A 109,615-nucleotide genomic window follows, 5' to 3' on the forward strand; every position below is an offset into this window, starting at 1 on the left:
TGCTTAGCTTTCCCTTGCTTACGGTGATCTTCGATGTGATTGGTATCTGGGGCGGATGGCTGGTCGGGGTCATTTTCCTGGGCGCCCCGAGCGGCCCGTTCTTCAACGGCATCGCCCACAATTTGGGCTGGCACGACATCCTGACCGGCCTCGTCAAAGCCTTGGTCTTCGGCCTCGTCGTGATGTGGGTCTGCTGCTACAAGGGCTATTTCGCCGCCCGCATGGCGACCGGCGTCAGCCGCGCCACCACGGAGGCGGTCGTCCTGTCAAGCGTACTGGTCCTCGCCTGGGACTATTTTTTGACCGCGATAATGCTGTAAACAGTTGAACCGACCTGAATAGATCAGCCTGAATGGATCACAATGGTAACACAGCGGCGATCGTCGTCCGCAACCTGCGCCGCCGCTTCGGCGCTCAGCAGGTGCTCGATGGCGTCAATCTCGACTGCCCCAGCGGCCAGATTACGACGATCGTGGGGCCCAGCGGCTGCGGTAAGACTGTCCTGCTGAAGCATCTTAATCTCCTGTTGCGGCCCGACTCGGGCAGCATCACGATCGATAACACCGACGTGACGCGCGCCGGCACGCGAGTTGCCGACGCGGTGCGCGAGAAATTCGGCATGCTGTTTCAGGCTGGCGCGCTGTTCGATTCGATGAGCGTCTTCGATAACGTGGCCTTTCCGCTCGTCGAGAAAACGCATCTGAGCCGCGACGAGATCGCGGCGCGCGTCCATGAGATTATCGCCCAGGTCGGACTCGAAGGGATGGAGCATAAGTTTCCTTCCGAGATGAGCGGCGGGATGCAGAAGCGAGCGGCGCTGGCGCGCGCGCTGGTTCATCGGCCGCGAATTCTGATGCTCGACGAACCGACCACCGGCCTCGACCCGACCCGCACCTACTCGATTCATGAACTGGTGCGCGAAACCCAGCGCAAATTCAAACTCACCGCGGTGATGGTGAGCCACGATGTACCGCAGGTGTTTGAGATTTCCGATCGCGTGGCTTATATGCACGCGGGCCGCATCGCGCTCAACGGTCCGGCTGCCGAGATCACCGTATCAAAGGATGAAAACTTCCAGAAGTTCCTGGCCGGCAAGGCCTCGGGCGAGGAGGAACGACCCCTGTCGCAGGTAATTGCGACGCCGGGCCGCTAACCGGTATGTACGCCAGCCGCACCACTCAGTTGATCGTTGGCATCTTTGCCCTCGTCGGCATTGCCGCCCTCGCCATCCTCTCGATGAGCCTCGGACGGATCGAACTGTTCGCCGGCCCGACCTACACGCTCTTCGCGAACTTCGACAATATTTCGGGCCTCAAGGCCGGTGACCAGGTGCAACTCGCGGGCGTCGACATCGGCAAGGTTACGGCGATCGGACTTCATGACAACCGCGCCCATGTTGCGATGCGGATCAAGCAGGGTATCGCGATCGATGACGATGCGATTGCCTCGATAAAGACCAGCGGAATTATCGGCGACAAATATATCGCAATTGCGCTCGGCCCAAGTGATCAAACCATGGCTAATGGCGAAACAATCCGCCATACTCAGTCAGCATTTGTCCTGGAAGATGCGATCGGCCAGTTGATTAACGGTACAGGCTCGGGTTCGTCGCCGGCTGGTAACAATACTAAAACTGCGGCAGGTAGCGGGTCGGGTGTGTCTATTGACCCGACCGCAAATGCCGCGAACTGCGATTGCAGTCAGCAGAAGGGTAGTAAATAGATTGTGATGAAGTTTGGTGTTTCAGACAAAAGCCGCATAGTCTTTGCGTCCCTCTTCGTTGGCGTACTGACCATGATCAGTGCGCCTGGCGCGGTTGCGCGCGCCGACGACAGCGCCATGAGCGCCGTGCAATCGATGGTCAACCAGGCGGTCAAGATTTTGGCCGACCAAGCGACCCCTCAGGCCACGCGCGCCAGTCAACTGCGCGACCTGATCGCACCTTCGTTCGACTTCGCCGCGATGTCGCGCTCGGCGCTCGGCTATCACTGGAAGTCGCTGAATCCTGCCCAGCGCGCCGACTTCACGCAAACTTTCACCGGTTTTATTGAAGCCGCCTACGGGAGCAAAATCGGCGACTACCACGGTCAGCAGGTCAATTTTATCAAACAGACCTCGCTCGGTAACGGCTATTTTCAGGTTTTCTCCCAGATCGTCCAGCCGGGGGGTAAGGCTCCCGTGCCGGTAAATTATCTGGTCGAACAAAAAGACGGACAATGGAAAGTCTACGATGTCACCGTCGATGACATCAGCATCATCGCCAACTATCGGACGCAGTTTAATCGCGTGATCAACGAAAATGGCTTCGATAAGCTGCTCGCCGATCTGAAGGCCAAGCAGCAGCAACTCAATCAGACGAAGAGCGGGTAATCCGGGCGCACGGCCGTCGCACGTTTTTTCGATGACACTCAAGTTTTGCGCGCTATGATTGCGCCTGGCTTAGCGCGGAGGTTAGGGGAAAGAGTGGAAGTGAAGCGAAGTTTTGCGGCGATGGCCGCGCTGGCGATGGTTCTCGGTTTCGCTCGGCAGTCCGCGCTCGCGGAGGATCAGGAACCGCCGCATCCGCCCGGCGAGAGCACCCAGGTTTACAGCGACCCATGGGCGCCGTTTAACGAGAAAATGTTCTCGTTCAACCTCAAGCTGGATCACTACGTCCTCCATCCGGTGGCCAAGGGTTATGCCGCGGTGGCCCCGGTGATCGTGCGCGAAAGCGTGGGTCGTTTCTTCAACAACGTCAATTTCATTCCGCGCGTCGCCAATAACCTCTTCCAGCTCCGCTTTCCTCAGGCCGGCGACGAGCTCCTGCGCTTTGGCATTAACACCACTCTGGGCATCGCCGGAGTATTTGACCCGGCCGACCGCTGGTTTGGCATCAAACCTAACCCGAACGATCTGGGCCTGACCTTCGGTCATTACGGGATCAGCCCCGGGCCATACCTGGTATTACCCTTCCTCGGACCCTTCACGGTTCGCGATGCGATCGGCTCCGCTGGCGATCAGGCGATGTGGCCCTTGCCCTATTTCGTGCCTTGGTACGTCTCGATCCCAACCGATGCGGGCAAGGGTGTCATCGAGGCGGTCAATTATCGCTCGCTGCACCTCGATCTCTTCGAGGACGTTGACCGCTATGCGGTCGACTTGTACGGCGCGGTCGAGGACGGCTATATGCAGAAGCGCGCCGCCGAGTTGAAGGCGCTGGATTAGCCGCGCCGCCATCAGCCTCTTAGACCTCGCCGCGAGTGCGTAACGCTAGCGGAGCACTACCGCGCGGAGCGAGCACCGGGGCCAGCGGAGTCTGCGCGCGCTGCGTCAGGATTCTTAAATTCGCGGCTAGGTTTTTTCTTCGGCATCGTCCGAGGGCTTTTGTAATTTCCGCGCGCGCTCAGAAGACGCGCCCCTTCTTTACCGCCGGCCACGCGCCATGTTGAAATTACCCAATCACTACAGCCCGCCAGGAGGTTCGGATGGAAACGATTCGCTTCGATGACGTCGAGCAGTTGCGCAAGAAAATCAGCACGGAATTCGGTCCGTGGAGCGCACCGATCGCCGTCCCGCAGGAGAAAATCAATCAGTTCGCCGACGTCACCGGCGACCATCAGTGGATTCACATCGATCTCGAGCGCGCCAAACGCGAGAGTCCGTTCGGCGGCCCGGTCGCGCACGGCTTCCTGACCCTGAGCATGTTGCCGGCCTTTGAGATAGACAATGGCTGGAAGGTCGCGGGCTACCGCAACGTCGTCAACTACGGCGCCAACAAGCTGCGCTTCATCTCGCCGGTCCCGGCCGGCGCCAGCGTCCACGCCCGCCAGCGGATCCTCGGCGTCGAGGCCAAGCCGCAAGGCACGCAGCTCACGGTCGAAAGTCAGGTCCAGGTGGTCGGCGGCGACAAGCCGGCGCTGATTTACGAGGGCATCTTCCTGTACGTGCGCTAGCCAGACGCTAGCGGAACGAAGTGGAGCGAGCAGGCGAGTCTGCGAGCTGCGTCAAGATTCCCCGTTGAAAACCTTCTTTCAAAAGCGTACCCGCGGATGAACGAGGCCCATCTGCTCGTCATCGAAGACGAGGTCCGGCTGCTCAATCATCTGTGCCGCGGGCTCGGCGAAGCGGGTTTCACTGTGATGAGCGCCGGCAGTGCGGAAGCGGCTGAACGCGCGGTCGCGACCGGCGAGTTCTCGGCGATCGTTCTCGATCTGCGGCTGCCCGGCAAGGACGGCTTGGAATTTTTGCGCGGTCTGCGCGCGGCCGGCAATGCCATTCCCGTGCTAATCTTGACGGCGCGCAGCAGCCTTGAGGAGCGCGTCAGCGGCTTGGACGCGGGCGCGGACGACTACCTGGCCAAGCCCTTCGCCTTTGCCGAGCTGGTGGCGCGGATTCGCGCGCTGATCCGGCGTCAAACCGCGGCGCCGCAGCCGCGGCTGCGCTTCGCCGATCTCGAATTCGATCCGGTCAAGCGTCGCGCCCGACGCGGAACGCGCGAACTCAACCTCTCGCCCAAAGAGACCATCCTGCTGGAACTTCTGATGCGCAATGCGGGCCAGGCCGTCACCCGCGCCATGATTGCCGAGGTCGTCTGGGGCCCCGGCTACAACGATTTCACCAATCTGATCGAGGTCTTCGTCAATCGCCTGCGGAGTAAAATCGGCATCGACGGCGATGAGCCGCTGATCGCTACGATCCGCGGCGTCGGCTATTCGATGCGGCCGCCGCCGGGGGGCGGCGAAGTCTCCGGCGCGCGGCCAAAGTCGGGGGGCGGCGTAGTTTCTGACGCGCGGCCAAAGTCATGACGATCCGGCTGCGCCTGACGCTCTACTGGGCCGCCGTGCTGGCTGTCATTCTGATTCTGTCCGGCGCCGCCGTGCTGCTCCTGTTTGCGCGTGAACAGTGGGGACAGCTCGACAGCGCGCTGCTCGAAGAGGCCGACACCGCGAGCGCAACGATCCAGCAAAACGACGGCGCTACCGCGGCGACGATCGTGCGCGCGCTCAGCGCCGAGCGCGATCTCGGCCCGGCGCGCCGCGTCCGGCTGACATGCGGAACCCAGGTGCTCGCTGATTCTGGCGACGCACGCGCGGATCTGCCGGCGGCGCCTAGCCCGGCGCGGCGCCAGATCGTCAACGGGCGCCACCGTGTCTACCGCTTCGCCGCGATGCCGTTGCGGCTCGCCGGGCGGCCCGCCCTTCTGCTCGACGGCGTCGATGCGCGTCCGATCCGCGCCTCGATCGCGCGGCTGCGGCGCAATCTGCTCGTAGCGCTGCCGCTGATCCTCGCGCTTAGCGTCGCCGGCGGTAGTTGGCTGGCGCGCCGCGCGCTCGAACCGATCAACGCGCTCGCCGCCGGTCTCGGACGGATCGAGCCGCGCGATCTGCAGAGCCGCCTGGCGCGCGCCGCCGTCGAGGACGAGGTCGCGCGCCTGACCGACGCGATCAATTCCCTGCTCGCCCGCGTCGCGCGCGCCACCGAGGCCGAACGCCGCTTCGCTGCCGACGCCGCCCACGAGCTGCGCACGCCCTTGGCCGTGCTGCGCGCCGGACTCGAAGTCGCGCTTGCGCATCCGCGCCCCGCTGCTGAGTACGCCGACGCGCTGGCCGCCTCGCTGCGCGAAACCGTGGCCTTGTGCCGGATGGCCGACGAGCTGCTCACGTTGGCGCGGCTCGATCATGACGGCGCACTGGCGCGCAGTCCGTTGAATCTCTGCACGCTGCTGCAGGAAGTGATCGACGCGGTCGAGCCCCTGCTTGAAGCCAAACAACTCGAATTGCGCAGCGCGCTGGGCACCGCCTTGATCGTCAACGGCAATGCGGATTACTTGCGCCGCTTGATCGTCAACCTGCTCGACAATGCGCTCAAGTTCGCCCCGCCAGGCGGCTGGGTCGCCATAGCCCTGACGAGCCATGACGGCGTGGCGACGCTGCGGTTTGCCGATAGCGGCCCCGGTATTGCCGCGGCAGACCTGCCGCGCATTTTCGATCGCTTCTTTCGCGGAACCTCGACAACTCAGCCCGGCAACGGCCTTGGCCTCAGCCTCTGCCGCGAGATCGCGCGGCTTCACGCCGGTGAGATTCGCGTGGCAAACCTCGCGGGCGGGGGCGCCGAGTTCGTCGTCACGCTCCCGCTCGCCGCGGCAATGCGAGCTTAACGTTTATTAATTAGCGAGCCGCTCTGCCGGTCGTTAGGATCGGCGGATGATGCGAACCTCAGCCGTCGTCTTCGGCGCCGCGATCGTGGCGGCGCTCAGCTCTGTATGCATCAGCGCGCGTGCGTCGGAACCTCTGACGCTAAAGGAAGCGATTGGCCGCGCGCTCGCCTATGCACCCGCCGCCGCGATCGCCGGCGCGCAGGCGGAGTTCAGCGACGCCAGAGCCGACGAGGCGCGTGCGCCGCTATTTCCATCGGTCTTTGCGAATGGCGAGTACAATCAAGCGCCCGGCTACGATAAGACCATCAGCAACGGCGGGCTGACCCTCGCCCAACTCGCGCTCGATTACACGGTGTTCGATGGCGGCCGGCGCGCGGATTTGTTGAAGGCCGCGCGTTACGCCGCGCAAGCAACCAGGCTCGGCGTAAATACTGCGCGCGCACAAATTATCTACGCAACAACTGTCGCGTACTACGACCTGCTCCGCGCGCGCACGGCCGAAGCCCAGACCGAGGAGAGCCTGCGGCGGCTCGAACAGTATCTCAGCATTGTGGAGAATCTGCGGGAGAGCGGCCGCGCCATTGCCAACGACGTGTTGAAGACGCGCACCGCGCGCAACACGACTGAACTTGCGCTGGCCGCCGCGCACCAGTCCGCCGCACAAGCCGCGATCGTGCTCGGCGCGTTGATTGGTGCGCCGGACCCGGCGACCATCCAGGTAGCTGCGGTCGCGGATCTGCCGTCGCCCCCGGCCGGCGATGTGGCCCGCAGCCCGACCTTCCAGGCCGCGGAGCGCCAGCTCGAATCGACGAAACTAGCTGTCGCTGCCGCTGAGGCCGAGCGCGCGCCCGTGGCAAAACTCGCGCTCACGTCAGGCTGGGAAGGTATTAATCCGCCGAAAACTTTCGGCCATCATCTCGGCGCCTCTTACGATGGCGCGATCAGCGTGCCGATCTTTCAGGGCGGCCTGGTGCGGGCCCATATTGACGAGGCCGTGGCCGCGCAGCGCGTCGCGCTGGCGCAGGTGCGCCAGATCGAGCTCGATCTCACGCGCGATTTCGCTGATGCGCTCGCGCGGTACCAGGGCGCGCGCGCGCAGCTTCGACTGCTGGCGCTGGCGCAAACCACCGTCGACGACTCCTTCGCGCTCGACTGGACCCGCTTTCTGGGCGGCGGCGCCGTCACTCTTTTCGAAGTGCTCGACGCTTATCAGCAGGCGCAAACGCTGCGACTGACGCGAATCGACGATGAGTTCACCGTGCGGCAAACGGCCGCGCAAGCGGCGCTGATCCTGGGTGATGCGCGATGACCGCGCGCGGCGCGTCACCGCGCATCGTGGAATTGGTGCTGGCGCTAGGCCTGCTGCTCGCTGCGGGATGCAACGGCGCGAAGCCGCGCGGCGATGATACGGGCGATGCGGCGCCCAACGTCGTGCTGGCGGTGAGCGGCGCGCGGGTTGTACACATGCCGCTCACTGCCGGCTTGCACCTGCTCGGCACGACCGCTGCGCAGCGCCATCTGACGGTCCGCGCACCGACGGCCGGCCGGATCATCGATTTCGCGCTGAAAAGCGGCGATGCCGTGCACCGCGGCCAGGTCGTTGCCCGCGTGATAAATCGCGAGGTCGAGGCCGCGCAAAATGGCCTGGCCGTGGCCCGTACCCTCGATCCGAGCGAAGCGCCCGCCTTCGCGGCGGCGCTGAAACGCAATCGGGCGCCCGCCGCAATCGCCGTGACGGCGCCCACGGACGCCGTGGTCTTCCAGCCGCTGGTCAGTGATGGCCAGATGGTTGCCGAGTTGGATCCGCTCGCCGACCTGATCGATCCGCGTAGCGTCTATGTCGAGGCGGCGGCGCCGCTGGACGAGCTCGGCAAGCTACGGCCGGGCATGGCCGCGCGAGTCACCTCGCCGCTGGCGGCCGGAGTGCAATATCCCGCCCGCGTCGCCGCCTTTTCGCCGAGTTTCGCCGCGGCCGGCGCCACGGCGCCCGTCAGAATCGAATTCAGCAGCGCTGCGCGAATTACGCTGGCCGGCGCGCCGGTCGAGGTCGCGGTGACGACGGCCTCCGTCGCGGCTGCGATCGTCGTTCCGGTCGCCGCGCTGTTCGACGACGCCACGAGCCACACCAGCTATGTCTTCATCGCGGGCGCCGACGGCATCGCTCATCGCACGACGGTGACGACCGGGATTCGTGTGCCGGGCGAGGTCCAAATCCTCGGCGGCTTGACGCCCGGCGAGGTGGTGATCACCTCGGGCGGCTTTGCATTGTCGGACGGCTTGCATGTGAAGGTCGCGCTCCCTCAGTCATGAGCCGCAGCAACCCCGCCTTGGTCTTATTTCTGGTGCTCGTCGCCTCAGTGATCGGCGGGCTGGCCGCACGCACGATTCCCAGCGCGGTCTTTCCCGAGATTCAGTTCAATCGTGCGATCATCCTGGCCGACGCCGGCGATCTGCCCGCCACGCAGATGTTGGTGACGGTTACGCAGCCGCTCGAGCAAGCCGCCTATGGTGTCATCGGGGTGAGCCTGGTGCGCTCGACGACGACGCGCGGCAGCAGCGAAATCGACGTGACCTTTCTCGAGGGGAGCGACGCGGTGGCGACGTTTCAATTGCTGAGCGGGGCGGTCGCCCAGATCCGCGCAACTCTGCCGGCGAACGCGCACCTTGATACCCGGCTGCTGACCACCGGCACCTTCCCAATCATCGACGTCAGTTTGAGTTCTCCCATTCGCGGTCTCGCCGAGCTGACCGATATCGCCCAGTACGAACTCGCGCCGAGCCTCCATCGGATCGCCGGGGTCTATCGCGTCGAACTCGATGGCGCCAAGCAGCGCGAGTTCGTCGTCCGCCTCGATCCGGCGCAGATGCTCCAGCACGGGCTGACCGCGGCCGACGTCGCGGCAGGCCTCGCGCGCGCTAATGTGATCGAGGCCGCGGGCCGTGTCGACGACGCCCATCGTGCCGTCCTGACCGTGGTGCGCGGCGACTTGCACGATCGCGAGCAGCTCGCCGCGCTGTCGGTCGCGACGGTTAACCATCAACCGGTTTTTCTGCGCGATGTCGCTCAAGTCGAACTCGGGATTGTCGAGGACTATATTCGTACGGCCGACGAAAAGGGTCCCGCGGTGCTGGTGGGAGTCTCGCGGCAGCCCGCAGGCAATACGGTAGAGATTTCCGCGCAGGCGCACGCAATTATTGACGAATTCCGCGCCCGCTATCCTGACGTTCAGTTCTCCTTCTCCTACGATCAGGCCGGTCTGGTGACCGAATCCTTCAACAGTGTCCGCGACGCCATTGTGCTGGGGCTCGCGCTGGCGGTGGTGATCGTTTTCCTGTTCACCTGGAGCTTTCTGAACGCGCTGGTCGCGGCGGTCGTGGTGCCGGGCACGATCGCGATCACCTTCGCGGTGATGAAACTGACCGGCATGACCTTCAACCTGATGACGCTGGGCGGCCTCGCCGCCGGTATCGGGCTGTTTATCGACGACGCGATCGTGATGATCGAATCGATCCATCGTGCGCATAGCGGCGGCGACCGCGGCGCCGCGAGCCTCGCCGACGCACTGCGCGAACTGACGCGGCCGCTGATCGCCTCGACCGCCACGGTGATCGTGGTCTTTGCGCCGCTGGTCTTTGTCTCGGGCGTGACCGGCGTGTTTTTTCGCGCGCTGGCGCTGACCTTGGGCAGCGGGCTTTTCATCTCCCTGCTGCTCGCGCTTTTTTTCACACCCGCGTTCGAACTGCTGATCGAACGCTGGCGGCGTCCCGCGCGTCCGGGCGGCCGCACCGCGGAACTGATTACCAAACTCTATCTATTGAGCGTGCGCCCCTTTTTGCGCGCACCGATCCTCGCGCCGATCCTCGCCGCGCTCGCGCTTGCCGCGACTTTCCTGCTTTACCGGACGATCGGCACCGATTATCTGCCGGCGCTAGATGAAGGCGCCTTCATCCTCGATTACATGACGCCGGCGCAGAGCACGCTCGCGGATACGCAACATTTGCTTGAGCAAATCGAGTCTGTGCTGAAAACTACTCCCGAGGTCGCGGCGTTCGCGCGCCGCACCGGCACACAGCTTGGCTTTTTCCTGACCGAGTCGAACCGCGGCGATATCTCCGTGCGGCTCAAGACGGCTCGCACTCGCGATATCTACGCTGTGATCGACGCGGTCCGCGGGCGGATCTCGAGGACGCTGCCCAACGTCACGATTGAGTTTTCGCAGGTCCTGCAGGACTTGATCGGCGATCTTTCCGGCACACCCGAACCGGTCGCGATCAAAGTCTTCGGCTCCGATCAGGCTACGATCGAAACTACCGCCGGCACGATCGCGGCGCGTCTGCGCGGCATCCCCGGGCTGGTGGACGTCAAGAGCGGGCTCGTCCTGAGCAATCCCGAGGCGGACGTCGTAGTTGATCAGACCGCGCTCGCGCGCTATGGACTCAACGCTGCAGACGTCGTCGCGACGCTCAAGACCGCGATCGAAGGTAACGTCGCCACCGAGATCACGATGGGCGACCGTCTCTATGGCGTGCGCGTACGCTACCCCGCGGATTTCCGTCAGAACCTCACCCTGCTTCCCGAGGTGCTGATGCGGACGCCTGACGGCGGGCTGGTGCCGCTCTCCAGCCTGATGACGCTGGTCTGGAAGGGAGAACGCACGGAGCTGGATCGCGAACGGCTGCGCGCGGTGGTAGACGTCACCGCGCGGGTCGATCAGACCGACCTCGGCACCGCGATCGCGCGCATCAAGGCGAATCTGGCCGGGTTCGCACTTTCGCCCGGTGTGACCCTCGAGTACGGCGGCCTTTACGCCGAGCAACAGAAAGCGTTTCACCAGCTGACACTGGTGCTCCTCGCCGCCATCGTCGCGATGTTTCTGGTGCTGTTATGGGAATTCGGGCGGCTGACACCGGCCGTCGCGATTATGCTCAGCGCGCTGGCCTCGCTGGCCGGCAGCTTCGCCGCTCTGACGCTCACGGGCCTCACGCTCAACATCTCGTCCTTCATGGGGATCATCATGGTGGCGGGTATCACCGCGAAGAACGGCATCCTGCTGCTCGACCATGCCGAGCGTTCTACGGCCCCGGATGGACGAACCGCGCTGATCGAAGCGGCGCAGATTCGCTTCCGTCCGATTCTGATGACCACGCTGGCGACCGCGGCCGGCCTGCTGCCGCTCGCTTTAGGACTGGGCGCGGGCGCGAAGGTGCAGCAGCCGCTGGCCGTCGCGGTAATCGGCGGGTTGGTCTTCGCGCTGCTGCTCTCGACCTCGCTGGCCGGCGGCATCTACTTGATGGGCGGCGCACCGCGCGGCGATAAGGAAAACTAAGGGTCGGCGCGCGAGGACGTGAGATTGCGGCCGAAGGCGGAGACCTCCGTCTGCCACTGTTCGCCAAAGGCCAGGATTAGCACCTGCTGATTGATGTGCTCGTCCTTGGTCAGGCTTTTCCAGACCCCGCCGCCCGCCGCCGCCATCGCCTGATACGCGGCCTGTGTCTGGGCGTAGAAACTTGGCATATTCTCGATCGCGCCCGGCGGGGGTTTGATCCCTTGCGCCGCGTACCACTCGATGATGAAACGCTCGTGCTCCTCGCGCGTCACATCCACCGTGTTGAAGGCGCCGTTCTCGGCGCGAAACCGGCGAATCTCCTCGAGCACCGGCTCGTAGTCCTCATTGAACGGCGGCGTGTCGCCGACCAGCACGATCACCTTGCGGGTGCCCGGCTTCCAGCCCATCCGATCAATCGAAGTGCGCACCGCGCCGAGCAGGTCCTCCTGCCATTCGCCGCCGTTATGCGCCTTGATGCTCTCAAGAAACCCGATCAGCTTGTCGGGCGAAACCGTCAGTGGCTGGACCTCGATCGGCTCGCCGCGGCCGCCGTACACAACTATCCCGATGCGCGCAGCCGGCACGAGCCGATGGATCGAGAGCACCAACTGGCGCATCTTGTCCTTGGCGTCCGCCATCACCCGCAACATCGAGCCGGTGCCGTCGATCACCAGCGTCACTTCGAACCCGGACTTGCGCAATCCCGCGATAAACCCGCCGAAGCCGGCGCCGACGCCACGCCCATAGCCGGCGCCGATACCGCCTCCGCGACCGGCGCCGATCCCCCCGCCGGCGACGCTGCGCACATAATGGCTCGCGCTCGTGATCGTCGCCGAGCTTTGCGAAGCGACTACCGGCCGCTCGATCGGGATCGGCATTCGCATCTGCGGCATCGGCATCTCCGGCATGTCCAACTGCTTGAGCTCCTGCGTGCCGCCGCCCCCGCCGGCTTGCAGTTTGACCATGATGAGATTGCGCCCGGCCTGCAGATGCACGCCCCACAGCAGCGCCAGAATGATCGCGACATGCAACGCAATCGAAATCTCGAAGGGTCCCTCGATGAAGCGAAAGACATTCCAGACCGATCGCCGCTGGCCGCCGAGCAGTGGGTCTTCGTCATTGTCGGCAGGCTGATCTTTAGTTCGCGCCCACGCCCGCCGATAGATAAGAAGCGCGGCCACCACGACGACGGCAAGCGCGATCGCCGCGGCGGCCACTATGATCGTCAACGACATCAGGGTTCGCCCGCAGGCGCAACCGGCTCGGGCGCGGGACCAGCCCCGGGGGTGATCGACTCGGGCGCCGGCGCATTTACCGCCGGCGCGCCCAGGTCTGCGGCTGGCGGACCGTTGACGCCCGAAACCGCCAGTGCGATCTGATCCGCGCCGGCCCGCTTGGCAATATCGACGATGCGCACCGCGTCACCGAGGATAACTTTGGGATCGCCGTCGAAGACCACGACCTTCTTCGTGGTTTGCGCCAACGCAGCGCTGACCGCCGCGCCCAAAGCGTTTTCCGTGACGGACTTCTGATTGACGAAAATCTGATGGTCGGCGGTGTACGTTACCGTGACCCCGCGCGCCTCCGGAGGCTGATTGGGCGCGTCGAGCCGCGGCAGATCGACATGCGCGGCGGACTCGATCGTGAGCGCGGTCGCAACCATAAAGATGATCAGCAGGACCAGGAAGATGTCGGTCAACGGCGTGATGTTGATCGATGCGAAGATTCCGCCTTCGTCGCCGCTCGGAATCGCCATACTTTGATCCTGGATCCTGATCTTGGACGAGGGCCAGCTAAACCGGCTTCATCCGGCGCTCGAGTCGGTAGCCGAACGTTTGGCCGCGATCGCGATTTGATCTGCGCCGGCGGCTTTAGCGATGTCGAGGATGCGCACCATGTCGCCGAGCAGCACCGTGCGATCGCCCTGAAAAATCACAATTTTCGCGTCGACTCGTCCGAGCGCCTCGTGGAGCGCTGCTTCGAATTCCCGCTCGGGCACGTCCTTGGAGTTGACGAAAAGCTCGTGGTTCGCGGTGTAGGTGACGATCACACCCTTGTTCTCGGGCGTGGTCTCCTCGGCCGAGGGCAGGTCTACATGGGTCGCTGATTCCACCGCCACCGAGGCGGTCACCATAAAGATGATCAAGAGGACGAGGAAAATATCCGTCAGCGGCGTGATGTTGATCTCCCAGAACATCCCGCCCTGGCGACCCGGCGTACTAATTGCCAACGGCGGCTCTCCCGGCGATAGCGGCGTCGATCAGCCGGGCCGCACAAATATGGATGGTCGCGTTAATCCGCTCGATCTTCTGCGAAAAATAATTGTAGAAAATGACCGCGATGATCGCGACCACCAGCCCCAGCGCGGTCGAGATCAGCGCCTCCGAGATGCCTGCGGCGACCACCGAAAAACCGCCGGTTCCCATCACCGCCATCGATTGGAAGGCGACCAGAATTCCGACCACCGTGCCGAACAGGCCGATGAACGGCGCCGACGCCCCCGAAGTCGCGAGCACCCAGATCATGCCGCGCAGTTGCTGGAGTTCGGCGAAGCGCCGTTCCTCGTCAATTTCTTCAAGGCGCGGGCGGTCGGCGGATTGCGCCTCCGTCACCAGTTCGTGGAAAATGCGCTCGCCCGCGCTGCGACGGCCTTTCAGATGATCGAGCGCGGCGCCGAATTTACCTTGCTTGAGCGGTCCAATCATCTGCTCGGCGCTGCGTCGCGCCCGCGTCATCACGCCCGCCAGCGCCCACACTCGTTCCAAAATTATGGTTACGCAAACGACCGAGATGATCAGCAGAGGATAGGTCGCGTACCACCCCTGCTGAATCATCGCGAAGATATTGAACTGATTCTGCATCGCTAATCCGCCCTGAAAGTTGCGCCTGAAGTTATGCCTGAACCATATCGCCCGAGCCGTTATGCATGATCGTTGCCACGGAACCGGCACTGAACAGGTATTCAGAGTAAGCTCTAGTGCCAAGAAACCGCGCCTCATGTCAAGAATATCCTTCGTTGCATTTTCTCGGCAACGATCGATTTGCGCCGAATATGACGTGGTTTCGCCGCTTTTGGTCGGGCACCGGACGCGACCTGATCGGGTTTAGCAACCACGGCCGTAGCTGCTACGGAAGCACCACACTGGAGTGAAGGCGGACACTGGCTGGACGCCGATTGGCGCTTTGAGGCACGATGAGCCAGCCGATCGCAGCGGACGCGGCGCTCCAGCGTGCGATGAAAGCGACGCCGCAAGCCGCGGAGCGTCAATTACGGCGGCTGGATGGTGGGGCCTTGATGCTGGTGGCGTACATGCGATGCTCTCTCTCGACCATGCTGTTGCTGATGTTTGCCGTCAGCGCCGGCGGATGTTCCCGCGGCGGCGATAACGGTGGCGCGGCGGATCAACGGCTGTTCGTGACAGCGCCGGCGGACCATACGATCGCGGTTTACGCTAACGGCGCGAGTGGTTCAGCGGCGCCGCTCCAGCTAATCAAAGAAGCTGCGACCGATCGCCCAGTCGCGGCGGCGGTCGATTTGGTGGGTGGTCTGTTTGTCGCCAACGCCAATGGCAATGTGCGGGTTTTTATGCCCAAACCCACCGGCGAATACGATTTCCTCAAAAGCTTCGAGGGACCCAACACCCGCATCGCGCATCCGGTGGCGATCGCGGTGAGTCCGGCGGGCAGCTTTTACGTCGCGGACGCGGGCGACGGCCATGGGCGGGTCGAATGGTTCTCGGGCGGTGCGAGCGGTGATATTTACGTGGATCGGGTGATTGAGGGGCCACGCAGCGGGATCACCACGCCGAGCGGTCTGGCGGTCGACGGTTCACAGCGAGCCTTCGTGGCCGATCGGTCGTCGCACCGGGTGCTCGTCTTCGCGGCTGACGCCAATGGAGACGCCGCGCCGGTTGGGGTGATCGATGGGTTGCAAGCGCCAAGCCAGGTTGCCGTGGACGATGCGCTGAACGTTTATGTCGCCGACGACGCGGATAGCTCCGTCGTGGTATTTAGCAACAACGGGCCCGCAAGCTGGTCGCGCACTGCAACGATCACCAGCGATGCGCTGAAGCGGCCGGCCGGCGTGGCCGTCGATCAGGATGGCCGGATCGCGGTGGCCGCCGCCGATGGGATTCTATTCTTCCCGGGTAACGCGAACGGCAGGGTCGCTCCCGCATTAAGCCTGGCGGCTCCGGCGCCAACGCAGCCCGCGGGAATCTGTTTTTCATCGACGGCGAACCCATAGCCGTTAAGCTCACACAGGGAGGTCATGCCGATGGCGGGACCACTGACGCAAGCAACCCGCGTACTAGACTTGTCGGAGCGCTCGCCGGCCGCCGCGATCGCCGCGATGGTGCTTGCCGATCTCGGCGCGGAGGTGATTCGGGTCGAACCGCCCGGAGGAGATCCGCTCCGCGCACTATCCGGTGCGCGCGTCTGGTTGCGCGGACAGCGGAGTGTCGTTGTAGGCGATGCCGAGATGCGCAGCGGCGCATGGTTGGCGCTGCGCGATTCGGCCGACGTGATTATCGACACCGCGCATCCCTGGATCGACAAGCCGACAGGATTGCTTGACGGCGCCACGCCGGGGCCCCGGCAAATTCTCGCCGTTCTTAGCGCCTATCCGCGGACGATCGCAGAGCTCGCGCACGCGGGCAGCGGGCTTAATCCTCCAGTGTGCGGCGAGCTGATTGAGGCGCAATACGGGATGCAAAATTTCCAGCAGGGAGTGCGGCCAGAGGGACCGCATTTTCTCGGCTGGCCGCACGCGATATACGGCGCAGCGTGGATGCTCCAGATCGGCATCCTGGGCGCGCTCTACCATCGTGCTCGCAGCGGCGAGGGCCAGACCGTAACGACCTCGCTGCTCGACGGCGCGGCTATCCTCAGCAACGCGCGCTGGCTCGGCGGCAAAAACTTAGGCCCGATGCTACTGACCGGCAGCCGAATCACCACCCGCCCGAGCAATCTGCGCCTGATTGTCGGGCTCTTCCAGTGTTCGGACGGCTACTGGATTCAGGTTCACACCGGGCCGCGCGGCGCTTTCGACCGCATGCTCAAGGTGGTCGGACGCGAGGATCTGATTGTCGAAAATGCGGGCGTCCATATTCTCGCGACGCCGCTCGCGCCCGCCGTCGTCGCCGATTTGTGGGGCTATCTTGACGACTTCTTTAAGACCAAACCGTCCAGCCATTGGTGCGAGGCGCTCGCACAGGCCGATGTCTGTTGCATGCCCGCGCTCAAACCCGGCGAGGCGCTCTGGCTGGAGCAGATGGAGGCGAACGGTCTGGTCGATATTGCTGCCGACGGCGCGCGGATGCTCGGCCGGCTCGCGAAGTATAGCCGCAGCACGATCGAGCTCCGGCGCGAAGCGCCGTCGTGCGGGCAGGACAACGCGACGCTGCTAACTGATCGGGGCGCGGCTGCCAATGGCGCGAAACCTGCCATCGTCTCAAGCGTTGCGCGCAAGATCGCGACAGCCGATAGTCCGGCGATCGGGCCGCTCGATGGAATCCTGGTTCTCGACTTTGGCGCCTATATGGCCGGACCTTTCGCCAATCGGCTCTTCGCCGATCTCGGAGCGCGCGTGATCAAGGTTGAGGAGTACGGCGGCGATCCGATGCGCGGTCCGCAACTGGGTTCGTTCCTCGGGGTGCAGCGCGGCAAGGAGAGTATCGCGGTGGATCTGAAATCCAGCGAAGGGCGGCGCATCGCCCACGATCTCGCCCGCCGCGCCGACGTGGTCCATCACAATCTCCGCGCGGGCGCGATGGAGCGTCTCGGCGTCGGCTGGGAGGATCTGCGCACGCTCAATCCCCGTCTGATCTATTGTCATTCTTCCGGCTACGGAAATGCGGGCCCGTGGGCCAAGTTGCCGACCTTCGAGCCCCTGCACTCGGCGCTGACCGGGATGCTGGTGCGCACCGGCGGCGACGGCAATCCGCCCGACCACTATCTGACGCACATGGACTATGGCTGCGGGCTGACCTCCTGCGCGATGGTGCTGGCGGCGCTGGTCGAGCGCGAGCAGAGCGGTGTCGGCCAGTACCTGGAAGTTCCGCAAACCGGCGCCGGCCTGTTCGCGATGTCGGACGTGCACGGTTCCGCTCAACGCAAGGTCGAAACCTTTCCGCTCGATCGCGAGCAGCGTGGGCACTCGCCGGCCAATGCGCTTTATCGCACCGCCGACGGCTGGGTCGTGATCGCTTGCTATAGCGAACGTGAGTGGCTCGGCGTGTGCCGTGCGCTTGGGCTCGACCTCGCCCGCTGGCCGAGTTACGTAGAGACGCGCCAACAGCGCCTTGAGGCAAGTCCGTCGGCGACGCTCATCGAGTCGGCGATGTCGACGCTCAGCACGGCGTCGGCTCTACGCCGCCTGCGCGCCGAGCAGGTTCCAGCGGCGTCGCCTGCGCCGTTCACTCCCGCCGAGATAAACAGCGAGCCAACGCTGACCTCGCGTGGCGTGATCGTGACCGAGGAGCACTTCGACGCGGGCGAAGTTACCGAGGTCGGGCATACGGTGCGTTTCAGTAATGCGAATCGTTGGAATCTCCGTGCCGCGCCGGTTACCGGTCAACATAGCGTCGCGATTCTGCGCGAGCTCGGCCGCGGCGAGGCCGAAATCGCCCACTTGGTCGAGCGCAAAATCGTCAATGCGGGGCGGGTTGCCCAGGCAAGTCCGGAACTGACCAAGCCGGCCTAGAGCTTCGCTTCTTATGCCGGGCCGCGACTGTGCCAATTTGGGACTCTCGCACGCGGCGGAGTAAGCGATGAAGGTTAACGAAAAAATGTTGACTATGCATACCGACTGGGTATTGCATAATGGGATGGCTTATCCTCAGCCGAGGGCATCATCGATACTGGGGAAGGCAGCGTCACGTCTGGCGAGTTGAACGAGGGGATGGGGATTATGTGGGGGAAATTAGCGCGGGTCGCCGCCGCGGCGCTGCTGCTGCTTGTCTGTGTCTATGGGCGCAGTTTTGCCGGGGCCGAGCTCTCCTTTCCGCGCCCAGTTGCCATCGAGCCGAACGTCAAGTTCTGGGTCGACGTTTTCAGCAGTTATGGCGAACGCGATTTTGTCATTCACGATCGCGACAACCTTTGGCGCGTCTACCAGGTGATGCATATCCCCGGCGACGGGACACCGCCGCGTGACGAAACCGAGGCGATCGGCGATTATCTCAAGGTCAAGTACGCCAACATTCTTAATCATCTGGCGACGGGTCAGGCGCCGGCGAGTCCCGAGGAGCGGCGCGTAGCGGCTTTGTTTCAAGGGGAACCGCTTGCGGCCTACGCCCTCGCCGCGCAAAACCTGCGGGTCCAGCAAGGCCTGCGCGAGCGCTTTCAGGAGGGCTTGCTGCGCAGTCGCTATTATCGCCCGACGATGGAGCGGATCTTCCGCGCAGCCGGTTTGCCGCCGGAACTCGTGACGCTGGCGGAGGTCGAGTCGGGCTTCTATAGCCGCGCCAAATCGGGCGCCGGCGCCGTCGGGATCTGGCAGTTCACGCGCAGCACCGGGCGTGAGTACATGCGGATTACCCGCTACCACGATGATCGGCTGAATCCGACGACCGAGACCGCGGCGGCCGCGAAACTTCTGCGCTCGAACTACGAGGAACTCGGCAATTGGCCACTCGCAATCACCGCCTACAACTATGGCACCGGCGGGATGGCGGAAGCGTCGAGCGAGTTTCACGGCGACTATGCGCAGATCCAACGCAACTATGCGGGCACGCACTTTGGTTTCGCTTCAAAGAACTACTACCCCGAGTTTCTCGCCGCCCTCCAAGTCCATCGTTACGAGGATCAGTATTTTCCCGGACTGAAATATGCCAACGCGCCGGCGCCGCCTCCGGTAAAAACCGATTTCGCGCCGCGGCGACTCGCCAGACGCAGTCATGGCGTCCATCACACTGCGGCCCATTATGCCCGCAACTCGCAAACGCACCGGGTTTCAGTCCGTCATCCGCATCGGGGCCGCCGGAGCGGCGTCCGTACGGTGGCGTGAGTGACGCTCGTGCCGCGCGCAACAATTGCGCGGAGCAAGCACGCCTGCGATCGGTTCAGAGATTTTTAATCGCCCAAATCAGCCTGCCGAAAGAAAGATACAAGTATTGCCACATCAGGATCGCCCTGGACGCTGTGAACAACATGCGCCTCAACCGGCACGAGGACACCTGGAAGCAGCACGTGCTCCTCACCCGCCAGGCGAAGGAGTCCCTTCCCTAGCAGTCCTTGAATCGTGATCGGCACCCGCGCCGAATGATCTGCCAGCAGCCCGCCTCGCCGCAAACGGATAATTACGAGCTTCCGCCATCGGTCGGCAAGTAGGGTCTGGACCTCGCGATCCTTTCCGATGCCGATTTCGTTAGGTAGAACAAGCTCAATCGTATTAATACGTCCCACCTTCCGTTCTCCGTCAGCGCATCGAGACGCCTGCGGCGCTCGGGCGGTGTGCTTAAGCCAAACCGCTCAACGAACTCGCCTCTGCGACCTTGGTGGTCGTACTGATCGCGCGGTAACTCGGCCGCGTACGCAAGCGCTCGAGATACTGCGCGACGCGCGGGAACGCGGTCAACGGCATCTGATCGAACGCCAGCACCATCGCAAGCACCATCATGGGAATATCGGCCATCGAGAATTCGCCGCAGATGAAAGCGTCGCCGGCGCCGAGCAGATTCTCGAGATAGGGCAGGTCGCGGGTGCGCAGTCCCTCGCGCCCCTGCTCCATCCGCGCCTTGTCACGCTTTTCGGGATCGCTCCAGTAAGGCATCCAGATCGGCGGCAGATTGCCGACGAGCAGCGCTTCGTCGGCGAACTGCTCGACCATCCGGATGCGCGCGCGGGCGAGCGCGTCGCCGCGCGGAATCAGTTGCGGCCACGAATAGCGGTCTTCGAGATATTCACCAATCACCGTCGAATCATAGATCGTGACGCCGCCATCCTCGATATAAGGGACTTTGCCGAGCGGATGACGCGCGGTCATCTCGGGCGGCTTTTTCCAGAGATCGCCCGGGCGCAGATTCTCGATCCGGTAGGGAATTCTTTTTTCTTCGAGCACGACCTTGGTCTTGCAGCCGTGGGTCGAGCGCAGCGTGCCCCACGGATAGTCGCGTTCGGTGGTGTAGAGCACGATCATGGAAGCGGCCTCCCGATGCCGGTTTTCAGGTTTCCCAATCAGGATGAGCGCGGCGTCTGCTAATGTAAATATCGCCATGGCGGAGCCGATTTTTGGGCCGGCGCTGGAGAGTCTGGCGCTTCAAGTGGCGCGCTTGCTCGACGATCCGGCGTTGGCCGCAGCATCGCTTGGGCGCGTGCGCGAACGGGCCCCCGACGAAGAGCTGGCGCTGGCCTTTATGCTGCGGCTCGGCGAGCTTTCCCCGCCGCTTCTGCGCGAGGCTTTGTGCGACGACGCGCGCGCCGACGATCTGATTTTTTGCCTGGGCGGTTCTGAGTTGATTGCCGGGGGACTCGCGAACAGCGGCGCGAATTGGGTCGCGGTGCTCGATCAGGCGCGCGCCGCGCCGGCCGCGGCCCCGCCGGAAACGGTCGATGACGCGCTCGGGTCGGTGGCCGAACTCGGCGCTTTCAAGCGGCGCGCGCTGCTCCGAATTGCGATCACTGATCTGCTCGGACGCCACGGCGTCGCCGCGACCGTAGCGGCGATGTCGCAGTTGGCCGACGAGTGTGTCCGCGCCGCGCTGGCGCTGGCCGCACGCGAGGTAACGGGCAAAGCGCTTGCCCAGGATTTCTGCGTGCTGGCGATGGGCAAGCTCGGCGCGGGCGAACTCAATCTCAGTTCTGACATCGATTTGATCTATCTGATCGATGGAGCCCACAACCTCGATCGGCACGCGGAGGCGCAACGCCTGGGCGAGAAGCTCAACGAGATTCTTGCGGCCCATTGCTTCAGGATCGATTTGCGCCTGCGTCCCGGCGGCGCCGCCGCTCCGCTCGTCACTTCGATCCCGGGCGCGCTCAATTTTTACCAGACCTACGGCGAGACCTGGGAGCGAGCCGCGCTGCTGCGCGCGCGTCCGGTCGCAGGCGCGGTCGCCGCCGGTCAACGCTTCATCGCGGAGCTGAGCCGCTTCATCTACCGCGTCTATCTGGATTTCGACACGATTCGCCAACTGCGCGCGATGAAAGCGCAGATCGAGGATGAGCTGCGTTCGCCCGAGCTGGTGCGCCGCAATGTCAAGCTCGGCCATGGCGGCATCCGCGAGCTCGAGTTTGTCGTGCAGGCGCTCGCGCTGATCTATGGCGGACGCGATCCGCGCCTGCGCACACCGGGCACTATCGAAGCGCTGACGCGCCTGGAGGCGCGCGGCTATATGCCGGCTTCGCGCGCGCAGGAACTCAGCGCGGCCTATCTGTTCCTGCGCAATGTCGAGCACAAGCTGCAAGTCGCCGCGGGTCTCCAAACCCATACGCTACCGGCGGCGCCGCGTGCGCTCGCGGTCTTGGCGGCGCGGCTCGGTTACGGCAAGGCGCCCAATGCCGCGGACCGCTTCATGCGTGCGCTCGATGTCCGGCGCGCGCTTGTGGCTGACCAGTTCCGTGCGATGTTCCAGCCGGCCGACGGCGAGCACGAGAGCCCGGCGGCGCCGGCGCTGGCCAAGGCCGCGTGGCGCGTCGCGCTGGAGCCGGAGTGGTCGATTCCGGCGCTGGCGGAACTGGGCTTTGCTCATCCGCAGGCGAGTGCGCGGCATCTGGAATTACTGGCGCGTGAGCCCAAGTATCTGCCAGCGAGTGCGACCCGCCGCGGCGCGCTCGAGCGGCTGGGACCGCGGCTGCTAGAGGAGCTGCGCGAATTGCCCGACCCGGATCTGGCGCTGATGAACCTGGCGTCATTCATCGCTGCGGTCGGCGCCCGGACGTCGTTTCTAGCGCTGCTCGAGGAACATACGGCGACCCGCCGGATGCTGTTGCGGCTGTTCGCTTCGAGCGCCTACCTCTCGACGCTCTTCCTGCGCCATCCTGAGATGATCGATACGCTGGTCGGCTCGAGCCTGGCGCGCGGACCGCGCCCGCCCGCCGCCCTGGCCGCAGAGTTGCGCGCGCTGCTCGAGGCTTGCGACTCGCTCGAGAGCCGCCTCGACGCGCTGCGAACTTTTCGCCAGCAGGAGTTTTTACGGATCGCGATCGCCGATCTTGAAGGCGAACTGGCCTTCGCGGAGGTTCAGGCCGGACTCACGCTGCTCGCCGAGACCGTTCTGCGTGAGGCGCTCGAATGCGCCCGCACCGACGTCGCTCAGCGCCGCGCGATTCCGCTTGAGCTGAAGCTTTGCGTGCTGGCGCTGGGGCGCATGGGCGCGGGCGAGATGGCCTATAACTCGGACCTTGATCTGATTTTCGTCTATCACCTCCCGGGTGAGGTCGCCGCCGCCGGTCTTGAGGCCGCGTCACGCGTGGCGCAGCGCCTTATCGCCTTCCTCGAAACCCCGACGCGCGAAGGCTTTGCCTACAAGATCGACGTGCGCTTGCGGCCGTCAGGCAACGCCGGGCCGCTGGTCGCGTCGTTCGCAGGTTTTCATGAGTACCACCGGGAGAGCTCGGCGCTGTGGGAGCGTCAGGCGCTCGTGCGCGGGCGCGTCGTCGCCGGCGATCGCGCACTCGGCGAGCAGGTCGAGACGGCGCGCAAGCAATTCGTTTTCGGCCGCGGATTGGATCGCGCGGCGGTCCGCGAAATCGCCGGTATGCGTGCGCAGATCGAACGCGAACTCGGCATCGAGACCAGCTCCCGGCTCAATCTCAAGCAAGGCCCGGGCGGCCTGGTCGAGGTCGAATTCCTCGCACAGATGATGGCCCTGCGTTATGGCCAGACTCATCCGGCGATCCGTCTGCGCGGAACGATCGAACTCCTGCACGCGCTGGCGCAGAACCAGTTACTGGACGTGACGGACGCGCGCAATCTGATCGACGATTACGACTTTCTCTCGCGGCTCGAGAACCGCCTGCGCATCGAGAGCGACCAGGCGGCGACGGCGCTGCCAACGGCGCCCGAGCGGTTGACCCCAATAGCACGCCGGATGGGCTATGGCGGCGCCGCCGCGGCCGGCGCGCTCCGCCGCGATCTCGGCTGGCGTCGCGCGCGCGTGCGGGCTACGTCCGCAGCGATCTTTTCCCGCGAAATCTCAAAATAAGTTTTTCACCGCCGGTACGGTTGACAATGTTCGGCGGGTTTGAGATAAAGGCGGTCGATTTTGAGAATCACTCTCAATTTCATCTGAGGCTCATGACGCTCAAGTTCAAGCTTTTCATCTTTGCGGCTGGCGCGAGTCTGCTCGCAATTGGCGCGCTCCCCGCGAGCGCCGCCGACGCCACTTATGAGATTCGCTTTCAGGATTATCACTTCGTTCCGCAGACCCTGGCGGTTACCGCAGGCCAGCCGCTGATTATCAAGGTGGCGAATTCAAGCAACGAGACCATCGAGTTTGAGAGTTTTAAGCTCAACCGCGAAAAAGCGGTGACGCCCGGCGAGACCGCGATGGTGCATCTGCCTGCGTTGGGTGCAGGACGTTACGACTTTTACGACGACTTTCATCAGGACATTCCCGAGGGCTCGATTGTCGCCAAATGAACGCGAGTGCGAAAGCCGGGCTGGCAATTGCCGCGGTCATGGCGAGCTGCGCGATCTATGCGAGCCGCGCGGCGGCGCAAGTCGATCCCTGGGAATTCGAGGTTTATCCGTACGCCACTGAGGGCCGTGGCGTGCTCGAAGTTGAAGCGCTCAACAGCGTCATCGCCAATGGCCACAGCACCGGGTTCAATGGCACGTCGGCGGGCGCGTTCGCCAGTCAGGCAATGTATCGTTCGGCGATCGAGCTGACCTACGGGCTGACCGATCGTATCGAAGCGGCGGCCTATCTGACCACGGCGCAGGTTTCCGGTCATGGCTTCTGGTACTCCGGGTCGAAATACAGGCTGCGCGGCCGGCTGTTTGACGAGGAAACCTTACCGCTCGAGCTGGGCTGGTACGCCGAGCTGGAATGGCATCATACCCCGCAGTTCGATGACGCGGATTTGGAACTCGAACTGCGCCCGATTATCGAGAAGGACTACGGAGCGCTGGCGCTGATAGTCAATCCGATCTTCGAGAAATCGCTGGCTGGCGCCGGACGGCGTCAAGGCTTCGAGTTCGGCTATGTCAGCGGCGCCTACTATCGCTCCCTGCGCGCTATCTCTCCGGGCCTGGAGTTTTACGGCGGCGTCGGGCTGATCGATGACAACGCCCCGCTGCACAATCAGCAGCACTATATTTTCCCGGTGGTCTGGGGCGAGCTGCCGCACGGACTCGAGTACAACGTTGGACCGGGCATCGGCCTCACGCGCGGCTCGGATCACGTCATCATGAAGTTCAACTTCGAGCTCGAACACTTCATCGGCGCGCTCTTCGGCCCGTCGGCAGAATCGAACTGGTTCTTCTAGGAGGCTGTTGAATCTTGACGCAGCTCGCAGACTCGCCTGCTCGCTCCGCTCCGCTTCGCTAGCGGCGGGCGCGCATCCGGTAGCGAATGGGCATGTGCTTGATGCCGCCGACAAAGCTCGAACGCATCCGCTGGATCGGGCCATTGAGCTCGACCGCCTCAAGCCGCTCGGTGAGCTGGCGGAACATGATCTGCAGTTCCATCCGCGCGAGGTTGGCGCCCAGGCAGTAATGCTCGCCGATGCCGAAGGCGATCTGCGGATTCGGATTGCGCGTGATGTCGAACTTGAACGGCTCGGCGAAGACCTCTTCGTCACGGTTGGCGGAGGGATAGAACAGCGCCAGCACCTCGCCCTCACGAATCTTCTGGCCGTGCAGGACCGTATCGCGCGTCGCGAGCCGCGTGAACTGGATCACCGGCGAAGTCCAGCGGATTATCTCATCGGCCGCCGAGGCCAGCAGGGCCGGCTCGCGCCGCAGCCGCGCCCATTCCTCGCGATGCTCGATGAGCGCGGCGAGGCCGCCGGTAATCGCGTTGCGGGTGGTCTCGTTACCCGCGATGATCAGCAGCGCGAAGTAGGACATCAGCTCAAAGACCGGCAGCGGTTCGCCGTTGACCTTGCCCTGTACGAGCGCGGTGGCGAGATCGGCGCGCGGGTTTTTGCGGCGGTCCTCGATGAGCCCGCTGAAATACTGGAAAAACTCCATCTGCGCGCCCTGGATCATCTCGCGGAACTTCGTGCTGCCCGCGAACTCCGGATCGGTCGGCGCGATCATCTCGTTGCTCAGCCGGAACATCAGGGGCCAATCGGAGCGCGGGATCCCGAACATCTCGGAAATCACTGCGAGCGGCAGCTTCGCCGACAGCTCGGTGACAAAATCGCACTCGGTCTGATCAACCACGCTGTCAAGCACTTCGGCGGTGACCTCCTCGATCTGCGTGCGCAACTGCTCGATCGCGCGCGGGGTGAAGCGCCGATTGGTCACCGCGCGATAGCTGCCGTGCTCGGGCGGATTCATGTTGAGGAGCTGGCGCAGCACCGGTTCATCCAGCGCTTCCTGGCCATCTTCTTCCTTGAAGATGAAGAGCCGCTGGCGTTCAGCCGGAAGCTCATTGAAAAGCTCAGGCTGGCGCGAGACTTCGATCAGATCGGCGTGTTTGGTAATCGCCCAGAACGGCGCGACTTGCGGTCGCTGGTACCAGAAAACCGGCGCCTCGCGGCGGAGCAGCGCCCACTCGGCGTGCGGGTAGCCGCGTTCGATATAGAGATCCGGGTCGATGATATCGAGGTTTGCAAGGCTCAGCTCCATACCTGAATGAACCTCCATTCAGCTTGTACTTCAACTTAACACCCGGCACTGCATCAGAATACCCGCGAATTTGCTAACTTGAGTCCGTTGGAGCGAGTCAGCGCCAACGATAAAAGAAGCAAATAAGAGTTAAGTGCTGTGCCATTGAGAGAGATCGAGATAATTCCGCTGACGCGGCCATTGAACGCGAGCGTGACGCCGCCCGGCTCCAAGAGCATCACGAATCGCGCGCTGATCCTCGCTGCGATGGCCGATGGGCGATCAGTGATCGAAGGCGCGCTGCTGAGCGACGATACCGCCCGCATGGCCGCGGCGCTGCAAGCGCTCGGGTTTGCGGTCGAGACTGACGCGCCGCAGCGCAGAATTACCGTTTTCGGCCGCGCCGGCAGGATTCCCGCGATCGCCGCCGACCTCGACGCCGGCAACGCCGGCACCGCGATGCGCTTTCTCGCCGGCTTCGTGACGCTCGGACGCGGCCGCTATCGCCTCGACGGCAGCGTGCGGATGCGCGAGCGGCCGATCGCCTCGCTGCTCGAAACGCTTCGCGCCCTGGGTGTCGCGGCCTCGAGCGCGAATCGCGACGACCGTCCGCCCATCATAATCGACATGAGCGGTGCGCACTTCGCCGGCGGTGAAGCGACGATTGACGCCAGCCTCTCGTCTCAATTCGTCTCGGCACTGCTGATGCCGGCGCCGCGCTGGCCGCGCGGCTTGCGACTCACGGTGCGCGGCGAGACCGCTCATCCGTTTATCGCGATGACGACCCGGCTGATGGAGCGTTGGGGTGCGCACAGCACGATGCGCGACGACACAATCGTCGTTGCGGGTGGACAGCAGTACCAGCCAATGGAATTCAGCGTCGAGCCGGACGCGACCGCGGCCGGCTACTTCGCCGCGGCTGCGGTCGTCGCCGGCGGGGTGGTGACGATCCGCGGACTCGAGGCGGACTCGCTCCAAGGCGACAGCGGATTTTTCGCACTGCTCGAACGGATGGGCGCTCGCGTCGTGCGGCGCGGCGGCGCGATAGAGGTCGCGAGCGGCGCCGAACTCCGCGGCCTTGACGTAACGATGAACACGATGCCCGACGTCGTGCCGACGCTCGCGGCAATCGCACCGTTTGCCTCGTCGCCGACGCGGATTCGCGGCGTCGGCTTTATTCGCCATCACGAAAGCGATCGTATCCGCGCGCTCGCGACAGAGCTGCGCCGGCTGGGCGCGGCGGTGGAGGAATTTGACGACGGCCTCGGAATCGCGCCCTCAACTCTGCACGCCGCGACGATCGAAACCTACGACGACCATCGGATCGCGATGGCGTTCGCCGTCGCCGGACTGCGAGTCGCGGGCGTACGCATCACCAATCCGGGCTGCGTGGCCAAGACCTATCCGAATTTTTTCCGCGACCTCGCCACCCTCTGAAATAGCCGCCGACTCGGTCTAAAAACTTAGGGGCTGCTCGCATGCAACTATCATTGAGTTGCAAGCGTAATCTTTCCTAGCGTGCCCGCAACCCCTACGGGCATCGGCAACGGCGCGCCGTTAAGCTTTACAAGCCCGCTCGGAACCAAAATGACGACATCTCTTCGGATTCCAGGCGCCGCGCGCGCTCAGATCACGAACCTGTTTTGAGATATCGTACTCTGTGAAAACACTCGGCGTCGGAGCAACTGCATGGCCCTCCATGGAATGCGCTTTTTAGCGCAAGGCAAGGGGTCAGAAGCACTAACGGGCTCGGGAGAGCGTTATGTTCGAACCGCCGCGGAACGCAATGGAGGAGGCCTCAGGCCCAAAGGGCCTGTGCTGCTCCTCCATTGGTCAATCAATTAGCTCTTAAGGTGTCTTGGATTGTGCTCTTTCGAGACGCGTTATCAACCCTTCAACCCGAGCGTTCAAATCCCACCCCGCCATCAGACGTGCCAAGACAGGATTCAACATGCTGAAAGCATTGAGAGGGTAATAGCCGTCGGATAGGTCCTTGACCATCAATTCAAGGCCACGGCGAAAATCTTGTGTGCCGTGACGGGCAACTTGATGTCGGCGGACATAGTAAGCGCTGTACTCAATGGGTTGAGCAATCTTCAGCATCCGCTCTTCACAATCATTTACTATAACTAGCTGGTCGAGAGCGCGTTGAAAAGTAGGAGCGGCCTTACGAAATCCTCCACTTTCATCGTCACTGTGTTTTGTTGAATGAATTTGCGCAACGCCGGCGAAATAATGGCTTACTGCGGTGAACATTGCAACGTCTGCTTGAACCATTTCTGCATATAATTTATCAGCTTCCTCACGGGAAGCCCGACTCAGGGTTTCGAGTCACGTATGGTGGGTTGGTCAGGTGCCCGCATCACCGTTGGCAAATCTCACTCCAGGTCTGAGCCCGGGAAATTGGACGGGATCTGGCAAGTGTCTGAGGCTCATAAGAATTCTCCTTTCGCTTTGTGGAATTCTTTTAAAAAACCATTCGTACGATCCTGGTCAATATCGCTTATAGATCGCCGAAATCATGATTGCAACGGACCGGCCGATCAAAACCCGCGTATTTATCGGGAAGTTCCCTCCTCATCAGGGAGGGAATGTCCTAAGCTCAGCTGATTTCTGACTGACGGCAATCACCGCCCGATTCGAAAGATCGGGCCGCCGAATGGGAGGAAAGCTTGAGACGGTTCGGGCTGCTTAGGCGACAATATCATCAATAGCGAACAGAGTAGCTCCCACACACTACCCTTGAAAATTGACGAATATCCAGTCTATGGTTCCTGTCGTGACGAGATAAAGCAAGTCTGTCCGGGCCGATGCTCCTAAGCCCGATTCCGCGAGTCACGATCTCGCCGCACTCTGAGATGCTTTGCGGGCGCTAAGCGGAAAGCTGCTTTAGATCCTCGGCCCAATTCTCGTACGGCCGCAGCGCGGTGATCTCGAGCTTCGCCACGATATGCGAATAGCCGAGCTTCCAGATCGGCAGGCCCGCGATTGCGTGATCGAGATCGTCCGCCGACGGCAGGTCGAGAATCGCGATGACCACCGGCTCCCCAGCGACCTTGTAGATACTCTTGATTGCACCCGCCTTTAACGCGCCCAGGGCGGCTTCCGCCTCCTGACGCCAGACCGTGTAGAACTCCTTGTTCGAGGTCTGCGCGGGCTTTTCGATATGGGCTTTGAGCATGAACAACATTTTTCTTCCTCCTGGCCGTCTGAAAGTTGACCGGCTTTATTCGCCGGCGATCATCATCTCGCTGACCTTGATCGTCGGTGAGACCGTCGAGGAACGCCAGCGCAGATCGTTCCCGATCATCTCGATTGCCAAAAACATCTCCTTGAGATTGCCCGCGATCGTAATCTCCTGCACCGGATAGGCGAGCTCGCCATTCTCGATCCACATCCCGCCGGCGCCGCGCGAGTAATCGCCGGTCACGCCGTTGACGCCGAAGCCGATCATCTCGGTGACGTAGAGTCCTTGTTTCACCGACCCGATAATCTCGTCGGGCGTATGCCGGCCGGGTTGCAGGTAAAAATTGGTCGTACTGACGCCCGGCGAATCGCCCACCCCGCGCGACGCGTTACCGGTCGGCGCGAGCTTGAGCTTGCGCGCAGAGTAGGAATCGAGCAGGTAGGTTTTGAGTACACCGTTCTCAACCAGATTCTTCTGATTGGTCGCGAGACCCTCGCCGTCGAAGGGCTTCGAGCCGAGGCCGCCTTGCATCCGGCCGTCGTCGCGCAGAGTGACAGTTGGCGCGGCGATCGCCGTGTCGAGGCGATCAGCGAGAAATGACGCCCCCTTGTAGAGTGACGGCCCTGACGCCGCACCCGCGATCGAGCGAATCAGCGACGCCGCCATCTCCGGATCAAAGACGATCGGTGCGCGCATGGTCTTGATCTTCCGCGCACCCAGCCGCCGCAGCGCCCGCTGCGACGCCGTGACGCCCACCGCCTCCGCCGCTTCCAGCCGGTCGAAGTGGCGCGACGCCGTGGACCAGTAACCCTGCTGCATCCGGCCGTCGTCCGATTGCGCGATCGGCGCAGCGCCGAGGCCAAACGAGCTCCCCGCGTACGCGCCGCTGAAGCCCTGGCTGTTGGCGAACATCACCTGGTAGCGGCCCGAACTGAACTCGGCGCCTTCCGAGTTTTTGATCCGCGGATCGACCGCCAGCGCGGCCTGCTCCGCCGTGCGCGCCAGCTTCAGCGCCGCGTCGGCCCCGACGATCCCGTGCGTCTGATCGCTCAGATCGAGCTCCGGAAAATCGTGCGGATGGAGCGCCGGGTCGGGCAGCCCAGCCCACGGATCCGCCGCGGTCAGCCGCGCCATCGCGACCGTGTTGGCGACGAACGCCTTAAGCGAATCGCGCTCCAGCTCTGCCGTAGAAGCATTCGCCGACGATTGCCCGGTGAAGACGCGCAGCCCCAGCCGGCGCTCGCGCGAGCTTTTGAGCTTTTCGACTTCGCCCATGCGCACGCCCGCGGCGAGCGATTCCGCGCTCACCAGCAACACCTCGGCGGCGGTCGCTCCGCACTTCCTCGCCTGCTCGAGCACCCATTCGGCGAGTGCCGGATCAAACTGACTCATCTGTAAATACCTCTCAGCGTCGCGACGGCCCGCAGACTCGCACGCGTTCACGAACGAATGTTTCAGGCGCGGGTGCCCCCGACCGTGAGACCGTCGATTCGGATCGTCGGCAAGCCGACTCCGACCGGCACCGATTGGCCGTCCTTCCCGCAAACCCCGATACCCGAGTCCAGTGCGAGATCATTGCCGACCATCGAGACCCGCGTGAGCACGTCGGGACCGTTGCCGATCAGCGTCGCACCCTTGACCGGCCGCGTCACCTGCCCGTCTTCGATCAGGTAGGCCTCGCTCGCTGAAAAGACGAATTTGCCGTTGGTGATATCCACCTGGCCGCCGCCGAAGCTGACCGCGAACAGCCCCTGCTTCACCGACTTGATTATATCGTCGGGCGCCGATTCGCCCGGCAGCATGAAGGTGTTGGTCATCCGCGGCATCGGTGCGTGGGCGAAGCTTTCGCGCCGGCCGTTGCCGGTCGGCGTCATCTTCATCAGCCGCGCGTTGAGCCGATCCTGCAGGTAGCCGCGCAGGATGCCCTTTTCGATCAGCGTCGTGCGCGAGGTTGGCGTCCCTTCGTCGTCAACGTTGATGCTGCCGCGGCGATTCGCAATCGTGCCGTCATCGACCACCGTGCACAGCGGCGTCGCGACCTGCTGTCCGATCCGACCGCTGAAAGCCGAGACGCCCTTGCGATTGAAGTCGCCTTCGAGGCCGTGACCGATCGCTTCATGCAGCAGGATTCCCGGCCATCCTGGTCCGAGCACCACCACCATCTCGCCCGCCGGCGCGTCGATCGCGTCAAGGTTCGTCAGCGCCTGCCGCGCCGCGCGCAGCGCGTAATCCTTCCAGCGTTCCTGATCGAAGAAGTAGCTCCATTCGACCCGGCCGCCGCCGCCGAAGGAGCCGATCTGACGGCCCTTGCCCTGCTCCTCGACGATAACGCTGACGCTCAGCCGGCTGAGCGGCTGCAGATCAGCGGCAAGCTGCCCCTCGCTATTGACGATCATCACGATCCGCTGCTCGGAGCTGAACGACGCCATCACGTTGCGCACGCGCGGATCGAGCGCACGCACGGTCTCGTCGATCTGACGCAGCAGGCGCGCCCGCTCCTCGATCGGGACTTCGAGCGGCGTGCTACCGAGCTCATACAGATGATGGCGCGGCACAGGCTGCCCGAGGTGCACCGCCGCCGGCGTCGCGCCGCGCTCGTCGGCGATCGCGCGGGCGGCCTCCGCCGCCAGCTTCATCCGATCGATTGTGACCTCGTCGGAGTAGGCGTAGCCCGTACGATCCTCGGCACAGACCCGCACCCCGACGCCGTGCGAGACGCTCTTCGAGGTCTGATTGACCATCGATTCCTCGAGCCCCAGCCCCTCGGCGCTGCGGTACTCGAAGTAGAGATCGGCATAATCCGCCTTGCGCTCGAGCGCGTTGCCGAGAATCCGCTCGAAGGCATTCGCGTTCATGCCAAAGCGGCTCATGAAAAAATTTTCGGGCTTGGTCAGTTCATTCGCCATTGGTTTATTTCACCTTTCACGTATCGTCATTGTAGCAGAGCGCAGGGTCGCTCGCGGTGGACGTTACCCACAACTTTCGGGCTCTGCGTCGACAATTAGTAAAACTAAAACGGCGCCCGCGAGGACGCCGTTCAACGAACTCAAAGATGATGCGCCTGGCTCAGCCGGCGGCGGCGCGAGCGCGTGCCGGCTCCGCCATTACACGATCGCGGCGAGCCGCCCGTTTCTTCGGCGGCTTTTTCGCCTCGGCCCGCTCGGAGGTGCCCGTGAATTCGATAATCGACAGCGGCGCCGCGTCGCCGCGCCGGAAACCAAACTTGACCACGCGCGTATAGCCGCCGTTGCGTTCCTTGAAGCGCGGCGCGATCTCGTCGAAAAGCTTCTTTACGGCGTCGCGCGATTGCATGAAGTTGAACGCCAGCCGCCGCGCGGCGAGGTCGCCACGCTTGCCCAGCGTCACCATGCGATCGGCGAAGCGCCGCAATTCCTTGGCCTTCGCATCCGTGGTCCTGATCCGCTCATGCTCTAGCAGGGCCAGCACCAGGTTGCGAAACAGCGCCTTGCGATGAGCCGACGTGCGGTTGAGCTTCCGCCCCTGATTCATGTGACGCATCTGATTAAAACCTCATCTCTGGCTGCACTTCGGGCGCATTCTAAGCGGACTCGCGCCGCTCCTGCTCTTCCCACATGCGATCGAGTTCGCCGCGCGCCGGCAGATTATCCAGCCGCATCCCGAGCGACAGCCCCATGTCGGTCAGCACTTCCTTGATTTCCGTCAACGACTTGCGGCCGAAATTCTTGATCCGCAGCATGTCCTGCTCCGCGCGCTGGACCAGTTCGCCGATATACTTGATGTCGGCGTTCTGCAATCCGTTGAAGGCGCGCACCGAGATCGGCAGCCCTTCAACCGGGCGATACAGATATTCATTGATCGCCGGACGCGCGTCGCTCGGCGCCGCGCCGCCGACCACGGCCTCGACGTCATCTTCCTCGACGCCCGCGAAGATCGACATCTGATCGCGCATCACGCGCGCCGCATAGGTCAGCGCCTCGCGCGGCGAAATCGAACCGTCGGTCCAGATTTCGAGCGCCAGCCGGTCGTAATCCGTACGCTGACCGACGCGCGCGTTGGTCACGACGAAGTTCGCGCGCTTAACCGGCGCATAGATCGCGTCGAGCCGAATCGTCCCGATCGGCTCTTCGTCCTCGCTGCGCTCGCCCGGTACGTAACCGCGCCCGCGCTTGATCACCAGTTCGACATCGAAGTCGGCGCCCTTATCGAGCGTCGCGATATGCTGATTCGGCGTCAGCACTTCGAGGCTCGGTCCGCCGGTGATATCCCGCGCCGTCACTACCGACTCGCCCTTCGCCTTCAGCGTCGCCGTCAGCTCTTCACCTTCGTGCAGCCGCAGCCGGACTTCCTTGAGGTTCAAGATGATGTCCGTCACGTCCTCTTTGACCCCGGGCACCGTCGAGAATTCGTGCAGGACGCCCTTGATCCGTACCGCGGTGATCGCGAAGCCCGGCAACGAGGAGAGCAGGATGCGGCGCATTGCGTTGCCGATCGTGATCCCATAGCCGCGCTCGAGCGGTTCGGCAAAGAAGCGCCCGTACATCGGGGTCAGCTCCTTTTCTTCAAACTCGACCGTCTTGGGTTTGATCAGGTCACGCCAATCGTTATGCATAGTTGTTTATCTTAACCGCCGAAAATTTGGATTCGCTGTGCAATAATTTTCACCCGCGCGGCATCTGCCGCGGCTAACGCCAATTTGCCGCGCTCAATGCGCGGCGCTGCTAGCGCGAGTAGTGTTCAACGATCAGCTTTTCGCTGATCGGCATCGTCAGATCAGCCCGCGCCGGCAGGGCTTTGAGCGAGCCGCGGAACTGCTCGCGCTCGAGCGTCATCCAAGGCGGCACGCCGCGCCGCTGCGCCAGCTCGATCGCCTCGACCACGACCTTCTTTTGCCGGCTCTTTTCCGCGATGCTGACGACCTCGCTTACATTCACCAGATGCGACGGAATAGTAATCGTCCGGCCGTTAATCGCGATATGCCCGTGCCGCACCAGTTGCCGCGCCTGCGCCAGCGAACTCGCGAAGCCCAGCCGGTAGACGACGTTGTCCAGCCGCCGCTCGAGCAGCACCAGCAGATTCTCGCCGGTGATCCCCGCCATCCGCTCCGCGCTCGCGAAGTAGCCGGCAAACTGCTTCTCGAGCAACCCGTAGATGCGCCGGACCTTCTGCTTTTCCCGCAGCCGGATCGCAAACTCTGAAAAGCGCGTGCGCGCCTGGCCGTGCGCCCCCGGCGGATAATTGCGCCGCTCGATCGCGCACTTGTCCGAATAACAGCGCTCACCCTTGAGGAAGAGCTTGAGCCCTTCGCGCCGGCACATCCGGCAGACCGGACCGAGATTTCTCGCCACCTTGCTCTTCGCTCCTTACTTCTAATCAGGCCGCACTTCTAATCAGACCGCGCTCTAGTCAGACCCCGAAAATCAGATCCGGAAATCAGACCCGGCGCTTCTTGGGCGGCCGGCAGCCGTTATGTGGTATCGGCGTCACGTCCTTAATCGATTGCACGTTGAGCCCGGTGGCTTGCAGCGCGCGCACCGCCGATTCGCGCCCTCCCCCCGGTCCCTTCACGTACACGACTACCGAACGCATTCCGTATTCCCCGACTTTGCGGGCGGCCGCCTCCGCCGCCATCTGCGCAGCGAACGGCGTCCCTTTGCGCGAACCCTTGAAGCCCACCGAGCCCGCGCTCGACCACGCCACCACCAAGCCCTGATGGTCGGTGATCGTTACGATCGTATTGTTGAAAGTCGCGTGCACGTGCGCGATCCCTTCCGGCACGCTGCGCTTGGTCCGCTTGCGGCGTGGTGCGGGCGCTGCGGCGCCTGCCGGCGCCGGGGTCCCAGTAGCCTCGGCCGGGGCCGGAGCGGGCGTCGTTTCCTTGCTTTCGTTCTCGTCAGCCATTTAGCTTTTTCTCTCGACTTGTTCGCGAACGGCTAGCCTTTGGGCGGCGCCTGCTTCTTGCCCGCTACCAGTTTGCGCGGCCCCTTGCGCGTGCGTGCATTCGTATGGGTCCGCTGGCCGCGCACCGGTAATCCCCGCCGATGGCGGATGCCGCGATAGCTGCCCAAATCCATCAGCCGCTTGATTGCCTGCTGATGATCGCGCCGCAGGTCGCCCTCGACCTCATAATCGGCGTCGATCACGTTACGAATGCGCACCTGCTCTTCGGCGCTCAACTCGTCGCTATTCCGCGCGGCATCGACATTCGCCTTCGCCAGGATCTTTTGCGCTGCGGTACGGCCGATGCCGTAGATATAGGTCAGCGCAATCTCCATGCGTTTATTGTGTGGCAGCTCCACTCCGGCAACACGCGCCATCGAATTCGCCTCCCGTTAGCCCTGCCGCTGCTTGTGCCGCGGATTCGAACACAAAATCCGGATGACGCCGAGCCGGCGCACCACTTTGCAGTTCTTGCAGATCTTTTTTACCGAGGCCCGAACCTTCATCTCACTTCCTGCTGCTCGCCACTTCGCGCTCGTCCTTCTATCCTGCCACTCGTGCTTGGCCCCGAAACCCTAGCGCACCCGGTACGTAATCCGCCCGCGCGTCAGGTCATAGGGCGACAGCTCAACTGTGACTTTGTCGCCCGGCAGAATCTTGATGTAATGCATGCGCATCTTGCCCGAGATATGCGCGAGCACGCGGTGGCCATTCTCTAAGGTCACCCGAAACATTGCATTGGGCAGCGCCTCTTGCACCGACCCGCTCACTTCAATTGCATCGCCCTTCGACATAAATTGCCTCGTTCAAATGACTGGCCAACTCAATAGATTTGGCTCAATTGAGTTGGCTCAGAATCTCCGGACCCGCCGCGGTGATCGCGATCGAGTGCTCGAAGTGCGCCGAGAGCTTGCCGTCGGCGGTAACCGCGGTCCAGCCATCGTCGAGAATCTCCAGATGCGGCGTACCCTGATTCACCATCGGCTCGATCGCCAGCACCATCCCTTCCTGGAGGCGCGGATTCGGCATCCCAGCGCGAAAATAATTCGGCACCTGCGGCTCTTCGTGCAGCTTGCGCCCGATCCCGTGACCGGCGAACTCCGTCACCACCGAAAAGCCCGCCTCCTCGGCGGTCCGCTGCACCGCGCGCGCGATGTCGCTTATCCGATTGCCCGTCCTCGCCTGTTCGATCCCGGCGTAAAGCGCCTCTCGCGTCACCCGCATCAGGCGCTCGGCCTCACTCGACACCGGCCCAATCGCGATCGTGCGCGCCGCGTCGCCGAAGAAACCCTCATACGAGACGCCGAAATCCAGCCCGACGATGTCGCCCGATTTGAGTTTGCGCCCGGCTCGCGGAATTCCATGCACAATCTCGTCATTGATCGAAACGCACAGACTATGGCGATACTCCACCGTATGAGGCTTATAGCCTTTGAACGCCGGCAGCGCGCCCTTGCTGCGCGTCAATTCTTCCGCCAGACGATCGAGCTGCAGCGTGCTCACTCCGGGCTTCGCCGCAGCCGCCAGTTGCACCAGCACCTCCGCGACGATTCGGCTCGCCGTTCGCATCAGCACCAGCTCTTCCGCGTTCTTCAGCGTGATCACGCGAGTTTTACGCCGAGCGCGTCCCGAATCCGCCGTTCAATATCCGCCGGACTCCCGATCCCGTCGATTTCCGCCAGCAAACCGAGCTTCGCGTAATGCTCGAGCAGTGGGCGCGTCGACTCATTATAAACTTCCAGCCGCGTCCTCACCGTATCTTCGGCGTCGTCGTCCCGCTGATAAAGTTCACCGTTGCACTTGTTGCACATCTCCATATTGCGCGGCGGATCATAAATCACGTGGTACATCGCCGCGCATTTCCGGCAGGTCCGCCGCCCCGAGATACGCTTGACGATCTCGGCGTCGGGTACTGCAATCGCCACCACCTTGTCGAGCGCTACGCCGCGAACTTTCAGCATCTGCGCCAGCGTCTCGGCCTGCGGCACCGTACGTGGAAAGCCGTCAAGTATGAATCCCTCCCGCGTGTCGGGCTGATCTAGCCGCTCGCCAATCATCGCCAGCACGAGATCGTCGGGAACCAGCTCTCCGCGATCCATGAAGCGCTTGGCTTTGAGGCCCGACTCGGTCCCGTTACGCACCGCCGCGCGCAGCAAATCGCCGCTGGCGATTTGTGGAACCCGCAGCCCGCCTTCGAGCATTCGTGCCTGCGTGCCCTTGCCGGCTCCAGGCGGACCCAACAAAACCAGTCGCATCTGCGCTTGTCCCTTAACCGATCGCCCTTGCGTCCGCCACTCAGGCGGCGCGACCGCCACGAGGGCCTCTCCGGCCGCCGCGCGGCGGCCGGCTCATAAACCCTTCGTAGTTGCGGGCGATCAGATGCGTTTGAATCTGCGCCGTCGTGTCCAGCGCAACTCCCACAACAATCAGCAGCGCGGTGCCGCCAAAATAGAAAGGCACATTGAAACGCTGGATCAGCAGCGTCGGCAAGACGCAGACCGCGCTGACGTAAATCGCTCCTCCTAGCGTAATCCGCGACAAAACCCGATCCAGGTAATCGGCGGTGAACCGCCCCGGCCGAATCCCAGGTATGAACCCGCCATGCTTTTTCAGATTGTCGGCAACGTCGATCGGGTTAAATGTTACGGCTGTATAAAAGTAGCAAAAAAAGATGATCAGCGCGACGTACAGGAGATTGTATGCGGCGCTCCCGGGCGTGATGTAGGTGCTGATCGGTTTGAGCGCCGGCACAAAGGTCGCGATCGTGGCCGGAAAAACCAGCAACGAAGACGCAAAAATCGGCGGTATCACTCCAGACGTATTGATCTTCAACGGCAGATGGCTGGATTGGCCGCCGTAGACTCGCCGTCCGACCACGCGTCGCGCATAACTCACCGGAATCCGCCGCTGACCCGTCTCGACATAGACGATCAATGCGATCACCGCCATTGCCACCAGCAGAATCAAAATGAGCACAAAGATGCTCATCTCACCCTCGCGAACAAACGTCGCGGTGGTGCCGAGTGCGCTCGGCAGCCGCGCCACGATTCCCGCCATGATGATCAGCGAGATGCCGTTGCCGACCCCGCGCTCCGTCACCTGTTCGCCGATCCACATCACGAAGATCGTCCCCGCCACGAGCGTGATCACGGTCATCGCGATAAAGGAGGCGCCCGGATGATAAACCACGCTGCCGCCGCCAGGCGACTGCACTTTTTCAAGTCCGTAGGCGATCATGCTGCCCTGCAGGACCGCCAGTCCGACCGTGCCGTAGCGTGTATACTGGCTGATTTTGCGCCGCCCGGCCTCGCCCTCTTTATACAACTCGTCAAGATAGGGCCAGCCGATTTTCATCAGATCGAGAATGATCGCGACCGAGATGTACGGCATGATGCCGAGTGCAAAGACCGAAAAACGCTGGAGCGCGCCGCCCGAGAACAGATTCACCCAGCCGAACAATGTACTCGAGGCCGCATCGAAGAATGACGCCAGCGCCTGCCCGTCGATTCCCGGAGTCGGCACCGCCACGCCCAGCCGGTACACCGCCAGCATCGCCGCCGTAAACAGCAGCCGCCGGCGCAACTCCGGGATGCGCGAAGCGTTCGAGACCCCTTCAAGCATTCTACGCCTGCGTAGCCGCCTCCTGTGTACTCGGTTGCTGCGTTATCAATTCTGCCGTGCCGCCAGCCGCAGTGATTTTCTCGCGCGCACTCTTGGAAAAGGCGTGCGCGCGTACCGTCAAGCGGCCATTGATCTCGCCATCACCCAAAATCTTGACCTTGAGCCCGATCCGAACTAATCGACGATCGGCCATCAGTGCCGGATCGATCGCGTCGCCGTCGTTGAACACCGCGAGCCGCTTGAGGTTGACTTCTGCGAATTCTTCGCGCCGCGCCGCAGCCTTTTGCAAGCGCCGGAAGCCGCGCTTGGGAATCCGCCGCTGCAACGGCATCTGGCCGCCCTCGTACCCGGGTGGAGTGTTCCCGCCCGAACGCGACCCGCGTCCCTTATGGCCCCGTCCGGAGGTCTTGCCGTGTCCCGAGCCGATTCCGCGTCCGACGCGCTTCTTCTTCTTGACGGCGCCGGCCGCCGGCTTGAGTTCGTTCAGTTTCATCGCGCGACTTCGTCTCCGTTGCCGCCGGGCGGCAGCACGCTCACCAGGTGCGGGACACGCTTGACCATCCCGACGATCGCCGCCGTGCGCTTGAGCGTCCGCACTGTGCCAACCTTCCCCAGTCCCAGCCCCTTGATCGTCTGACGTACCCGGTCAGTCGTTCCAATCGGACTGCGCACGAGCTTGACGCGGATTGTATCAGCCATCGATTCTATCCAATTTATCCAAGCTTTCGCTCAACGAATTCCGCTACGCACTTTTCCTACGCGACGGGCGCAGGTTCCAGAACCACAACCGGCTCGACCGCGCGCTGCTTGGCGACATCAGCCGGATAGCGCAATTCCGTCAATGCCTCGAGCGTTGCCTTGACCAGGTTGTGAGGGTTCGAGGAGCCGAGCCGCTTGGTGAGAATATTGCGTATTCCCGCCAATTCGACCACCGCACGCACGCCACCGGCAGCGATCACTCCCGTCCCTTCCGCCGCCGGCCGCAACATCACCTTGCCGGCGCCAAAATGTCCCAGCACCTGATGAGGTATCGTCCCATTGCGCAGCGGCACCCGAATCAGGCTCTTTTTGGCGCTCTCGACCCCTTTGCGAATCGCCTCGGGCACTTCCTTGGCTTTGCCCATCCCAAAACCAACCAAGCCGTTCTGATCGCCAGCGACGACCAGCGCGCTGAAGCTGAATCGCCGCCCACCCTTAACCACTTTGGCGACGCGATTGATATGAACAACCTTCTCCTTGATATCCAGGCCTTGCGAATCGATCCTTTGCGCCACCGTTTTTTCTTCCTATCGTGAGTCCGACTGATCGGTACCGGTAATGCCTTTGCTCAGAACTTGAGGCCGGCCTCGCGCGCTGCTTCGGCCAGCGCCTTGACCCGCCCGTGATACAGAAAACCGTTGCGGTCGAAGACCACCTCGTTGATACCCTTTTCGCGGCAGAGACCCGCTATCGCCTTGCCGACCGCCTGCGCAGCAGCAACGCCGCGCTTGCTCTTCAGCCCTTCGCCGACGCTCGCCGTGGCGGTTGACGCCGCGGTCAGCGTCCGGCCGCTCTCGTCCGAGATAACTTGCACGTAAATATGATGGAGCGAGCGGAAGACCGACAAGCGCGGCCGTGCCTCGCTGCCCCTAACCCGCCGACGCACTCGCCCTCGCCGGTTCTCGCGCATTTCCGCCCGATTCATCGCCATAACGAATCCCAAATCCCGGCCTAGCCGGCGCTCGAACCCGCCGCGGCCTTGCCCGCCTTGCGCCGGATCGTCTCGGTGGAATACTTGATGCCCTTGCCCTTGTAGGGTTCGGGCGGCCTCAGCGATCGCACTTCCGCCGCCACCGTGCCGAGCAACTGGCGGTCAGCGCTTTCCAGCGTGATTAGCACCTGGCGCTCGACCTTCGCCGTAACTCCAGGCGGTAGCTGATAGACGATCGGATGAGAGTAGCCGAGCGTCAGATTAATGTTCGTTCCCTTCGCCTCGGCCCGATAACCCACACCGTTAATTTCAAGCACCCGCGTAAAACCCTTGCTCACGCCCTCCGCCATGTTGGCGACCAGCTTGCGCATCAGACCGTGCCGCGCCCGCTCGCCGCTCGAATCGCCGGGCCGCTGCACCACTACCTGACGTTCGCTGATATCGAAAGTGAACCCCGGCTCGACGCGGGTCTGGAGCTTGCCTTTCGGCCCTTCAACCTTGAAGGCGCCATCGGCCAACACGGCCTTGACGCCTTTCTCGAGCACTATCGGTAGTCTTCCAATTCGTGACATTAGTCTTAACTTTTGCCTGACTCTTGCCTAACCCGTAGTAATCCGACTTCTCCCAAAACTTCTTTTACCAAACCTTGAGCAAAACTTCGCCCCCGACGTTGCGGCGGCGCGCTTCGCGATCGGTCATGACACCGAGCGGCGTCGAGACCAGATGAAGTCCGATACCACCCGAGATGCGAGGCATCGTCTGCGCTCCCGCGTAACGCCGGATACTCGGCTTGCTCATTCGCTGAATCCCCCGGATAACCGCCTCGCGCGACGCCGTGTAGCGCAGTCCGAGAACGAGTTTTTTCTTGTAGCTTTCGCCGGTGGTCTCCATTCCGGCCAGAAAGCCTTCCGCCACCAGCACGCGGCAAATTGCTTCGCGCAGCTTGGAATGCGCGATCTCGACCTTGTTGTAACGCGCGCGCATCGCGTTGCGGATTCGCGTCAGCAGCTCTGCGATCGGATCAGTCTGTGCCATGTGGAATTCCTACCAGCTCGCCTTGATCACGCCCGGCAACGCGCCCTTGAGCGCATTCTTCCTGAGACACAGCCGGCACATCTTGAAGCGCCGATAGAAAGCCCGCGAGCGTCCGCACAACGGGCAGCGATTGTACGCGCGCACCTTGAATTTCGGCGGCCGCGCCGCTTTGATCTTGAGCGATTTCTTCGCCATTTGCTTCCTGTTCGGTACCGTTCCTGTCCAGCCCTAGGCTGCGCGCGCCGCGCCCTCGCCGCCGGCGCCCCGAAACGGCATCCCCAGCGCTTTGAGGAGCGTCAGCCCCTCGAAATCGCTGGCCGCCGTCGTCGTCACCGAAATTGTCATGCCCTTGACCTTCTCGACCTTGTCGAGGTTGAGCTCGGGGAAAATCGTATGTTCGCGCAGCCCAAGCGAGTAATTGCCGCGGCCGTCGAAAGACTTGTCGCTGATTCCGCGGAAGTCACGCACGCGCGGCATCGCGATATTGACCAGGCGGTCGAAGAATTCCCACATGCGCTCGCGTCGCAGCGTGATCATCACGCCGATCGGCATGCCTTCGCGCAGCTTGAAGTTTGAGATCGCCTTGCGCGCGCGCGTAATCACCGGCTTCTGCCCGGTAATCTGGCGCAATTCATCCGTTGCTGCGTCCAGGATCTTGACGTTCTCCCGCGCCTCGCCGAGCGCCATGTTGATCACGATCTTCTGCAGCCGCGGCACCCGCATCCGATTCTCGATCTTGAGCTCGCGCATCAGCGCCGGCACGATTTCCGTCTCGTAACGCACGCGCAAACGCGCAGGCAGCGGCGCTTCCGGGGCGCGCGGCGCCTGTTCCGCCGCCGCTTCGGCGGCTTGCGGCTTGCCGCGCTTACCACCCTGACTCGCGGCTCCGCCCGGATTCTTGGGCCGCTTCGCTTTCGCCTCACCCGGCTCGCGATTCTTCTCGTCAGCCATTAGTCTTCTTCCGTCACAAAAAGTCTCTGGTCACCTGCCCGCTCTTCTCGATTTCTCGCCAGCTCAGTCGTTGCCGAGCGGCTCGCCGCAGCGCCGGCAAATTCGCGTCTTCACTTTGTCTCCCGCGGCCTTGTCCGCCGTCACCTTAACTCCGATCCGCACCGGCGCATTGCAGCGCTCGCACATGATCATCACATTCGCCAGTTGCAACGCCGCTTCCTTCTCAACGATGCCGCCTGCGCTCGACGGACCACGGGCCTTTGAATGGCGTTTGACCAGATTTAACCGCTCGATGACGACGCGGTTTTCGGCCGGCACTACCCGCAAGACCTTGCCGGTCTTGCCGCGCTCGCGCCCCTTGATCACCATCACGGTGTCGTTCTTGCGAATCCGCGACTTGACTGTCGCCGCTTTGATCCCCGCCGATGCCATCAATGAACCCCTCTCTCACAGGACTGCCATTACAGTACTTCCGGCGCCAGCGAGATGATCTTGAGGAAGCGCTTGGCGCGCAGCTCGCGCGCGACCGGCCCAAAAATACGCGTGCCCAGCGGCTCGTGCTGATTATCAAGCAACACCGCCGAGTTGTCGTCAAAGCGGATGTAACTGCCGTCGTCGCGGCTCACTTCCTTGGCCGTCCGCACGATTACTGCCCGCGACACGTCGCCTTTTTTGACCTTGGCGTTCGGAATTGCCTCTTTGACCGCCACCACGATGATGTCGCCCACGCTCGCATAGCGCCGGCGCGAACCGCCCAGCACCTTGATACACATCACTTTGCGCGCACCGGAATTGTCCGCCACGCCCAGTATCGTCCGCATCTGCACCATCGCGTACTAAATCCTTCTCCAATCCACCCGATCCGCAGCTGGCGTGCTAACGCGCCGCCTGCTTGAGCACGCGGCTTATCCGCCAGCGTTTGAGCCGCGAGAGCGGACGCGATTCGATGATCATCACGCGATCGCCTTCGTGACACTCGCTCTTTTCGTCGTGCGCCAGAAAACGCTGGCGGCGCTTGACGCGCTTGCCATAGAGTTCGTGCTGCACCAGGCGGTCCACCTGGACCACCACCGTCTTGGTCATCTTGGCCCCGACGACGGTGCCCTCGCGCCGCTTGATCCGCTCCCGCATGACTTACCTGCTCACCTGACTAACCTGCTTATCTGACTTTCTGCTCACCTGTCTTACCCGACCAGCTACCCGGCAGCATTCGGCGATTGCACCGTTCGAGTGCGCGTTATCAGCGTCATGATCCTCGCCAACTCCTTGCGCGCCTTGCGGTAGTTGGACGCGTTATCCAGTTGATTCGTGCGCAGCTTGAGCCGCAGCCGGAAGATCTCCTCACGAACCTCGCGCTCCTTCATCTGCAAGTCGGCGGCGCTCATCTGCTTGAGCTCGTCAAGCTCCATGAGTTCCACCCTCACGCTCGACGACGATCGTCTTGACCGGCAGCTTGTGCGCCGCCAGCCGCATCGCCTCGCGCGCCGTCACGCGGTCCACGCCTTCCATCTCGAAGAGAATCCGGCCCGGCCGCACGCACGCGACCCAGCCCTCAGGGCTGCCCTTGCCTTTGCCCATGCGCGTTTCCGCCGGTTTCTTGGTGTAAGGCTTGTCGGGAAAAACCCGAATCCAGACCCGGCCGCCGCGCTTGATATGACGGGTCAGGGCGATTCGCGCCGCTTCCAGCGCGCGCGTGTCGATGCGGCAGGTTTCGGTGCTTTTGAGGCCGAAATCGCCGAAGGCCAGCTCGACGCCGCGCGATTCCGCGCCGCGCACTCGCCCCTTCTGCATCTTGCGCCATTTTACTTTCTTGGGTGACAGCATCGCCGCGGATCCTCAAATACTCTGCAACACGCCCGAATAATCTAATTCTGATGGGCCTGCGCGTTGCCGCGCTTGGCCAGTTCCGCCTGACGGGTGAGAATCTCACCGCGAAAGATCCACGCCTTGACGCCGATTATGCCGTAAGTCGTCTTGGCCTCGGCGAAGCCATAGGCAACGTCGGCGCGCAACGTCTGCAGCGGCACCCGGCCCTCGCGGTACCACTCGCGGCGGGCGATTTCCGTACCGCCGAGGCGCCCGGAAACCTGCACCCGGACCCCCTGCGCACCCATCCGCATCGCGCGCACCACCGCCTCTTTCATCGCCCGCCGGAACGCCACGCGCCGCTCGAGCTGAAGAGCGATATTCTCCGCCACCAGTTGCGGATCAAGATCCGGACGGCGGACCTCGTGGATATTGATAAAGGCCTCGCGTCCCTTCATCAGCTTCTGCACGTCAAGCTTGAGCCGATCGATCTCGGCGCCCTTTTTTCCAATCACGATCCCGGGCCGCGCCGTATGGATATTCACCTTCGCCTTGTTCGCCATCCGCTCGATCTCGATCCGCGAGATGCCCGCGTGATAGAGGCGCTTCTTGATGAAATCGCGTAGCTTCAGATCTTCGTGCAGCAACGTCGTGTACTCGCGCGTCGCGAACCACTTCGAATCCCAGCCCTCGATTATGCCGAGCCGCAAACCGCGCGGATGTGTCTTATGCCCCATACGATCCTTTATCCGGCCGTCTACTCAAGCTCGCTTTGTCTCACGGATTTCAATCTCACGGCAGTTGCGACTCAGCTCGGCCGTTCGTCCACCACGACCGTCAGATGGCTCGTGCGTTTGAGAATCGGCGTCGAATGCATATGCGCCCGCTTTATCGAGCGCTTCCAGGTCGGCCCGGTATCTGCCGTGACGCGCTTGACGAACAGCCGGTCCTCGTCGACCTGCTGCTGATCGCGCGCATTGGCGATCGCCGCCAGCAGGGTCTTCGAGACCATCTTGGCGCCCTTTTTGGGCGTGAATTGCAAAATCGAAAGCGCCTGCTCGACCGGCTTGCCGGCCACCAGCTCGCAGATGAGCCGCAGCTTCTGCGGCGAAATCCGCGCAAAACGCATCCGCGACAACGCTTCCATCACCTTGCTCCCAACCCTGCCAAATCCATCGAGACGGCGAGCCGCTTACGCCTTGGCCGCCGCCCGCGGCGCTCCCGCTGATGATTTCACTTCGCTCTTGCGATCACCCGAATGGCCATGGAAGATCCGCGTCGGCGAGAACTCGCCGAGCTTGTGTCCAACCATATTCTCAGTGCAGTAGACCGGGATGAATTTGTTGCCGTTGTGCACGGCGAAGGTCAAACCGATCATGTCCGGCACTACCATCGAGCGCCGCGACCAGGTGCGGATGATCCGCTTGTCGCCGGCCGCCACCGCAGTATCGACTTTTTTTTGCAGGTTGGCATCTACAAACGGGCCTTTTTTCAGTGATCGCGGCATTTGCTCTTATCCCCGCTTGCCGCGCGGCCGGCGCGACACGATGTATTGATCCGAGGTCTTCTTGCCGCGAGTCTTGTAGCCCTTGGCCGGCGTCCCCCATGGCGACTGCGGATGATTCCCCTTCGAGCGCCCCTCACCGCCGCCGTGCGGATGATCCACCGGATTCATCGCGACCCCGCGCACGTGCGAGCGATGCCCGTACCAGCGGTTACGACCGGCCTTGCCGATCGAGATATTTTCGAACTCGAGATTGCCCACCTGGCCAATCGTCGCCCGGCACTCCGCCTGCACCATCCGCTGCTCGCCCGAGGGCAGCTTGAGCAGCGCGAACTTGCCCTCTTTGGCCATGAGCTGCGCCTGCGCGCCGGCTCCACGCGCCATCTGGGCACCGGCGCCGGGCTTGAGCTCGATCGCATGAACAAAAGTGCCGACCGGAATGTTAACGAGCTTGAGCGCGTTGCCGGGCTTGATATCTGCGCTCGGACCGCACTCCACCTTATCGCCTGCCTTGAGCCCTTCGGGCGCCAGGATGTAACTTTTTTCGCCGTCGGCATAATGCAGCAGCGCAATATTCGCCGAACGATTCGGATCGTACTCAAGCGCCGCCACCGTCGCCGGAATACCGTCGCGACTGCGCTTGAAATCGATCAGGCGGAGCCGGCGTTTGTGGCCGCCGCCCAGATGACGCATCGTCATGCGCCCGAGATTGTTCCGGCCGCCGGATTTCTTGAGCGGCGCGAGCAGGCGCTTCTCCGGCGCCTTCTTGCTCAGCCCGGAAAAATCCGCAAGCTGCATGAAGCGCTGGCCCGGCGTGCGCGGATTGAGTTGAATCACTGCCATCTTAATCTTATGCCTTGGCGCTTATGCCCTAGAGGCCCTCGAAGAATTCGATTTTGTCGCCCGCCTTGAGCGTGACATAGGCCTTTTTCCAATCCGATTTGCGCCCCGCGATCCGTCCCTTGCGCCGCTCCTTGCCCATGAAATTTGCCGTGCGAATCTTGAGCACCGTCACCTTGAACAGTTGTTCGACCGCTAGCCGCAACTGGTCCTTGCTGGCGTCGGGCCGCGCGCGGAAGACCACTTGATTCGCGCGCTCGCCGATAAGCGTGCCTTTTTCGGTCACCAGCGGCGCCAAAATCAGACCGTCCAGACCTTGGAGACCGGCGCTCACTTGCCACCCCCGAGACGCGCTTCCACGGCCCGCGCGGTCTCCGCAGTCATCAGCAACTGATCGTAGTTCAGCACGTCGAAGACATTCAGCCCGGCGAGCGAGAGAATCTTGTGCGCCGCGAGATTGCGCGCCGCCCGCGCGAAAACGGCGTCCTCTGCCGAGACCACGATCAGCGCGTGCGTCAAACCGAGCGCCGCCAGCGCCGCATTCGCAGCTTTGGTCTTGGGCTCCGTAAGTTCCAGCCGTTCGACAACAATCATATGGCCACTGGCCGCGCGATCGGCGATCGCCAATGCAAGTGCGCGCCGCCAGGCCTTTTTGGGCATCTTGTACGAATAGTCGCGCGGCTGCGGCCCGAAAATTTTGCCGCCGTGACGCCATAGCGGCGAACGGGTCGAGCCGGCTCGCGCCCGCCCGGTGCCTTTTTGCCGCCACGGCTTCCGCCCGCCGCCCGAGATAAAGCCTTTAGTCTTGGTCGAGGCCGTGCCGGCGCGCCGCTTCGCGAGTTGCATCCGCACCGCTTCGTGCATCAGCGAGGCGTCGGCGTCGCTGCGGAAGATCGAGCCCGAAAGCTCGAAGTCGCCCTGCCGCTCACGCGCCGCCGAGTACATCGGGACTTTCATGGGCGCCTTGACGCCGTCCGCAGTTGCCACGCTCGTCGTCTCATCCATCGGCCTGCCCCTGCGTGAAGCGCTGCCCGCTGGACGCGTGCCGGACGATCACCAGACCGCCGTCAGGACCGGGCACCGCCCCGCTGACCGCAACCGCATGATCTTCGGCGAGAATCTCGACAATTTTCAGATTGAGCACCGTCGCCAACTCATTGCCCATCTGCCCCGCCATCCGCATCCCTTTGCGTACGCGTCCAGGATATGAGCGATTACCAATCGAACCGCCGTGGCGAAAATATTCGTGCGTACCGCGCATCATCGGAAAGCCGGCGAAGTGATGCCGCTTGATGACGCCGGCGTAGCCGTGCCCTTTCGAGACGCCGGAGACGTCGATGGTATCGCCCGCCTTGAAGACATCGGTCGCCGCCAGCATCTGGCCGAGCTTGAGTTCGCCCTCGCCACGCGTCTTGAACTCCCGCGTTGCGATCCCCGCCGCGACTTCGGCCTTTTGAAAATGGCCGCGTTGCGGCGCGGTCACGCGCGACAGCTTGCGCTTGCCCCAGGTCACCTGGATAGCCTCGTAGCCGTCGGTGCCTGCAGTCTTAATCTGCGTCACCGCGCACGGCCCCAATTGGATGACGGTCACGGCCTGCACGCGGCCGCTGGCGTCGCCAATCTGGGTCATGCCCAATTTTTTTCCAATCAATCCGCTCAGCACGGGACTTCTCTCATCACGGGGCTACTCGAGTTTGATTTCCACGTCCACGCCGGCGGCAAGATCGAGCTTGCCCAGCGCGTCGATAGTCTGTTGGGTCGGTTCGAGCACATCCAGCAGCCGCTTATGCGTGCGAATCTCGAAATGTTCCCGTGATTTCTTGTCCACGTGCGGCGAGCGGTTCACCGTAAAGCGCTCGATCCGGGTCGGCAGCGGAATCGGCCCGGCGACGCGGCCGCCGGTGCGCCGAATCGTATCCACGATCTCGCGCACCGACTGATCGAGCAGCCGGTAGTCGTACGCCTTCAGGCGTATCCGGATCTTTTCGTTCATCCCAGAAGCCACTATGCCAACCTCGTGCTCGCCGCCCGCCTCACTTCAAGACTTTGGCGACGACGCCGGCGCCGACCGTACGCCCGCCCTCGCGGATCGCAAAGCGCAGCCCCTGCTCCATCGCGACCGGCGTGATCAGCTCGCCCACCACATTGATATTGTCGCCGGGCATGACCATCTCAGTCCCTTCGGCGAGCGTCACCACCCCGGTAACGTCGGTGGTGCGGAAGTAGAACTGCGGCCGGTAGCCGTTGAAAAACGGCGTATGGCGGCCGCCCTCTTCCTTGGTCAGAACGTAGATCGAAGATTCGAACTGGGTGTGCGGGGTGATCGACGCCGGATGCGCCAGCACCTGCCCGCGCTCGATCTCTTCGCGCTTGATGCCGCGCAGCAGCACGCCGATATTGTCGCCCGCCTGACCTTCGTCGAGAATCTTGCGGAACATCTCGACGCCGGTGACGACGGTCTTGGCCGTGTCTTTGAAACCGACGATCTCGACTTCCTCGCCGACCTTGACCTTGCCGCGCTCGACCCGGCCGGTAACCACCGTGCCGCGGCCCGAGATCGAAAAGACGTCTTCGATCGGCATCAGGAAAGGCTTCGAAATCTCGCGCTCGGGCTGCGGAATATGGCTGTCGACCGCGTCCATCAGATCGAGGATCGGCTTGCAATTGGGGCAGTCCGCCTTGCCGCAGCCGCATTCCAGCGCCTTCAGCGCGCTGCCGCGGATAACCGGCGTGTCGTCACCCGGAAATTCGTATTTGGTTAGCAGATCGCGAACTTCGAGATCGACCAGGTCGAGCAGCTCGGGGTCGTCAACCATGTCAACCTTGTTCATAAAGACCACGATCGAGGGCACGCCGACCTGCCGCGCAAGCAGAATATGCTCGCGCGTCTGCGGCATCGGGCCGTCGTTCGCGCCGACTACCAGGATCGCGCCGTCCATCTGCGCCGCGCCGGTGATCATGTTCTTGATGTAATCGGCGTGCCCGGGACAATCGACGTGCGCATAATGGCGCTTGGCGGTTTCGTACTCGACGTGCGCGATCGCGATCGTGATCCCGCGCTCGCGCTCTTCCGGCGCCTTGTCGATCTGATCGAAGGCCGTGAACTGGGCGAGCTTTTTCGAGGACAGAACCTTCGTGATCGCCGCGGTCAACGTCGTCTTGCCGTGGTCGATATGTCCGATCGTGCCGACATTGAGATGCGGCTTGGTGCGTTCAAACTTGGCCTTGCCCATGATATGCCCTCCGGTTCTTGACCCCTTTATGCTAAAAGATAGCAGCCTCTAAGCTGAAATTTGACCCGCGTTGCGCTCAAGCGCGCGCTACGCTCTCGCCGCTTGCCCGCGCGGTTAACTCTTCATGCACCTGCTGCGGCACCGGCTCGTAGAGCGCAAACTGCATCGTGTAGGTCGCGCGCCCCTGCGTGATCGAGCGCAGCCTCGTCGCGTAGCCGAACATGGTCGCGAGCGGCACGCGCGCTGCGATCACCTGCGCGCCCGCCCGATTCTCCATCTCGGTGATCTTGCCGCGCCGCGAGTTTAGATCGCCGATCACCTCACCCATGAATTCCTGCGGCGTCACGACTTCGACGTCCATTACCGGTTCGAGCAGCACCGGACGCGCCTTCGCGCAGGCCTCCTTGAAGGCGATCGAGCCGGCAATCTTGAAGGCCAGCTCCGACGAATCGACCTCGTGATACTTGCCGTCCAGCAGCGCCGCCTTCAGATCAACCATCGGATAACCGGCCAGCACGCCGCTCTCCATCGCTTCCTTGATTCCCGCCTCGATCGAGGGGATGAAGTTGCGCGGCACCGAACCGCCCTTGGTTTCATCCTCGAACTCGAAGCCGCTGCCTTTTTCCAGCGGCTCGATGCGGATTTCGACCACGCCGAACTGGCCGTGCCCGCCGGTCTGCCGGACAAAACGCCCTTCGGCCTCGGCCGCCCGCCGGATCGTTTCGCGATAGGCCACCTGCGGCTTGCCGACGTTCGCGTCGACTTTGAACTCACGCAGCATCCGATCAACGATGATCTCCAGATGGAGCTCGCCCATCCCGGCGATCAGGGTCTGCGCGGTCTCGCGGTTGACGCTGACGCGGAACGACGGATCTTCCTTGGCGAGCTTCTGCAGCGCCTCGCCGAGCCGCTCCTGGTCCGCTTTGGTCTTGGGCTCAATCGCGATCTGAATCACCGGTGCCGGAAACTCAATCGCTTCGAGCACCACCGGATGGGCCGGGTCGCACAGCGTATCTCCGGTCGTCGTGTCGCGCAAACCGACCGCGCAGATATCGCCGGCAAAGACCTCGGAAATCTCCTCGCGCTTGTTGGCGTGCATCTTGACCAGCCGCCCGATCCGTTCGCGCCGTCCCTTGGTCGAGTTCAATACCGACGAACCGCTTTCGAGCCGCCCCGAATAGATCCGCATAAAGGTCAGCGTGCCGATATACGGATCGGTCATGATCTTGAAGGCCAGCGCCGAGAAGGGGGCGTCGTCGCGGGGCCAGCGCTCCTCGACCGCGTCGCCGTTCTTGCCGGTGACGGGCGGCTGATCCAGCGGCGACGGCAGATAGTCCACCACCGCGTCGAGCATCGGCTGCACGCCTTTGTTGCGAAACGCCGTGCCCATCAGCACCGGAATCACTTCGATCTTCAGCGCCGCCGCCCGAATCACCGCGCGCAGCACCGCCGGCTCCGGGCTCTTACCCTCGAGAAACAGCTCCATCAGATAATCGTCGTGATCGGCCAGAGTTTCGACCAGCGTGTCCCGCTGCGCCGCCGCCTGTTCTTTCAGATCGTCGGGGATCGGCTCGACGCGATAGTTCGCGCCCAGCCGATCCTCGTCCCAGACCAGTGCGCGCTGCTCGACCAGGTCGATCACCCCGCGGAACTTCTCCTCGTTCCCGATCGGCAGCTGCAACAGCAACGGCTTGGCTCGCAGCTTGTCGCGAATCTCCTGCACCACCCGCTCGTACTCCGCGCCGACCCGATCCATCTTGTTGATGAAGGCGATGCGCGGTACGCGATACTTGTCCGCCTGCCGCCAGACCGTCTCCGACTGTGGCTCGACTCCGCCCACCGCACAGAAGACCGCGACCGCGCCATCGAGCACGCGCAGGCTGCGCTCGACCTCGATCGTGAAATCGACGTGGCCGGGCGTATCGATAATGTTGATCCGGTAGTCGCGCCAGAAACAGGTGGTCGCGGCCGAGGTAATCGTAATCCCGCGCTCCTGCTCCTGCACCATCCAGTCCATCGTCGCGGTGCCTTCATGCACCTCGCCGATTTTGTAGTTGATCCCGGTGTAGTACAGGATGCGCTCGGTGGTAGTCGTTTTACCGGCATCAATGTGCGCCATGATGCCGATATTGCGCACCCGCTCGATTGGTGTTTCGCGCGCCATAGAACTAAAGAATCTAACCCTGAATTCCCGGATTACCAGCGATAGTGCGCAAAGGCCCGGTTGGCCTCGGCCATCCGATGAGTATCTTCGCGCTTTTTCACGGCGCCGCCGCGATTCGCGCCGGCCTCGAGGATTTCGTTGGCCAGCCGCTCGACCATAGATTTCTCGCCGCGCGCCCGCGCCGCCGTCACCATCCAGCGCATCGCCAGCGAGTTGCGCCGCAGCGGCCGCACCTCGACCGGCACCTGGTAGTTCGCGCCGCCGACCCGCCGTGAGCGCACTTCGACCGCCGGCCGCACGTTATCCAGCGCCCGCTTGAAGACCGTCAGGCCGTCCTCTTTGGCGCGCTCGGCAACCAACTCCAGCGCGCCGTAGAAAATCAACTCGGCCGTGGACTTCTTGCCGCGCTCCATCACCACGTTCATGAACTTCGCTACCGTGCGATCATGAAACTTGGGATCCGGGATGGCCTCGCGAACCCGAGCCTGTCCTTTGCGCGACATAAAATTCCTGCTTCGATTCCTACTTCAATGTTTGGCGGCGTAACTGCTTACTGGGCTTTTGTTACTTGGGCTTTTTCGCGCCGTATTTCGAGCGCCCCTTGCGCCGATCGGTGACCCCGATCGAATCCAGCGTCCCGCGGATTACGTGGTAACGCACGCCGGGCAGATCCTTGACGCGACCGCCGCGAATCAGGACCACCGAATGCTCCTGCAGGTTGTGGCCGACGCCCGGAATGTAGGTGTTGACTTCGTAGCCGTTCGAGAGCCGCACCCTCGCGACCTTGCGCAAGGCCGAGTTGGGCTTCTTTGGCGTCGTGGTCTTGACCTGCGTGCAGACCCCGCGCTTCTGTGGCGAGCCCTGCAACGCCGGCGCGGTTTCCTTGTAACGCTTCTTGACGCGCGCTGCGCGAATTAACTGATTAATCGTCGGCACTTTTGCCTTTCTTACTCTTCAAGTTCTTCGGCGCAGCGCCCTGCTGCATCGCCTTTAGTCTGCTGGTCGAATCGCGGTAGCCCATATCAGATGACAGGTTTGGCTATCGCCCGGACGGATCGTTACAAGCGCGTCCCAAGCAAACCCCCAAGGACGCTCGCCCTTGGGGGAAGCATTAAGATGTATATGTATCGCGCCCCGCCTGTCAATTACCGGCCGCGACGACCGCCTCCGCCGGCGCCGGTTGCGTCCCCGGCTCTTCGTCCGCCGGCGCACCTTCCAGCCGGATCTCCTTGCGGTTGTACTCCGCGAGGCCGGTGCCGGCCGGAATCAGCCGGCCCATGATCACGTTCTCCTTGAGCCCGATCAGGCGATCAACCTTGCCGTTGATCGCGGCTTCGGTCAGCACTCGCGTGGTCTCTTGGAACGACGCCGCCGAGATAAAACTCTCGGTCGAGAGCGACGCCTTGGTGATCCCGAGCAGCAGCGGCTCGGCGATCGCCGGCTCGCCGCCCTTCATCAGCACGCGCGAATTCTCCTCGTCAAAGCGCCACTTCTCGGTCTGGTCGCCAACCAGGAACTCCGTGTCGCCGACCTCCTTGATCCGCACCCGCCGCAGCATCTGGCGCACAATCACTTCGATATGCTTGTCGTTGATGCGCACGCCCTGCAGCCGGTAAATCTCCTGGATTTCATCCACCAGGTATTTCGCCAGCGCCTTCTCGCCCAGAATCGTCAGGATGTCGTGCGGATTCGACGAGCCCTCCATCAGCGGCTCGCCGGCGCGAATCATATCGCCCTCATGCACGCCGATATGCTTGCCCTTGGCGATCAGATACTCGCGCGCCTCGCCCACCTCCGGCGTCACGACCACCTTGCGCTTGCCCTTGGTGTCTTTGCCGAAAGAGACCTGGCCGTCGATTTCCGAGATGACGGCGAATTCCTTGGGCTTGCGCGCCTCGAACAGCTCCGCGACGCGCGGCAAGCCGCCCGTGATGTCCTTGGTCTTGGTGGTCTCGCGCGGAATCTTCGCGATGATGTCGCCGGCCTCGACCCGCGCGCCGTCGGCCACGTTGATATACGCGCCGACCGGCAGATGGTAGCGCGCGTATTGCTCGAAGCCGCTCGGCCGCCCCTCACCCGCCGGAATATGCGCGGTCTTGCCGCCGTTGTCCTTGACCGAGATGCGCGGGCGCGCTTCGAGCTCCTTGGATTCGACGATCACGTTGTAGCGCGCGCCCGTGCGGTCGTCGAGCTTTTCCTCCATCGTGCGCCCTTCAAAAATGTCGCCGAACTTAACCACGCCGGCGACTTCGGTCAGGATGGGCGTCGTGTAGGGATCCCACTCGGCGATCAGTTCGCCGGCCTTGACGGCGTCGCCGTCGCGCTTGCGCAGCTTCGCGCCGTAGACCAGCGGATAGCGCTCGCGTTCGCGCTCCCGCCCACCCGCACCCGAGGTCTCCGGCACCACGATTACCGCTTCGCCATGCCGCGACATCACGACCAGCGTCTTCTCGACCTTGCCGCGATCTTCCGTGCGCACTTCCACCGTCTTGACGTTATGCAGCCGCAGCACGCCGTCGTTGCGGGTCTCCAGCGTGGTCTGCTCGGCGCGCCGGCTGGCGGTGCCGCCGATATGGAACGTGCGCATCGTCAGCTGCGTGCCGGGCTCGCCGATCGATTGCGCCGCCATGATCCCGATCGCCTCGCCCATGTTCACCTGATGGCCGCGGCCGAGGTCGCGCCCATAGCACTTCACGCACACACCGCGGCGCGACTGGCAGGTCAGCACCGAGCGGATCTTAATTCGCTCCAGCCCCGCATTTTCGATCGCGACGACCTTGTCCTCGTCGATCATTTCGTTGGCCCGCACCAGCAGTTCATTGTTGAAGGGATCGCGAATCTCCTCGAGCGCCACCCGCCCGAGCACCCGATCGCCGAGCCCTTCGATCACCTCGCCGCCTTCGACCAGCGGCGTCATCTCGATGCCGTCGAGCGTGCCGCAGTCGCCGTCCGTAATAATCGAATCCTGCGCGACGTCCACCAGCCGGCGCGTCAGATAGCCCGAGTTCGCGGTCTTGAGCGCAGTATCCGCGAGCCCCTTGCGCGCGCCGTGCGTCGAGATGAAGTACTGCAGCACGGTCAGCCCTTCGCGGAAGTTTGCCGTAATCGGCGTCTCGATAATCTCGCCCGACGGCTTGGCCATCAGGCCGCGCAACCCCGCCAGCTGGCGAATCTGCTGCTCCGAGCCGCGCGCCCCCGAATCCGCCATAATGAACACCGGATTGAAGGAGTCGCCCGTCACTTCCTTGCCGTCGCGATCTTTGTAGGTCTGGGTCTTGAGTCCCTTGAGCACCGCGCCGCCAATCTCGTCCTGCACCTCCGCCCAGATGTCCACGACCTTGTTGTAGCGCTCGCCATCCGTAATGACGCCGTTGTTGTACTGCTGCTGGATTCCGGCGACCTCTTTTTGCGCCCGCTCAAGCAGATGCTGTTTTTGCGGCGGGATCGTCATGTCCTTGATCGAGATCGAGATGCCCGCCTGGGTCGCAAACTGGAAACCGACGTCCTTCATGCGATCGGCGAAGATGACCGTCGCCTTGTCGCCAGCGCGCCGATACACGATATCGATCAGGTTGCCGAGCTCCTTTTTCTTCATCGTGCGATTGACTTCAGCAAACGGCACTTCCGGCGGCACGATCTCGTACAGCAGGATCCGGCCGACCGTCGTCGCGATCCGCTCAGCATGCGCCGCGCCGTTGCCGGCGTGGCCGTTAGCCTGCACCACTGGCCGGTTTTGATCGCGCTCCGCCGCAGGCCGGCTGTCTTCGTTCTCCTCGCCGGCATGCTTGGCCGGCGTCATCCGCACCGTAATCTTGGCCTGCAGCCCAACCACGCCGTGGTCATACGCGACCCGCACCTCGGCCGGCGACGCGAAAATCTTGCCTTCGCCCTTCGACAGCGGACGCTCGCGCGTCATGTAGTAAAGTCCCAGCACCATGTCCTGCGTCGGCACGATGATCGGTTTGCCCGACGCCGGCGACAGAATATTGTTCGTCGACATCATCAGGGCGCGCGATTCCACCTGCGCTTCAATCGAGAGCGGCACATGCACCGCCATCTGATCGCCGTCGAAGTCCGCGTTGTAGGCCGTGCAGACCAGCGGATGGAGCTGAATCGCCTTGCCCTCGATCAGCACCGGCTCGAACGCCTGAATCCCCAACCGATGCAGCGTCGGTGCGCGGTTGAGCAGCACCGGATGCTCGCGGATGACGTCGTCCAGGATGTCCCAGACGTCCTTGCCCTCCTTCTCGACCATCTTCTTGGCGCTCTTGATCGTCGTGACGTAGCCCTTCTCCTCGAGCTTCGAGTAGATGAAGGGCTTGAACAGCTCGAGCGCCATCTTTTTGGGCAGGCCGCACTGATGGAGCCGCAGCTCGGGTCCCACCACGATTACCGAACGGCCGGAATAATCGACGCGCTTGCCCAGCAGGTTTTGCCGGAAGCGGCCCGATTTGCCTTTGAGCATGTCGGAGAGCGACTTCAACGGCCGCTTGGCCGGCCCGGTGATCGCGCGCCCGCGCCGCCCGTTGTCGAAGAGCGCGTCTACCGCCTCCTGCAACATGCGCTTTTCGTTGCGCACGATGATGTCGGGGGCGTTCAGCTCGATCAGCCGCTTTAACCGGTTGTTACGATTTATTACTCGCCGGTAGAGATCGTTGAGGTCCGACGTCGCGAAGCGCCCGCCGTCCAGCGGCACCAGCGGCCGCAGGTCCGGCGGAATCACTGGCAGGATGCGCAGGATCATCCACTCCGGCTCGTTGCCCGATTCGCGGAAGGCGTTGACCACCTTGAGCCGCTTGGCGGTCTTCTTGCGCCGCGCCTCGCTCGCCGTCGCCTTCATCTCCGCCCGCAGCTCTTCCGCCAGCTCGTCGAGCTTGAGCTGGCTCAGCAGCACGCGGATCGCTTCGGCCCCCATGTCGGCCGTGAAGCCCTCGCCGTACAGCTCGCGCGCCTCGCGGTATTTCTTCTCGGTCAGCAGCTCGCGGTATTGCAGCGGGGTCTCGCCCGCGTCGAGCACGATGTAGCTCTCGAAGTAGAGAATCTTCTCGAGCTCCTTCAGCGTCATGTCGAGCAGCACGCCAATTCGCGACGGCAGCGAGCGCAGGAACCAGATGTGCGCCACCGGCGCCGCCAAATCGATATGGCCCATCCGCTCGCGCCGCACCTTCGACTGGATCACTTCGACGCCGCACTTCTCGCACACCACGCCGCGATGGCGCATGCGCTTGTACTTGCCGCAATTGCACTCGTAATCCTTGGTCGGCCCGAAAATCTTCGCGCAGAACAGCCCGTCGCGCTCCGGCTTGAAAGTCCGATAGTTGATGGTTTCCGGCTTCTTGACCTCGCCGTGCGACCATGACCGGATTAGTTCCGGCGACGCGATCGCTATCCGGATAGCGTTGAAGGAAAGGGGATTCTTCGGCTTTTCAAATACCCCGAAAAGATCTTCCATAACTGCTTACTCTCCTTCTGCTACATGCTGCTGACGTTGTGTCTCAGCGAGATTCGACCGATCGGACGTCCTACCGAGTCCACGCCCCGTCCCGCGGCGAAAGCCGGCGCGCTGCCGTAAGCGCAGGTGCGGATGCACTAAATCCGCTCCCCGTGCTCGAGCAACTCGACATTGAGGCACAGTGACTGCAGCTCCTTGACCATGACGTTGAACGACTCCGGCAAGCCCGGCTCCAGCGTGTTCTCGCCCTTGACGATCGCCTCGTACATCCGCGTGCGCCCGGCCACGTCGTCGGACTTCACCGTCAGCATCTCCTGCAGCGTATAGGCCGCGCCGTAGGCCTCGAGCGCCCACACTTCCATCTCGCCCAGACGCTGCCCGCCGAACTGCGCCTTGCCGCCCAGCGGCTGCTGCGTCACCAGGCTGTACGGCCCGGTCGAGCGCGCGTGAATCTTGTCCTCGACCAGATGATGCAGCTTGATGATGTACATCACGCCGACCGTCACCGGCTGCTCGAAGGGCTCGCCCGTGCGCCCGTCGTAGAGCGTGCACTGGCCGCTTTCGGGCAGGCCGGCCTTCTTGAGCAACGCGAAGATCTCCTCCTCGCGCGCGCCGTCGAACACCGGCGAAGCCGTGTAGATGCCGTTACGGGCCTTCTCCGCCAGCTGTTTGATCGCGGCGTCGTCGGCCTCGTCAATCAACCCTTGGTAGTCCTTGTCCGGATAGAGCTCGCGCACCCGCTTGCGCAGTTGCGCCGGCGTGATCCCGTTGCTCGCGTCGGCGTAGAGCTTGCGCCCCAGTTCGAGCGCCGCCCAGCCCAGATGGGTCTCCAGAATCTGCCCGACATTCATCCGCGAGGGCACCCCCAGCGGATTCAGCACGATATCCACCGGCGTGCCGTCTTCGAGCCGCGGCATATCCTCGCCCGGTAGGATGCGCGAGAGCACGCCCTTGTTGCCGTGCCGTCCCGCCATCTTATCGCCAACCTGCAGCCGCCGCTTGATTGCGACGAACACCTTGATCATCTTGATCACGCCCGGCGCCAGCTCGTCGCCCGCCTTCACGCGGTCGATTTTGGCCCCGTAATGGTCCTGGATCTCCTTGACCTTGGCGCTCATCGCCTCGATCGTCTCGCTGATGTCGGCCTGCGTAGTCTCCTGCTCGACGCGTAGCTGGCCCCACAACGGCACGGCCAGTTCATCGAGCTCCTCCGCCGTGATGTCGTCGCCCTTGTTGAAGAGCACGCGCCGCTCATCCGACATCACCCGCGCCGCCAGCTTCTTGCCCGCCAGCGCGCGCTTGAGCTTGCGCAGCGCCTCGCCGCGCACGATCCGGATCTCTTCGGTTTCGTCGGTCTTGAGCTTCTCGACCTCGAGCGTCTGAATCTCCTGCGAGCGGTCGTCGCGCGCGACCCCGCGCCGCGCAAACACCCGCGCGTCAATCACCGCGCCTTCGACCCCGGGCGGCACCCGCAGCGAGGTGTCGCGCACCTCGCCGGCCTTCTCGCCGAAAATCGCCCGCAACAGCTTCTCTTCGGGAGAAAGCTGGGTCTCGCCCTTGGGCGTGATCTTGCCGACCAGGATGTCCCCCGGACGCACCTCCGCGCCAATCCGGATGATCCCGCTGGTATCGAGGTCCTTGAGCGCCTCCTCGCCGACATTCGGGATGTCGCGCGTGATCTCCTCGGGCCCCAGCTTGGTGTCGCGCGCGATACATTCGAATTCCTCGATATGCACCGAGGTAAACAGATCCTCGCGCACCACGCGCTCCGAAATCAAAATCGAATCCTCGAAGTTGTAGCCGCCCCACGGCATGAAAGCGACCAGCACGTTGCGCCCCAACGCCAGTTCACCCATATCGGTCGAGGGCCCGTCAGCTACGATATCGCCCGCTGTCACCCGTTCGCCTTTGACCACGATCGGGCGCTGATTGATGCAGGTGTTCTGATTCGAGCGCTGGTATTTGACCAGGTTGTAGATGTCCACGCCGGCGTCGCGCGCGTCGCGTCCCGAACGATCGGCGCGCACCACGATCCGTTCGGCGTCCACGCTTTCGACGACCCCGTCACGCCGCGCGATCGTGGTCACGCCCGAGTCGCGGCCGACCGTCCGCTCGAGTCCGGTGCCGACCAGCGGCGCTTCGGTCTTGAGCAGCGGCACCGCCTGCCGCTGCATGTTCGAGCCCATCAGCGCGCGGTTGGCGTCGTCGTTCTCCAGAAACGGAATCAATGAGGCCGCCACCGAGACCAACTGGTTCGGCGAGACGTCCATGTATTGGACTTCCTCCCGCCGCACCATCGTGAACTCGCCGCCGATCCGCGCCGAGACCATCTCGTTCTCGAAACGTCCGTGCGCATCGATCGGCGCGTTGGCCTGCGCGATCACCTTGTCTTCTTCGTCCAGCGCCGACAGATACTTGATCCGCTCGCTGACGCGTGTGTTCTCAACTTCCCGATAGGGCGTCTCGATAAAGCCGTAATCGTTGACCCGCGCGTAGGTCGAGAGCGCCGCGATCAGTCCGATATTCGGCCCTTCCGGCGTTTCAATCGGGCACACGCGCCCGTAGTGCGTCGGATGGACGTCGCGGACCTCGAAGCCGGCCCGCTCCCGCGTCAGCCCGCCTGGTCCTAACGCCGACAGCCGCCGCTTATGCGCAATCTCCGACAGCGGATTGGTCTGATCCATGAATTGCGAAAGCTGCGATGACCCGAAAAACTCCTTGATTACCGCCGACGCCGGCTTGTAATTCACCAGCTCCTGCGGCATCAGCGTCTCGATATCCTGCAGGCTCATCCGCTCTTTGATCGCCCGCTCCATCCGCACCAGTCCGATGCGGAACTGATTCTCGACCAGCTCACCGACCGCGCGCACCCGCCGATTCCCCAGATGATCGATATCGTCAATCTGATGGTCCTCGGCGCCGTTTTTGAGCTCGATCAGGTAGCGCACGACCTCCAGGATGTCCTCGCGCCGCAGCGTCCCCTGATCGAGCGGCACGTGACTGGCGTTCTTGAACAGCTTGAAGTTGAGCTTGAGCCGGCCGACCTTCGAGAGATCGTAACGCTCCGGGTTAAAAAACAGATTGTTGAAAAAGGTCGTCGCGGTCTGCAACGTCGGCGGATCGCCCGGCCGCAGCCGCCGGTAAATCTCGATGATCGCCTCGTCCGGCGTGTTGAGCTTGTCCTGCCCCAGCGTCAACCGCAGCGGCCCCCCGCCCGCCTGATCTTCCGTGAAGAGCACTTCGATCTGCTTGACCCCGTGGCTCTTGAGCGCCTCGATCGTCGCCTCTGTCAGCTCGTCGTTGCACTGCACCAGCACTTCGCCGTTGGTCGTATCGACCACGTCGTGCGCCGAGATCCGCCCGATCACCTCTTCGAGTGCGATCGGAATCTCGCTGACGCGCCCCTGCTCGAGCTGCCGGATTACCGCCTTGTTGAACTTGCGCCCCTCGCGCGCAATCACCTCGCCCTGCCGATCCTTGATCTCCAGCGAGATCCGCGAGCCCAGCAGCTGCTCCGGGATAAACTGTTTGGCCAGCTCCTTGCCGTCCAGGATGATGACGTCTTTTTTGTAGAAATAGTTGAGCAGGTCCTCGGTCGTCATCCCGAGCGCGCGCAACGGCACCGTCGCCGGAAACTTCCGCCGCCGGTCGATCCGCACGTAGAGCACGTCGCGCGGATCGAACTCGAAATCGATCCAGCTCCCGCGATACGGGATCACCCGCGCCGAGTAGAGCAGCTTGCCGGTCGAATGCGTGCGCCCCTTATCATGCTCGAAAAAAACTCCGGGCGAGCGATGGAGTTGCGACACGATCACGCGTTCCGTGCCGTTAACCATGAACGTGCCGTTGGTCGTCATCAGCGGAATCTCGCCGAAATAGACCTCCTGCTCCTTGACGTTCTTGATCGAGCGCCGCCCGCTCTCGACATCCCAGATGACCAACTGAATCTTGACCTTGAGCGGCGCCGCATAGGTCATGCCGCGCTGATGGCATTCGTCGACGTCGTATTTCGGCTCGCCCAGTTCGTAACTGACGAATTCGAGCGAAGCGGTCTCGTTGAAATCCTTAATCGGAAAAACTGACTTGAAAACCGCCTGCAAGCCGGTATCGGTCCGGTTCTCGGCCAGCACGCCAGCCTGAAGGAATTCATCGTAAGAGCGCTTCTGAATCTCGATCAGATTCGGAATCTCGATAATCTTCTTGATCTTCCCGAAAGACCGCCGGAAGCGAAGATTGCTCGTAACCTGCGACTGCGCCATTGGTACCTCATCCGGCCGCCGCTCGAGGAGCGCCGCGCCGCCGGGTGTGTTAGCGGCTGTTTAAGAATATCGCGCACGCACCATCACGGCGCGTGCGTCGGAAATCCCCCGCTTCGAATTGCGTAAACGGGCAAACGGCCGCCGCGCTGACGGAGAATACCGCCTGCGCTGCCGCTCACCGTTCTATGATGCCCGGACTGAACTGCCAAAAAAGCGCCGGCTCCTACTTCAACTCGACTCCGCCCCCGACATCTTCAAGCTTCTTTTTGATCTCCTCCGCCTCGGCCTTGTTGACGCCTTCCTTGACCGCCTTCGGCGCGCCGTCCACCAGGTCTTTGGCCTCTTTGAGTCCCAACCCGGTCAGCTCACGCACGACTTTGATCACCTGGATCTTCTTGTCGCCCGCCGCTGTCAACATCACGGTAAACTCGTCCTTCTCAGCCGCCGGCGCCGCCGCCGCGGCTCCCGCCGCACCCGGCGCAGCCACCATCGCGACCGGCGCCGCCGCCGACACTCCAAGCTCTTGTTCGAGCTCTTTGACGAGGGCCGCTGCATCTAACAGGCTCAGATTTTTGAGATAATCCTTGACCTGATCGCGGCTTAACGATCCTGCTTCTTCCATCTTCCCTCTGTCTCCTTCCAATCAATAAGCGCCGCGCGGACGATGTGGGAGCGCCTCGCGACTATCAAACAAACCGCTTTCAAACAAACCGCTTTCTCGAACTAAACCTTGCTCCAAATTACTTCGACGATATTTCTTATGCCTGCCCAGTTGTTTCCGCTTCGACCGGCGCAGCATCAGCCCCGACGCCCTCCGCAGGAACCGTGGGCGCCGCGTCCGCCACTGCGCTTTCGCCGGCTTTCTTGCCGATCGCGTCGATCAGCCGTGCCAACCCCGACGCCGGCTCATTCAGCAGCCGCACGAGCTGCGTCGCAGGCGCCTGCAGCAGGCCCAGTAGCTGTCCGAAGATCACCTCGCGCGCCGGCAACTGCGCCAACGCCGCGATCTCCTCCGCCGTCAACGGCTTGCCGTCGAGCACGCCGCCCCGCACCTTGAACTTCTCGCCCAGATCCTTGAACGAACCGACCGTCTTGGCCAGCTCGACCGGATTGGTGTAGCTCACGATAAGCCCGATCGGCCCGCCAAGGCTGGTTTCGAGCGCGGCGAAGGCCGTCTGCTTGATCGCCAGCCGCATCAAGGTGTTTTTCGCCACCTGCAACTCGCTGTCGATCGCGCGCAGCCGCCGGCGCATGTCGTCCGATTCACCCGCGGTCATCCCACGATGCTCCGCCAGCAGCGCCATTTTGGCCCGCCCCAGGTTCGCCGTCAGCCGTTGAACGATTTCGGTCTTTTGCTCTTTCTTCATCGCGATCGCTTTCTATCGGGGTCTGCGGACCACCGCCTACGCGGCCGCCGCAGCGCCCGTGCGGGCCGCACTGGCCGTATCGACGCGAACGCCTGGACCCATGGTTGACGAGACTGCGACGCTCTTTACGTAATTGCCCTTGGCGGTCGAGGGCTTCGAACGGGCAATCGCGCCCAACAGCGCATGAGCATTCTCGGCCAGCTTCTCGCCGCCAAAACTGATCTTGCCGATCCGCACGTGGACCACGCCAGCCTTGTCAACCCGATAATCAACCTTGCCGGCCTTGACCTCCTGCACCGCCTTCGCGACATCGAAGGTAACGGTCCCGACGCGTGGATTCGGCATCAGGCCGCGCGGCCCCAGAATCTTGCCGATTCGCCCGACCGCGCCCATGATATCCGGCGTCGCGATTACCCGATCGAAATCCAGCCAGTTCTCTTCCTGGATCTTCTTGATCAAGTCCTCGCCGCCGACGAAGTCTGCGCCCGCATCACGCCCCTCTTTTTCTTTCTCACCCTTGGCCAGCACCAGCACCCGAAAAACCTTGCCGGTGCCGTTGGGCAGCACTACCGTGCCGCGAACGTTCTGATCGGCTTGCCGCGGATCGACGCCCAACCGCACCGCCAGCTCGACCGTCTCGTCGAACTTCGCGACTTTGTTCGCGACGACTAACGCCAGCGCCTCTTCGAGCGGATAGCGCTTTTCCTGATCAACATTCTTCGCCGCGTTGGCGTATTTCTTTCCAGCCATTTTTTTCAGCGTCCTTATCTCGATGCGCCCAGTCTCGACGATCCCGTTTCCGAGCCTCGGCCCCCCTCACTCCGCTATTTCGATCCCCATCGAGCGCGCCGTACCCTCAACCGTCTTCATCGCTGCGGCGACGTCGCGCGCCGACAAATCCTTCGACTTGGTCTTGGCGATCTCCTCGACCTGTTTGCGCGAGACCTTGCCGACCTTGTTCTTGTTCGGTGTCGGCGAACCCTTTTCGAGTCCCGCCGCCTTCAGCAACAATATCGACGCTGGCGGACTCTTGGTGACAAAGGTGAAGGAGCGATCGGCGTAAACCGTCACGATCACCGGAATCACCAGCCCCTGCATCGCCTGGGTCTGGGCGTTGAAGGACTTGCAGAACTCCATGATATTCACCCCGCGCTGACCCAGCGCAGGGCCCACCGGCGGCGACGGATTCGCCGCCCCAGCCGGGATTTGCAGTTTAATCTGCCCGGTTATCTTTTTTGACATTCTCTTATTCGCGCTGCCGACGTCTTAGCGGCGCCATTGGCCGCCGTTCGCACTCCCCCGAGAGCAACTGCACGGTCCCTTACGACTTCTCTACCTGCACGAACTCCAGCTCGACCGGGGTGGCCCGGCCAAAAATCGAAATCAGCACGCGGACCTTGCCCTTCTCCGGCCGGACTTCCTCGACCGTGCCGTTGAAATCCTGAAAGGGGCCGTTGATCACCTTGACCGCCTCGCCGACCTCGAACAGCACCTTGGGCTTCGGCCGCAGCGCCCCTTCCTCCATCTGCTGGCGGATCGCCATGACTTCGGACTCGGGAACTTCCGGCGGCGTCGTCGCATGACCGACGAAGCCGGTCACCTTCGGCGTATTCTTGACCACGTGCCAGGTCTCTTCGTCGAGCTGCATGTTGACGAACATGTAGCCCGGAAAAAACTTGCGGCTCGAGACCTTGCGCTCGCCCCCCTTGCCCAGCTCCTGCACCCGCTCGACCGGCACCACCACGTCGCCGAATTTGTCCTCGACCTTAAGCGAGCGTACCCGCTCTTCGAGCGCCGCCTTGGCCTTCTGCTCGAAGCCTGAGTAGGTGTGCACGATGTACCATTTCTTGCCCGCGGCCGGCGTGGGCTCGATACTCGCTGCGTCCGCCATATGATCAGCCAATTTTTGCGCAGCCTCTAAGCAAACTCTTGATGACTTCCGCCCCGCACTGACACGCCGCGCGTCAGCCTAACTTTTCCGTCGGCCCGACCTTTACCTCAACCCAGCATCCAGCGGACCGCGTGGGTTGCCACCATGTCGGCCATTCCGAGCCACAGCGCAATCACCAGCGTCAGCCCCACCACCACCAGCGTCGCCTGCATAGTTTCGCGCGGCGACGGAAAGTGGACCTTGGATAGCTCTGTCCAGGATTCCTGGACAAACGTCGTGCCCTGTTCGAGGTAACTTTTAAGATTAGCCATTTTCAATCACGCATTCAAGGGAGGCTGCTAAGTCTGGCGGGCCAGGCAGGATTCGAACCTGCAACCCCCGGATTTGGAGTCCGATGCTCTGCCAATTAGAGCTACTGACCCTCCCGATGCTCATCGGACGCTGTTTCTATCCGTGCGCTCCCGTTCGATCAACTTCGCTCGATCAACCTCTGCCCGACTCGGTTTGCAATTCTGCCTTCTGCCGGGCCAACTATACTTTGACCTCTTTATGCGCGGTATGACTCCGGCAACTGGGGCAGAATTTCTTAATCTCCAATTTTTCCGTCTGCCGCTTCTTGTTCCGGCTGGTCGTGTAGTTGCGCCGTTTACAGCCGTCGCATTGCAGTCCGATCAAGTCTCTCATGCTCAACCTGCCTCGCCGCCAAAGTTGACGGCCGATTTTTATTTGCGCAAGCCCACGACGGGAATCGAACCCATGACCTCTTCCTTACCAAGGAAGTGCTCTACCGGCTGAGCTACGTGGGCAAGTCCTTTTTCCGCCTATCCCTACCAGTTCATCGCGATCGGCGCGTAACCATCCGCCGGAAATTGGAGCGGGAAACGGGATTCGAACCCGCGACCCCGAGCTTGGAAGGCTCGCGCTCTACCAACTGAGCTATTCCCGCTCTCCCGGCCGCCCTGATCTCACGCGCCGTAAATTTGGTGGAGAGGGGAGGATTCGAACCTCCGAAGGCATTAGCCGGCAGATTTACAGTCTGCTCCATTTGGCCACTCTGGAACCTCTCCGGACATGCCTCCGCCTCGGGTCTGCAACGCGCAGCCGATGGCGAGAGTCGAACTCGCGACCTACTGATTACAAGTCAGTTGCTCTACCAACTGAGCTACATCGGCCCCGATAACGAAACCGACCCCGAAACCCACCTTTTTATTCAGCCGGTCGGCGCCTGTCAACCGACGTTGCCCTTGCGATTATATGCCGGATGCGGCGTCTGAGGCGCTTGCATCGCCCCCACCTGCGTCACCGCGATCCCGCCGCCGTCCGATCTCGAACAGGGTCACCGCCGCCGCGACCGAGACGTTGAGCGAGCCGACCCGGCCCCGCATCGGGATACTGACGACGAAATCGGCGTTGCTCTTGACGATTTCGCGCACCCCGCGATCCTCCGAACCCAGCACGATCGCGAGCCGCCGCGTGACGTCCACTTCGTACAGCGGCGTATCGCCGTGGGGCGCCAGCGCCACCACCCAGTAACCCTGCGCCTTGAGCGCTTCGAGCGTCTGCGCGACATTACCGCAGCGCGCGATCTGCAGATGAATCCAGGCACCCGCCGAGGCCTTGACCGCGGCTGGGGTCACGCCGCTGGTGCGATCGCGAGCCAGGACGATTCCGCGCACTCCGGCGCACTCCGCCGAGCGCATGATCGCGCCCAGGTTGCGCGGATCCGTCACGCCATCGACAATGAGCAGCGGATCGGGCTTTTGCTCGAGCAATTGCTCCAGCGGTGCATAACTGTACTCCCGCACCGTCGCGATAATTCCCTGATGACGCCCCTCGGACCCGGCCATCCGCGCGAGATCGGCATCTTCCGCCTTGACCACGCGGCCACCGGCTTCCCGTACGGCTTCGATCTCGCCACCGAAGCGCTCGTAGGCGCCGCTCTTCACGAACAACGCCTGGATCGCCGCCGGCGACGCGGCGATCAGCTCGCGCACCGGCTCGACGCCAAAGATAATCTCACCCTGCGCCGCGCGGGGCGGCTGCGGCGCTCTGCGCTCGGGACCGCCGCGCACCGGCCGCGGTCCGTTATGCGGTCGCGGCACAGTCGAATCCTGGGTCGAATTGAAGCGCCGCCGTCCACGATTTCTCATCTATACGAACAATCCCGCGAAGGCTTGCGCACCCCCCCGCTGCCTTTACCTCGACTGCTTTTAAGCCGGCCGCCCTTAAGCTGGCTGCGGTTCCAGCACCATCTGAGTTTGGGTCACGATCCCGAGCAGCCGGCCGTTCTGACCGCTAATCCGCGTCTGCCAGACCATCGTGCGCTTGCCACGATGGATCGCGACGCATTCCGCAGTAACCGTCGTTCCGACCGGCGCCGGCGCCAGAAAATTGGTCTTCGATTCGATCGTCGTCGTTCCTGCGCCACCGGTCAAATTCAGCACGGTCGCGCAGGCGCCCAGCATATCCGCCAGCGCCATCAGTGCGCCACCATGCAGCACTGCCGGAATCGTGCAGAGGTCTTCCCGCACGCGCATCTGCGCAGCAACGCGCTCAGGACTCGCGAAGGTCAGCTCAATCCCGAGCAGCTTCGCAAACGGCAAATTCTGCTCGCGCAGCGTTTCTAACGCATCCATCACTCGCTCCCTAATCTGACCTGCTCGCCGACGATGATTCAGACGCGCATCCGCCGAACCGATCATCACCCGGTCGCAACTTGTAGTCCACACCGAAACCACCGTCTGTTATCCGCAGCTAGCGCGGCAGGTGGCGCAACACGCCCTCGCGTTCGAGCCGGTTCACCTCTTCGGGAGAGTAGTCGAGGTACGACGTCAGAATCGTGCCGTTATGCTCGCCCAGAAAGGGCGCTTCCAGTTCGAGCCGCTGTGGAAAAGCGGAAAACCGCAGCGGAAAACCGGGAATCTGAAACTCGCCAAGCACCCGATCGTGCACCGTCTGCACGGTTTGCCGCTCGACCAGATGGGGATGACGCATCGCCTGCTCGACGCTCAGCACCGGCGCCGACGGCAGCCGCGCCGCACGCAACACCTCGACCGCCGCCTGATCATTAGGGAAGGACTGCAGCCATTTCTCTATCACCACGATGATTTCGCTGCGATTCTTTACTCGATTCGCGACGTCGACAAAGCGCGGGTCGCGCGCCAGCTCCGGACAGCCCATCAGCTCGCACAGCTTGGCCCAATGATGGTCCAGCCAGGCAAAGACAAAAATATAGCCCTCGCGCGCCTTGAACATCCCGGCCGGCGCCAGAATCGAATAATGCAGCCCCGTGCGGACCGGCTTGGCCGCGCCGCCGCTCGCGCTAATCGACTGCACCCAGATGTCATGAAAGTGAAAATAAGCATCCACCAGCGAAATATCCAGATGCTGCCCCTCGCCGGTGCGCTCGCGATGCAACAACGCGCACGCGATCGCCGCCAGCCCATGCACTCCCGTCGAGACGTCGCCGATCGCGAGCATCGGCGGAAAGTGCGCTCCGCCCTCCTCCCCGCTGAGCGACGTCACGCCCGCATACGCCTGCCCCATGAAATCGTAGCCGGTGTCCTGGGACAACGGCCCCTGCTGCCCGAAGGTCGAGACTGAGCACATGATGATTTTCGGATTCAGTTGGCGCACGGTTTCGTAGCCGAAGCCCATCCGCGCGATCACGCCCGGCGCGAAGTTCTCGACCAGCACATCCATCTTGGGAATCAGGTCGCGAATGATCTTCTTCCCTTCCTCGTTACGGGCATCGAGACAGAGGCTCTGCTTGCCGCGATTCTGTTGCACGAAGTAGCCGCTGCGTTGATCTTTCACAAAGGGCATCCCGCGCGAGCGATCGCCGTCGGGCGCCAGCTCGACCTTGATTACCTCGGCGCCCATCTCGGTCATCAGCTTGGTGACCGTCGGGCCGGCCACAAACTGGGTAAAGTCCAGCGCCTTGTAGCCGTCGAGCACGTGCTTCGGCCCATTCGTCGGCATGGTGAAATCCTCCCGCTGATTTGTCGCGATTCTGCCGATCCTTATTGCACCTCAAGCCAGGCTTGCCAACGGCGCTCCGCGCCTTGGCCCTCGCCCGGCGTTCTGCTATGCGGAGCCTGAGGCTTCGATGGCATGAGCGATCTTCACGACCAAATCGAGAGCTTCCTGTTTCGCGAGGCGCGCCTGATGGACGAGCATCGTTACGACGACTGGCTCGCGCTGTGGTCGCTCGAAGACGCCACCTATTGGATTCCCGCCAACGCCGACGACATCGATCCGGCGCGCAACGTCTCGATCGTTTACGACCGCGGCGGCCAACTCCGCAACCGCGTCCGGCGTTTCAACGAGACCCTCTGGCTCAAGGAGCGCGCCCCGCGCCTCAAACGCATCGTCGGCAACATTCTGATCGATCGTGAGAATGGCGGCGAGGTCTCTGTGAGCTCAAACTTCATCCTCACCGAGCTGCATCGCGGCGCACAGATCCTCTGGGCGGGCAGCACGCTTCATCTTCTGACCGCCTCCGCTGACGGCTTCCGCATCAAGTCGAAGAAAGTTATCCTGCTCAACAACAACGAGCCGCTCCCAAACATGCTCTTTTTATTTTAGTCCGTGCCATGACCAGATGATCGCGCCACGCCGCTCGCGGCATCAATGAATCGATTCAAGACTGGAACTATCACCATACTGAGCGGGCTTTTACCCGATCGCGTCAAAAGGTCCCTCTTTCACCTGTCGTTTCATCTGGCCAACGCGGAATTCGAGAAATTTGCCCATGACTTCGCCTTTGCTCCCAGCATGGAACTAGGCCTCCGCGCGATGGCGGCGCGGGGTTTTGCGCCACAGACCATCGTCGACGTCGGCGCTTTTGAAGGCGATTGGAGCAGGCTGGCCAAGCGCGTTTGGCCAGCTGCCAGCTTGCGGATGGTCGAACCCAACCTGGAGAAGCAAGCACGGCTCGGCGCCGTCGCCAAAGACCTCGACGCAGCCTTGCTATGCGAACTCCTGGGCGCTGACGACGGCCAACAGGTTCAATTCCATCTGATGGAATCCGGTTCATCGATCATGAGCGAACGCAGTCCGTTGCCGCGAACCGTTGAGCAGCGGGAATTGCGCAGGCTCGACTCGTTGTTCCCGGAGCTGGCGCGGCCGGGGCTGCTCAAGATCGACGCGCAAGGCTATGAGCTCGAGATCCTGAAGGGCGCAGGGGCGATTCTGCCGGCTTTCGAGGCCATACTGGTCGAGATCGCAATCATCGAAATCAATGTCGGCGCCCCGCTGCTGCACGACGTAGTTGCATTCATGAAAAGCCTCGGCTTTATCGCCTATGATATTCTCGAGATTCACCGCCGCCCGCTCGACCAGGCGCTCAATCAAATCGACCTCATTTTCGTCCGTGAACAGTCCAGCTTGGTCGCCGACAAACGGCATTTCGCCTGAAGGCCCTAAGATGCCCATACAATTAAACAGTGAGTTCGCTGCAGTTGAAATCGAGCGCGACGACCGCGGCAACGGCCCCCGCCTGATGATCCGCGATCTGCGCAGCGGCCAATGCGTCTTCCTCGACCCGCTCGAACTCGCCTCGCTCGCCGGCGCGCGTCACGCAGAACTCCTCCCGCTGCTCGACCCCGGCCGCCTCGATGAACAATAACGATTGAGAATTGACGGGTTACAACGGTAGGATCGGGCTGAAACCCCGCGAGGTGACGCCCATGGCGACGATGCCTGATACGCGAATCGATCCGCAAAGCCAATACCAAATCGCTTACGATGATCTGATCCGCAACGATCGCATCAACGGACGCGTCTATTACGACCGTGCGATCTTCCACGACGAGCTCGACAAAATCTGGCATCGCGAGTGGGTTTACGTCGCTCATGCGAGCGAAATTCCCGAGCCTGGCGACTACGTCGTGCGCGCTATCGGTACGCAGCCCGTAATCGTCTCGCGCGACGAGGACGGCGCGATTCATCTGATGCTCAACCGCTGCATGCATCGCGGCAACACCGTCTGTCAGAGCGAGCGCGGCAACGCCCACGCCTTCCGCTGCGCCTATCACGGCTGGACCTACAACAATCGCGGCGAGCTGGTCGGCGTGCCCTACGCCGGTGGTTACGACGTCTCGTTTCGCAAGGAGGACTACCGGCTCGCGACGGTTCCACGTGTCGATCAGTATCGCGGTCTCATCTTCGCGAGCCTGGCGGCGACCGGCCCTTCGCTCGAGGATCATCTCGGCGCCGCGCGCCGCCTCATCGATCAGTTCGTCAACCTCTCACCCGCCGGCGAGATCATTTTGCGCTCCGGCGTCCTCAAGCATTCGTACAAGGGCAACTGGAAGATGGCCCTCGAGAACTCCGTCGATGGCTATCACCCCAACATCCTCCATCACGCCGCGATGGTCATGATGATGAAGGGTAAGAACGACATGGAGGCGGTCTTTGGCGAGCGCAGTGAGGCGCTCGCCCGCGACCACGGCCACGGCGTTGAGCAGCTCGATCTCAATCCGGTGCAAACCCGCAACGGCGGACGCGTCGTGCCCCCCGGATGGAGTCCGCAGGCTTTCAGCGATTATCGCGCCGCGATGGTCGCGCGCCATGGCGAGGCCCGCGCCGATCAAATCATCGCCGAAGGACCGCCGCATTTCTGTATCTTTCCGAATCTGATTTTCATCCTGAATCAATTCCGCGTAATTCAACCGGTCAGCGTTGACGAAACCGTCGTGTACTACTATCCGACTCTGCTTAAGGACGCGCCGGACGAGATCAATCAGCGCCGCCTCGCCGAGACCTATCTCATCCATGGACCCGCCGGGCGGGTCGCGCCCGACGACTTCGAGGCCTACGAGCGCAATCAGGCGGGCTTCGCCGCGCGCGTCAACGAATGGCTGGTGCTGCGCCGCGGACTCCATCGCGAGGTCCGCGAAAACGGTGGCACTGCCGGCCACGAAACCGACGAAACCACGCAGCGCGGCATCTGGCGCCACTACCGCGACGTCATGTCCCGCTAGTCCCTTGCCCGTTCACGGCAGATTGGCGTAAGTTCCACTGAGGCGTGGCCCACTGGCGCGCCCAAAGGACGCTATATGAAATTCGGCATCTTCATGGCCCCGTTCCATCGGGTCGGCGAAAATCCGACGCTCGCTTTTGAGCGCGATCTCCAACTGATCGAGTGGCTCGACGAACTGGGTTTCGACGAGGCCTTCATCGGCGAGCATCATTCCGCCGGTTGGGAGATCATCTCGTCGCCGGAGATTTTCATGGCGACCGCGGCCGCGCGTACCAAGCGGATTATGCTCGGCTCCGGCGTGGTCAGCGTGCCGTATCATCATCCCTTCAATATCGCGAATCGCTTCGCGCTGCTCGATCAACTCACGCACGGGCGCGTGATGCTCGGATGCGGCCCCGGCGCGCTCTCCTCCGACGCCTACATGCTCGGAATCGAGACGACCACTCAGCGCGACCGCATGGTCGAGGGCGTCAAGGCGATCCTGCGGCTCTTCAAGGAAGAGGGCGGCATCACGATCGACGGCTCCTACTTCAAGATGCGCGACGCCCATCTGCAGGTGAAGCCGTTCCAGAAGCCGTACATGCCGGTCTTCGTCGCCAATACCTTCTCGCCCTCCGGGATGGTCGCGGCGGGCCAGCTCGGATGCGGTGTGCTGTCAATCGCGACCTTTACTCCGGGTGGTCTCAAAGACCTACCGCGGCGCTGGGCGATGGCCGAGGAGATCGCGGCGGAAAATGGCAATACCATGGATCGCAAGGACTGGCGGTTGGTCTTTCCGGTGCATCTTGCCGAGTCGAAAAAACAGGCGGTCGATGAGATTCGCGCGGGCGGCAACAACTGGATTCAGGAGTACTTTGTCGGGACCCTGGCGGCCAATATCCAGTTCGAGGAATACCCGGGCCAGCCCGCAAGCGAATTCACCGTTGATCGGATGGTCGAACGCGGCGGCATCATCGTCGGCACCCCTGACGACGCCATCCAACGCATCAACGAAGCGATCGAGGCCTCGGGCGGCGGCTTCGGCGGACTGCTGATTCTCGCGCACGAATGGGCCTCGCGCGAGCAGACGCTGCGCTCCTATGAATTATGGTCGCGCTATGTCGCGCCGCACTTCCAGGGCATCGCCGACCCGATCGTTTACTCCCAGCAGTGGGTCAGCGAAAAGCGCCACATGCTGATGGGTAATTCGATGGCGGGTGTCATGAAATCGATTCAGGACTACAAGGAGCGTCGCGAGGCAGTCGGCGCCACGCCCTCCGAACTCGCAGACCGCCCGGTCACTCGCATCCGCCCCTGACGCGACGGCCAAATTTGCGTTGCCATCGGGAAATTAGGCGATGAGCATTGAGCTCAAAAAGATCGCGGACGACGCGTTGAAGCTTTCGACGCGCGCTCGAGCGCGCCTTGCTCAACGGTTGATTCGGAGCCTGGAAGAGACCAGAGAGCTGGAAGCCGAACGCGAATGGCTCGTTGAAATAGAGCGCCGCTCAGTCGAGCTGAAGAGCGGCAAAGTCAAGGGCGTTCCAGCGGGGAAGGTGTTCAAGAAAGCGCGCGAAGCGCTTCGGTGACACTTGCCTTCCATCCCTTGGCTGAACGCGAACTAATCGCCGCTGCCACCCAGCCGACAACGATCACGAGATCCGCGAAGCCGTCGGCACCACGCCCTCGGAACTCGCGGATCGCCCGGTCACCCGCATCCGTCCGTAAGCCCGCTCACTCCGGAAATTCGCAATACGAGTCTTCATGTCGGGGTGCTTCTACGGGAGAAGCACCCGCGCGATTTCGAGTATCACCAACCATTTTGCACTGTGCCGCTAAGATTTATGCCGTGCCGCTAAGAATATCTGTCATCCGAGGAAAGTGCGCTATTTGCTGCTTTATTGGTTGTAGTGGTCTGCCTCTTGCCGCACAGTCAGTCCGGAATTCCCACTTTGAAATCTGGCTGAGAGGAGGAAGCGCCATGCCAAGTTTTGATTTCATCACGGTCAAAAACAGGTCAAAGAAACGAGCGAACGATATTCACCTTTCGTTCGAGGCCCAAGTCGATGTCACGGGTGTAAACGGTGTTGCACCGTCCGATCCGAAGTTCAAGCATAAGCTTGACGGCGACGGGTCTGCGGAGATCGGTATAGCAAAAATCAACATACCGCCGGGCAGCACCATAACGATCAATATCAGGGGATCGGGAAAGACAACTCCGAGCATCAACCCGGAAGACACCTACCTAACGCTAAACGGAGAACGACTGAATCTGCCGCTGACAATATCATAAGGATCAAGGCCTCGTCGTGGCCTCAAGACAGGCGATCAACGTAGCCGCACTCGGTCACTCGCATCAGGCCCTGACTTACTCGGGCCCAAGCAACGGTTCGTGCTCGACATGCGCGCGCCCGTGGACTCCAGGGTTCAGGGCGCGCGTTTCAATCGGCTCCTCGAACACTGCCCGTGAGGCTGCCCGCAGACGTTTACGGTAGGCGGTGAGCAAGGCTCGTGGATTGGCCAGCTCCTCTACCGTTAGTCCGCTATGATCCGGGCCGGCGTTTTGTACGAGCAGTCCGTTGGAGGCCTTCCCGTTGTCTCCAATAACCTGGAAATAACGAACGGTCAGCAGGTCCGTAACCGCGTGCCAGTGCCGCCAGACCGTATCAGAGCGAAACAGTGTGCGCAGGCGATCTTCGGTGACTTCGCCCGCCACACGCGTCTTCAAATACTGCTCCTCGAGGGCGATTCGCGAAGCAGCAGTGGCTTGATTCGGGGCCGGGTCCCACTGCGGGCCTCGGTTTCTCCAGTGGCGTTGCGTTTGCAGATACAGCGCATTGGCGACCTCCACCATTTGGAGGCCGAGCTGTTCGCGCCGTTCGCTGGCGTCGCGATGGCGCTGGGCGCGCGACGTGATCCACGCCGCGAAAAATCCCGCTATGACAAGGGCGAAAGAGGTTTCGAACAGCGCGATGATTGCTTTCTGCCAGAACGGTTCCATACGCTTACCTCCCGAGCCTTGGGGCCTCGCCCGATGCGGTCGCTACCCGACTGCCGCCATCGGATAGCTGAGCGGAGCAGTCGCGGTCAGTGAAAATCGTCGCCGGGTTGATTACCGGACCATCAAGATAAATCAGGCGTCCGTCGTCGGGAGCGCGCTCCTTGAGCCAGCGCGCGACGATCATCATTGGCTCGAGTTCGTCGCGACTCACGGGACGCATCCGGTAGCGCTCGAAGTTCTCCGCGACGAAAGCTGCAACGGCCGCCGCGTCGTCGCGCGAGACCAGCTCGCGCGTCAGCGCCAGCCGCCCGCTCAGCACCACGTAGGCACATGCGGTGGGGGAGTCGGGCGCGCAAGGTGCGCCCGACTCCCCCACCGCCACGCCACCCACGACGATCACAAGATTGTTCTCCGTTACTACCCGGCTGAGACGGCCGGCCCGTTCCGTCAGCGCCGCCAGCGCCTCCAACTCGCGATGGCATCGGCGGGCCTCCTCGAAGCGCATCGCCGCGCCTGCCTGATCGCGCGCTCGCACCAGATCGCCGAGCAGCGGCCCGACTCGTCCGCGCAAAAAAGCGACTGCTCGCCCCACCCGCGCGTTGTAATCGTCCTCACCGACGGTTTTGTTGCAGGGCATCGCACAATGGCCCATCTGACCATAGATGCAGGGTGAGAAATTCTCGTCCGGCGCGAGCCGCCCGGAACATATGCGCATACCCAGGATTCTCGAGAGCGCGCGGATCGAATGATCGACCTTACGCCGTCCGATAAACGGTCCCAGCTCCAGCACACCCGTCTTCGCTCTGAGCTTTTGCGCGATCCGCAGCCGCGGAAATGGATCATTGAGGTCGAGCCGGATCACATGCGCCGGCGCCGCCGCTTTCAGCATCCGGTTGTAGGGCGGCTTATGCTCGCGAATCAGCCGCGCCTCGCTCAGCCCGGCTTCGAGCGCCGACCTCATCACGCGCGTTTCGATCGCCCAGACATGACTAATTAGCTCGGCCGTTTTCGCTTTGGCGTTCGCGCCGCCGTTGAAATACGCCGCGACGCGATCGCGCAGCCGGCGCGCCTTGCCGATATACAACAGCTCACCGCGTTCGTTGCGCATCAGATAGACGCCGGGCGCGCGCGGCATCGCGGCAATCACCTCTGGCGGCACATGCCGTTCGATTCGCCGGCCGGCGGCGCCGCGCCCATGATCGTCAATCAGCCGATCGAGCCGATCGATTCCCATCCGCTCGACGATTTCGAGAAAGATCGAAAACAGCTCCGCGGTCATCCGCGCGTCGCCGAGGGCGCGATGGCGTCCCGCGGTCGAAAGTCCAAAATGTTCCGCCAGCAGATCCAGCCGCCGCCGCTTGACCAACGGTAGCAGCCGCCGCGCCATCCGCACCGTACACAGAACCGGATTCAGGAGCCCCATCCCGAACAGCTGGCGGAATTCAAAGTCCAGAAACGAATGATCGAACGGCGCATTATGCGCGACCATCACCGCGTCGCCCAGAAAGGCGCGAAACTCCGGCAGTACCGCCTCGACTGGCGGCGCTTGGGCGAGCATCTCATTCGTGATCGACGTGAGACGCGTGATGAAGCTCGAAACGACGAAGCGAGGCCGGATCAGGCTCTGGAAGCTCTCGACCATGCGCCGCCCGCGCATCCGATAGGCCCCGATCTCGATTATCGCGCCCGGCGCGACCCGCCCGCCGGTCGTCTCAAGATCGACGACCACGAATTGGGCCTCGTCGAGCACAACTCGCATCGACGCCGCCTGCCGCAGCGACCACAGCCCGGCCGCCTCGTCATGATAAAACTTCGGATCGGCGCCGAGGACGCCGCGAATCAGTCGCGCGCCCAGCTCCGGATCTCGCCCAACGCCGCGAAATAGCAGCCTCGCCAGCTCGTTGCCGTCAGCGCCGCCCGGCCGCTCCCGCAAGAAAAGATGCAGCTTCTCCCGGATCGTCACGCGCGGCGGCGACGAGAAGTTGCTCGGTAAGTTCATCGATGAATCGCCCATCGTCCCGCCCCGCCTTCGTGATTCGTTCGCCTCGAAATTTATCTCACATCCGCTTCGAGTGAGGAAGGTTTCCTCAGAGCGCGCTGGCAACTGTGCCTCGAAAGCCCTAAAATGGGCGGTGATAATAAGAGGATTTAGAAGTATGGAACGAGTTGAACTGATGCGCGACTGCCAAGCCGTCCAGATTCCAGCCGGCCACACCGTGACTCTGGAAAAGGGCGTTGAGGTTTTCATCACTCAGTCGCTCGGCGGCACTTATACCTTACAGGTGCCGGCCCACGGCGGTCTTTTCCGCATCCAGGGTGCGGACGCCGACGCCCTCGGCCGCGCGGTCGAGGCGATACCCTCTGCGGAGGTCAGCGCGGGGGATCTGGAATCGATGGTATGGGAGCAGCTCAAGACCTGCTTCGACCCGGAAATCCCGGTCAATATCGTCGATTTGGGCTTGGTTTACGGGATGGAGCTTTCAGCCGTCGCCGAAGGCGGCCACAAAGTCGACGTAAAGATGACCTTGACCGCGCAGGGATGCGGGATGGGCGCCACAATCGCGATCGATGCCAAACAAAAGATTATGACGATCCCAGGCATCGCCGAAGCCAATGTCGATCTGGTTTGGGACCCGCCGTGGAACCCGCAGATGATCGTGCCGAGTGCCCGTGAGCGCCTCGGTATCGACTGAAATCTTCTTTTTCCAACTCTTTGCCGACGCGTCTACATCGATTCGGATGCGTTTGCGTTGACTTGGCCGCGACCGTCGGTTAACTAAGTGGGTTCGGATTCGCAAATGTTCGCAATCGTAAAAACTGGCGGCAAACAATATCGCGTCGGCGCGGGCGATCAGATCACGGTCGAACGGATCGTCGGGGAGGTCGGCGCGGAGATCGCGTTGAGCGAAGTACTCGCGATCGGCGACGCCGATGCCGGCGCCGTCGGCAATCCGACCGTGGCCAACGCCTCGGTGCGAGCCAAAATCGTTCAGCAGCCGCGCGGCACCAAGGTCATCGTCTTCAAGAAGAAGCGGCGCAAGAACTATCGCCGCAAGCGCGGTCATCGCCAGGAATTGACCGTCCTGCGGATCGAGGAGATCAGCCGTGGCGCATAAAAAGGGCCAAGGTTCCAGCCGCAATGGACGTGACAGCCCGGGTCAACGCCGCGGGATCAAGATCTACGCGGGCCAGACGGTCAAAGCCGGCAACATCCTCGTGCGTCAGGTCGGCACACGGATTCATCCGGGGCGCAACGTCGGGATGGGACGGGATTTCACGATCTACGCGAAGATCGACGGCGTGACCAAATACGAAGCCTATCGCGGCGACAAGCGCCGCGTCAGCGTCGAGCCGTTCGCCGCGACCGAGACGTCAGCCGCCGCCGGCGGCTAAATTCCGCCAACAAGATAATCGAGCGCAAAGAAGCCCGGCTGATCCATTCGCCCGGCTTCTTCTGTGCTCGAATCTTGATGAGCAAGTTGCTATTCCGCCAGCCACCTACTTTCAGTAGCACTCAGCTACTTAGTGTCATCCTAAGAGTTTGTGAATTTTCTGGAGATGCCGCTTTTGTCACCCTGAACCTAATGAGCAACGCGAACGCAGTGAAGGAATCTCGGACAGCTTAGCACGGGTTGGCGCGACGCAGCGCGCCAACCCGTGCGGAGCCGGTACCGGTTTCCGGGTTGGCCTCTTCGCCGTTCTATTTTGCCGACGATTCAAGTTCACGGCGTTGGTTATTGGTCAGCCCCGCGATATCGCAGGAGTCGTCGCGTTCCTCGCCGGCGATGAAGGCCGCTGGATCACCAACGCGAAAATCCGCTGCGACACCGGCGTCCGCTAGTGCACGTCAGCGCAAGCAAAGTGCCGCGAACCTGAGTCCGCGGGACTTTGTCAATAAGGCCGCCCTCGAGGGCAGCTCGAACGTTAGGTTCGCGCTACAGCGGCACTCCGCTGAAGACCAGCAGATCGCTAAGCGTGCTGATCACGTGACCGGGGGCCACCTCGATACCGTTAGGCTTCACCGCCGGGTCTTGAAGATTATTGGCATAGCTGCCGCGATCGCGCCGAACCAATCCCGCTAAGGTCTCGGCGACGATACGGCTGCCGACCGAACCCAAAAAATTTCCGTCGTGCTGGAACTTCGCCTCCTGCAGAATGTAGTACCAGAGCGGCGTGGCCGTATCGAAACCGCCCCCGATGATGGCGGCGCTGATGTCCGGTGAGACCCCATTTATCAGATCCGCGGGCTGCAAGGGCTTAATGTCCATCGCGCTGGCCACCGCCTGACCGGTGGGAATCGAAAGCAGGAACCCGCGCATGAGGTTGCGCCGCGCCAGTTGTTGCAACAAGGGTCCCGCCGGAAGCGTCGTGCCGCCGGGCAGCTTGAACGGCAGATTGCCAAGGTCCATCGAGATCAGCGTATCGATCGTGCGCGCCATCTGCGGCGCCGGATGACCCATGATCGACGCGAAATTGTGCCATTCGATCACGTACTCAGGCTTGAGCCGCTTGGTCACCGGATCGAGCAGGCCGCTTACGCCCAGGACGACGGAAAGGGCTAGCCCGGTCGCGCCGGTGTGCGTAGCGTTAAGGTTGTACTTCGGGCGAATCATTGAGTGCCCAAAGCGAAATGCCGCAGTCGAGAACTCAAGCGGCATGAAAATCACGTCGAAATCGGGCGCGTAGTATCGAAGTCCGTTAGTGAGCACGTCTTCGACTACGACCGGATCGCAGACGGTCGGAAGGTAGTCATTCAACACAACATACTGATAGGCCCAGCGGACCAGTTTGCGCGCCTTGATGTAGCGGGCGTCATCCGAAAGAGCTGCGGGAAGCGCTGCAGCGATCTGGTCATGAAAGCGCAGAAAAACCGTGTGCAACTGGCTGATGTTGAGATTTTCATTGTTGCGCATATCCGCGATGATCGCCGTCCCGTCGGGCTGGCGGGGCACATCGAAGCCCGGAGGCACCGAGACGGTCTTCAACTTTAGATTCGCATCGAACAGGATGTCGCCTTCGGTTGTGCCGAGATTCCCTCCGCTTCCAATCTTCGGTCCGTCACCGTAAACATGATCGAGGTCGAGTTGGGGACGGCGTCCGTTAACCAGTTGTTGGACCACCACGCTGGAGAGCAAAGGCGTCAGGTCCATGACGTTACCGTCGGGCGTGGCGATTCGGCTGACGCCGATCTCGCGATCGGTCTGGGCGGTGATGTCGTGATCAATGAACTGGCCCAGGTAGGTAAAGACCGCAGGAATCGTCGAGTCGTTGCCGAGCGCGATGGTATCGGTCGCCATTGCCGTACCCAGCGCCAGCAACGCGCCCTGAGTGTTCGCGCCCGGGGGTAAGAGACACTCGGGGTTTGCGGCCAACAAGGGGAACATGTAGTCGAAACTCGTGTGAAACTGGATTTCGGCGACATTCAGGACATCCCCATGTGTTATCTGTTGGAATGGTTTCACGAGACCCTTCTCCTGGCGGGAAAATTCTTTAACGCCCTTTCCCTGCCGTCCTACAGCAAGCGGCGCGCCACGCGGAATTGGCCGTTTCATTTGAGCTCGGCAGTTTTAGTGCTAAATGCTTCTAGCATCGGTGCGAAGTTGATCGAGCTTCGGTGCAAACTTTTTCTGCACTCGATGCACGCCGAGCCTGTAATGGACGATTTGCGCTGACCAGCACGGTGCACGGGAGATTTTATGCGACTCGGATTGGTTTCCGGCTATTCGGGCCCGCAGATGCCCAAGACGATCGACCTGATTCTCGAGGCCGAACGCCTCGGCTACGACTCGGTCTGGACCGGCGAGGCCTGGGGCTCCGACGTCATCACGTTTCTCGCCTTCGTCGGCGCACGCACCTCGAAGATCAAGCTCGGCGCCGGCATCCTGCAGATGCAGGCGCGGACTCCGGCGATGACCGCGATGACTGCGATGACGCTCGACGGCCTCACCAACGGCCGCTTCCTGATCGGGCTCGGCCCGTCGAATCCGCAAGTCATCGAAGGCTGGCACGGGGTGCCCTATGGCAAACCGCTCCAGCGCTATCGTGAGTACATCGCGATCCTGCGCAAGATTCTCAAGCGCGAGGAGCCGTTGAGCTTCGACGGCAAGGAATACCAGATTCCGTATCGCGGCCCGGGCGCGAGCGGCCTCGGCAAGCCGCTCAAGAGTATCCTGCACGGGCGCGCCGACATGAAAATCTATACCGCCTCGATCAGTCCGAAAGGCATCGAGCTGGCGGCCGAGCTCGCCGACGGTCTGTTGCCGGTCTGGATGGCGCCCGAGTGGTATGACCAGCTCTACAAGCCCCATCTCGAAGCGGGCTTCGCCAAAGCCGGCAGCGGCAGAGATCCGAAAGATTTCGATTTCTCGCCCTATGTCACCTGCGTGATGGGCAACGATCTCGACAAGTGCCGCGAGCCGGTCAAGGCGAGCCTAGCGCTTTACATCGGCGGGATGGGCGCCCGTAATAAGAACTTCTACAACAGTTACGTCCGCAACTTCGGCTACGAAGACCTCGCGACGCAGCTCCAGGATCTCTACCTATCGGGCAAGAAGAACGAGGCGCAGGCGGCGGTGCCCGACCAACTGGTCGATGCGGTTGCGTTGGTCGGCCCGAAAGAGCATATTCGCGAACAACTCACGCGCTGGAAATCGTCGCCGGTCACGACGATGCTGATAGGCACGTCCCAGCCTGAGGCGCTCCGCACCCTAGCGGAGCTGTGCCTATAGCTATCCGCTCTGACGAGCCTGCGCTGACTCGTTAAACCAGACACCCCCCAACGAAGGCCCGCAGTGGCATCATCAAAAATCATTAGCGCGACGCGGTCAGTCATCACCGCGGGTGAGAGCATCGCCTCGATCGGGGGCCGCACCAAGATTTTCAATTCGACACTTATCGGCTTCCCCCGCAAGAAGTGGGCGCGCAGCCTGCTCCAAAGTAACGTCGAATTCCTGGAGCGCCGCAAACGCGACTATCCACTGAACTGACCATCGTCGGGCTCTCCCGTCTGGTGGGCTGCCAGGAGTCACGAAGTACGCGGATCATCAAAAGGACACCCTTTCACCACGTCGACGCCCAACCTCGGTCGCGTGCAGGTCAGCGCCAAAGAGGCCTTCAGCGTCGCCAATATTCCGGGCTGATCGAGGGCGCGCATCGAAGTCAAACTGGACCAGTACCAGCGACCGCAGTTGCTTGACAGCGACGCGCTCGCCATGGTCTAGGAGCGTCATCGGCAAATGCGCCCGACACCGGGAGAAATTAGATGAAGGCCGCAGTTTTTCATGGCGCGCAACAACCCCTGACGATTGAAGAGGTCGAGATCGATCAGCCGCAGGACCGCGAAGTGCTCGTGCGCACTGTCGCGAGCGGCGTCTGCCATAGCGATCTGCATTTTATCGAAGGGCTCTACCCCTATCCGCAGCCCGCCATTCTGGGGCATGAAGCCGCGGGAGTGGTCGAGCAGGTTGGCCGCAGCGTCACCTATTTGCAGCCGGGCGACCACGTAATCGGTTGTCTCTCGGTCTTCTGCGGATATTGCGAGGATTGCATGACCGGGCATCCGAGCCGCTGCTCGAATCATCTCGCGACGCGGCGCGGCAAAGATGAGAAGCCGCGGCTCTCGCAAAAGGGTAAGCCGCTCAAGCAGTTCGCGGAACTCTCGACCTACGCCGAGCAGATGCTCGTGCATGAGAACGCGCTGGTGAAGATCGGCAAGGACATTCCGCTCGATCGTGCGGCGCTGGTCGGCTGCGGCGTGACCACCGGGATGGGCGCGGTATTGAACACCGCCCGAATCGAGCCGGGCTCGACGGTGGCGGTCTTCGGCTGCGGCGGCGTCGGCCTAGCGGCGATTCAGGGCGCGCGCATCGCCGGCGCCCGGATGATCATCGCGGTTGATCAGTTCCCCAACAAGCTCGCGATGGCGCAGCGGCTGGGCGCGACGCACACCGTCGACTCGTCCAAGGACGATCCGGTCAAGGCGATCCGGGCTCTCACGAGCAAGGGTGACACCGGTGGCGGAATGATGTCGCCCTCTAACGATGGCGTGGACTACGCCTTCGAGGCCGTCGGGCTCAAGCTACTCGCCGAGATGTGCTTCGAGGCCATCAAGCCGGGCGGGACTGCGACGATCATCGGAATGATCCCGGTTGGGCAGAAAATCGCGATCAATGGCGGCAAGTTGCTCACCGAGCGCAAACTCCAAGGCACCAACATGGGCTCGAACCGCTTTCGGATTGATATGCCGCGGTATCTGGATTACTACCAACAGGGACGCCTGAACCTGGATGACATGATCAGCCGCCGCGGCAGGCTCGAGGATGTGAACGAGGCCTTCCGTGCGATGAAGGCCGGTGAAGTCGCGCGTACGGTCCTGATGTTCGATTGAAGCGTCAACCCGGGAAAAACCAAATCGAAAATTTCGAGGAGAGAGCGCAATGCAGATGAAAGCCGCCATTTTTCACGGACCAAATCAGCCGCTGACGATCGAGCAAGTCGATATCGACGAACCGCAAGACCACGAGGTTCTGGTCAAGACCGCGGCCAGCGGCGTCTGCCACAGCGATCTGCATTTCGTCGAGGGTCTGTATCCGCATCCGGCGCCCGCGATTCTGGGTCACGAGGCGGCCGGCGTGGTCGAGAAAGTCGGCAAGGCGGTGACCTATCTCAAGCCCGGCGATCACGTGATCTCCTGCCCGTCGGTCTTCTGCGGCTACTGTGACGAGTGCATGTCGGGTCACGCGAATCGCTGCTCTAACCGTAAGGCCACCCAGCGCAAGAAGGGCGAGAAGCCGCGCCTGTCGCAAAACGGCCAGCCGGTGGCGCAGTTTGCGGACCTTTCGACCTATGCCGAAAAGATGCTGCTGCACGAGAACGCGCTGGTAAAAATCACCAACGAGATTTCGCTCGATCGCGCAGCGCTGATCGGCTGCGGAGTGACCACCGGGGTCGGCGCGGTGCTCAACACTGCGAAGATCGAGCCTGGCACGACGGTCGCGGTGTTCGGCTGCGGCGGCGTCGGGCTTTCCGCAATTCAAGGCGCGCGCATCGCCGGCGCGCGGATGATTATCGCGGTCGATCAGTTTGAATCGAAGCTCGCGATGGCGCGCCGCTTCGGCGCCACCCATACCGTCGATGCCTCCAACACCGACGCGGTCGCAGAAATTCGCAAGCTCGCCTCGGGCGATAGTGAAGCGGGCATCGATGTGATCTCGGCGCTGACCGCGAGCGCCGGGGTTGATTATGCCTTCGAAGCGGTCGGCGTGAAGAAGCTCGCTGAGCAGTGCTTCGAGGTCATCAAGCCCGGCGGCACCGCGACCATCATCGGCATGATTCCGCTCGGCCAGAAGGTCGAACTGGACGGTTCCAAGTTCCTGACTGAGCGCAAGATTCAGGGCACCATGATGGGCGGCAACCGCTTCCGCATCGATATGCCCCGGTACATCGACTATTACCTGCAGGGCCGGCTCAACCTCGACGATATGATCAGCAAGCGCATGAAGCTCGAAGACGTTAATGAAGCCTTCCGTACGATGAAGGCCGGCGAGGTCGCACGCAGCGTCCTGATGTTCAACTGAGCCGGCAGCGCGGCAAGTTCACATAAAGCGGGGGATTGGGTGGATCGAACTGTCGCCCGATCTCTCGCCGCACTCATCCTGCTCGCAGTAATGATCGGCGGCGCTCGGGCAAGCGCCCAAATGGCTGCTCCCACGGCCGCCGAAACGGGTACGCCATCAAGCGGCCGGGCGCGACACGTATTCATCATCGTGCTCGAAAATGAAACCTTCGGGACTAGTTTTGGCGCGAACTCCGACGCGCCATTTCTCGCAAAGGAGTTGACCAGCAAAGGCGAACTTCTAACTCACTACTACGCGATCGGCCACTACAGCCTGGATAATTATATCGCGATGGTCAGTGGTCAGGCGCCGACTCCTCAGACTCAGCGGGATTGTATTCACGACTATCAGGACTTCGCGCCCGCAGCCGCCGCGGCGGATAGCTTCGGGCAGGTGAAGGGCAGCGGATGCGTTTATCCTGACAGCGTCCGCACGATTGCCAATCAACTCGAAGCTAAGGGCCTGACCTGGGGCGGCTACATGGAGGACATGAGCCGCGATTGCCAGCATCCCGAACTCAACCAACCCGATGATCACGTCAAGGCGAAGCCGGGCGACCAGTACGTGACGCGGCATAATCCATTTGTCTATTTCCACTCGCTTATCGACCATCCGACCTGCGACGCACACGTGGCGCCGCTTACTCATCTCGACGCGGATTTGAAGAGCATTGCGACCACGCCCAATCTGGTCTTCATCACACCCAATCTCTGCAACGACGGCCACGATGGAGTGTCAGCAATCTGTGTCGGCGGCCATCTAAAATCGGCGGATCGCTTCCTGCAGCAGATGGTTCCGAAAATTCTGGGATCACCGGCCTACCGGCAGGACGGAATGCTAATCATCACCTTCGACGAAGGTAAGCTGGGCTATGACGAAAATCACACGATTGATCCTCAGAAAACCGATGTCACCGCCTGCTGTAAGGAGCCCACGGGGCCGAACGTCACCATGCCCGGCATCATAGGACCGGGCGGTGGGCGAATTGGCGCGGTCATCCTGTCGCGTTACGTCAAGCCGGGTAGCCGCAACGATACTGAGTACAATCATTACGCGTTATTGCGCGGCCTCGAGGATCTGTTCGGGCTCGATCATCTAGGCTATGCGCAGGATAGCGGGCTGAACTCCTTCGACGGAGTTTTCAACCAGCGCCCCTGAGTGTGAAGTATGGTCCTCAGTCGGATTTGTCGACTGACTACTGCAGAATAATCGAGGGCCGGCCTCCTTGAGGAGGCCGGCCCTCGGATTCTATGACTTACAAAATAGATCAGTTGATTGCGGCGTTGCGACGGCGGAGCAGACCTTCCACGTCAAACTTGAACAGTTTCGCGGCGTTGCCACCCAGAATTTTCGCGCGGCTCGCTTCTTTCAGGCCGCCCATCTGGCGCTCGATCGATGGCGCGGAATGCGGCCACGATCCCTCGTGATGCGGATAATCATTTGCCCACAGAAAATTATCCACGAGGTTATACTTCTCGGCGAGCTCGACGCCGACCGGATCGTCCTGAAATGATGTCGCGCCATGCTCGCGGAAGTATTCGCTGGGAAGTTTCTTGAGCTTCGGAAACGACCACATGTGATGCTTGCGGGCGCCTTCGTCCATCGCCTCGAGCGCCCATGGCACCCAGCCGATCCCGCACTCAATGCCGGCGAAGCGCAGCTTGGTGAAACGTTCGAGGACGCCCGACGCGCACAGGCAGGCGATCGGTTCGAGCGTAGGCGAGAGCGCATGGGCCGCATAGTTGATAATCGCGCCGCCTTCCTTGCCTGCGGCCCGCGGATCACGTCCGGTGCCGATATGAAAGGTAATCGCGACGTCGCAATCCTGGATGACGGCCCACATCGGATCAAACAGCGACATGTTGTAGTTCGGATCGCGGGAGTCGGTCGAGGCCCAAATCGGCTTTAAGGGCAGATTGACGCCGCGAAAGCCGAGCTTGGTAACGCGCTTGATTTCGGCGATAGCGAGATTGACATCGGCAGTCATGATGGCGGCGATTGGCGAAATGAAATCGTTGTATGCGCCATAGGTTTCCCACGCCCAGTCGTTCCAGGCAGCGCATTGCGCCGCGCCGAACTCGGCGTCGCGGGTCGCCCACGCCGTCAGTCCCTTGTTAGGGAACATGATTTCGGCATCGACGCCGTCGCGGCGCTGGTCGGCGATTCGCTGTTCGGGCGTATAGCCGGTCTTGCTGCGAATTTCATCCTCGCCTTGGAGGTTGATATCGAGCGGACGCGACTTGTGCATCCCCTCCGCGATCTGCCATTTACCGCCTTTCTCATCGACGACGACGCGTGGCAGGCGTTCATGGTACTTCTTGTCCATCCGCGCCAGCCAGAAACCGGTAGGTTCTTGTGCGTGGCAGTCAGCGGAGATCATCAGATAGCGATTAGGATCTTCGGGACGCGCGGTTTTTGCCCATCCCTGATGGCCGGGGGTTTTGAGCCGCCAGCGATTGGGCTCGTCGATTTCAATCTGGGCACCCTCGTTCATACTTCCTCCGTAGTGAGCAAGGCTCTATCTTGAGTTATAACAGTCAGGTTCAGGGTCGCACCATCACCTGCCTGTAGCCGAGCAGTCTTTATCATTGGATCGCGGGATTGCGGCGGCGCAGCAGGCCATCCACGTCGAACTTGAAGAGCTTCGCGCTGTTGCCGCCGAGAATCTTGACGCGGCTTTCTTCTTTTAAGCCGCCAAACTGACGCTCGATCGACTGCGCCGAATGGGGCCACGAACCCTCGTGATGGGGATAGTCATTCGCCCACAGGAAATTGTTGACCAGGTTGTGCTTCTCCGCAAGTTCGAGTCCGATCGGATCGTCCTGAAACGACGCCGCGCCGTGTTCGCGAAAATAGTCACTCGGGAGCTTCTTGAGCTTGGGGAAGGCCCACATATGATGTTTGCGCGCAGCCTCATCCATCGCATCGAGCGCCCATGGCACCCAGCCGATGCCGCATTCGATAGCCGCGAAGCGCAGCTTGGAAAAACGCTCGAGCACGCCCGACGCGCACAGACACGCGATCGGCTCAACCGTCGGCGAGAGCGCATGTGCAGTGTAATTGATAATGGCGCCGCCATCCTTGCGCGCCGCGCGCGGGTCACGGCCGGTCGAAATATGGAACGTGATGGTGACGTCGCAATCCTGAATCACCTCCCACATCGGATCGAAAAGCGCCATGTTGTAGTTGGGATGGCGCGCGTCGTGCGCACCAAAGATCGGTTTGCAGGGCAGATTGACGGCGCGAAAGCCGAGCCCCGCCACCCGCTTGATTTCCGCGATCGCCAGACCGATGTCCGCAGTCATGATGGCGGCGACTGGCGACATGAAATCGTTGTAGGGACCAAACAATTCCCACGCCCAGTCGTTCCAGACGCGGCACTGCGCCGCGCCGAATTCGGCGTCGGTGGTGGCCCACATGGCGAGGCCTTTGTTGGGAAAAATGATTTCGGCGTCGATGCCATCGCGGCGATGGTCTGCGATGCGCTGCTCCGGGGTAAAGCCCGACTTGTTGCGGATCGCCTCTTCGCCGGTCATCTGGCTGTCGATCATGCGCGACCGCTGCATCCCTTCGGCCACCGTCCACTTGACGCCGTTTTCGTCAACCTCGATCCGCGGCAAGCGGTGTTGATATTTTTTGTCGATCCGCTCCACCCAGAGCCCGGACGGCTCGTTAGCGTGGCAGTCCGCCGAGATCATCAGGTACTTGTTAGGATCGTCAGGACGCGCCGTGCGCGGCCATCCTTGATGACCCGGGGTTTCCAGCCGCCAGCGATTGTTCTCGTCAACTTGAAGATTGGTGTCCTCGATCATGGTTTCCTCCATCGTAGGATCCGTCTTTAGAATTTAGCGTCAGAGTATCACGTCAGCCGCAGCTCTTTCATCACGGAACGCAGGCGGTCGGCAGCCCCCGCGGTCAGCGGAATCAGCGGCATCCGCATCTCGTTAGTGCATTTGCCCATAAACGCGCAAGCCTGCTTGATCGGAATCGGATTGGTCTCGGTGAAGAGCGCGCGCATCAGCGGGATCATCTTGAAATGGATTTCGCGCGCCCGCGTGAAGTCACCTGCGAGCGCCGCCGCCGCGAGATCGTGCGTTTCGCGCGGCATCACGTTGCTGATGACAGCGATCACGCCCCGCGCGCCCATCGCCATCAGCGGCAACGTCAGCGAATCGTCGCCGGAGAGCATCGCGAGGCGATCGCCGCAAAGCTTCAGGATGTCGGAGCATTGATCCATCGAGCCTGAGGCTTCCTTGACGCCCACGATCTGCTTGATCTCGCACATCCGAGCGAAGGTTTCCGGCAGGATATTCGAGCCGGTGCGGCCGGGGATGTTGTAAACGATCAGCGGGAGATCGACGCTCGCCGCAATCATCTTATAGTGTTTGTAGATGCCCTCCTGCGTGGGCTTGTTGTAATAGGGAGAGATGAGCAGGGCGCCGTCGGCGCGGACCTCGCGCGCGAAGGTGGTGAGGCGAATCGCCTCGGCGGTTGAGTTCGAGCCGGTGCCCGCAATCACTGGGATGCGACCGCGCGCCTGCTTGACCACGAGTGTGATCACCTGTTCATGCTCGGCGTGTGTGAGCGTGGCTGACTCACCGGTTGAGCCGCACGGCACCAGACCATCGATCCCCGACTGGATTTGCCATTCGACCAGATCGCGCAACGCGGTTTCGTCTACTGCGCCGTCGCGAAAAGGCGTGATTAATGCTGAAAAGGCTCCGCTGAACATCGTCTATAACCTCCCCGGGCTATGGCCTCCCGGCGGCGATCAGTTCATTATCGCCGACTTCGATTTCGCCGCGAAACACTTCGACCGCTTCGCCGGTCATAAAGACATGATTCGTGCCTTGGCCCGCAGCGCGCCACTCGATTTCAAGATTGCCGCCGCGTAACTCGATCGTTGCCTTACGAGCCGCACGCTCGGTCAGTACCGCAGCGACCAATGCGGCGCAGGCGCCGGTGCCGCAAGCGAGCGTTTCGCCCGAGCCGCGCTCCCATACGCGCATCCGCAAACGAGTGCGGGACAAGGGCAAAATGAACTCGGTGTTGACGCGGCGCGGGAAAAACGGGTGATTTTCAAACTGGCGCCCGAGCCGCGCGAACTCGAAGACGTCAAGCGCGAAGACGCTTTCGTCCGGGACAAACACCACGCAATGCGGATTGCCCATCGAGACCGCGGTGATGCGCTCGACGCGGCCGGCGACTTCGAGCGGGTAGTCGACGACGCGACCGTCGTGCGCGACCGGAATCTGGCGTTCGTCGAGGATTGGCTCGCCCATATCCACAGTGGCCGCGACACGGCCGCCGCCGAACTCGAGCGTGATCGTCTTGATGCCGCAATCGGTATCGACCTTGAGCGTATTGCTCTTGCTGCCCGAAACCTCGTGGTGAAGGCGCGCGACGCAGCGGATTCCGTTGCCGCACATCTCGCCGCGGCTGCCGTCGGCGTTGTACATCTCCATCCGCACGTCGGCCTTGGAGGACGGGCAGAGCAGAATGAGACCGTCACCGCCAATCCCGAAGCGGCGGTCGGCGATGCGCTGCGCCAATGCGCCGGGGTCCGCGGGCCGGATCCGATCGGCGACGACATAGATGTAGTCATTGCCGCAGCCGTGCATCTTGACGAAAGGTAACTTCTTCACTTTTTCACTGGAGTGCTTTCACGCAATTCCCTGACCCAACTTAAGCATCGGGACCCGGCTTGAGCGTCACGAGTTTTTCGCCGCGAATAATATCCTCGAAACTGTCGCGCTGGCGCACCACCGCAAACTCCGAGCCGTTGACGATGACCTCGGCGGGGCGCGGCCGGCTGTTGTAGTTCGAGGCCATCACAAAGCCGTAGGCGCCGGCGCTCATCACCGCGAGCAGGTCGCCGGTGCGGGCCTCGGGCAATTCGCGCTCGCGCGCAAAGAAGTCGCCGCTCTCGCATACTGGACCAACGACGTCAGCAGTGACGAGATTGCGCCCCTCCCGCTTCACCACGGGGCGGATATCGTGGAAGGCTTCGTAGAGGACCGGGCGGATCAGGTCATTCATCGCGCCGTCGATCACGATGAAGCGTTTGACGTCGGTCTCCTTGACGTAAAGCACCTTGGTTACGAGGATGCCGGCGTTGCCGACCAAGACGCGGCCAGGCTCGATGATAAATTTAATACCTAGTCCGCGCAGGGGTCCCATCAGGGCCGCAGCATACTCCGACGGCGGTGGCGGCTCTTCCTGGTAGGGGATGCCGAGGCCGCCGCCAAGATCGAGATACTTGAGCGCGATACCGTCCGCGCGGAGATCGCGAACAATCTTAGCGACTTTCTGCGCCGCCTCGATGAACGGGCCAATGTCAGTGATCTGCGAGCCGATATGCGTGCTCAGTCCGGCCAGTTCGAGCCGCGGCAAGCTACGTGCATCAGCATAGTACTCACCAACCTGTGACAGCGGGATGCCGAACTTGCTGTCGCGATGGCCGGTAGAAATGTGCGGATGAGTGCCGGGATCGAGATCGGGGTTGACGCGCAGGCTGACAGGTGCGTCGACGCCCATCCGACTGGCGACCGCGGAGACGCGGCCAAGCTCCGGTCGCGACTCGACATTGATCATCAGGATCTTCGCCGCGAGCGCCGCCTCGATCTCCTCGTCGGTCTTGCCGACGCCGGAAAACACGATCTTGCGCGGATCGGCGCCGGCGCGGATACAGCGCATCAGCTCGCCCACCGAAACGATATCGAAGCCCGCGCCCATCTCGCCGAAGAGCTTGAGGACGCTGAGATTCGACAGCGCCTTCATCGCGAAACAGATCATTACGTCGGAGCCCTTGAAGGCGTCGCTCAGGACGCGGTAATGGCGGCGCAGGGTGCGAGCGCTATAAACGTAGAGCGGGGTTCCGAGCTCCTGGGCGAGGCTGGAGATCGCAACGTCTTCGGCGAAAAGTTCCGCATTTTTGTAGGTGAAATAGTTCATTTAACTCTAGGGGCTGCGGTCGCAACTCGTGCTGGATTTTTACCACACGCCGAACCTCGTCCCAAACGACGCGCGCCTGTGGGCCGTGGCTCGCGGCTACGGCAGTGGAGCCGGGGTGGGTAACGCGTAGGTCGCCGGATTGGGAGGCGGCAGCGGCTTGACGCGCGTGAAGCCGACCTCGTTGGACGCGTCGCTGGTATAGCCATCGCTGGTTTCAGAAACCACCTGATAGCGGTAGCGATCGCCGATCACGGTCTCCGCGTCGAGATAGTCAAATTCGTGCTGGACTGAAAAGCGCTGCTGATCGGTAACCGGGATTTTCACCAGCGCGACCATCGGCGCGTCACCCTCGGCCCGCAGGATGACGAAACCGCTCAGGTCACGCATCGAGTGACCTCCGGTCAAGCGAATCGGGCGCGACCACGCGAGCTTGATCCCGTGAGGATCTGCCAGCGCGCGCAAATCTAGGATGCGCTCCGGCCGCGCCAACTCGGGTGGCAGCGGCGCGCTCTTCACGCCACAGCCCGCGCCGAAAGCGGCGACGAAGACCAAGGCCAGCCAGAGCGCTGTCCTGCGCCATGTTGTTGGAGTCGCCGTCATCGGAGTCATCGCAAACCTCGTCCCGAGCCGAGCCGCTGGATCCGACGGCGAACGGTGTCCGGCGCCGGACCACCAGGTAATTTGCGGGCGCGCAACGAGTTATCAACAGTGAGAGCTTTCAAAGCATCGGCGGCGAATTTCGCCGAATGGCGCCGCAGGTCGTCGAGCGTCAGCTCGTCGAAGGAGCGACCGCGAGCGACGGTATCGCGCACCAGCCCGCCGACTGCTTCGTGCGCCTCGCGAAATGGCACGCTGCGCGCGACGAGGTATTCGGCGAGATCGGTGGCGAGAGCGAAGCCGCCCGCGGCCTTGCGCATCGTGGCAGGCTTGAACGCAAGGCGATCCCAGAACTGCGCCAGCAGCGTCAGGCTCGGCGTCAAGGTATCGACCACATCGAACACGCGTTCCTTATCCTCCTGCAGGTCGGAATTATAAGCCAGCGGGAGGCCTTTGAGCACGGTGAGCATCGCAATCAGCGCGCCGACGACGCGGCCGGTTTTGCCGCGAACCAGTTCGAGCAGGTCGGGATTTTTTTTCTGCGGCATCATCGAGCTGCCGGTGGCGAACTCATCCGGCAGCTCGGCAAAGCCGAACTCCGCCGTGGTCCAGAGGATGATCTCCTCGGCCATCCGCGATAAGTGCACTGCGAGGATCGCCGCGGCGCTCAGGAAGTCAAGCGCGAAATCGCGGTCTGACACGGCGTCGATACTATTCTCGCAGATCTTAGGGAAGCCCAGTTCACGTGCGACCATCTCGCGGTCGATCGGCAACGTTGTGCCGGCGAGCGCCCCGGCGCCGAGCGGCATCACATTGGTGCGCGCGCCCGCCTGCACCAGGCGCTCGTGATCGCGGCCCAGCATTTCGACATACGCGAGCAGATGATGCGCCAACGTCACCGGCTGCGCGCGCTGCAGATGCGTATAGCCGGGCATGGCCGTCTCGACGTGGTCGCGCGCGACGCGCAGTAGCGTCCGGCGCAGTCCCTCCACGAGTTTGCTGATCTGACTGATCTGTTCGCGCAGATATAAGCGCAAATCCAGAGCAACCTGATCGTTGCGCGAGCGCGCCGTATGCAATTTCTGACCGGCGGCGCCGATCTTTGCGGTCAGGCGGCGCTCGATCGCAAGATGGATATCCTCGTCGGCGAAATCGAAGCGAAACTCCCCGGCGTCGATTTCGCACTCGATTGCGCGCAGGCCCGCGACGATGCGAGCAGCTTCGCCGGCGGTCAGGATTTTGACTTTCGCCAGCATCTGCGCGTGGGCGATCGAGCCGCGGATATCGTGACGATAGAGGCGGCGATCAAACGGGAGCGAGGCGGTGAAGGCTTCGACCGCCGGCATCCGCGGGCGCTTGAAGCGGCCGCGCAGCAGGTTTTTGCTCGCGACCGCAGCGGGCTCGACGGCTGCTCCTGCGCCTTTCGCCGCCTTGCTTTCGCGCCGCACTTTAATCACCGGACACAATGGAGTTGCCGGAAACCGCAGAGCGCCGCAAGCACCGCCAGCTCAGCGCATCGGTGGAGTACGACAGAGACAGCCGCGCGCCGCGCAACTCAGTGCGCCATTGGGATGGGTAACATGCACGTCCAATTTGTGATTGCATTTCGGGCATTCGCCGGCGCGAGGGCGCGGCACCAGTTTCGGCGCGCTGCGCGCAGGACGGAATTGGATCACTTTGCCCATGCAGTTATGCCTTCCCGCGACGCCGCTCGTCGATCCGCGCGAGCGCCCGCAGCCGCAATCCACCGAGCCGGATAAAGCCCTCGGCGTCGGCCTGCCTATAGCCGCCGGCCTCCTCAAAGCTTGCGATCATTGGATCGTAGAGCGAGTTTTCCGAGCGGCGTCCGGCGATCGCGGCATTCCCTTTGTACAGCTTCAGCCGCGCCGTGCCGCTAACGTTTTTTTGCGTGTCGTCGATCAAAGCCTGCAAAGCCTCGCGCTCGGGCGTGAACCAATGGCCATTGTAAACGAACTCCGCGTAGCGCGGGACGAGTCCGTCGCGCAGATGCATCACCTCGCGATCGAGCGTCAATTGCTCGACCGCCCGATGGGCGTGCAGGAGCAAGGTTACACCCGGGGTCTCGTAGACGCCGCGCGACTTGATCCCGACGTAACGATTTTCGACCAGATCAGCGCGACCGACGCCGTGACGCCCGCCGATTTGATTCGCCCGTTCGATCAAGGCCGCCGGTTCAAGCCGCTCGCCATTGAGCGCGACCGGGTCGCCGCGTTCGTACTCGACCTCGAGGTACTCGGGCTGTGCAGGCGCTTTTTCCGGGGCGATCGTCATGCGGAACATATCTTCATAGGGCTCGCGCCATGGATCCTCAAGCACCCCGCCTTCGTAGCTGACGTGGACCAGATTACGATCCATCGAGTAAGGCTTTTCGGCCGTGACCGGCACCGGGATTTTCTTCTCGGCCGCATACGCGATCATATCGGCGCGCCCTTTGAACGGCCAGTCCGGATGCCGCCACGGAGCAACGATCTTTAGTTCAGGCGCGAGCCGCGCGAACGCGAGTTCAAAACGCACCTGATCGTTGCCCTTCCCGGTCGCGCCATGCGCAACCGCGTCGGCGCCCTCGCGCCGCGCGATCTCTACCTGCTTGCGTGCGATCACCGGGCGCGCGATCGAGGTTCCGAGCAGGTAGTAACTCTCGTAGAGCGCATTCGCCCGCATCATCGGGAAGACAAATTCGCGGGCGAATTCCTCGCGCAGGTCCTCGAGATAAAGTTTGCTCGCGCCGGTGGCGAGCGCCTTGGCCTCGAGCCCTTCGGTCTCCTCGGCTTGTCCAACGTCGGCGCAGTAGCTAACCACTTCGCAGCCGTAATAGTCCTTGAGCCAGCGCAGAATCACGGAGGTGTCGAGCCCGCCGGAATAGGCGAGCACGATTTTGCGTATAGTGGCGGCAGGCATCTTGTGCGGCTCGAACTTTACCGGCTGACCTTTACGAATTGGCCTTTACAGACTAACTGACGTGCTGCCCGCGTAGTCGAGAACTTCGGGGCGTAGCAGCCAAACCATGATCGCCTTCTGGGCATGGAGGCGATTTTCCGCCTGCTCAAGAACCATCGACCGCGGACCGTCAATAACGTCGTCGGTAATTTCCTCACCGCGATGAGCCGGCAGACAATGCATCACGACGGCGTCGCGGCGGGCGTGTTTGAGTAGTGCGCTGTTGATCTGAAAATCTTTGAAGTCGCGGCGGCGTTGCGCGGCCTCAGCCTCCTGGCCCATCGAGGTCCAAGTGTCGGTGTAGATTACGTCGGCGTCGCGTACTGCGGCGATCGGATCATGCGTGAGCAGGCCCAGCTCGTCGCGGCGGAGGCGTGTAACGAAGCTCTTCTCGGGCTCGTAGCCGGACGGGCAGGCGACGCGCAAATCAAAGCGAATCAGCGCGGCGGCTTCGATCCAGCTCTGCGCGAGATTGAAGCCGTCACCGACGAAGGCGATCTTGAGCTTGCGCAGTTCGCCGTAGCGCTCGTGCAGCACTTGCAGGTCGGCGAGCAGTTGGCAGGGATGGAGCAAATCGGTCAGCGCGTTGATCACAGGAACCGACGCCGACGCCGCCAACTCGACACAGGTGGCGTGCAGGAAAGTGCGAATCATGATCAGGTCGACCCAGCGCGACAGGTTGCGGGCGACGTCCTTGACGGACTCGCGCTCGCCAATCCCGATATCCTGCGGCGCCAGATAGATGGCGTGGCCGCCCAACTGCGCCATCCCGGTCTCGAAGGTGATCCGCGTGCGCAAGGAAGGCTTCTGAAAAATCATCGCCAGGGTTTTGCCGCGCAGATAGGGATGATCGAGGCCGCTTTTGAGCTCCGCTTTGAGCCGCGCCGCCAGGCGCAGCAGCCTGCTCAATTCAGCCGGCGTCAGAGAACTCAAATCCAGAAAATCGCGCTTCATAGGCGCGGGACCGGGCTGACCTTTGGGAACAGCCGTGGTTTGCGCCTTGGCCGCCATCATGCCGCAGCCGCGCGGATCGCCCGTTCGATAATCGCTAGGCCGGAGTCGGCCTGCTCGCGCGTAAGCGTCAGCGGCGGCAACAGCCGCAGCACCGTTTCGGCCGTGCCGTTAACCACGAGTTTTTCGCCATAGCAGGCATCGACGACGGGTTTGGCCGGATGCTTGAGCACGACCCCGATGATCATCGCGGCGCCGCGGACCTCGCGGACGTTCGGGCAGGTTTGTGCGATTTCGCGCAAACGCTTGATGAGGTAGTTGCCGACTTCGGCGCCATTCGCGATCGCACCGTCGTGCTCGAGCGCGTCAAAGACCGCCAGCGCCGCGGCGCAGGCGATCGGATTGCCGCCGAAAGTCGAGCCGTGTGTGCCAGGCGAAAAAGCCGCAGCGATTTCAGACTTCGCGACCATCGCCCCAATCGGCACGCCGCCGCCCAGCGCCTTCGCCAGCGTGATGATGTCGGGCTTGATCCCGCTGTGTTGGTAGCCGAACAGTTTCCCGGTCCGTCCCATGCCTGTTTGCACTTCGTCGACGATCAGCAGAATCTTCGCGCGATCGCAGAGCTCGCGCAGCCGTGGGAGGTAGTCCGGATGAGGCGTCACGACGCCGCCTTCACCCTGGATCGGCTCGACCATCACCGCCGCGGTCTGATCGGTCAGCGCGCGCTCAACCGCCGCGACGTCGTCGTATGGGACCAGTTTGAAGCCCGGCACGAGCGGCTGAAAGCCCAGATGATATTTCTCCTGACCGGTCGCGCTCAGCGAGCCGAAGGTGCGGCCGTGGAAGGAGCCGAGCGTCGTGACGAACTCGAAACGGCCGTTGGCGTGGCCCCATCGGCGCGCGAGTTTCAGTGCGGCCTCGACCGCCTCGGCGCCCGAGTTAGCGAAGAAGACGCGGCCGTCGCCGAAGGCGTGGCCGATGCGCGCCGCCAGCAGCGCCATTGGCTCGGTATGAAAAACATTGCAGGCGTGAGTCAGTTTGTCGGCCTGATCTTTGATCGCCTTGACCACGCGCGGGTTGCCGTGGCCGAGGCTGGTCACCGCCAGGCCGCAGAAAAAATCGAGATAGCGGTTGCCGTCGGCATCGTAGAGGTAGGCGCCTTCACCGCGCATAAACGCGATCGGCATGCAGCCATAATTGAGAGTGACGTTGGCGTGCGCCAACTCGACGATTTCGGCGTTGTTCATCGCTGGCCTTGCGCTCCATCCCGCGCGCGGCCATTGAGCCGCGCAACCTTCCCGCGCTGAATAGTTTCCCGCCGCTGCACAACTTCAGTGCCGACACCGGCGTCCGTCAGAATCTCGAGCAGCACTGCATGGCCGACGCGCCCATCGATCACGTGCGCACTGATCGCTCCGGCGCTCAGCGCGTCGAGACAGCATTCGACCTTGGGGATCATCCCTTCAGCGATCGTACCCGAGCTTATCATCCTGCGCGCCTGCGTCGCATACAGCGTGGGAACTAACTCGCCGCCGGCATTTTTCACGCCCTCAACGTCAGTCAGCAGGATTAGCTTTTCCGCCTTGAGCGCGCCCGCCAGCGCGCCTGCGGCGACGTCGGCGTTAATATTGTAGGTCATCCCGTCGCGGCCGATTCCTACCGGCGCGACCACCGGGATAAAGCCCGCCTGTTCGAGCGCGATCAGGGCCGCGGGATTAACTTCAGCTATTTCACCTACCAGCCCGAGATCGAGTTTCGCCAAGCGGCCGTTCGCCTCCTTCACCGCAAGCAACATCTTGCGCGCGACGAAGAGATAGCCGTCCTTGCCCGAGAGGCCGACAGCGCGGCCACCCTGCCGCCAGATCAGCGCCACGATCTCTTTGTTAATTTTCTGGAGCACCATCTCAGCCGCGTCCATTGCGGCCTCGTCGGTCACACGCATCCCGCGTACGAAGCTGGACTTGAGGCCGAGCTTGCCGATGAGCTCAGTGATTTGCGGCCCGCCGCCGTGCACCACTACCGCCTTGATGCCGACCGATTCTAGCATCACGATGTCCTGCGCGAAGCTTGTCCGCAGTTCCGGCGTGAGCATCGCATGGCCGCCGTACTTGATGACAAAGGTGCGGCCGCGAAAGCGCTGGATATAGGGCAGCGCCTCGGCGAGAATCTGCGCCCGCTCGAGGGGATTATTCACGGCGCCGTTTCGCTCGCTGTTTTCGCCCGCTGCAACCCGTGCGCCTTCTACAAAATATAGCGCGAGAGGTCCTCATTCTTGAGGATTGGATCGAGCCGTTGATGGACGTAGGCGGCGTCGACGTTGACCTCTTCGCCGCCGCGCTCGGGCGCGTTGAAGGAGAGATCTTCGAGCAGCCGTTCGAGCACCGTATGGAGCCGCCGCGCACCGATATTCTCCGACCGCGCATTAACCTGCGCCGCGATTTCGGCGAGCGCCGCCACCGCGTCGGCGGCAAAGTGCAGGCGGACTTTTTCGGTTTCCAGTAGCGCAACGTATTGCCTGGTAAGGGCGTTTTCGGGTTCGGTCAGGATGCGGATAAAGTCCGCCTGGGTCAAGGCCTTCAGCTCGACGCGAATCGGGAAGCGGCCCTGAAACTCAGGAATCAAATCCGACGGCCTTGAGGTATGAAATGCGCCCGACGCCACGAACAGGATGTGGTCCGTGCGCACCGCGCCGTACTTGGTATTTACGGTTGAGCCCTCCACGATCGGTAGCAGGTCGCGCTGCACGCCCTCGCGCGAGACGTCGGGTCCGTGCGCCGACTCGCGTCCGGCGATTTTGTCGATCTCGTCGATAAAGACGATGCCCGACTGCTCCGCGCGCAGAATCGCCTCGCGCGTGACGTTTTCCATATCGACCAGGCGGGCCGCCTCTTCCTGACTCAGAATTTCGAGCGCTTCGGGGACTTTGACCTTACGCTGGCGCGTCTTCTTCGGCATGATCTGGCTGAACAGCTCTTTCATGTTCGCGCCCATCTCCTCCATGCCTTGAGGCGCCAGCACTTCGACCATCGGGATCGATTGGGCGCTCACTTCGATCTCGACCTCGCGCTCGTTGAGGTAGCCGTCGCGCAGCAGCTTGCGCAGCTTCTCGCGGGTTTCGCCGTGCGAATCCGGGCCGGCGACGCTCAGATTGCCGTGCTCGTCGAGCGCCGCGGCGCGACGAGTCTTGCCGGCCGGCGCCGGATATAAAATATCGAGCAGGCGCTCCTCGGCGCCCTCGCGCGCCTTGACTTGGACGCGTTCGCGCTCCTCCTCGCGGACCATCTTCACGGCGATCTCCGCGAGGTCGCGGATCATCGATTCGACGTCGCGCCCGACATAACCGACCTCGGTGTAACGCGAGGCCTCGACCTTGACGAACGGGGCCTGCGCGAGTTTTGCCAGCCGGCGCGCGATTTCGGTCTTGCCGATCCCAGTCGGTCCGATCATCAGGATATTCTTGGGCGCGATCTCGTCGCGCAGCTCGGGCGCGACGTTCTGCCGCCGCCAGCGATTGCGCAGCGCGATCGCCACCGCGCGCTTGGCGTCGTGCTGGCCAACAATATAGCGGTCGAGTTCGGAAACGATCTCCCGGGGCGTCATTACGTGCGAAGCAGCCATGGTTTATTTTGTCCCGCGCCGCCCGGAAAACCAAATTGTTGGATTCAACTCAATCCTGCGGCGAGGTCCGCCACCGACGAGAGAGATGTCGCGCAACTAACCGGGCGATGGGAGGGTAGTAGCCGCCTACAGCTCTTCGATCACAAACTGATCGTTAGTATAAACGCAGATTTCAGCAGCGATCGTCATCGCGCCTTCAGCGATCGTGCGCGCGGTCAGGTCCTTACCAAAGCGTACTAGAGCGCGCGCAGCTGACAGGGCGTAGTTGCCACCTGATCCGATCGCCAGCAATCCGTCGTCTGGTTCAATCACGTCGCCCGCTCCGGAGATGAGCAAGGAATTCTCGACGTCGGCGACAATCAGCATCGCCTCAAGTCGGCGAAGGATACGATCGGTTCGCCAATCCTTCGCCATCTCGACCGCGGCCCGACGCAGATTGCCGTTGAACTCCTGCAGCTTGCCTTCAAATTTATCGAACAGCGTCAGGGCGTCGGCGGTCGAGCCTGCGAAGCCCGAGAGCACCGCGTCGTTATGCAGTCGGCGGACCTTGCGTGCGCCGCGCTTCATGATGGTCTGGCCGACGCTCACCTGCCCGTCACCCGCCATCACGACCTTGCCCTGAAAGCGCACGCACAAAATGGTCGTCGAACGGACGCGGGTTTCGGGATCTCGTTCAGGCGCGGGGATGGGCACGACGGTAAACCTCTTTCAGATGACGCACGCTGACATGAGTATAGCGCTGCGTAGTGGCGAGACTCGAATGGCCGAGCATCTCCTGAATCGAGCGCAGGTCGGCGCCGGCGTTGAGCAGATGCGTCGCGAAGCAGTGGCGCAGACCATGCGGCGTCAGGGGCGTCTCGAGGCCGGCAACGGTCAGCCGGCGCTCGAGCATCTTCTGCACGGAGCGCGCGGTCAAACGCCCGCCGCGCAGATTGGTGATGACTGGGTCATCTGGTGAGGACGCGACCGGCATCGCGGCGCGCCAGCGGTGCAGCGCGTCGAGCGCGAGCTCGCCGATTGGAATGAAACGGTCCTTATTACCTTTGCCGGCCCGCACCATCACCATCCCGAGTTCCTGATCGACGTCGCGCCAGCATAGGCCGGTCAGCTCACTGACGCGGAGGCCGCTCGAATAGAGGATTTCCATGATAGCGCGATCGCGGATCGCAGCCGGTCGCTCGGGTTCGCCACCCCCTTCGATCAGGATCGCGACGGCCTCTTCGCCGGCGACCTGGGGCAGCCGCTTATCGACCTTCGGCGAGCGCATGCTCCGCGCCGGATTCAGCTTGCCCGTCATGGCTTCACGCCATCGGAAGAAGGCTTTGATCGCGAAGAGGCGGCGCTGGATAGTCGCGCGCGCAGCGGGCGTTTTCATCATAGCGGCGAGGTAATTGCGCACATGATCGGCGGTGATCGCGTCAAGCATGACCCGCTTGCCGCCGGCGTCGAGGGCGCTGCGGCCACTCGTCAGGTAGCCGTGGAAATCCTTGAGATCCCGTCGATAGCTGCTAACGGTATTTTTTGCCGCCCGCGTCGCCCCCAGCATCGCCGCCGAAAATGCTTCGATCTCCTCAACCATCTCCGCCTCGCCGCCCGCCCCGCTTCCAGCTATAGAATGTAGCACGGCTGGCTACGGCCCAAATGCTTATGAATTGCTTTCATTGCGGGCGTGAGGTGGAGGGCAAGGAACGCGTGGGCTTTCGCGATCGTTGTGCGGCCTGCGACCGCCCGCTCCATGCCTGTCTTAACTGCGATTTCTACGATCGCAGCTATAATAACGAGTGCCGTGAGACGGAAGCGGGATGCATCGTCGATAAGGATCGGACGAATTTTTGTGATTTCTTCGCTCCGCAGCGCGCGGCGATCAAGCCCCCGGCCCCCGATGCCCGCGGAAAGCTTGAGGCATTGTTCAAAAGGAAATCTTGAGCTTTCCGGCTAACGCCTCGGGGCGCTCCATCCGCTAAACTCGATAGCTCGGATGGAAAATCATCAAAGTCATCTAGGTGCGATAGTTCTTGCCGCGGGATTGGGCACGCGGATGCGCTCGGCACGCGCGAAAGTCCTGCACGAGTTGGCCGGCGAGCCGATGATCGCGCGGAGTCTGCGGGCTATCGCGGCGCTGGCGCCCGACCCGCTCGTAGTGGTAGTCGGTCATCAGGCGCGTGAGGTCGAGGCCGCGGCGCGGCGCGCGGTTGCGAACGCACCCCTGCTATTTGCGCAGCAGCCTGAGCAGCGCGGCACCGGCGACGCGGCGCGCCGCGCCTTCGACGCGTTGCCAGGAAATTTTGCCGGCGATCTGCTGATCGGCTGCGGCGACATGCCGATGCTCGAATCCGCGACCTTGCGCAGCTTCGTCGCCGACCATCGTGCGCACGGGCGCGTGCTTTCCTTCATCAGCGTGGTTCTCGACGATCCGGGCAACTATGGCCGTGTCATCCGCGATCGCGAAGGCGCCGTATGCGCGATCGTCGAGGCGCGGGACGCCGCGCCGGCCGAACGCGAGATCACGGAGATCAACAGCGGGATTTATCTGGTCGACGCCCACTTTCTGGGCCGCGCGCTGGTCGAAATCAATTCTGACAATGTGCAACAGGAATTCTATCTGACCGATATAGTCGCGCTCGCCCGCCGGGAGGGCGTCAACGTCAACGCCTGGCGAGTTGAGCAGGCAGATGAGTTCGCTGGAATTAATACGCGCGAGGAGCTGGCCCGCATGGACAGACAAATCCGCGATGAAACGAACCGCCGCTTGATGGCCGCGGGCGTCACGCTGATCGATCCTGCCACCGCCTATATTGGGTCAGAGGCGGAGATTGGCCGCGACACCACGATCGGTCCCAACGTGCAGATCAGCGGCAAGAGCCGCGTCGGCGCGGGAGTCGTGATCGAGGGGACGGCGTGGCTGCGCGACGTCGTGATCGGTGATCGCTGCCATCTGAAGCTCGGCGTGCGCGCGGAGAGTTGCGTGATTGGCGACGAGTGCGAGATCGGACCGTTCGCCAATCTGCGCGAGGGTACACAGCTGGAAGGGCATAACCGAATCGGCAATTTCGTCGAAACCAAGAACGCGCGAATCGGCCGCGGCACCAAGGCGAGCCATCTGAGCTATCTCGGCGACGCGCTCATCGGGCGCGAGACTAACGTCGGTTGCGGCGTCATCACGGTGAATTACGACGGCTACGACAAGCATCAGACGCGGATCGGCGACAACTGCATGGTCGGCTGCGATACGCAGCTCATCGCGCCGATCGCGGTCGGCAACGACGTTTACGTCGCGTCGGGAACGACCCTGGTGCGTGACGTCGCTGACGGCGCGCTCGTCATGTCGCAGCATCCGCAGCGCGAGAAGGCGGGTTGGACCGCGGACTGGCATAAGCGGCACGCGAATCATCCGAAGGCGCGCGGTAGTGACAAGGTTTGACTTTATGCACGGCTCCTCGATTTTTGACGCAGCTCCAGGGGGCGGCCGAGTCCGCGAGGCGCGGCCTCAGTCCAGCCGCCCTGACAAAACTTTGAACGCAACTCGCAGACTAGTTTGCTCGTTGCGCTTCGCTCCACTGGCGCTCGCCTACTCGCTCCGCGCGGCGGCTGTGCGCCACTAGCGTTATGTGTGGAATCATGGGATATGTCGGGCCGCGCGAGGCGGCGCCGATTCTGCTGCGCGGCCTGCGCCGCCTCGAATATCGCGGTTACGATTCGGCCGGGATCGCGATACTGGTCGGCGGCAAGCGCCTCGAGATCCGACGCGCCGTCGGCAAACTCGACAATCTGTACAAGCTGCTCGACGGCGCGCCACTTGCCGGTCACATCGGAATGGGGCATACGCGCTGGGCCACGCATGGCCGGCCCTCCGAGACCAACGCGCATCCGCATCAGGCGGGGCCCGTCGCCGTGATTCACAACGGCATCATCGAGAATTACGTCGCGCTGCGGGAGAGCTTGCTCAAGCGCAGCCATAGGCTTAAGTCGGAGACCGACACCGAACTGATCTCTCATCTGATCGAAGAACGGCTGCGGGATAGCTTGACCTTGGCCGAGGCAGTCCGCGCGGTGATTCAGGAATTACGGGGATCCTTCTCGATCGTCGTGCTCTCAGAGACCGAGCCGGGCAAACTGGTCGCCGCCAAAACCGCGACGCCCCTGGTGCTCGGTTTCGGCGACGGCGAGAACTTCGTGGCTTCGGACATTCCGGCGATTCTCGAGCATACGCGGCGCGCGCTCGTGCTTGAAGACGGCGAGATGGCGGAAATAAGCGCTGACGAGATTCGGCTCACAAGCTTCGCCGGCGCGCCGATCGTGCGCGCGCCGCGCACTATCGAATGGGACGCGGTGGCCGCGACCAAGGGCGGCTACCAGCATTATCTGCGCAAGGAGATCGCCGAGCAGCCGCAGGCCTGGATCGATACGCTGAGCGGGCGCGCGAGCGCCGGTTCGGCTGAAGTGCGCTTCGAGTCGGAGCTGCTGCCGGCCGGCGGCGCCGAAGCGATCCGGCGAATCGTGATGGTCTCGGCCGGCGCGTCGTGGATCTCGTCGCAAATCGGCAAGTTCATGATCGAGGAGCTGTGCGGCATTCCCGCGGAGGTCGATTACTCGGCAGAATTTCGCTATCGCAGCCCTGCCGTCGATGATCACACGCTGGTCGTTGCGGTGTCGCAATCGGGCGAGACCGCTGACACGCTCGCGGCGATGGAGGAGGCGAAACGACGTGGCAGCCATCTCTTGGCGCTGACCAACACCGTCGATTCGTCGATCGCGCGCAAGGCCGACGGCCAGTTGTACACACGCTGCGGGCCCGAGATCAGTGTGACGACGACGAAGTGTTTTCTCGCGCAGATCGAAGCTTTCTACTTATTTTCGATCCATCTCGCGGCGCGACTCGGACGACTCAAAGCGCAGCAGGCCGAGGAGCTGCTGCAACCGGTCTTTGCGATCCCTCATCAGATCGAGACGATCCTCACGCAGGAGCGCTTGATCGAGAAGATCGCGCGGAAATATGGCAAGGCCCGCGACTTCCTCTATCTCGGGCGCGGCATCAACTATCCGGTCGCGCTCGAAGGCGCGCTCAAGCTCAAGGAGATTTCCTACATTCACGCCGAGGGCTACTCGGCGGGCGAGATGAAGCATGGCCCGATCGCGCTGATCGACGAGGAGATGCCGGTCGTCGTGATCATCCCCAACGACAACGTATTCGACAAAACCATGTCGAATCTGAAGGAAGTCGAGTCGCGCAACGGCCGGATCATCGCAGTCACCGATCACGCCTCGCCGGAGCTGCGGGAAGTGGCGTGGGAGGTTATCGAGACACCGTCGAGCAATCGCTTCCTGATGCCGGTGCTGATGACAGTGCCGCTGCAGCTGCTGGCCTACCACATCGCAGTCTACCGCGGCACCGACGTCGATCAGCCGCGCAACCTGGCCAAGTCCGTCACGGTCGAGTGAGCCAAAGCCACTGGCTTTGTGCCTGACGCGGGTTCAGGAGTACCAAATGTCGGATTCGCGGCCGCTGGCCGGCCTCAAAGTGATCGACCTCACGCGCTACCTCGCGGGTCCCTTTTGCACGCAGATTCTTGGCGACTACGGCGCCGAGATCATCAAGGTTGAACCGGTCGAAGGCGCGCGCGCCGAGATGGGCGGCTACAGCGGCCGGGATTCGTACTTTTTCATGAGCACGAACCGCTCGAAGAAGAGCGTGCAAATCGCGACGCGCAATCCGGAGGGCCGCGCGGTGCTGCAGAAGCTGCTCGATGCGGCCGACGTGGTCATCGACAATTTTCGCCCAGGCGTGATGGAGACGATGGGCTTCGGTTACGCAGCCCTGGCGCGGCGCAATCCACGGATCATCGCCTGTAGCGTCTCGGGCTTCGGTCCGAACGGTCCGCTGCGCGACAACCCCGGCTTCGATCAGATCGCGCAGGGCTTCTCCGGCCTGATGAGCGTGACCGGAAGCCAAACGAGCGGGCCGACGCGGGTGGGTATCGCGATCTGCGATCTGCTCGGCGGCATCTTCGCCGCGAACGGAATTCTGCTCGCGCTCGAAGCGCGCCATCGGAGCGGACGCGGGCAGCAGGTCGAGACATCTTTGATCGAGGCGATTATCAGCGTGTTGAGCTGGTCGGCCGGGATCTACTTCGACACCGGGCAGAGCCCCGCGCCGGCCGGCAATCATCATCCGCTAGGATCTCCGCACGGCGTCTTTCAGGCGGCCGACCGGCCGTTCAATATCGCGGTTGGGAACGAGGCGATGTGGCGGAGTTTCGTCGAGCTGATCGGACGGCCCGAGTTGGCTCTGGATTCGCGCTTCGACCGGCTCGCGCATCGGCTCAAGTATCGTGCGGAGCTAAGCACAGAAATCAATCAGGCGCTCGCCGCATACCCCGCTGACTATTGGATCGGTCGCCTTAATGCCGGCGGCATTCCATCAGGGCCAATTTTGACGATCGCCGAGATGTTCAATCATCCGCAGATTGCGGCGCGCGAGATGCTCCTGCGGCTCGCCCATCCGGTGCACGGCGAAATCAAAACAACCGGTCTGGCGGTCAAATTGTCGGAGACCCCCGGCAGTGTCGCCCGCCCGCCGCTGCTGGGTGAGCATACCGAAGAGGTGCTGCGCGCGAGCGGCTATAGCATCGAAGAACTGGAGCGACTGCGCGCGGCGGGCGCGATCAAATAGATCGCGCCGGCGGGTTTCATCGAATTTGACGCGCGGCGAACGCGCGATTGAGATCGTCTTTCATCGCGCCGGCCGCCGCCGCGGCGGCCGCGCCGGGACGGCATTGCGGCTGCTGCAGATACGCATACATCAAGCTCCGGCTGGCGTTGACGATCACGCCGCGGCCGTCGGGTCGCGCGGCGGCGATCGCGTCGTCGGCGTCCGCGCCTTGAGCGCCATACCCCGGCACGAGCAGGACGCTGGCGGGCATCAGTTCACGGGCGCGCCGCGCGTGCTCCGGGTAAGTCGCGCCGACGACTGCGCCGACCGGGGATAAGTCATGCGCGCCGATGAAATCGCTGCCCCAGCCGTTCACCCGTTCGGCGACCATCTCCCACAGCGGACGTTCGGGCGCGAGACGATCCTGGAATTCGCCCGACGAAGGGTTCGAGGTTTTGACCAGGACGAACAGGCCGCGGCCGCGGCGGACGCGCGCGATAAAGGGGGCGAGCGCGTCGCTGCCGAGGTAGGGATTCACCGTCACCGCGTCGCAGCCGAAGTCGCCGTCACCGAGAAAGGCCTCGGCATAAGCGGCCGAGGTCGAACCGATATCGCCGCGCTTGGCATCCGCGATCGTGAGCAGTCCGAGCGAGCGGGCGAGGGCGAGCACCTCGACCAGCGCGCGCAGCCCGTCGAGTCCGCGGGCCTCGAAAAAAGCGAGCTGCGGCTTGATCGCGACAACGAAGGGCGCGCAGGCCTCGACAATTTCGCAGCAGAAGCGCGCGAGCGAGTAGCCCTCCGGGACGCCGCGCAACTTTGACGTATCGAGCTGCGGATCGACGCCGAGCACGGCAACGCTGCTCTTGGCCTCCTGCGCGGCGAGTAATCGATCGATGAAGTCGCTCATTTGGTTTTGGACGATCTTGCCGCCGCGAGCCGGCCGCGCCTCGCGGCTGGAGGCTTGGCCGGCAGTTTTTTGCTTCGCGCCACAGTGGCTTTCATCTGGACCGCGTCGGGCGTCACAATGCGGCCGCTCTGCCAAAGATACCACGCCGCGGCCGTGCGATAGGGACGCCAGCGCTCCCCCAGCTCACGCAACCCTTTTTCCGTAATCGGCACGTTTGCGCCGTAGTGGCGCGTCGCGGCGCTGCGCAAGCCGAGATCGCCGACCGCCAGGACGTCGGGCCGCCAGAGGTTGAACATCAGAAACATCTCGGCGGTCCAGCGCCCGATTCCACGCACTGCGGTCAGCTCTGCGATGATCTCCTCGTCGTCCAATTTGGGGAAGCGGCGGAAATTGATCCGACCATCGCGGACCTTAGCGGCAAGGTCGCGGATGTAAGCCATCTTGCCGCGCGACAAGCCGGCCTTGCGCAGATCTTCGTCGGAGGCTGCGGCGACTTTATCGGCGGAGGGGAAACGTCCGCCGCCGATCATCGCGACGAAGCGATTAAAGATCGCGAGGGCGGCGCTGCCGGCGAGCTGCTGGAAAATAATCGCGCGCACGAGAGCCTGGAAATTCTCGGGACGCCGCGTGATTTGCACGGGCCCGGCCTCGAGAATGATCCGGGCCATCACCGGATCGGTTTTTTGCAGATGGGCAACCGCCTCCAGCGCCCAGGGCGGCGTATGGGCGGCTTCTTTGGTTTTTTTCGCTTTTTTCACTTTTCTGCTTCGCGCAACGCGCTGCGATCAAAGTTAACTACTCGGGTGCGTGCGTGGAGACAACGAGATTTTCTCGAAGCGGGTCGGGCGCATCGGGTTCAGGATGTAATCCTTCACCCACGGCTGAAGAATGACGTAGGTCACGCGATGGTAGAGCGGGACCCACGGCGCGTCGGCCAGGATCATTTTCTGCGCGGCATCATAGAGCTGATAGCGCCGCTTCAGATCGCTGACCGGCGCAGCCTCGACGAGTAGCCGGTCCACGCCCGGATTGTCGTAGAACGTGTCGTTGTTCTCGCCCCACTGCTTCTTCGAAAAGAGCACGTCGAGAAAATTCGCCGGGTCGGGAAAGTCCGCCTCCCAGCCAAGGCTCGCGATCTCGACCGTGTCGGGCTGGCGCACCGCTTCGAGCAGCGGCGACCAGGCGAGCGGCTTGAGCACCGCGTGGACGCCAACGAGCGCGAGGTCCTGCTGGATCGATTCGACGAGAATCGTCTCGTTCTGGTCGGCGCGAAACCAGATTTGGGGCGCCAGATTGCGCGCGACGCCGGCGCTTTCGAGCAACGCGCGCGCCTTGCCGGGATCATAGGGATAGCCCGCGACCGAGGGATCATAGCCGGGCAGACCCGGCGCTAGGATACCTTCGGCAGCGACACCGCGGCCGTTCAACAGCGCGATCAGTTTGTCCTTGCGGATCGCGTAGTTGAAGGCGCGCCGCACGCGGACGTCATCGAACGGCTTCATCCGGCAGTTCATACCGAGATAGTCGGTGCTCAGCGTGACGATGTGCCGGGTCAGCGCCTTGAGCCGCGGAGTTTTCATGACATAGGGAAACTCGGCCGGAGGGATCGACGAAACGTCGATTTCGCCCGCCTCGAACTTGAGCCACTCGAGCTCGTCGCTGACGCCGATCTGCTCGACGATCGCGTCGAGGCGTGGTAATCCTGGCGCAAAATAATGCGGATTACGGATCAGTATCAGCCGCTGGCCGCCGAGCCACTGCGCGAGCATGAAGGGACCGCTGCCGACGACGTGTTGCGAAAAATCCTCACCCCAGCGCGCGGCGACTTCGCGCGGGACGGCCGCCGCAAACGGCATCGCGAGCTTGTGGATGAAGATCGGATCCGGCGCGACCAGGCGGAATCTGATGGTCCACGGATCCGGGGTTTCGATTCCAGTCACGTGCAGGGCGCGGCGCGCGACGAACGCTTCCGCGCCGACGATCGTGCGGTAGTACTCGAGCCCCTTCGAGCGGGTCGCCGGCGTCAGCACGCGTTCCACCGCGTACTTGAAATCCGCGCTGGTCACGCGGCGGCCGTTGGTGAAACTCGCGTCGTGGCGCAGATGGAAGATGACGCTGGTGGCGTCGGACGAAATCTCCCAGGTGAGTGCGAGGTCGGGCACGAGATTGACGCCGCCATCGCTGTAGCGCACGAGGGTATCGAAGATCATCTGCTCGAAGGTCCACGACGCGGTGTCGTAACCGGCCGCGGGATCAAGCGTCGGAATGTCGTCGAGTTCCGCCAGCCGCAGGACTTTTGCA

General features: G+C 62.6%; 113 protein-coding genes, 5 tRNA genes and 1 pseudogene (1 of these 119 running past the window's edge). 36 read left to right on the top strand and 83 right to left on the bottom strand.

Annotation, left to right across the window (positions count from 1 at the left end; all coding sequences use genetic code 11):
* The 11 genes from VKS22_08440 to VKS22_08490 all read left to right on the top strand — a co-directional run.
* A protein-coding gene (locus VKS22_08440) for an MlaE family lipid ABC transporter permease subunit (GenBank protein ID HLW70638.1) crosses the window boundary here: on the top strand, positions 1 to 320 show its 3' end. 451 nt of this gene lie to the left of the window's left edge; 320 of the gene's 771 nt are visible here — the last part of the coding sequence; its start codon lies off the left edge, out of view; the stop codon is at positions 318 to 320.
* A 32-nt stretch (positions 321 to 352) separates the two neighbouring features.
* Positions 353 to 1,153, top strand: a complete 801-nt coding sequence (locus VKS22_08445; protein ID HLW70639.1) for an ATP-binding cassette domain-containing protein — start codon at positions 353 to 355, stop codon at positions 1,151 to 1,153.
* 5 nt (positions 1,154 to 1,158) lie between these two features.
* On the top strand, positions 1,159 to 1,722 hold the full coding sequence (gene mlaD / locus VKS22_08450; protein HLW70640.1) for an outer membrane lipid asymmetry maintenance protein MlaD: 564 nt from the start codon (positions 1,159 to 1,161) through the stop codon (positions 1,720 to 1,722).
* Between the two features lie 6 nt (positions 1,723 to 1,728).
* Positions 1,729 to 2,370 carry an ABC transporter substrate-binding protein gene (locus VKS22_08455; protein HLW70641.1) on the top strand — a complete coding sequence of 214 codons (642 nt, stop codon included), beginning with the start codon at positions 1,729 to 1,731 and terminating at the stop codon, positions 2,368 to 2,370.
* Positions 2,371 to 2,469: 99 nt separating this feature from the next.
* Positions 2,470 to 3,204: a VacJ family lipoprotein gene (locus tag VKS22_08460; protein HLW70642.1), complete on the top strand. Its 735-nt coding sequence runs from the start codon at positions 2,470 to 2,472 to the stop codon at positions 3,202 to 3,204.
* A gap of 260 nt (positions 3,205 to 3,464) precedes the next feature.
* Complete coding sequence (locus VKS22_08465) at positions 3,465 to 3,932, top strand: MaoC family dehydratase (protein ID HLW70643.1); 468 nt, start codon at positions 3,465 to 3,467, stop codon at positions 3,930 to 3,932.
* 96 nt (positions 3,933 to 4,028) lie between these two features.
* Positions 4,029 to 4,784, top strand: coding sequence for a response regulator transcription factor (locus VKS22_08470; protein HLW70644.1), 756 nt, complete (start codon positions 4,029 to 4,031; stop codon positions 4,782 to 4,784).
* Positions 4,781 to 6,136, top strand: coding sequence for an ATP-binding protein (locus VKS22_08475; protein ID HLW70645.1), 1,356 nt, complete (start codon positions 4,781 to 4,783; stop codon positions 6,134 to 6,136). Before VKS22_08470 ends, VKS22_08475 begins: the two co-directional genes overlap by 4 nt.
* 46 nt (positions 6,137 to 6,182) lie before the next feature.
* Entirely contained in the window at positions 6,183 to 7,445 is a 1,263-nt protein-coding gene (locus VKS22_08480) for a TolC family protein (GenBank protein HLW70646.1), read from the top strand.
* The gene (locus tag VKS22_08485; protein ID HLW70647.1) at positions 7,442 to 8,446 is read left to right on the top strand and encodes an efflux RND transporter periplasmic adaptor subunit; all 1,005 of its coding nucleotides are present in this window, start codon (positions 7,442 to 7,444) and stop codon (positions 8,444 to 8,446) included. The genes VKS22_08480 and VKS22_08485 overlap by 4 nt, the downstream gene beginning before the upstream one ends.
* Entirely contained in the window at positions 8,443 to 11,463 is a 3,021-nt protein-coding gene (locus VKS22_08490; protein ID HLW70648.1) for an efflux RND transporter permease subunit, read from the top strand. The genes VKS22_08485 and VKS22_08490 overlap by 4 nt, the downstream gene beginning before the upstream one ends.
* Here VKS22_08490 and VKS22_08495 read toward each other — a convergent pair.
* From VKS22_08495 to VKS22_08510, 4 genes are read right to left on the bottom strand one after another with little or no spacing between them, the layout of a single operon-like run.
* Entirely contained in the window at positions 11,460 to 12,698 is a 1,239-nt protein-coding gene (locus VKS22_08495; protein HLW70649.1) for a vWA domain-containing protein, read from the bottom strand. The genes VKS22_08490 and VKS22_08495 overlap by 4 nt on opposite strands.
* On the bottom strand, positions 12,698 to 13,219 hold the full coding sequence (locus tag VKS22_08500) for a biopolymer transporter ExbD (GenBank protein ID HLW70650.1): 522 nt from the start codon (positions 13,217 to 13,219) through the stop codon (positions 12,698 to 12,700). The genes VKS22_08495 and VKS22_08500 overlap by 1 nt, the downstream gene beginning before the upstream one ends.
* 48 nt (positions 13,220 to 13,267) lie before the next feature.
* Positions 13,268 to 13,693, bottom strand: a complete 426-nt coding sequence (locus tag VKS22_08505) for a biopolymer transporter ExbD (GenBank protein ID HLW70651.1) — start codon at positions 13,691 to 13,693, stop codon at positions 13,268 to 13,270.
* Positions 13,683 to 14,324, bottom strand: coding sequence for a MotA/TolQ/ExbB proton channel family protein (locus tag VKS22_08510; GenBank protein ID HLW70652.1), 642 nt, complete (start codon positions 14,322 to 14,324; stop codon positions 13,683 to 13,685). The genes VKS22_08505 and VKS22_08510 overlap by 11 nt, the downstream gene beginning before the upstream one ends.
* Positions 14,325 to 14,656: 332 nt before the next feature.
* On the opposite strand from VKS22_08510, the gene VKS22_08515 reads away from it, so the two are divergent.
* The 3 genes from VKS22_08515 to VKS22_08525 all read left to right on the top strand — a co-directional run bounded on the left by VKS22_08515 (position 14,657) and on the right by VKS22_08525 (position 19,471).
* Positions 14,657 to 15,709, top strand: a complete 1,053-nt coding sequence (locus tag VKS22_08515) for an NHL repeat-containing protein (GenBank protein ID HLW70653.1) — start codon at positions 14,657 to 14,659, stop codon at positions 15,707 to 15,709.
* Between the two features lie 30 nt (positions 15,710 to 15,739).
* Positions 15,740 to 18,166 carry a CoA transferase gene (locus VKS22_08520; GenBank protein ID HLW70654.1) on the top strand — a complete coding sequence of 809 codons (2,427 nt, stop codon included), beginning with the start codon at positions 15,740 to 15,742 and terminating at the stop codon, positions 18,164 to 18,166.
* Positions 18,167 to 18,373: 207 nt separating this feature from the next.
* Entirely contained in the window at positions 18,374 to 19,471 is a 1,098-nt protein-coding gene (locus tag VKS22_08525; GenBank protein HLW70655.1) for a lytic transglycosylase domain-containing protein, read from the top strand.
* 65 nt (positions 19,472 to 19,536) lie between these two features.
* On the opposite strand, the gene VKS22_08530 is transcribed toward VKS22_08525, so the two are convergent.
* Both VKS22_08530 and VKS22_08535 read right to left on the bottom strand, forming a co-directional pair.
* Positions 19,537 to 19,869, bottom strand: coding sequence for a hypothetical protein (locus VKS22_08530; GenBank protein HLW70656.1), 333 nt, complete (start codon positions 19,867 to 19,869; stop codon positions 19,537 to 19,539).
* 52 nt (positions 19,870 to 19,921) lie between these two features.
* The gene (locus VKS22_08535) at positions 19,922 to 20,602 is read right to left on the bottom strand and encodes a glutathione S-transferase family protein (protein ID HLW70657.1); all 681 of its coding nucleotides are present in this window, start codon (positions 20,600 to 20,602) and stop codon (positions 19,922 to 19,924) included.
* Positions 20,603 to 20,678: 76 nt separating this feature from the next.
* On the opposite strand from VKS22_08535, the gene glnE reads away from it, so the two are divergent.
* The 3 genes from glnE (at position 20,679) to VKS22_08550 (ending at position 24,894) form a co-directional block, all read left to right on the top strand.
* Positions 20,679 to 23,609: a bifunctional [glutamate--ammonia ligase]-adenylyl-L-tyrosine phosphorylase/[glutamate--ammonia-ligase] adenylyltransferase gene (glnE, locus tag VKS22_08540; GenBank protein ID HLW70658.1), complete on the top strand. Its 2,931-nt coding sequence runs from the start codon at positions 20,679 to 20,681 to the stop codon at positions 23,607 to 23,609.
* Between the two features lie 92 nt (positions 23,610 to 23,701).
* The gene (locus VKS22_08545) at positions 23,702 to 24,046 is read left to right on the top strand and encodes a cupredoxin domain-containing protein (GenBank protein ID HLW70659.1); all 345 of its coding nucleotides are present in this window, start codon (positions 23,702 to 23,704) and stop codon (positions 24,044 to 24,046) included.
* Complete coding sequence (locus tag VKS22_08550; GenBank protein HLW70660.1) at positions 24,043 to 24,894, top strand: hypothetical protein; 852 nt, start codon at positions 24,043 to 24,045, stop codon at positions 24,892 to 24,894. Before VKS22_08545 ends, VKS22_08550 begins: the two co-directional genes overlap by 4 nt.
* A 58-nt stretch (positions 24,895 to 24,952) precedes the next feature.
* Here VKS22_08550 and VKS22_08555 read toward each other — a convergent pair whose 3' ends face one another.
* Positions 24,953 to 26,203 carry a cytochrome P450 gene (locus VKS22_08555; GenBank protein ID HLW70661.1) on the bottom strand — a complete coding sequence of 417 codons (1,251 nt, stop codon included), beginning with the start codon at positions 26,201 to 26,203 and terminating at the stop codon, positions 24,953 to 24,955.
* Between the two features lie 138 nt (positions 26,204 to 26,341).
* Between VKS22_08555 and aroA the strand changes: the two genes are divergently transcribed.
* A complete protein-coding gene (aroA, locus tag VKS22_08560) occupies positions 26,342 to 27,619 on the top strand; it encodes a 3-phosphoshikimate 1-carboxyvinyltransferase (GenBank protein HLW70662.1) in 1,278 nt (425 codons plus the stop codon).
* Between the two features lie 411 nt (positions 27,620 to 28,030).
* Here aroA and VKS22_08565 read toward each other — a convergent pair whose 3' ends face one another.
* The 56 genes and pseudogenes from VKS22_08565 to VKS22_08840 all read right to left on the bottom strand — a co-directional run bounded on the left by VKS22_08565 (position 28,031) and on the right by VKS22_08840 (position 69,082).
* Positions 28,031 to 28,459, bottom strand: a complete 429-nt coding sequence (locus VKS22_08565) for a hypothetical protein (protein HLW70663.1) — start codon at positions 28,457 to 28,459, stop codon at positions 28,031 to 28,033.
* A 595-nt stretch (positions 28,460 to 29,054) separates the two neighbouring features.
* Entirely contained in the window at positions 29,055 to 29,372 is a 318-nt protein-coding gene (locus VKS22_08570) for a muconolactone Delta-isomerase family protein (GenBank protein ID HLW70664.1), read from the bottom strand.
* 36 nt (positions 29,373 to 29,408) lie between these two features.
* The gene (locus VKS22_08575) at positions 29,409 to 30,761 is read right to left on the bottom strand and encodes a TldD/PmbA family protein (protein ID HLW70665.1); all 1,353 of its coding nucleotides are present in this window, start codon (positions 30,759 to 30,761) and stop codon (positions 29,409 to 29,411) included.
* A gap of 62 nt (positions 30,762 to 30,823) precedes the next feature.
* Entirely contained in the window at positions 30,824 to 32,275 is a 1,452-nt protein-coding gene (tldD, locus tag VKS22_08580; GenBank protein ID HLW70666.1) for a metalloprotease TldD, read from the bottom strand.
* A 271-nt stretch (positions 32,276 to 32,546) separates the two neighbouring features.
* Positions 32,547 to 32,888: pseudogene (rplQ, locus tag VKS22_08585) on the bottom strand (50S ribosomal protein L17).
* A 40-nt stretch (positions 32,889 to 32,928) separates the two neighbouring features.
* The gene (locus VKS22_08590; protein HLW70667.1) at positions 32,929 to 33,960 is read right to left on the bottom strand and encodes a DNA-directed RNA polymerase subunit alpha; all 1,032 of its coding nucleotides are present in this window, start codon (positions 33,958 to 33,960) and stop codon (positions 32,929 to 32,931) included.
* Positions 33,961 to 34,069: 109 nt separating this feature from the next.
* Entirely contained in the window at positions 34,070 to 34,696 is a 627-nt protein-coding gene (gene rpsD / locus VKS22_08595) for a 30S ribosomal protein S4 (protein HLW70668.1), read from the bottom strand.
* A gap of 85 nt (positions 34,697 to 34,781) precedes the next feature.
* Positions 34,782 to 35,249, bottom strand: a complete 468-nt coding sequence (gene rpsK / locus VKS22_08600) for a 30S ribosomal protein S11 (protein ID HLW70669.1) — start codon at positions 35,247 to 35,249, stop codon at positions 34,782 to 34,784.
* Positions 35,250 to 35,281: 32 nt separating this feature from the next.
* Complete coding sequence (gene rpsM / locus VKS22_08605) at positions 35,282 to 35,665, bottom strand: 30S ribosomal protein S13 (protein ID HLW70670.1); 384 nt, start codon at positions 35,663 to 35,665, stop codon at positions 35,282 to 35,284.
* A gap of 15 nt (positions 35,666 to 35,680) precedes the next feature.
* Entirely contained in the window at positions 35,681 to 35,794 is a 114-nt protein-coding gene (rpmJ, locus tag VKS22_08610) for a 50S ribosomal protein L36 (protein HLW70671.1), read from the bottom strand.
* Positions 35,795 to 35,863: 69 nt separating this feature from the next.
* Positions 35,864 to 36,082, bottom strand: a complete 219-nt coding sequence (gene infA, locus VKS22_08615) for a translation initiation factor IF-1 (GenBank protein ID HLW70672.1) — start codon at positions 36,080 to 36,082, stop codon at positions 35,864 to 35,866.
* Positions 36,083 to 36,125: 43 nt separating this feature from the next.
* Positions 36,126 to 36,893, bottom strand: coding sequence for a type I methionyl aminopeptidase (gene map, locus VKS22_08620; protein ID HLW70673.1), 768 nt, complete (start codon positions 36,891 to 36,893; stop codon positions 36,126 to 36,128).
* Complete coding sequence (locus VKS22_08625; protein ID HLW70674.1) at positions 36,890 to 37,603, bottom strand: adenylate kinase; 714 nt, start codon at positions 37,601 to 37,603, stop codon at positions 36,890 to 36,892. Before VKS22_08625 ends, map begins: the two co-directional genes overlap by 4 nt.
* Positions 37,584 to 38,909: a preprotein translocase subunit SecY gene (gene secY, locus VKS22_08630; GenBank protein HLW70675.1), complete on the bottom strand. Its 1,326-nt coding sequence runs from the start codon at positions 38,907 to 38,909 to the stop codon at positions 37,584 to 37,586. The genes VKS22_08625 and secY overlap by 20 nt, the downstream gene beginning before the upstream one ends.
* A gap of 1 nt (position 38,910) precedes the next feature.
* Positions 38,911 to 39,402, bottom strand: coding sequence for a 50S ribosomal protein L15 (rplO, locus tag VKS22_08635; protein ID HLW70676.1), 492 nt, complete (start codon positions 39,400 to 39,402; stop codon positions 38,911 to 38,913).
* Positions 39,399 to 39,608, bottom strand: a complete 210-nt coding sequence (rpmD, locus tag VKS22_08640) for a 50S ribosomal protein L30 (protein ID HLW70677.1) — start codon at positions 39,606 to 39,608, stop codon at positions 39,399 to 39,401. Before rpmD ends, rplO begins: the two co-directional genes overlap by 4 nt.
* Before the next feature lie 56 nt (positions 39,609 to 39,664).
* Positions 39,665 to 40,183, bottom strand: coding sequence for a 30S ribosomal protein S5 (gene rpsE, locus VKS22_08645; protein ID HLW70678.1), 519 nt, complete (start codon positions 40,181 to 40,183; stop codon positions 39,665 to 39,667).
* 53 nt (positions 40,184 to 40,236) lie between these two features.
* Entirely contained in the window at positions 40,237 to 40,593 is a 357-nt protein-coding gene (gene rplR / locus VKS22_08650; GenBank protein ID HLW70679.1) for a 50S ribosomal protein L18, read from the bottom strand.
* 26 nt (positions 40,594 to 40,619) lie between these two features.
* Complete coding sequence (gene rplF / locus VKS22_08655; protein HLW70680.1) at positions 40,620 to 41,171, bottom strand: 50S ribosomal protein L6; 552 nt, start codon at positions 41,169 to 41,171, stop codon at positions 40,620 to 40,622.
* A gap of 64 nt (positions 41,172 to 41,235) precedes the next feature.
* Positions 41,236 to 41,634, bottom strand: a complete 399-nt coding sequence (rpsH, locus tag VKS22_08660; protein HLW70681.1) for a 30S ribosomal protein S8 — start codon at positions 41,632 to 41,634, stop codon at positions 41,236 to 41,238.
* A gap of 9 nt (positions 41,635 to 41,643) precedes the next feature.
* Positions 41,644 to 41,829 carry a type Z 30S ribosomal protein S14 gene (locus VKS22_08665; protein ID HLW70682.1) on the bottom strand — a complete coding sequence of 62 codons (186 nt, stop codon included), beginning with the start codon at positions 41,827 to 41,829 and terminating at the stop codon, positions 41,644 to 41,646.
* Positions 41,830 to 41,862: 33 nt separating this feature from the next.
* Positions 41,863 to 42,435, bottom strand: coding sequence for a 50S ribosomal protein L5 (gene rplE / locus VKS22_08670; protein HLW70683.1), 573 nt, complete (start codon positions 42,433 to 42,435; stop codon positions 41,863 to 41,865).
* Between the two features lie 213 nt (positions 42,436 to 42,648).
* Positions 42,649 to 43,017: a 50S ribosomal protein L24 gene (rplX, locus tag VKS22_08675; GenBank protein ID HLW70684.1), complete on the bottom strand. Its 369-nt coding sequence runs from the start codon at positions 43,015 to 43,017 to the stop codon at positions 42,649 to 42,651.
* A 29-nt stretch (positions 43,018 to 43,046) separates the two neighbouring features.
* Positions 43,047 to 43,415 (bottom strand): 50S ribosomal protein L14, encoded by a 369-nt coding sequence (gene rplN / locus VKS22_08680; GenBank protein HLW70685.1) that lies wholly within the window; start codon positions 43,413 to 43,415, stop codon positions 43,047 to 43,049.
* 46 nt (positions 43,416 to 43,461) lie between these two features.
* Entirely contained in the window at positions 43,462 to 43,716 is a 255-nt protein-coding gene (gene rpsQ, locus VKS22_08685) for a 30S ribosomal protein S17 (protein ID HLW70686.1), read from the bottom strand.
* A 65-nt stretch (positions 43,717 to 43,781) separates the two neighbouring features.
* A complete protein-coding gene (gene rpmC, locus VKS22_08690) occupies positions 43,782 to 43,994 on the bottom strand; it encodes a 50S ribosomal protein L29 (protein HLW70687.1) in 213 nt (70 codons plus the stop codon).
* Positions 43,984 to 44,409, bottom strand: a complete 426-nt coding sequence (rplP, locus tag VKS22_08695; GenBank protein HLW70688.1) for a 50S ribosomal protein L16 — start codon at positions 44,407 to 44,409, stop codon at positions 43,984 to 43,986. The genes rpmC and rplP overlap by 11 nt, the downstream gene beginning before the upstream one ends.
* A gap of 41 nt (positions 44,410 to 44,450) precedes the next feature.
* Positions 44,451 to 45,128: a 30S ribosomal protein S3 gene (gene rpsC, locus VKS22_08700; GenBank protein HLW70689.1), complete on the bottom strand. Its 678-nt coding sequence runs from the start codon at positions 45,126 to 45,128 to the stop codon at positions 44,451 to 44,453.
* Between the two features lie 71 nt (positions 45,129 to 45,199).
* Complete coding sequence (rplV, locus tag VKS22_08705; protein HLW70690.1) at positions 45,200 to 45,538, bottom strand: 50S ribosomal protein L22; 339 nt, start codon at positions 45,536 to 45,538, stop codon at positions 45,200 to 45,202.
* Between the two features lie 45 nt (positions 45,539 to 45,583).
* Positions 45,584 to 45,898 carry a 30S ribosomal protein S19 gene (gene rpsS / locus VKS22_08710; GenBank protein ID HLW70691.1) on the bottom strand — a complete coding sequence of 105 codons (315 nt, stop codon included), beginning with the start codon at positions 45,896 to 45,898 and terminating at the stop codon, positions 45,584 to 45,586.
* A 6-nt stretch (positions 45,899 to 45,904) separates the two neighbouring features.
* Positions 45,905 to 46,738 carry a 50S ribosomal protein L2 gene (gene rplB, locus VKS22_08715; protein ID HLW70692.1) on the bottom strand — a complete coding sequence of 278 codons (834 nt, stop codon included), beginning with the start codon at positions 46,736 to 46,738 and terminating at the stop codon, positions 45,905 to 45,907.
* Between the two features lie 28 nt (positions 46,739 to 46,766).
* On the bottom strand, positions 46,767 to 47,069 hold the full coding sequence (gene rplW, locus VKS22_08720) for a 50S ribosomal protein L23 (GenBank protein HLW70693.1): 303 nt from the start codon (positions 47,067 to 47,069) through the stop codon (positions 46,767 to 46,769).
* The gene (gene rplD, locus VKS22_08725; GenBank protein HLW70694.1) at positions 47,066 to 47,740 is read right to left on the bottom strand and encodes a 50S ribosomal protein L4; all 675 of its coding nucleotides are present in this window, start codon (positions 47,738 to 47,740) and stop codon (positions 47,066 to 47,068) included. Before rplD ends, rplW begins: the two co-directional genes overlap by 4 nt.
* Positions 47,733 to 48,398 carry a 50S ribosomal protein L3 gene (gene rplC / locus VKS22_08730; GenBank protein HLW70695.1) on the bottom strand — a complete coding sequence of 222 codons (666 nt, stop codon included), beginning with the start codon at positions 48,396 to 48,398 and terminating at the stop codon, positions 47,733 to 47,735. The genes rplD and rplC overlap by 8 nt, the downstream gene beginning before the upstream one ends.
* Before the next feature lie 21 nt (positions 48,399 to 48,419).
* Positions 48,420 to 48,728: a 30S ribosomal protein S10 gene (rpsJ, locus tag VKS22_08735; GenBank protein HLW70696.1), complete on the bottom strand. Its 309-nt coding sequence runs from the start codon at positions 48,726 to 48,728 to the stop codon at positions 48,420 to 48,422.
* A gap of 40 nt (positions 48,729 to 48,768) precedes the next feature.
* Positions 48,769 to 49,968, bottom strand: coding sequence for an elongation factor Tu (tuf, locus tag VKS22_08740; protein ID HLW70697.1), 1,200 nt, complete (start codon positions 49,966 to 49,968; stop codon positions 48,769 to 48,771).
* Between the two features lie 76 nt (positions 49,969 to 50,044).
* Entirely contained in the window at positions 50,045 to 52,132 is a 2,088-nt protein-coding gene (fusA, locus tag VKS22_08745; GenBank protein ID HLW70698.1) for an elongation factor G, read from the bottom strand.
* A 32-nt stretch (positions 52,133 to 52,164) separates the two neighbouring features.
* On the bottom strand, positions 52,165 to 52,635 hold the full coding sequence (gene rpsG / locus VKS22_08750; protein HLW70699.1) for a 30S ribosomal protein S7: 471 nt from the start codon (positions 52,633 to 52,635) through the stop codon (positions 52,165 to 52,167).
* Between the two features lie 61 nt (positions 52,636 to 52,696).
* Positions 52,697 to 53,068 (bottom strand): 30S ribosomal protein S12, encoded by a 372-nt coding sequence (gene rpsL, locus VKS22_08755; protein HLW70700.1) that lies wholly within the window; start codon positions 53,066 to 53,068, stop codon positions 52,697 to 52,699.
* 205 nt (positions 53,069 to 53,273) lie between these two features.
* On the bottom strand, positions 53,274 to 57,584 hold the full coding sequence (gene rpoC, locus VKS22_08760) for a DNA-directed RNA polymerase subunit beta' (protein ID HLW70701.1): 4,311 nt from the start codon (positions 57,582 to 57,584) through the stop codon (positions 53,274 to 53,276).
* 137 nt (positions 57,585 to 57,721) lie between these two features.
* The gene (gene rpoB, locus VKS22_08765) at positions 57,722 to 61,843 is read right to left on the bottom strand and encodes a DNA-directed RNA polymerase subunit beta (protein HLW70702.1); all 4,122 of its coding nucleotides are present in this window, start codon (positions 61,841 to 61,843) and stop codon (positions 57,722 to 57,724) included.
* A 223-nt stretch (positions 61,844 to 62,066) separates the two neighbouring features.
* Positions 62,067 to 62,465, bottom strand: coding sequence for a 50S ribosomal protein L7/L12 (rplL, locus tag VKS22_08770; protein ID HLW70703.1), 399 nt, complete (start codon positions 62,463 to 62,465; stop codon positions 62,067 to 62,069).
* 136 nt (positions 62,466 to 62,601) lie between these two features.
* Positions 62,602 to 63,210, bottom strand: coding sequence for a 50S ribosomal protein L10 (gene rplJ, locus VKS22_08775; GenBank protein ID HLW70704.1), 609 nt, complete (start codon positions 63,208 to 63,210; stop codon positions 62,602 to 62,604).
* Positions 63,211 to 63,246: 36 nt separating this feature from the next.
* The gene (gene rplA, locus VKS22_08780) at positions 63,247 to 63,960 is read right to left on the bottom strand and encodes a 50S ribosomal protein L1 (protein ID HLW70705.1); all 714 of its coding nucleotides are present in this window, start codon (positions 63,958 to 63,960) and stop codon (positions 63,247 to 63,249) included.
* A 66-nt stretch (positions 63,961 to 64,026) separates the two neighbouring features.
* Positions 64,027 to 64,452: a 50S ribosomal protein L11 gene (gene rplK, locus VKS22_08785; protein ID HLW70706.1), complete on the bottom strand. Its 426-nt coding sequence runs from the start codon at positions 64,450 to 64,452 to the stop codon at positions 64,027 to 64,029.
* A gap of 79 nt (positions 64,453 to 64,531) precedes the next feature.
* Positions 64,532 to 65,101 (bottom strand): transcription termination/antitermination protein NusG, encoded by a 570-nt coding sequence (gene nusG, locus VKS22_08790; GenBank protein ID HLW70707.1) that lies wholly within the window; start codon positions 65,099 to 65,101, stop codon positions 64,532 to 64,534.
* Positions 65,102 to 65,208: 107 nt separating this feature from the next.
* Positions 65,209 to 65,412, bottom strand: a complete 204-nt coding sequence (gene secE / locus VKS22_08795) for a preprotein translocase subunit SecE (protein HLW70708.1) — start codon at positions 65,410 to 65,412, stop codon at positions 65,209 to 65,211.
* A 34-nt stretch (positions 65,413 to 65,446) separates the two neighbouring features.
* Positions 65,447 to 65,523, bottom strand: a tRNA-Trp gene (locus VKS22_08800).
* Between the two features lie 109 nt (positions 65,524 to 65,632).
* The gene (rpmG, locus tag VKS22_08805) at positions 65,633 to 65,785 is read right to left on the bottom strand and encodes a 50S ribosomal protein L33 (protein ID HLW70709.1); all 153 of its coding nucleotides are present in this window, start codon (positions 65,783 to 65,785) and stop codon (positions 65,633 to 65,635) included.
* A gap of 49 nt (positions 65,786 to 65,834) precedes the next feature.
* Positions 65,835 to 65,907 (bottom strand) — tRNA-Thr (locus VKS22_08810).
* A gap of 64 nt (positions 65,908 to 65,971) precedes the next feature.
* Positions 65,972 to 66,047 (bottom strand) — tRNA-Gly (locus tag VKS22_08815).
* A 35-nt stretch (positions 66,048 to 66,082) separates the two neighbouring features.
* Positions 66,083 to 66,168, bottom strand: a tRNA-Tyr gene (locus tag VKS22_08820).
* Between the two features lie 32 nt (positions 66,169 to 66,200).
* Positions 66,201 to 66,273: transfer RNA gene (locus tag VKS22_08825), tRNA-Thr, on the bottom strand.
* A 78-nt stretch (positions 66,274 to 66,351) separates the two neighbouring features.
* Positions 66,352 to 67,251 carry a 23S rRNA (guanosine(2251)-2'-O)-methyltransferase RlmB gene (gene rlmB / locus VKS22_08830; protein ID HLW70710.1) on the bottom strand — a complete coding sequence of 300 codons (900 nt, stop codon included), beginning with the start codon at positions 67,249 to 67,251 and terminating at the stop codon, positions 66,352 to 66,354.
* A 75-nt stretch (positions 67,252 to 67,326) separates the two neighbouring features.
* Positions 67,327 to 67,737: a PaaI family thioesterase gene (locus VKS22_08835; protein ID HLW70711.1), complete on the bottom strand. Its 411-nt coding sequence runs from the start codon at positions 67,735 to 67,737 to the stop codon at positions 67,327 to 67,329.
* A 118-nt stretch (positions 67,738 to 67,855) separates the two neighbouring features.
* Entirely contained in the window at positions 67,856 to 69,082 is a 1,227-nt protein-coding gene (locus VKS22_08840; GenBank protein HLW70712.1) for a CoA transferase, read from the bottom strand.
* 132 nt (positions 69,083 to 69,214) lie between these two features.
* Here VKS22_08840 and VKS22_08845 point away from each other — a divergent pair, with 132 nt between their 5' ends.
* The 7 genes from VKS22_08845 (at position 69,215) to VKS22_08875 (ending at position 74,358) form a co-directional block, all read left to right on the top strand.
* Positions 69,215 to 69,688 carry an aromatic-ring-hydroxylating dioxygenase subunit beta gene (locus VKS22_08845; protein HLW70713.1) on the top strand — a complete coding sequence of 158 codons (474 nt, stop codon included), beginning with the start codon at positions 69,215 to 69,217 and terminating at the stop codon, positions 69,686 to 69,688.
* Positions 69,689 to 69,733: 45 nt separating this feature from the next.
* Positions 69,734 to 70,519, top strand: coding sequence for an FkbM family methyltransferase (locus tag VKS22_08850; protein ID HLW70714.1), 786 nt, complete (start codon positions 69,734 to 69,736; stop codon positions 70,517 to 70,519).
* A gap of 10 nt (positions 70,520 to 70,529) precedes the next feature.
* Positions 70,530 to 70,730, top strand: a complete 201-nt coding sequence (locus tag VKS22_08855; GenBank protein ID HLW70715.1) for a hypothetical protein — start codon at positions 70,530 to 70,532, stop codon at positions 70,728 to 70,730.
* Positions 70,731 to 70,791: 61 nt separating this feature from the next.
* Positions 70,792 to 72,087: an aromatic ring-hydroxylating dioxygenase subunit alpha gene (locus VKS22_08860; GenBank protein ID HLW70716.1), complete on the top strand. Its 1,296-nt coding sequence runs from the start codon at positions 70,792 to 70,794 to the stop codon at positions 72,085 to 72,087.
* A gap of 75 nt (positions 72,088 to 72,162) precedes the next feature.
* Positions 72,163 to 73,383, top strand: coding sequence for an LLM class flavin-dependent oxidoreductase (locus VKS22_08865; GenBank protein ID HLW70717.1), 1,221 nt, complete (start codon positions 72,163 to 72,165; stop codon positions 73,381 to 73,383).
* A 76-nt stretch (positions 73,384 to 73,459) separates the two neighbouring features.
* Complete coding sequence (locus tag VKS22_08870; protein HLW70718.1) at positions 73,460 to 73,654, top strand: addiction module protein; 195 nt, start codon at positions 73,460 to 73,462, stop codon at positions 73,652 to 73,654.
* A gap of 392 nt (positions 73,655 to 74,046) precedes the next feature.
* The gene (locus VKS22_08875) at positions 74,047 to 74,358 is read left to right on the top strand and encodes a hypothetical protein (protein ID HLW70719.1); all 312 of its coding nucleotides are present in this window, start codon (positions 74,047 to 74,049) and stop codon (positions 74,356 to 74,358) included.
* A 75-nt stretch (positions 74,359 to 74,433) separates the two neighbouring features.
* Here VKS22_08875 and VKS22_08880 read toward each other — a convergent pair whose 3' ends face one another.
* Positions 74,434 to 75,066 (bottom strand): hypothetical protein, encoded by a 633-nt coding sequence (locus tag VKS22_08880; GenBank protein ID HLW70720.1) that lies wholly within the window; start codon positions 75,064 to 75,066, stop codon positions 74,434 to 74,436.
* A gap of 4 nt (positions 75,067 to 75,070) precedes the next feature.
* On the bottom strand, positions 75,071 to 77,080 hold the full coding sequence (locus VKS22_08885; protein ID HLW70721.1) for an exonuclease domain-containing protein: 2,010 nt from the start codon (positions 77,078 to 77,080) through the stop codon (positions 75,071 to 75,073).
* A gap of 142 nt (positions 77,081 to 77,222) precedes the next feature.
* On the opposite strand from VKS22_08885, the gene sufT reads away from it, so the two are divergent.
* The 3 genes from sufT (at position 77,223) to rpmA (ending at position 78,459) form a co-directional block, all read left to right on the top strand.
* On the top strand, positions 77,223 to 77,759 hold the full coding sequence (gene sufT, locus VKS22_08890) for a putative Fe-S cluster assembly protein SufT (protein HLW70722.1): 537 nt from the start codon (positions 77,223 to 77,225) through the stop codon (positions 77,757 to 77,759).
* 105 nt (positions 77,760 to 77,864) lie between these two features.
* Entirely contained in the window at positions 77,865 to 78,182 is a 318-nt protein-coding gene (rplU, locus tag VKS22_08895; protein HLW70723.1) for a 50S ribosomal protein L21, read from the top strand.
* The gene (rpmA, locus tag VKS22_08900) at positions 78,172 to 78,459 is read left to right on the top strand and encodes a 50S ribosomal protein L27 (protein ID HLW70724.1); all 288 of its coding nucleotides are present in this window, start codon (positions 78,172 to 78,174) and stop codon (positions 78,457 to 78,459) included. Before rplU ends, rpmA begins: the two co-directional genes overlap by 11 nt.
* Positions 78,460 to 79,001: 542 nt before the next feature.
* Here rpmA and VKS22_08905 read toward each other — a convergent pair.
* Positions 79,002 to 80,528 (bottom strand): heme peroxidase family protein, encoded by a 1,527-nt coding sequence (locus VKS22_08905; protein HLW70725.1) that lies wholly within the window; start codon positions 80,526 to 80,528, stop codon positions 79,002 to 79,004.
* A gap of 234 nt (positions 80,529 to 80,762) precedes the next feature.
* Between VKS22_08905 and VKS22_08910 the strand changes: the two genes are divergently transcribed.
* The 5 genes from VKS22_08910 to VKS22_08930 all read left to right on the top strand — a co-directional run bounded on the left by VKS22_08910 (position 80,763) and on the right by VKS22_08930 (position 85,838).
* A complete protein-coding gene (locus VKS22_08910; protein ID HLW70726.1) occupies positions 80,763 to 81,794 on the top strand; it encodes an LLM class F420-dependent oxidoreductase in 1,032 nt (343 codons plus the stop codon).
* 63 nt (positions 81,795 to 81,857) lie between these two features.
* Positions 81,858 to 82,052 (top strand): hypothetical protein, encoded by a 195-nt coding sequence (locus VKS22_08915; protein ID HLW70727.1) that lies wholly within the window; start codon positions 81,858 to 81,860, stop codon positions 82,050 to 82,052.
* 275 nt (positions 82,053 to 82,327) lie between these two features.
* Complete coding sequence (locus VKS22_08920) at positions 82,328 to 83,452, top strand: Zn-dependent alcohol dehydrogenase (GenBank protein ID HLW70728.1); 1,125 nt, start codon at positions 82,328 to 82,330, stop codon at positions 83,450 to 83,452.
* Positions 83,453 to 83,507: 55 nt separating this feature from the next.
* Positions 83,508 to 84,641, top strand: a complete 1,134-nt coding sequence (locus VKS22_08925) for a Zn-dependent alcohol dehydrogenase (GenBank protein HLW70729.1) — start codon at positions 83,508 to 83,510, stop codon at positions 84,639 to 84,641.
* Positions 84,642 to 84,761: 120 nt separating this feature from the next.
* Positions 84,762 to 85,838, top strand: coding sequence for an alkaline phosphatase family protein (locus VKS22_08930; protein HLW70730.1), 1,077 nt, complete (start codon positions 84,762 to 84,764; stop codon positions 85,836 to 85,838).
* Positions 85,839 to 85,947: 109 nt separating this feature from the next.
* Here the strand turns inward: VKS22_08930 and VKS22_08935 are convergent, their stop codons facing one another.
* The 14 genes from VKS22_08935 to VKS22_09000 form a co-directional block, all read right to left on the bottom strand.
* Positions 85,948 to 87,174, bottom strand: a complete 1,227-nt coding sequence (locus tag VKS22_08935) for an amidohydrolase family protein (protein ID HLW70731.1) — start codon at positions 87,172 to 87,174, stop codon at positions 85,948 to 85,950.
* A gap of 91 nt (positions 87,175 to 87,265) precedes the next feature.
* Positions 87,266 to 88,504, bottom strand: coding sequence for an amidohydrolase family protein (locus VKS22_08940; GenBank protein HLW70732.1), 1,239 nt, complete (start codon positions 88,502 to 88,504; stop codon positions 87,266 to 87,268).
* A gap of 35 nt (positions 88,505 to 88,539) precedes the next feature.
* Positions 88,540 to 89,412 carry a 4-hydroxy-tetrahydrodipicolinate synthase gene (gene dapA, locus VKS22_08945; GenBank protein ID HLW70733.1) on the bottom strand — a complete coding sequence of 291 codons (873 nt, stop codon included), beginning with the start codon at positions 89,410 to 89,412 and terminating at the stop codon, positions 88,540 to 88,542.
* Between the two features lie 19 nt (positions 89,413 to 89,431).
* Positions 89,432 to 90,325, bottom strand: a complete 894-nt coding sequence (dapF, locus tag VKS22_08950) for a diaminopimelate epimerase (GenBank protein ID HLW70734.1) — start codon at positions 90,323 to 90,325, stop codon at positions 89,432 to 89,434.
* A 40-nt stretch (positions 90,326 to 90,365) separates the two neighbouring features.
* On the bottom strand, positions 90,366 to 91,634 hold the full coding sequence (gene lysA / locus VKS22_08955; protein ID HLW70735.1) for a diaminopimelate decarboxylase: 1,269 nt from the start codon (positions 91,632 to 91,634) through the stop codon (positions 90,366 to 90,368).
* Between the two features lie 96 nt (positions 91,635 to 91,730).
* Positions 91,731 to 92,243 carry a hypothetical protein gene (locus VKS22_08960; protein ID HLW70736.1) on the bottom strand — a complete coding sequence of 171 codons (513 nt, stop codon included), beginning with the start codon at positions 92,241 to 92,243 and terminating at the stop codon, positions 91,731 to 91,733.
* Positions 92,240 to 93,679: an argininosuccinate lyase gene (gene argH, locus VKS22_08965; protein HLW70737.1), complete on the bottom strand. Its 1,440-nt coding sequence runs from the start codon at positions 93,677 to 93,679 to the stop codon at positions 92,240 to 92,242. The genes VKS22_08960 and argH overlap by 4 nt, the downstream gene beginning before the upstream one ends.
* 241 nt (positions 93,680 to 93,920) lie before the next feature.
* A complete protein-coding gene (locus VKS22_08970; GenBank protein ID HLW70738.1) occupies positions 93,921 to 95,150 on the bottom strand; it encodes an argininosuccinate synthase in 1,230 nt (409 codons plus the stop codon).
* A gap of 45 nt (positions 95,151 to 95,195) precedes the next feature.
* On the bottom strand, positions 95,196 to 96,143 hold the full coding sequence (gene argF, locus VKS22_08975) for an ornithine carbamoyltransferase (GenBank protein HLW70739.1): 948 nt from the start codon (positions 96,141 to 96,143) through the stop codon (positions 95,196 to 95,198).
* A gap of 56 nt (positions 96,144 to 96,199) precedes the next feature.
* Positions 96,200 to 97,387 carry an aspartate aminotransferase family protein gene (locus tag VKS22_08980; GenBank protein ID HLW70740.1) on the bottom strand — a complete coding sequence of 396 codons (1,188 nt, stop codon included), beginning with the start codon at positions 97,385 to 97,387 and terminating at the stop codon, positions 96,200 to 96,202.
* Positions 97,384 to 98,334, bottom strand: coding sequence for an acetylglutamate kinase (gene argB / locus VKS22_08985; protein HLW70741.1), 951 nt, complete (start codon positions 98,332 to 98,334; stop codon positions 97,384 to 97,386). Before argB ends, VKS22_08980 begins: the two co-directional genes overlap by 4 nt.
* Positions 98,335 to 98,381: 47 nt before the next feature.
* Positions 98,382 to 99,758, bottom strand: coding sequence for an ATP-dependent protease ATPase subunit HslU (hslU, locus tag VKS22_08990; protein ID HLW70742.1), 1,377 nt, complete (start codon positions 99,756 to 99,758; stop codon positions 98,382 to 98,384).
* A 126-nt stretch (positions 99,759 to 99,884) separates the two neighbouring features.
* Positions 99,885 to 100,445: an ATP-dependent protease subunit HslV gene (gene hslV / locus VKS22_08995; GenBank protein HLW70743.1), complete on the bottom strand. Its 561-nt coding sequence runs from the start codon at positions 100,443 to 100,445 to the stop codon at positions 99,885 to 99,887.
* Positions 100,432 to 101,382: a tyrosine-type recombinase/integrase gene (locus VKS22_09000; GenBank protein HLW70744.1), complete on the bottom strand. Its 951-nt coding sequence runs from the start codon at positions 101,380 to 101,382 to the stop codon at positions 100,432 to 100,434. Before VKS22_09000 ends, hslV begins: the two co-directional genes overlap by 14 nt.
* Before the next feature lie 354 nt (positions 101,383 to 101,736).
* Between VKS22_09000 and glmU the strand changes: the two genes are divergently transcribed.
* From glmU to VKS22_09015, 3 genes are all read left to right on the top strand, one after another.
* Positions 101,737 to 103,179 (top strand): bifunctional UDP-N-acetylglucosamine diphosphorylase/glucosamine-1-phosphate N-acetyltransferase GlmU, encoded by a 1,443-nt coding sequence (gene glmU, locus VKS22_09005; protein HLW70745.1) that lies wholly within the window; start codon positions 101,737 to 101,739, stop codon positions 103,177 to 103,179.
* Between the two features lie 197 nt (positions 103,180 to 103,376).
* Entirely contained in the window at positions 103,377 to 105,197 is a 1,821-nt protein-coding gene (glmS, locus tag VKS22_09010) for a glutamine--fructose-6-phosphate transaminase (isomerizing) (protein HLW70746.1), read from the top strand.
* 46 nt (positions 105,198 to 105,243) lie between these two features.
* A complete protein-coding gene (locus tag VKS22_09015; protein ID HLW70747.1) occupies positions 105,244 to 106,428 on the top strand; it encodes a CoA transferase in 1,185 nt (394 codons plus the stop codon).
* A 16-nt stretch (positions 106,429 to 106,444) separates the two neighbouring features.
* Here the strand turns inward: VKS22_09015 and pyrF are convergent, their stop codons facing one another.
* From pyrF to VKS22_09030, 3 genes are all read right to left on the bottom strand, one after another.
* A complete protein-coding gene (gene pyrF / locus VKS22_09020) occupies positions 106,445 to 107,314 on the bottom strand; it encodes an orotidine-5'-phosphate decarboxylase (GenBank protein HLW70748.1) in 870 nt (289 codons plus the stop codon).
* The gene (locus VKS22_09025; protein ID HLW70749.1) at positions 107,311 to 108,072 is read right to left on the bottom strand and encodes a DNA-3-methyladenine glycosylase; all 762 of its coding nucleotides are present in this window, start codon (positions 108,070 to 108,072) and stop codon (positions 107,311 to 107,313) included. The genes pyrF and VKS22_09025 overlap by 4 nt, the downstream gene beginning before the upstream one ends.
* A 33-nt stretch (positions 108,073 to 108,105) precedes the next feature.
* The coding region (locus VKS22_09030; GenBank protein HLW70750.1) for an ABC transporter substrate-binding protein at positions 108,106 to 109,615 on the bottom strand (1,510 nt) is incomplete at its 5' end.

The sequence above is a fragment of the Candidatus Binataceae bacterium genome, assembly GCA_035308025.1.
Taxonomy (GTDB): domain Bacteria; phylum Desulfobacterota; class Binatia; order Binatales; family Binataceae; genus JAJPHI01.

Excerpts from the sequence above, each read along its gene's own strand:
- VKS22_08445 (HLW70639.1), top strand. The coding sequence starts at position 353 with ATGGATCACAATGGTAACACAGCGGCGATCGTCGTCCGCAACCTGCGC.
- mlaD (HLW70640.1), top strand. The coding sequence starts at position 1,159 with ATGTACGCCAGCCGCACCACTCAGTTGATCGTTGGCATCTTTGCCCTC.
- VKS22_08455 (HLW70641.1), top strand. The coding sequence starts at position 1,729 with ATGAAGTTTGGTGTTTCAGACAAAAGCCGCATAGTCTTTGCGTCCCTC.
- VKS22_08465 (HLW70643.1), top strand. The coding sequence starts at position 3,465 with ATGGAAACGATTCGCTTCGATGACGTCGAGCAGTTGCGCAAGAAAATC.
- VKS22_08470 (HLW70644.1), top strand. The coding sequence starts at position 4,029 with ATGAACGAGGCCCATCTGCTCGTCATCGAAGACGAGGTCCGGCTGCTC.
- VKS22_08475 (HLW70645.1), top strand. The coding sequence starts at position 4,781 with ATGACGATCCGGCTGCGCCTGACGCTCTACTGGGCCGCCGTGCTGGCT.
- VKS22_08480 (HLW70646.1), top strand. The coding sequence starts at position 6,183 with ATGATGCGAACCTCAGCCGTCGTCTTCGGCGCCGCGATCGTGGCGGCG.
- VKS22_08485 (HLW70647.1), top strand. The coding sequence starts at position 7,442 with ATGACCGCGCGCGGCGCGTCACCGCGCATCGTGGAATTGGTGCTGGCG.
- VKS22_08490 (HLW70648.1), top strand. The coding sequence starts at position 8,443 with ATGAGCCGCAGCAACCCCGCCTTGGTCTTATTTCTGGTGCTCGTCGCC.
- VKS22_08495 (HLW70649.1), bottom strand. The coding sequence starts at position 12,698 with ATGTCGTTGACGATCATAGTGGCCGCCGCGGCGATCGCGCTTGCCGTC.
- VKS22_08500 (HLW70650.1), bottom strand. The coding sequence starts at position 13,219 with ATGGCGATTCCGAGCGGCGACGAAGGCGGAATCTTCGCATCGATCAAC.
- VKS22_08510 (HLW70652.1), bottom strand. The coding sequence starts at position 14,324 with ATGCAGAATCAGTTCAATATCTTCGCGATGATTCAGCAGGGGTGGTAC.
- VKS22_08515 (HLW70653.1), top strand. The coding sequence starts at position 14,657 with ATGAGCCAGCCGATCGCAGCGGACGCGGCGCTCCAGCGTGCGATGAAA.
- VKS22_08520 (HLW70654.1), top strand. The coding sequence starts at position 15,740 with ATGGCGGGACCACTGACGCAAGCAACCCGCGTACTAGACTTGTCGGAG.
- VKS22_08525 (HLW70655.1), top strand. The coding sequence starts at position 18,374 with ATGTGGGGGAAATTAGCGCGGGTCGCCGCCGCGGCGCTGCTGCTGCTT.
- VKS22_08535 (HLW70657.1), bottom strand. The coding sequence starts at position 20,602 with ATGATCGTGCTCTACACCACCGAACGCGACTATCCGTGGGGCACGCTG.
- glnE (HLW70658.1), top strand. The coding sequence starts at position 20,679 with ATGGCGGAGCCGATTTTTGGGCCGGCGCTGGAGAGTCTGGCGCTTCAA.
- VKS22_08545 (HLW70659.1), top strand. The coding sequence starts at position 23,702 with ATGACGCTCAAGTTCAAGCTTTTCATCTTTGCGGCTGGCGCGAGTCTG.
- VKS22_08550 (HLW70660.1), top strand. The coding sequence starts at position 24,043 with ATGAACGCGAGTGCGAAAGCCGGGCTGGCAATTGCCGCGGTCATGGCG.
- VKS22_08555 (HLW70661.1), bottom strand. The coding sequence starts at position 26,203 with ATGGAGCTGAGCCTTGCAAACCTCGATATCATCGACCCGGATCTCTAT.
- VKS22_08565 (HLW70663.1), bottom strand. The coding sequence starts at position 28,459 with ATGGTTCAAGCAGACGTTGCAATGTTCACCGCAGTAAGCCATTATTTC.
- VKS22_08570 (HLW70664.1), bottom strand. The coding sequence starts at position 29,372 with ATGTTGTTCATGCTCAAAGCCCATATCGAAAAGCCCGCGCAGACCTCG.
- VKS22_08575 (HLW70665.1), bottom strand. The coding sequence starts at position 30,761 with ATGAGTCAGTTTGATCCGGCACTCGCCGAATGGGTGCTCGAGCAGGCG.
- tldD (HLW70666.1), bottom strand. The coding sequence starts at position 32,275 with ATGGCGAATGAACTGACCAAGCCCGAAAATTTTTTCATGAGCCGCTTT.
- VKS22_08590 (HLW70667.1), bottom strand. The coding sequence starts at position 33,960 with ATGCATAACGATTGGCGTGACCTGATCAAACCCAAGACGGTCGAGTTT.
- rpsK (HLW70669.1), bottom strand. The coding sequence starts at position 35,249 with ATGGCTGACGAGAACGAAAGCAAGGAAACGACGCCCGCTCCGGCCCCG.
- rpsM (HLW70670.1), bottom strand. The coding sequence starts at position 35,665 with ATGGCGCGTGTTGCCGGAGTGGAGCTGCCACACAATAAACGCATGGAG.
- rpmJ (HLW70671.1), bottom strand. The coding sequence starts at position 35,794 with ATGAAGGTTCGGGCCTCGGTAAAAAAGATCTGCAAGAACTGCAAAGTG.
- infA (HLW70672.1), bottom strand. The coding sequence starts at position 36,082 with ATGTCGAAGGGCGATGCAATTGAAGTGAGCGGGTCGGTGCAAGAGGCG.
- secY (HLW70675.1), bottom strand. The coding sequence starts at position 38,909 with ATGCTTGAAGGGGTCTCGAACGCTTCGCGCATCCCGGAGTTGCGCCGG.
- rplO (HLW70676.1), bottom strand. The coding sequence starts at position 39,402 with ATGAAACTGAACGAACTCAAGCCGGCGGCCGGCGCCGTCAAGAAGAAG.
- rpmD (HLW70677.1), bottom strand. The coding sequence starts at position 39,608 with ATGGCTGATACAATCCGCGTCAAGCTCGTGCGCAGTCCGATTGGAACG.
- rplR (HLW70679.1), bottom strand. The coding sequence starts at position 40,593 with ATGAATCGGGCGGAAATGCGCGAGAACCGGCGAGGGCGAGTGCGTCGG.
- rplF (HLW70680.1), bottom strand. The coding sequence starts at position 41,171 with ATGTCACGAATTGGAAGACTACCGATAGTGCTCGAGAAAGGCGTCAAG.
- rpsH (HLW70681.1), bottom strand. The coding sequence starts at position 41,634 with ATGGCACAGACTGATCCGATCGCAGAGCTGCTGACGCGAATCCGCAAC.
- VKS22_08665 (HLW70682.1), bottom strand. The coding sequence starts at position 41,829 with ATGGCGAAGAAATCGCTCAAGATCAAAGCGGCGCGGCCGCCGAAATTC.
- rplX (HLW70684.1), bottom strand. The coding sequence starts at position 43,017 with ATGGCATCGGCGGGGATCAAAGCGGCGACAGTCAAGTCGCGGATTCGC.
- rplN (HLW70685.1), bottom strand. The coding sequence starts at position 43,415 with ATGGTGCAGATGCGGACGATACTGGGCGTGGCGGACAATTCCGGTGCG.
- rpsQ (HLW70686.1), bottom strand. The coding sequence starts at position 43,716 with ATGCGGGAGCGGATCAAGCGGCGCGAGGGCACCGTCGTCGGGGCCAAG.
- rpmC (HLW70687.1), bottom strand. The coding sequence starts at position 43,994 with ATGGAGCTTGACGAGCTCAAGCAGATGAGCGCCGCCGACTTGCAGATG.
- rplP (HLW70688.1), bottom strand. The coding sequence starts at position 44,409 with ATGCTGTCACCCAAGAAAGTAAAATGGCGCAAGATGCAGAAGGGGCGA.
- rpsC (HLW70689.1), bottom strand. The coding sequence starts at position 45,128 with ATGGGGCATAAGACACATCCGCGCGGTTTGCGGCTCGGCATAATCGAG.
- rplV (HLW70690.1), bottom strand. The coding sequence starts at position 45,538 with ATGGAAGCGTTGTCGCGGATGCGTTTTGCGCGGATTTCGCCGCAGAAG.
- rpsS (HLW70691.1), bottom strand. The coding sequence starts at position 45,898 with ATGCCGCGATCACTGAAAAAAGGCCCGTTTGTAGATGCCAACCTGCAA.
- rplB (HLW70692.1), bottom strand. The coding sequence starts at position 46,738 with ATGGCAGTGATTCAACTCAATCCGCGCACGCCGGGCCAGCGCTTCATG.
- rplD (HLW70694.1), bottom strand. The coding sequence starts at position 47,740 with ATGGATGAGACGACGAGCGTGGCAACTGCGGACGGCGTCAAGGCGCCC.
- rpsJ (HLW70696.1), bottom strand. The coding sequence starts at position 48,728 with ATGAACGAAAAGATCCGGATACGCCTGAAGGCGTACGACTACCGGCTG.
- tuf (HLW70697.1), bottom strand. The coding sequence starts at position 49,968 with ATGGGCAAGGCCAAGTTTGAACGCACCAAGCCGCATCTCAATGTCGGC.
- fusA (HLW70698.1), bottom strand. The coding sequence starts at position 52,132 with ATGGCGCGCGAAACACCAATCGAGCGGGTGCGCAATATCGGCATCATG.
- rpsG (HLW70699.1), bottom strand. The coding sequence starts at position 52,635 with ATGTCGCGCAAAGGACAGGCTCGGGTTCGCGAGGCCATCCCGGATCCC.
- rpoC (HLW70701.1), bottom strand. The coding sequence starts at position 57,584 with ATGGAAGATCTTTTCGGGGTATTTGAAAAGCCGAAGAATCCCCTTTCC.
- rpoB (HLW70702.1), bottom strand. The coding sequence starts at position 61,843 with ATGGCGCAGTCGCAGGTTACGAGCAATCTTCGCTTCCGGCGGTCTTTC.
- rplL (HLW70703.1), bottom strand. The coding sequence starts at position 62,465 with ATGGAAGAAGCAGGATCGTTAAGCCGCGATCAGGTCAAGGATTATCTC.
- rplJ (HLW70704.1), bottom strand. The coding sequence starts at position 63,210 with ATGAAGAAAGAGCAAAAGACCGAAATCGTTCAACGGCTGACGGCGAAC.
- rplA (HLW70705.1), bottom strand. The coding sequence starts at position 63,960 with ATGGCTGGAAAGAAATACGCCAACGCGGCGAAGAATGTTGATCAGGAA.
- rplK (HLW70706.1), bottom strand. The coding sequence starts at position 64,452 with ATGTCAAAAAAGATAACCGGGCAGATTAAACTGCAAATCCCGGCTGGG.
- nusG (HLW70707.1), bottom strand. The coding sequence starts at position 65,101 with ATGGCGGACGCAGCGAGTATCGAGCCCACGCCGGCCGCGGGCAAGAAA.
- secE (HLW70708.1), bottom strand. The coding sequence starts at position 65,412 with ATGGCTAATCTTAAAAGTTACCTCGAACAGGGCACGACGTTTGTCCAG.
- rpmG (HLW70709.1), bottom strand. The coding sequence starts at position 65,785 with ATGAGAGACTTGATCGGACTGCAATGCGACGGCTGTAAACGGCGCAAC.
- rlmB (HLW70710.1), bottom strand. The coding sequence starts at position 67,251 with ATGAGAAATCGTGGACGGCGGCGCTTCAATTCGACCCAGGATTCGACT.
- VKS22_08835 (HLW70711.1), bottom strand. The coding sequence starts at position 67,737 with ATGGATGCGTTAGAAACGCTGCGCGAGCAGAATTTGCCGTTTGCGAAG.
- VKS22_08840 (HLW70712.1), bottom strand. The coding sequence starts at position 69,082 with ATGCCGACGAATGGGCCGAAGCACGTGCTCGACGGCTACAAGGCGCTG.
- VKS22_08845 (HLW70713.1), top strand. The coding sequence starts at position 69,215 with ATGAGCGATCTTCACGACCAAATCGAGAGCTTCCTGTTTCGCGAGGCG.
- VKS22_08850 (HLW70714.1), top strand. The coding sequence starts at position 69,734 with ATGAATCGATTCAAGACTGGAACTATCACCATACTGAGCGGGCTTTTA.
- VKS22_08855 (HLW70715.1), top strand. The coding sequence starts at position 70,530 with ATGCCCATACAATTAAACAGTGAGTTCGCTGCAGTTGAAATCGAGCGC.
- VKS22_08860 (HLW70716.1), top strand. The coding sequence starts at position 70,792 with ATGGCGACGATGCCTGATACGCGAATCGATCCGCAAAGCCAATACCAA.
- VKS22_08865 (HLW70717.1), top strand. The coding sequence starts at position 72,163 with ATGAAATTCGGCATCTTCATGGCCCCGTTCCATCGGGTCGGCGAAAAT.
- VKS22_08875 (HLW70719.1), top strand. The coding sequence starts at position 74,047 with ATGCCAAGTTTTGATTTCATCACGGTCAAAAACAGGTCAAAGAAACGA.
- VKS22_08880 (HLW70720.1), bottom strand. The coding sequence starts at position 75,066 with ATGGAACCGTTCTGGCAGAAAGCAATCATCGCGCTGTTCGAAACCTCT.
- VKS22_08885 (HLW70721.1), bottom strand. The coding sequence starts at position 77,080 with ATGGGCGATTCATCGATGAACTTACCGAGCAACTTCTCGTCGCCGCCG.
- sufT (HLW70722.1), top strand. The coding sequence starts at position 77,223 with ATGGAACGAGTTGAACTGATGCGCGACTGCCAAGCCGTCCAGATTCCA.
- rplU (HLW70723.1), top strand. The coding sequence starts at position 77,865 with ATGTTCGCAATCGTAAAAACTGGCGGCAAACAATATCGCGTCGGCGCG.
- VKS22_08910 (HLW70726.1), top strand. The coding sequence starts at position 80,763 with ATGCGACTCGGATTGGTTTCCGGCTATTCGGGCCCGCAGATGCCCAAG.
- VKS22_08920 (HLW70728.1), top strand. The coding sequence starts at position 82,328 with ATGAAGGCCGCAGTTTTTCATGGCGCGCAACAACCCCTGACGATTGAA.
- VKS22_08925 (HLW70729.1), top strand. The coding sequence starts at position 83,508 with ATGAAAGCCGCCATTTTTCACGGACCAAATCAGCCGCTGACGATCGAG.
- VKS22_08930 (HLW70730.1), top strand. The coding sequence starts at position 84,762 with ATGGCTGCTCCCACGGCCGCCGAAACGGGTACGCCATCAAGCGGCCGG.
- VKS22_08935 (HLW70731.1), bottom strand. The coding sequence starts at position 87,174 with ATGAACGAGGGTGCCCAGATTGAAATCGACGAGCCCAATCGCTGGCGG.
- VKS22_08940 (HLW70732.1), bottom strand. The coding sequence starts at position 88,504 with ATGGAGGAAACCATGATCGAGGACACCAATCTTCAAGTTGACGAGAAC.
- dapA (HLW70733.1), bottom strand. The coding sequence starts at position 89,412 with ATGTTCAGCGGAGCCTTTTCAGCATTAATCACGCCTTTTCGCGACGGC.
- lysA (HLW70735.1), bottom strand. The coding sequence starts at position 91,634 with ATGAACTATTTCACCTACAAAAATGCGGAACTTTTCGCCGAAGACGTT.
- VKS22_08960 (HLW70736.1), bottom strand. The coding sequence starts at position 92,243 with ATGACTCCGATGACGGCGACTCCAACAACATGGCGCAGGACAGCGCTC.
- VKS22_08970 (HLW70738.1), bottom strand. The coding sequence starts at position 95,150 with ATGCCTGCCGCCACTATACGCAAAATCGTGCTCGCCTATTCCGGCGGG.
- argF (HLW70739.1), bottom strand. The coding sequence starts at position 96,143 with ATGAAGCGCGATTTTCTGGATTTGAGTTCTCTGACGCCGGCTGAATTG.
- VKS22_08980 (HLW70740.1), bottom strand. The coding sequence starts at position 97,387 with ATGAACAACGCCGAAATCGTCGAGTTGGCGCACGCCAACGTCACTCTC.
- hslU (HLW70742.1), bottom strand. The coding sequence starts at position 99,758 with ATGGCTGCTTCGCACGTAATGACGCCCCGGGAGATCGTTTCCGAACTC.
- glmU (HLW70745.1), top strand. The coding sequence starts at position 101,737 with ATGGAAAATCATCAAAGTCATCTAGGTGCGATAGTTCTTGCCGCGGGA.
- glmS (HLW70746.1), top strand. The coding sequence starts at position 103,377 with ATGGGATATGTCGGGCCGCGCGAGGCGGCGCCGATTCTGCTGCGCGGC.
- VKS22_09015 (HLW70747.1), top strand. The coding sequence starts at position 105,244 with ATGTCGGATTCGCGGCCGCTGGCCGGCCTCAAAGTGATCGACCTCACG.
- pyrF (HLW70748.1), bottom strand. The coding sequence starts at position 107,314 with ATGAGCGACTTCATCGATCGATTACTCGCCGCGCAGGAGGCCAAGAGC.